Raw genomic sequence first — 113171 nt, forward strand, 5'->3', positions numbered from 1 at the left:
GCGATGCGTTGGCAGGGCTCGCCGTCGACCAGTTCGAAGCGCGTGCGCAGCGCCTCGTGGCGCCGCACGATGCGCGCCAGCGCGGTGGCCAGCGCCGCCTCGTCGAGCCGGCCGCGCAGGCGCAGCCCGCCGGGGATATGGTAGGCGGCGCTGGCCTGTTCGCCCATCTGCGCAACAAACCACAGGCGCTGCTGGGCGAACGACAGCGGTATCGTGTCGGGATGGGCGGCCGGCAGCAGCGGCGGCAGCGCGCTGGCCGCCGCCCGCTCGACCACCTCGGCGAAGTCTTGCAGCACCGGCTCGGCGAACACCTCCTGCAGGGCCACCTCGACGCCGAGGCGCTGGCGCAGCCGCGCCGTCATCTGCACCGCCAGCAGCGAATGGCCGCCCAGCGCGAAGAAACTGTCGAGCCGGCCGACCCGGTCAACATGCAGCAACTCGGCCCAGATCTGGGCGACGGCGGTTTCCGCCGCGCTCTGCGGCGCCTGGTAGTCGTGGCGCGCATAGGCGTCGGCCTGCGGCGCCGGCAAGGCGGCGCGATCGAGTTTGCCGTTCGGCGTGAGCGGCAGCGCGGCCAGCGCCACATAAGCGGCCGGCACCATGTGCTCGGGCAGCACGTGCGACAGCGCCTGGCGCAAATCGTGCGCCGCCGGCGCCGACTGGCCCGGCTGCGCCACCACATAGGCCGCCAGATACTTGTGGCCCGGACGGTCCTGCCGTGGCACGACCACCGCCTCGCCCACGCCGGGTAGGCGCGACAGCTGCACCTCGATCTCGCCCGGCTCGATGCGGAAGCCGCGTATCTTGACCTGCTGGTCGTTGCGGCCGATGAATTCGACCGTGCCGTCGGCCAGCCAGCGGCCGATGTCGCCGGTGCGGTACATGCGCGCCCCCGGCGCGCCGCAGAACGGGTCGGCGACGAAGCGTTCGCGCGTCAACTCGGGCTGGTTCAAATAGCCCCTGGCCACGCCGGCCCCGCCGATATGGATCTCGCCGGCCACGCCGGGCGGCACCAGCTGGCCGTGCCGGTTGAGCAGGTACATGCGCGTGTTGGCGATCGGCTTGCCGATCGGTTCGGCGGCGCCGCCACGGTCGCCGCATTGCTGCACGCTGGCGCACACGGCGGTCTCGCTGGGGCCGTAGGCGTTGAACAGCTCGGGCCGGTGGCCTTCGCGGCCGAACCAGGAGCGCAGGGCGCCCGCCCCCATCACCTCGCCGCCGACCACGATGCGCCGCACACAGGGCGGAATGGCGGCGCGCCGGTCCAGCGCCAGCTGTTCCCAGAACAGCGCCGGCAGGTTCATGCCGGAGACGCGCTGCGCGCGGCAGTGGCGCCAGAAGTTGGCGGCGTCGCCCAGCCAGGCCTCGCTGCGCAGCACCAGCGTGGCGCCGCTGGCCAGGGTGCTGAACACGTCCTCGGCGCAGACGTCGAAGGCGGTGGAGACGAACTGCAGTTGGCGCCGCCCGGCGCACAGGCCGTGCAGCTCGCCCAGCGCCAGCACCTCGTTGACGATGGCGCGGTGCGGCACCATCACGCCCTTGGGCTGTCCGGTGGAGCCGGAGGTGTAGACCAGATAGGCCAGATGGTGCGGCGCCGCGCCGGCCACGCCGGCGATGTCGCCCGGGTTGCCGGCCACTTGAGCCGCCCACGGCGCCGGCGCGGCGTCGAGCGCCAGCATCACCGCGCCGCCGCAATCGAGGCCGTTACACAGCCCGCCCTGGGTCAGCACCGCCACCGGCTCGCTGTCGCGCAGGATGGCGTTCAGCCGTTCCGGCGGATAGGCCGGATCGAGCGGCACGTAGGCGCCGCCGGCCTTGAGCACGGCCAGCATGCCGACCACCATCGCCGGGCTGCGCCGCGCGCACAGCGCCACCATCTGGTCGGGCGCCACGCCCAGCGTGCGCAGATGGTGCGCCAGCCGGTTGGCCTGTTCGTTCAGCTCGCGGTAGCTGAGCTGGCGGCCGTCCTGTTCCACCGCCACCGCGTCGGGCGCGCGCGCGCATTGCAGTTCCACCAGCTGGTGCAGGCACAGCGCCGACGCGGCCAGCGGCCGCGTGGCGTTCCACTCGACCAGCAGCTGGCGCCGCTGCTGCTCGCTCAGCAGGTCGACGCGGTCGACCTGCTGGCTGTCGTCGCGCGCCATGCCGCGCAGCAGCACCTGCAGGTAGGCCAGATAGCGCTCCACGCTGTCGCGCTCGAACAGCGCGGTGGCGTAGCTGAGCACGCCGGTGATCCGCCCGTCCGCCTCCTCGCGCAGGCTCAGCGCCAAATCGAACTGGGTGCCGTGGCCGCCCTGCTCCGGCAGCGCCGCCAGCTCCAGCCCCGCCATGGCCGGCGCGGCGCCCGCCGCGTTCTGCCAGACGAACATCAGCTGGAACAGGGGATGGTGGGCCAGCGTGCGCTCCGGCTTGAGCACCTCGACCACCTGTTCGAACGGCAGGTCCTGGTGGCTCTGCGCCTCCAGCACGCGCTGGCGCACCTGGGCCAGCCAGTCGCCGACGCTGGGATCGCCGGCCAGGTCGAGCCGCAGCGCCAGGGTGTTGACGAAGAAGCCGATCAAGGGTTCCAGCTCGGCGCTGCGGCGGTTGGCCACCGGCGTGCCGATCACCAGCTCGTCCTGGCCGGACAGGCGGGCCAGCAGCGCCGCCCAGCCGGCCAGCAGGGTCATGTACAGGGTCGTGCCGTGGCGCCGCGACAGGGCGCGCAGCGCCTCGCCCAGGTCGGCGTCGAGGCGCACGTCGACGCTGTCGCCGCCGAAGTCCTGCACCGGCGGACGCGGCCGGTCGGTCGGCAAGGCGTTCAGCGCCGGCGCGCCGGCCAGTTGCCGCTGCCAATAGGCCAGTTGCTCCTGCTGCAGCGCGCCGCCCAGCCACTGGCGCTGCCACAAGGTGTAGTCGGCGTACTGCACCACCAGCGGCGCCAGCGGGTCGTCGCCGTAGGGCACGCCCTCCAGCGCGTAGGCGCGGTACAGCCGCGCCAGTTCGTCGGCCAGCACGCCCATCGACCAGCCGTCCGAGACGATGTGGTGCATGGTCAGCAGCAGCACGTGCTCCTGCGCGGCCAACCGCAGCAGGCGCGCCCGCAGCAGCGGGCCGGCGGCCAGGTCGAACGGCGCCCGCGCCTCCAGTTCGCGCCAGTGCGCCAGCGCGGCGGCCGGGTCGGAAGACGCGCCGATGTCGTGCCGCTGCAGCGGCGGCGCGGCCTGCGCCAGGATGCGCTGACTCGGTTCGCCGTCGACCAGCTCGATGCGGGTGCGCAGCACCTCGTGGCGCTGGACGATGCGCGCCAGCGCGGCGGCCAGCGCCGCCTCGTCGAGCCGGCCGCGCAGGCGCAGCCCGCCGGGAATGTGGTAGGCGGCGCTGGCCTGCCGGCCCATCTGCGCGATGAACCAAAGCCGCTGCTGGGCGAACGACAGCGGTATCGTCGCCGGGCGCGGGCCGCGCAGCAGCGGCGGCATGGCGCTGGCCGCCGTTTGCGCCACCACGGCGGCGAAGTCGCGCAGCACCGGCCGGGCAAACACCTCCTGCAAGGCGACCTCCACGCCCAGGCGCTGGCGCAGCCGCGCCGTCATCTGCACCGCCAGCAGCGAATGGCCGCCCAGTTCAAAGAAATGGTCCTGCCGCCCCACCCGCTCGGCGCGCAGCAGCTCGGCCCAGATCTGCGCCAGCGCCTGCTCGACCGGCCCTTGCGGCGCCTGGTAGGCGTGCTGCGTGTAGGCGTCGGCGGCCGGCGCCGGCAGCGCCTGGCGGTCCAGCTTGCCGTTCGGCGTCAGCGGCAACGCGTCGACCGTCACGTAGGCGGCCGGCACCATGTAGTCGGGCAGCACCTGCGACAGCGCCTGGCGCAGCTCCCGCACAGCCGGCGCGGCTTGGCCCGGCGCGGCGGCCAGATACGCCACCAGGCGCTTTTCGCCGGGCCGGTCCTCGCGCGCCAGCACGGCCGATTTGCCGACGCCGGGCAGGCGCTCGAGCCGGGCCTCGATCTCGCCCGGCTCGACGCGGAAGCCGCGGATCTTGACCTGCCGGTCGTTGCGGCCGATGAATTCGACCGTGCCGTCGGCCAGCCAACGGCCGATGTCGCCGGTGCGGTACATGCGCGCCCCCGGCGCGCCGCAGAACGGGTCGGCGACGAAGCGTTCGCGCGTCAACTCGGGCTGGTTCAAATAGCCGCTGGCCACGCCGGCCCCACCGATATGGATCTCGCCGGCCGCGCCGGGCGGCACCAGTTGGCCGTGCCGGTCGAGCAGGTACATGCGCGTGTTGGCGATCGGCCGGCCGATCGGTTCGGCGGCGCCGCCACGGTCGCCGCATTGCTGCACGCTGGCGCACACGGCGGTTTCGCTCGGGCCGTAGGCGTTGAACAACTCGGGCCGGTGGCCTTCGCGGCCGAACCAGGCACGCAGCGCGCCAGCCCCCATCGCCTCGCCGCCGACCACGATGCGCCGCACGCAGGGCGGAATGGCGGCGTAGCGGTCCAGCGCCAGCTGTTCCCAGAACAGCGCCGGCAGGTTCATGCCGGAGACGCGCTGCTCGCCGCAGTGGCGCCAGAAATTGGCGGCGTCGCCCAGCCAGGCTTCGCTGCGCAGCACCAGCGTGGCGCCGCTGGCCAGGCTGCTGAAGACGTCCTCGACGCAGACGTCGAAGGCGGTGGCGACAAATTGCAGCTGGCGGCGCCCGGCGCACAGGCCGTGCAGCTCGCCCAACGCCAGCACCTCGTTGACGATGGCGCGGTGCGGCACCATCACGCCCTTGGGCCGTCCGGTGGAGCCGGAGGTGTAGACCAGGTAGGCCAGGTGCTGCGGCGCCGCGCCGGCGATGTCGCCCGGGTTGCCGGCCACTTGAGCCGCCCACGGCGCCGGCGCGGCGTCGAGTGCCAGCACCACCGCGCCGCCGCAATCGAGGCCGTCGCACAGCCCGCCCTGGGTCAGCACCGCCACCGGCGCGCTGTCGCGCAGGATGGCGTTCAGCCGTTCCGGCGGATGGGCCGGATCGAGCGGCACGTAGGCGCCGCCGGCCTTGAGCACGGCCAGCATGCCGACCACCATCGCCGGGCTGCGCAGCGCGCACAGCGCGACAAGCCGGTCCGGCGCCACGCCCAGCGTGCGCAGATGGTGCGCCAGCCGGTTGGCCTGTTCGTTCAGCTCGCGGTAGCTGAGCTGGCGGCCGTCCTGTTCGACCGCCACCGCGTCGGGCGCGCGCGCGCATTGCAGTTCCACCAGCTGGTGCAGGCACAACGCCGGCGCGGCCAGCGGCCGCGTGGCGTTCCACTCGACCAGCAGTTGGCGCCGTTGCTGCTCGCTGAGCAGCTCGATGCGCTCGACCTGCTGGCTGTCGTCGCGCGCCATGCCGCGCAACAGCACCTGCAGGCAGGCCAGATGCCGCTCCACGCTGTCGCGCTCGAACAGCGCGGTGGCGTAGCTGAGCACGCCGGTGATCCCGCCGTCCGCCTCCTCGCGCAGGCTCAACGCGAGATCGAACTGGGTGCCGCGCCCGCCCTGCTCGGGCAGCGCCTCCAGCGCCAGTCCCGCCAGGTCCGGCGCGGCGTCCGCCGCGTTCTGCCAGGCGAACATCAGCTGGAACAAGGGGTGGTGGGCTGGCGTGCGCTCCGGCTTGAGCGCTTCAACCACCTGCTCGAACGGCAGGTCCTGGTGGTTCTGCGCCGCCAGCACGCGCCGGCGCACCTGGGCCAGCCAGTCGCCGACGCTGGTATCGCCGGCCAGCTCGAGCCGCAACGCCAGGGTGTTGACGAAGAAGCCGATCAAGGGCTCCAGCTCGGCGCTGCGGCGGTTCGCCACCGGCGTGCCGAGCACCAGCTCGTCCTGGCCGGACAGGCGCGCCAGCAGCGCCGCCCAGCCGGCCAGCAGGGTCATGTAGAGGGTCGTGCCGTGGCGCCGCGACAGGGCGCGCAGCGCGTCGCCCAGGCCGGCGTCGAGGCGCACCTCCACGCTGTCGCCGCCGAAGTCCTGCACCGGCGGACGCGGCCGGTCGGTCGGCAAACCGTTCAGCGCCGGCGCGCCGGCCAGTTGCCGCTGCCAGTAGGCCAGCTGCTCTTGCTGCAGCGCGCCGCCCAGCCACTGGCGCTGCCACAGCGTGTAGTCGGCGTACTGCACCGCCAGCGGCGCCAGCGGGTCGACGTCGTAGGACACGCCTTCCAGCGCGTAGGCGCGGTACAGGCGCCCCAGTTCGTCGGCCAGCACGCCCATCGACCAGCCGTCGGCGACGATGTGGTGCATGGTCAGCAGCAGCACGTGCTCCAGCTCCCCGGTGCGCAACAGCCGCGCCCGGATCAAGGGGCCGGCGGCCAGGTCGAACGGCGCCTGCGCCTCCACCCGGCGCCAGTGCGCCTGCGCCGCCTTCTGGTCGTGCGCGGCGCGCAGGTCGTGGACATGGAAGGGCAGCTCGGCCTGCGGCGTGAAGCGCTGGCACGGCGCGCCGTCGGCCTGCCCGATGTACAGGCGCAGCACCTCGTGGCGCTGCACGATGCGCGCCAGCGCCGCGCCCAGCGCCGCCTGGTCCAAGCGGCCGCTCAGGCGCAGGCCGCCGGGAACGTGGTAGGCCGCGCTGGCCTGCCGGCCCAGCTGCGCGACGATCCACAGCCGCTGCTGCGCGAACGACAGCGGGAGCGCCGCCGGACGCCGGGCCGGGACCAGCGCGGGCAGCACGCTGGCCGTCGCCCGCGCCGCGACGGCGGCGAAGTCGCGCAGCACCGGCTGGTCGAACAGCGCCTGCAACGCCACCTCGACGCCGAGGCGCTGGCGCAAGCGCGACAGCATCTGCACCGCCAGCAGGGAATGGCCGCCCAGTTCGAAGAAGTTGTCCTGCCGTCCCACGCTTGGCAGCCGCAGCAGCTCCGCCCAGATCCGCGCCAAGGCCTGCTCGGTCGCGCCCTGCGGCGCCTGGTAGGGCCGCTGCGCGTAGGCGTCGGCGGCCGGCGCCGGCAGAGCGGCGCGGTCGAGCTTGCCGTTCGGCGTTTGCGGCAGCGCGTCCAGCGTCACATAGGCGGCCGGCAGCATGTGGACGGGCAGCACGCGCGCCAGCGCCGCGCGCAGGAGCTGCGCGTCCGGTGCCGCCTGGTCCGGCTGCGCCACCAGGTAGGCGACCAGGCGCTTGTCGCCGGGATGGTCTTCACGCGCCAGCACGGTGGCCTCGCGCACGCCGGGCTGGCCGCGCAAGCGCGCCTCGATCTCGCCCGGCTCGATGCGAAAGCCGCGAATCTTCACCTGCTGGTCGTTGCGGCCGATGAATTCAATACTGCCGTCCTCCAGCTGGCGGCCCAGGTCCCCGGTGCGGTACATGCGCGCCTCCGGCTGGTCCGAGAATGGATCGGCGAGGAAGCGCGCCCGCGTCAGCTCCGGCTGCCTCAGGTAGCCCCTGGCCACGCCGATCCCGCCGATGTGGATTTCACCGGGCACGCCGGGCGCCACCAACCGGCCGGCCTGGTCCAGCAGGTACATGCTGGTGTTGTCGATCGGCCGGCCGATCGGCTGCGCCGCGTCGCCACGGTCCTCGCACGGCTGCACGCTGGCGCACACGCTGGTCTCGCTGGGGCCATAGGCGTTGTACAACTCCGGCCGGTGGCCCGGGCGGTCGAACCAGGCGCGCAGCGCGGCCTTGCCCATCGCCTCGCCGCCGACCACGACGCGCCGCACGCAGGGCGGGATGGCGGCGCCGTCGTCCAGCGCCAGCTGTTCCCAGAACAGCGCGGGCAGATTCATGCCGGAGATGCGCTGCTCGGCGCAGTGGCGCCAAAAGTTGGCCGCGTCGCCCAGCCACGCCTCGCTGCGCAGCACCAGCGTGGCGCCGCAGGCCAGGGTGCTGAACACGTCCTCGACGCAGACGTCGAAGGCGGTCGAGACGAATTGCAGCTGGCGGCGGCCGACCGCCAGGCCGTGCAGAGCGCCCAGGGCCAGCACCTCGTTGACGATGGCGCGGTGCGGCACCATCACGCCCTTGGGCGCGCCGGTGGAACCGGAGGTGTACACCAGGTAGGCCAGATGGTGCGGCGCCGCGCCGGCGACACCGTCCGGCTTGTCGGCCGGCCGGTCCGCCCACGGCGCCGGCGCGGCGTCCAGCGCCAGCAGCGCCGCGCCGCCGCAGTCGAGGCCGGCGCCCAGGTCGGCCTGCGCCAGCACCACCACCGGCGCGCAGTCGCGCAGCATCACGTTCAAACGCTCCACCGGATAGGCCGGGTCGAGCGGCACGTAGGCGCCGCCCGCCTTGAGCGCGGCCAGCATGCCAACCACCATGGCCGGGCTGCGCCGCGCGCAGATCCCGACAAACCGGTCCGGCGCCACGCCCACCGTGCGCAAATGGTGCGCCAGCCGGTTGGCCTGCGCGTTCAGTTCGCCGTAGCTGAGCTGGGCGCCGTCCTGCTCAAGCGCCACCACGTCCGGCGTGCGCTCGGCCTGCCGCTCGAACAGCTCGTGCAGGCAGCGGGCCGGCGCCGCTGCGCGCCGCCGGCCCGGCCGCCGCGGCAGCGGTTCGCCGTGTGGCGGCCCGGCGGCGGCCGAATGGCGGTTCAACGACGGCCAGCTTAGCCGCTGCGCGGCGCTGAGTCGAAATGCGCGCCCATGCGCGATGCCTTGTTCGATAGTCGAATTCTGTCCGGTTTGCATTGTCATTCTCCATAAAAAATATTAAATCAACAATAAGTATAGGAAGAAATTTGATAAGCGATACCCCGAAGATATACTTCGGAGGACTATTAACGCGCATGGCGGCGGGGAATCTAGGCTGCGCGCAAACTTAGAATCTTGAGGGCAACTGAATGAATACTTGATCGTGTCTCTGAATTGCTCAAACACGCCAGTGGCCGGGGAATAATGCTTACTCCTTGTCATCACGGACAGGCTGTTCCGCTTGCGACTGTTGAATCTCCACATGTGGTTTTCCGAGCAGCAGCGTGTATTTCCCTCATAGGCAAACGGATTGCAATGGAGAATATCCAGGGGCGGCACGAGGGTGATGGTTATACTGCTGAGATAATTGAATAGAATCACGATAAGCGAGTAACACCGGCGCCCATCATAAGGCAACGTTCCTCGTCGAGAAGCAAACCCATCGATTGATATTCAAAGACGTTTGACGCATATCAAATCAACACCCGTGGTGCCGGCCATTAGTCAACGGCATGCGACTCAACAGACGGGATAGAGATCGCCAAAGAGATGTTCACGCTCCGAACGGCGCGACGTGGCCGTTCCGGCTCAGTGGCGGTGCTACTTGCGGTAGGCCGCCGGCGACGGGCGGCGGCTAGGCCGCCAGCAGGGCCGCCACCTGCGCCGCCGGCAGGGGCCGGCTGAAGTAGTAGCCCTGCAGCTGGTCGCAGTGCTGCGCGCGCAGGTAGTCCAGCTGGGCCTCGGTCTCGACGCCCTCGGCGATCACGCTCAGCCCCATCGTGTGGGCCAGCGCGATGACGGCGCAGACGATGGCGGCGTCGTCGGCGTCGTTGATCAGGTCGGCGACGAAGGAGCGGTCGATCTTCAATGTCTGGATCGGGAAGCGCTTCAGGTAGGTCAGGCTGGAATAGCCGGTGCCGAAGTCGTCGATCGACAGGTGCACGCCCATGTCGCTGAGCGTTTGCAGCATCGCGGTGGCCTGTTCCGGCCGCTCCATGATGACGCTCTCGGTGATCTCCAGCTCCAGGCTCTGCGGCCGGCAGCCGGTCTCGGCCAGCACCTGGGCCACCAGCCGCGCCAGGTCCTGTTGCTTGAACTGGCGCGCCGACAGGTTGACGGCGACGCGCACGTCGCGCAGGCCGGCCTCGCGCCAGGCCACCTGCTGGGCGCAGGCCTGGCGCAGCACCCACTCGCCGATCGGCACGATCAGGCCGGTCTCCTCGGCGATCGGAATGAAGTCGCCCGGCAGCACCACCGCGCCGCCCGGCGGGTTCCAGCGCAGCAGCGCCTCCATGCCGACGATGCGCCCGCTGCTCAGCTCCACCTGCGACTGGTAGTACAGCTCGAACTCGTCGCGCTGCAGGGCGCGGCGCAGGCCGCCCTCGAGCTTGAGCCGGTCCAGCGTGCGCGCGTTCATCTCCTCGGCGTAGAACTGGAAGTTGCCGCGGCCGAGCTCCTTGGCGCGGTACATCGCCGCGTCGGCGTTGCGCAGCAGGTCGCGGCTGTCGGCGCCGTCGCGCGGGTACAGGCTGATGCCGATGCTGCCCACCGGCGCCAGCTCCTGGCCGTGCACGATGATCGGCAACGACAGCGCGGCCAGCATCTTGGCCGCCAGCGCCGCCACCTCGTCGTCGCGCGCCACGTCCGACAGCAGCACGACGAACTCGTCGCCGCCGACCCGCGCCACGGTGTCGCCCTCGCGGATGTTGCGCGCCAGCCGGCGGCCGACCTCGATGATGACCTGGTCGCCGGCGTCGTGGCCCAGGCTGTCGTTGATGTTCTTGAAGCGGTCCAGGTCGATGAACATCACCGCCACGTGGCGCCCCGCGCGGTGGGCGAAGGCGATCGCCTGCGACAGCCGGTCGAGCATCAGGTTGCGGTTGGCCAGCCCGGTCAGCGGGTCGTGGCTGGCCAGGTGGCGCAGCTCCTCCTCGTACTGCTTGCGCCGGGCGATGTCCTCGACCACCGCCACCACGCTGGCGTCGCGCGTGCCGGCGTGCATCAGCGCCACCGTCACCTTGACCCAGACGATGTGGCCGTCCTTGCGCCGGTAGCGCTTCTCGCGCGAGTAGTGGTCCATCTCGCCGGCCACCAGGCGCGCCACCGCCTCCTCGTCGGCGCGCCACTCGTGGTCCGGCGTGATGTCGCGGAAGTTCAGCGCCTGCAGCTCGGCCTCGCTGTAGCCGACGATCTCCTGCAGCTTGCGGTTGGCGCGCAGCCAGCGCCCCTCCACGCTCAACTCGGCCAGGCCGACGGCGGCCTGGCCGAAGGCGGCGCGGAAGCGCTCCTCGCTGTCGCGCAGCTCGCGCCGGCCGCTCTGCATGTAGGTGTCGAGCGCCAGGCTCATGTCGAAGCAGACCACCTTGAGCAGCGCGTCGTAGGTCGGCAGGTACAACTCGGGCCGGTCGGCCAGCAGCGCCTGCAGCAGCGGCGCCAGCGCCGACAGGTATTTGCGGTAGGCGCCGATGTACCACTGCGGCTCCAGGCCGATCTGCTGGTGCACCACGCCGACGCGCACGCGGTGCAGCACGTAGTCGGCGCCGTAGTCGCCCGCCGTCAGGGCGCGGAAGTACTCGGCCTGGGCGGATTGCAGGCGGGCGTAGACCTGCGGGTCGGCCAGCATGGCGCGCAGCGCCGGCACCGTCTGCAGGTGCTCGTAGAAGGCCGTGACGATGGCCTGCTGCCGCGCCTGCAGCGGCGCGTGCACCTGGCGCAGCAGGGCGATCTCGTCCGGCCCCAGCTCGAGGAAGGCCAGTTGCTCGGCGGCGGCGGCGCGGCTGGGCGCCATCGCGCGCACCTGCAGCTCCAGGTCGACCAGGCGCGCGTTCATGCCGCCGCAACGAGGCGCGCTGGTGCCGCTGCCGTGCAAGGAAATTGGAAGTTACACATAGTCATTCTCATCAAATTGGCGAAACAGCGGCGCCCCGGGACGACCTGCTGTGCAATATGGCGGGATGGCGGCCGGCAAGGCGAAATCGGCGGCCGCTGGGTGGGGGCGGCCACGCCCGGCCGGCGCGGCGGGCGGCGCGGCTGCCGCCGCCGCCGCCGGACAGCGGCAGGACTTTCATCAGTGTATTGATTGATTTCAAGCAATAATTTGATGTAGATCAAAATCCTCCGTCAAAAAGGGGAATCTTGCAATTTATTTACTTCTAGCGAAGCCAAGCCGCAACGGTGCCGCCCTATGGCCGCAGCGCCGCTTGCCGTACAATGTCAGCCCTGCGGCACGGCCGGCTCGGCCGGCGGCCGGGCATCACGCACGACTCCACCAAAAAGCATCAGCATGAACGACATCGCCCCACCGTCCCTCCCGCAGGCCCATCCGGACATCCTCCACGGTCCGCAACGCGCCGAACTGCTGCGCGAGGAGATCCTGGCCGACCTGCTCGAGGCCAGCGCCCGCCGCGCGCCCGGGCAGACGGCGCTGGTCAGCGGCGAGCGCCGGGTCAGCTACGCCGAGCTGGACCGGCAGGCCGACCTGGTGGCGGCGCGCCTGATCGGCGCCGGCGTCGGCCCCGGCCAGATCGTCGGCCTGTGGCTGCCGCGCGGTGTCGAGCTGCTGCTGCTGCAGGCCGGCGTGGCCAAGGCCGGCGCCGCCTGGCTGCCGGTCGACGAGGACACCCCGGTCGAGCGCCTGCAGATCTGCCTGGACGACGCCGGCGCCGCCGGCGTGCTCAGCTGCGCCGCCCTGGCGCCGCGCCTGGCCGCCATCGGCCGCCCGGTGTGGACCGCCGAGGCCCTGCTGGCGCCGGCCGCGCCGGGCGAGCCGCTGGCCCGCCGTGGCGCCGTCGCGCCCGACCAGCCGGCCTACGTGATCTACACCTCCGGCTCGACCGGCAAGCCGAAGGGCATCCTGATCTCGCAGCGCAGCATCTGCCACTTCCTGCGCAGCGAGAACGCGGTGCTCGGCGTGGCCGCCAGCGACACCGTCTACCAGGGCTTCTCGGTGGCCTTCGACATGTCCTTCGAGGAGATCTGGATCGCCTACCTGGTCGGCGCCACGCTGTGGCTCGGCCCGAAGGACGCCAGCGGCGACCCGGAGACCCTGCCGCGCCTGCTGGCCGAGAACGGCGTCACCGTGCTGCACGCCGTGCCCACCCTGCTGGCCCTGTTCGCCCGGGACGTGCCCAGCCTGCGCCTGATCAACCTGGGCGGCGAGATGTGCCCGGACAGCCTGGTCGAGCGCTGGGCCGGCGGGCGCCGCATGTTCAACACCTACGGCCCGACCGAGGCGACGGTGTCGTGCAGCCTGGCCGAGCTGCACATCGGCCAGCCGGTCACCATCGGCACGCCGCTGCCCAACTACGGCCTGCTGGTGATCGACGCCGACGCCGAGCGCGCGGCCGGCGCGCCGCTGCGCCTGCTGCCGCGCGGCGCGACGGGCGAGCTGTGCATCACCGGCCCCGGCCTGGCCGAGGGCTACCTGGGCCGGCCCGACCTGACGGTGGAAAAATTCCTGCCCAACCCCTGGGCCGGCGGCCTGCACGACGCCCGCCTGTACCGCACCGGCGACCTGGCCCGCATCGACGCCGACGGCCGCGTGCAGTGCCTGGGCCGGGCCGACGACCAGGTCAAGATCCGCGGCTTCCGCGTCGAGCTCGGCGAGATCGAGGCGCTGCTGGCCGAGCAGGACGGCGTCGGCACGGCGGCCGTGCTGCTGCGCCGCGACGACGGCATCGACCAGCTGGTCGCCTACCTGGTGGCCGAGTCCGGCGTCGAGCCGGCCGCCGGCGCGCTGCGCCACGCCCTGGCCGCCACGCTGCCGCCCTACATGGTGCCGGGCCGCTACGAGATGCTGGCGGCGATGCCGCGCCTGACCTCGGGCAAGATCGACCGCAAGGCGCTCAAGGCGATGCCGCCGGGCGCGCCGCCGGCCGGCCACGCCGCCGACTCCGACCTGCCGGAGACCCCGGCCGAGCAGGCCCTGTTCGCCGCCCTGGCCGCGCTGTTCCCCGGCCAGCCGATCCTGCGCCAGGCCGACTTCTTCTCCGACCTGGGCGGCCACTCCTTCTTCGCCGCGCGGCTCGCCTCGGCCCTGCGCGCCGACCCGCGCTTCGCCCACATCACCGTGCGCGACATCTACCAGCAACGCCGCGTCGGCCTGATCGCCGCCGTGCTCGAACAGGCCCAGGCCGCCACCGTGGCCGAGGCCGAATGGACCCCGCCGCCGGCCTGGCGCCGCTGGCGCTGCGGCCTGGCCCAGGCGGCGGCCATGCCGGCGCTGGTGGCGCTGCGCATGGCGCAGTGGCTGGCGCCCTTCTTCACCTACCACTTCTTCACCGGCGGCCCGGGCGACTCGGTGGCGCGCGCCATCGCCGTCTCGGCCGGCGTCTACCTGCTGGCCACGGCGCTCGAGTTCGCCATCGCCATCGCCGGCAAGTGGCTCATCGCCGGCCGCCTGAAGGCCGGCAGCTATCCGCTGTGGGGCCTGAGCTACTACCGCTGGTGGTTGGCCGACCGGCTGGTCGAGTCGGCGCCGGCCTACCTGCTGAGCGGCTCCTCGCTGGCCGTCTGGTGGTTGCGCGCGCTCGGCGCCAAGGTCGGCCACGACGTCGTCATCGGCTCGCTGACCCTGCGCGCACCCGACCTGCTATGCATCGGCGACGGCGTCAGCATCGGCAACGCCGTCAACTTCGAGAACGCCCGCGTCGAACGCGGCCGCCTGCTGCTGGGCGCCATCCGCCTCGACGACGAGGCCTGCGTCAGCTCCTTCGCCGTCCTCGAGGGCAACACCCGGGTCGGCGCCGCCGGCCACCTGGAGGGCCAGTCGGCGCTCGGCGACGGCGCCAGCGTGCCGGCCGGGCGCATCTGGAGCGGTTCGCCGGCGCGCGACAGCGGCGCCTTCGACCCGCGGCGCCTGCCGCCACGGCCGCCGGTCGGCGCCCTGCGCCACGCCGCCGAGGCGCTCTTCTTCGTGCTCGGCATCGTGCTGATCGTCACCCTGTTCTTCATGCCGGTGTTCCCCAGCTTCGTGCTGATCGACTGGTTCGACGAGGCCGGCTGGCTGCCCTGGGTGAACGGCGACGACCTGGGCGTGCGCCTGCTGCGCTACTTCCTGCTGGCCTTCCCGGCCAGCGCCGTGCTGATCGTGCTGACCGCGCTGCTGTCGGCCGGCATCCGCTGGGGCGTGCTGCCGCGCCTGAAGCCGGGCCGCTACGCCGTGCACAGCAACACCTACTGCGCCAAGTGGCTGGTCAGCCAGATCCAGGAGTCCAGCCTGAACGTCCTGCACGGCATCTACGCCACCGTCTACGCGCCCTACTGGTACCGCCTGCTCGGCGCCAAGGTCGGCCGCGACGCCGAGATCTCCACCGCCCTCGGCGTGGTGCCGGACATGCTGACGCTGGGCGACGAGACCTTCATCGCCGACGCCGTCATGCTCGGCGACGAGGAGATCGACGGCGGCTGGATGACCATGCAGCCGACCGTCATCGCGCACCGCAGCTTCGTCGGCAACGGCGCCTACATCCCGGACGGCACCGTGCTGCCCGAGCGCGTGCTGATCGGCGTGCACTCGCGCGCGCCGGCCAACGCCCAGATGGGCTGCGGCGAGACCTGGCTCGGCTCGCCGCCGATCAGCCTGCCCGCGCGCGAGCAGACCAGCGGCTACCCGGAGAACCTGACCTTCCACCCCTCGCCGCTGCGCCGGCTCGGACGCGGCCTGATCGAGGCCTTCCGCATCGTCGCGCCGCACGCGCTGGTGATCGCCGTCGGCTACACGCTGGTGCTGGCGGTGATGCCGGCCGCCGGCGCCGGCCGCTGGGCCGAGGTGAGCTGGGACCTGGCCGTCGCCGGCCTGCTCTACGGCATCGGCAACTACGTCTTCGTGGTCGCCTTCAAATGGCTGCTGCTGGGCCGCTACCGCAAGCAATCGGAGCCGATGTGGACGCCCTTCGTCTGGCTCTCCGAGGGCGTCACCAACCTGTACGAGGGCATCGCCGTGCCCAACTTCATGCGCTACCTGCGCGGCACGCCGTGGCTGCCGCTGGCCTTCAAGCTGCTGGGCGCGAAGATCGGCCGCGGCGTCTACCTCGACACCACCGACATCACCGAGTTCGACTGCGTCAGCATCGGCGAGTACAGCGAGTTGAACGCGCTGTGCTGCCCGCAGACCCATTTGTTCGAGGACCGCGTGATGAAGATCGACCACGTGCGTATCGGCAAACGGGTCTACATGGGGCCGCGCAGCGCCGTGCTGTACAGCGCCACCGTCGGCGACAACGCCCGCCTCGGCCCGCTGACCCTGGTGATGAAGGGCGAGCACATTCCCGCCGCCAGCTACTGGAGCGGCTGCCCGGCCGCGCCGGCGCGCGCCTGAAACGCCGCGCCGAGTTGGGGACGCCGCGACGCGGACAACAGCAAGCGAACCCGGCATTTAGCAGCTCTCCCCAAAACGCAACAATGTAACAATATATTCTTGCAGCTCAGAAATTCGCGCGGATAATAAAGCACCGGGCAGTGACAGCCCTACCTATCCCGACGTTAGATCTGGAGGTAAACGCGATGAGCAAGAACGTGTTCGCAACGCTGGTGATTGGAACTTGTGCGGGGGCCGCGTGCGCGCAAAGCGCGGTGACGGTATATGGCTCGATGGACCTCGGCATGGTCTACGAGAGCGGCGGCCCGGCCGGCGGCAGCTGGAACCTCGAGAGCGGCGTGCAGGCCGGCTCGCGGCTCGGCTTCAAGGGCAGCGAGGATCTCGGCAATGGCCTGTCCGCCAGCTTTGTCATCGAGGGCGGCATCGCCGGCGACACCGGCGGCAACCGCCCGACCGGCCTGACCTTCGGCCGCCAAACCCTGCTCGGCCTGAGCGGCCCCTTCGGCAGCGTCAAGCTGGGCCGGCAGTTCAACCTGGTCACCAACGCGCTCAACGACGTCGACCCCTTCGGCGGCGGCCACGAGGGCGCCTACTCGAACGTCATGTTCTCCGACTACCGCACCAGCAACGGCGTCTACTACACCACGCCGGCCATCAACGGCCTGACCGCCAACCTGACCTGGGCGCCCGGCGAGGTGGCCGGCAGCGGCGCCGCCAAGCGCGAGCTCGGCTACGCCGTCGAGTACACGCGCGGCCGGGTGTTCGCCGTGCTGGCCCACCGCAGCCTGAACAACCTGGCCGACACCAGCAGCCACAAGGTCACCTTCGCCGGCGCCACCTACGACTTCGGCCTGTTCAAGGCGGCGCTGGGCTACGCCCGCAACAAGGACGACCTGGCGCTCGACTCGCGCGACATCATCGTCGGCGCCTCCACCACGCGCGGCGCCGACAGCTGGATGGTCTCGCTGATCGACCACAAGGACAGCAGCGGCCTGCGCCAGGACGCGCGCCAAGCCGCCATCGGCTACACCCGCGCGCTGTCCAAGCGCACCAACCTGTACAGCTCCTACTCGCGCCTGCGCAACGACAACGGCGCCCCCTTCACCGTCGGCAACGCGGTCGAAAGCGGCAGCGGCACGCGCGGCCTGGCGCTGGGCCTGTATCACAAGTTCTAGTGTCACAAGTTCTAGTGTCACAAGTTCTAGCGTCACAAGTTCTAGCGCCATCAGTTCTAAATCGCATCCGCAGCCAAGCACCCAACCACCGCCCCCGGGAGAGCACACATCATGAAAGCACTCGTATCGGCAGTTCTGCTGACCCTACCCATGGCCGCCTTCAGCCAGGACGCGATGGTCCTGTGCATCGAGGACCAGGCCGCCGCGCCCTACACCTTCCCCACCAGGGACGGCACCATGCAGGTGCTGATCAAGATGGCCGCCAAACAGATCAACCAGCCGGTCACCTTCAAGATCCAGCCGTGGAAGCGCTGCATCGAGGACGTGCGCGGCGGCACCCTGAACGGCCTGCTCAACGCCGGCTACACGCCCTTCCACGCCGACTACGCCGCCTTCCCGATGAGCGGCGGCAAGGCCAACACCGCGCAGTCGCTGGCACGCATGGACATCATGGCCTACCGCATGAAGGGCAGCAAGGCCGGCTGGGACGGCAGCAAGTTCTCCAACGTCGCCAAGCCGGTGCTGATCCCGTCCGGCTTCGCCACCATCTCCGACCAGCTCAAGTCGCTCAACGTCAGCTACGACGACAACACCAAGGAGCCGCTGCGCAATTTCTACAAGATGATCGCCGGCCAGGGCGAGGTGATCCTCGGCTTCGACGTCGAGATGAACGCGCTGATCGCCGGCCGCAAGGACATCGACGACAAGGTCGAGATGATCCCGACCAAGTTCATGACCGCCGACTTCTACGTCCCCTTCAACAAGGCCTACTACGCCGCCCACAAGGAGCAGGTCGACGCGCTGTGGACGGCGATCGGCAAGACCCGCAAGTCCAAGGAATACCTGGACGCGATCAAGGACATCAAATAGCGCGAATGCCCATGCCACGCCCTTCCCCGGGCGCGCGTCCACCGCGCCCGCGCCCGCCGCCCGGACGGCGCCCGCAGCTGCTGCCGGCGTCGCTGTCGGCGTTGCGCGCCGCGTCGGCATCGCCGCCGACGCCGTCGCCACGACGAGCATTGACGGCGCGGCGGACGCTGGCAGCCCTGCTGGCACTGCCGCTACTGCTGGCCGCGTTGGCGGCGCCGGCGGCGGTCGACGGCAATGCCGCGCCGGCCCCCATCGCCGTCACCATCTACGGCGACGATGGCTATCCGCCCTACTCCTACCTGGAGAACGGCGAGATGAAGGGGATCTACACCAACATCATCCGCGCCGCCGCCAAGCGCATGCCGGAGTACCGCGTCAGCCTGCAGCCCATCCCGTGGAAGCGCGGTCTGGTCAAGCTGGAGACCGGCGAGGCCTTCGCCCTCTACCCGCCGTATCTGCGGCCGGCCGAGCGTCCCTACATGGACTACTCGGACAGCATCCTGGCCGAGCAACTGGTGGTGTACTGCAGCCAGCCGGTGATCGAGCGGCGCCCGCGCAAGGTTTGGCCGGACGACTACGCCGGTCTGCGCGTCGGCCTGAACGCCGGCTTCCTCATCGGCGGCAAGCTGTTCGACCAGGCCGTCGGCGCGGGCCGCCTGAGCGCGGTGCCGGCGCGCAGCAGCCGCACCAACCTGCTCAAGCTGATGAAGGGGCGCATCGACTGCTTCCTCAACGACCGCTCCTCGATCGTCTGGGAGCTGGGTCGCATCCGCCACGAGGGCTTGGTCGAGCCGGGCGCCTTGCCGATCGCCGAGACCAGCGTGCTCAGCGCCGAACAAGGCTACCTCGGCTACACCAACCGCGACGCCGGCCGCTTCCCCTACAAGCACGACTTCATCCGCAAGTTCAACGCCGCCATCAAGGAAATGAAGCAGGACGGCGAGATCCGCGACACCATCGAGCACTTCCTGCGCACGCCGGGCTAGGCGAGGCAATCAGATCGCCTGGACAAACCGCTGCAGTCCAGCGTCTGAAAGATGCGTCCCACTTCCATCGACGTAAATGATGTTAAAAGGATTATTATTGACGTCTGGCCGCAGCACCGCGCAGCTATCGAACTCTTTCTCAATCCACCACGGCGGGGTCAATAATGGCAACCGGAAAAAAGAACGAACCGAAGAAAGTAGCCCCGGCAGGCGGCAAGAAAAAGGCCGGCGCCCACATATCGACACCACGTCCACCTGTGACAGCGCTACCGTCTTGGTCGCTACAGAATTGGTCCAGCGAGACGGCTGCCACTTACCTTGGTCGGAGTCAGCGCTCGCCGAAGGTTGATCAAGGTCCAAACACAGCGCAGCGGGATGCCGCGTTGCCAGCGGCACAAATCCATGCCACCGTTTCTGCCGCGCTGAGTGGCCTAAACTTCTCAAACGCAAGGATTCTGAGTTCCATCGCAACGTCGGCGTTGGCCTTGGCTTCCAAACAGGACTGGGGTAGCCTGCATGCACGCCCCATGGACATCGAGCCGGCGATGGACTCCCGATTGCAGGTTGCCCTGGCCAGGCAAAAGAGCGGATCGCCAAGAATGGCGCTGGCGTCTACGTCCGCGGAAGAAATTGCTGTGATCGCCAAGGTCGACGACGTGCAGGCATGGGAGGCCTTGAGCGAGGTCAAGGTCGGCGTCACGCTGGGCGCGGAGACTGGCGAAGGCGGTGTTTGCATCGTCACCGGGCGCATACCGATCAAGCGAATCGAAGCGGTTCGTCACCAACCATTCGTGCAAAGCCTGAAGGCATCGCAACCGGTACGGGCGGCATTAGCCGCAACCACGCGCGCGATGAAGGTCGCGCCAGGTCTGCTGCCGGCGGGCACCTCACCCGAAGGAGGCAAAGGCGTTGTCGTCGGCATTGTCGATTTCGGCTGCGATTTCGCGCATGACAACTTCCGCCGAAACGACGGTAGCACGCGAATTGAAGCAATCTGGGATCAAGCGGGAGAATTGTCCGGCGCGGGCGACGTGCAGTACGGACGCTTGCATACGCAAGCCGACATCGACGCAGCGCTAAGAACCCCCGATCCCTATGCGGCGCTCGGCTATGGCTCCCATCTGAATGTAGGCGCCCACGAGGGGGCGCATGGTACGCACGTGATGGATATTGCCGCAGGCAATGGCCTTGGATCGGGAACTCCCGGTTGCGCACCGCAGGCAGCCATCATCTTTGTTGAGGTGTCCGCTTCGGATATCGCCTGGAGTGGGCCGACGGCGGTGGACCAGTCGTTCGGCGATTCGGTACAGATGCTCGAGGCAGTCAGCTTCATTTTCGCGCAGGCCGGCGATCGCCCGTGCGTGGTCAATCTGAGCCTGGGCACGAATGGCGGCCCGCACGACGGGACGACCCTGGTCGAGCAGGGCCTCGACCGGCTGATCCGGGCAAAACCCAACAGGGCGGTCGTCATCGCGGCCGCCAACTCGCAAGCCGACCACATTCATACCGAAGGCACGATTCCCAAAGGTGGATCGATAGATGTACGCTGGAAGACAGAGAACAGCCCGGCGGGGCAGGAAATGGAAGTGTGGATGGCCGGCACCACGCGGGTGGCGGTGGAGGTCATCGCACCCGACGGTAGCAGCCTCGGCGTGGCCGAGCCGGGAAGCAACATGCCGATCGGCACGGCCCAGGACATCGTCGTGTACGTCGGCAACCGGCTGAGAGACCCCAACAATCTCGACAACATGATCGGGATCTATATCGCCGGCGCCGTCGGTGGCGGACAATGGACGATCCGGCTCTTCGACCGGGGCAACTCCGGTGCCGCGTTTCATGCCTGGATCGAACGTCTGGACACTGCCCAGTCGTCCTTCGTCGATCCGATCGATAGCAGCACGCTCGGCTCAATCTCCTGTGGCCACGACACCATCTGCGTCGGCTCCTACGATGCGCACAAAAGCGCGCTTCCCATGTCCTATTTCTCAAGCACCGGGCCAACCCGGGACGGCCGGTTCAAACCGGAAGTGTCGGCGCCGGGTCATGCGGTCAGGGCGGCTCGGTCCGGCAGCAGGACCGGATTGGTCGACATGTCAGGCACCAGCATGGCCGCGCCCGCCGTCGCTGGACTCGTCGCGCTTGTGCTGGCGGAGGCCGTACAGCGCAAGCAGAGTCTCTCTTCCGCCATCCTGCGGGACATATTGATCAAAGGGGCGGTCTTGTCGCCGCCCGATTTGGACGAGAACCGATGGCACCCGGGATATGGTCGCGGCCGCGCATCCTCAGCAACATTGTCCTTGCTGCGAGCGCCCATGCAAGGGGACACTCCGCCCAAACGGACAGGTAAAACCACAACGACGCCAAATCCCTCAAGAAAAAGGCAGCCGCCAAAGAGTAACCCCAAGCCGCCACCGGCGTAAGCTAACTTGCCGCCCCGCGCTTGCCGCCACGCGCAATTCGGATACACTGGGTGTCATGGACTTCTCTAAACTCAAAAAACTTGAACAGCTCGACGCTCGCGTTCGGCAGATTGATGACGAGCGTGTAGTGACCGCCATCGTCAAAGTGAAGGAGGCAAATTACCACCCGCGCTTGCTCGCCGTGCGCAAGCAAATTGATAGCTGGCTTTTCACGGCCGAGTTCAAGGCGCAGGATCTACAGGATCTGGAGTCCGACCCCTTGGTGGAAACGATTTCGCTGGCCAAAGCACTGCCCTCCTGTTGAAATGAGCGCCACCGCCGCGAGCCGGCCGCAAACGACATTGCCATGAATCGAATGACGTTTACGTAAACGTAATATGTTGTGCTATATTTAATGCAACAGGTGCGCCACCTCATCCCCTTGAGCGGCGTTAAACGGGAAAGCGGTACGCGCCGGGCGGCAACACTCGTCCGGCGCCATGCCGCTGCTGCCTCCGCAACGGTGTGCAAGTGCGGTCGCTCCATCCATGCCACTGGTCGGCTCGACTGGGAAGGCGGAGCGACAAGACTTGCGAGCCCGGATACCGGCCTGTTGATCTTCAAGGAAACATTGCGGCAGGCGGTGTTCCGATGCGTCCCCGCGCCTCGCGGCGGCGGCGCCTTGGCACGGCAGGTCAGTATTTTTCCCTGGGTCTGGTCACGTACGGAAGGTGCGTGATGGGCGTTGCGCGGCACAGCCGCGCGACATTCTATGCAGACAAGCGCCGGCGCAAAAACCGCCGCGCCAACGAGGAAGCACACCATGAGCAAGCACACCATCCCCACCGTCAAACTGCTGATCGACGGCCAGTTCATCGAATCGACCACCAGCGAATGGCGCGACGTCGTCAACCCCGCCACGCAGGAGGTGCTGGCGCGCGTGCCCTTCGCCACGGCGGACGAGATGGCGCGCGCCGTGGCCGGCGCCAAGGCCGCCTTCGCCACCTGGCGCAAGACCCCGATCGGCGCGCGCGCCCGCGTCTTCCTCAAGTACCAGCAGCTGATCCGCGAGAACATGGCCGAGCTGGCCGCGCTGCTGACGGCCGAACAGGGCAAGACCCTGGCCGACGCCGAGGGCGACATCTTCCGTGGCCTCGAGGTGGTCGAATACGCCGCCGGCATCGGCCAGCTGCAAATGGGCGAGCTGGCCAACAACGTCGCCAACGGCGTCGACACCTACACCCTGCTGCAGCCGCTCGGCGTGTGCGCCGGCATCACGCCGTTCAACTTCCCCGCCATGATCCCACTGTGGATGTTCCCGATGGCCATCGCCTGCGGCAACACCTTCGTCCTCAAGCCCTCCGAGCAGGACCCGATGGTCACCATGCGCCTGGCCGAGCTGGCGCTGCAGGCCGGCATTCCGGCCGGCGTGCTCAACGTGGTGCACGGCGGCGAGGCGGTGGTCAACGCCATCTGCGACCACCCGGACATCAAGGCGGTCTCCTTCGTCGGCTCGAGCCGCGTCGGCAGCCACGTCTACCAGCGCGCCACCCAGGCCGGCAAGCGCGCCCAGTGCATGATGGGGGCGAAGAACCACGCCGTGGTGCTGCCCGACGCCAACCGCCAGCAGACGCTGGACAACCTGGCCGGCGCCGCCTTCGGCGCGGCCGGCCAGCGCTGCATGGCCTTGTCGGTGCTGGTGCTGGTGGGCGCGGCGCGCGACTGGCTGCCCGAGCTGGTGGCGCGCGCGCAAACGCTGACGCTGAATGCCGGCGCCGAGGCCGGCGCCGACATCGGCCCGCTGATCTCGCCCGCCGCCAAGGCCCGCGTGGTCAAGCTGATCGGCCAGGGCGTCGAGGAAGGCGCCACCCTGCTGCTCGACGGCCGCGCGCCGACGGTGGCCGGCTACCAGGACGGCAACTTCGTCGGCCCCACCGTGTTCGCCGACGTCACCAGCGCCATGCGCATCTACACCGAGGAGATCTTCGGCCCGGTGCTGTGCGTGATGCAGGCGGCCACGCTGCAGGAGGCCATCGCCATCGTCAACGCCAACCCGAACGGCAACGGCGTGGCCCTGTTCACCCAGTCCGGCGCCGCCGCGCGCAGCTTCCAGGAGGAGGTCGACGTCGGCCAGATCGGCATCAACGTGCCGATCCCGGTGCCGGTGCCGCTGTTCTCCTTCACCGGCTCGCGCGCCTCCAAGCTGGGCGACCTTGGCCCCTACGGCAAGCAGGTGCTGTCCTTCTACACGCAGACCAAGACCATCACCACGCGCTGGTTCGACGACGCCGCCAGCGCCGGCAAGGTCAACACCACCATCTCGCTCAAGTAAGGAGGCCCTCATGGACTTCGAACTGAACGAGGACCAGCGCGCCTACCGCGATTGCGCGCGCCAGTTCGCCGCCAGCGAAATGGCCGGCCAGGCGGCGCAGTGGGACGCCGAGGCGATCTTCCCGCGGCAAATGATCGGCCATGCCGGCGAGCTGGGCTTCTGCGGCATGTACGTGCCGGAGGCGCTCGGCGGCCTCGGCCTGTCGCGGCTGGACGCCACCATCGTCTTCGAGGAGCTGGCCCGTGCCTGCCCCTCGACCACCGCCTACCTGAGCATCCACAACATGGCCAGCGCGATGATCGCGCAGTCGGCCACGGCGGAGGTGCGCCAGCGCTGGGTGGCCGACCTGGCGAGCGGGCGCAAGCTGGCCTCCTACTGCCTGACCGAGCCGGGCGCCGGCTCCGACGCCGCCGCGCTGAGCACCTCGGCCGAGCTGCGCGGCGACGAGTACGTCATCAACGGCAGCAAGGCCTTCATCTCCGGCGCCGGCGCCACCGACGCGCTGGTGGTGATGGCGCGCACCGGCGCGGCCGGCGCGGCCGGCATCTCGGCCTTCCTGGTGCCGGCCGACGCCGCCGGCCTGGCCTACGGCCGCAAGGAGGACAAGATGGGCTGGAACAGCCAGCCGACCCGCGCCATCAGCTTCGACCAGGTGCGCGTGCCGCGCTCGCACCTGCTGGGCGCCGAGGGCGACGGCTTCAAGCTGGCCATGCGCGGCCTGGACGGCGGCCGCATCAACATCGCCAGTTGCTCGATCGGCGCCGCCCAGGCGGCCCTGCTGAGCGCCCAGGCGCACATGAACGAGCGGGTCCAGTTCAAGCAGAAGCTGGCCCAGTTCCAGGCGCTGCAGTTCAAGCTGGCCGACATGCAGACCACCCTGGTGGCGGCGCGCCAGATGGTGCGCCTGGCCGCGTCCAAGCTCGACGCCGGCGCCGCCAACGCCTCGATCTACTGCGCCATGGCCAAGCGGCTGGCCACCGACACCGGCTTCGCCGTCTGCAACGAGGCCTTGCAGATCCACGGCGGCTACGGCTATCTGCGCGACTACCCGCTGGAGCGCTACCTGCGCGACGTGCGGGTGCACCAGATCCTGGAAGGCAGCAACGAAATCATGCGCGTGATCGTCGCGCGCCATCTACTGCAACACGCACCCGCCGAGGAGGCCCTGTGAACTACACCAATCTGACCCTGGAAATCATCGAACACACGGCGCTGGTCACCATCGCCAACCCGCCGGCCAACACCTGGACGAGCGCCGGCCTGGCCGACCTGCGCCGCCTGGTGCACGAGCTGAACGCCAACCCGGCCGTCTACAGCCTGGTGCTGACCGGCCAGGGCGCCAAGTTCTTCTCCGCCGGCGCCGATCTGAAGCTGTTCGCCGACGGCGACATCGCCGTCGCCCACGACATGGCGCAGCGCTTCGGCGAGGCTTTCGAGGCGCTGTCCGCCTTCCGTGGCGTGTCGATCGCCGCCATCAACGGCTACGCCATGGGCGGCGGGCTGGAATGCGCGCTGGCCTGCGACCTGCGCATCGCCGAGACGCAGGCGCAGATGGCGCTGCCGGAGGCCTCGGTCGGCCTGCTGCCCTGCGCCGGCGGCACACAGAACCTGGCCTGGCTGGTCGGCGAGGGCTGGGCCAAGCGCCTGATCCTGTGCGGCGAACGCATCGACGCCGCCACCGCGCTGCGCATCGGCCTGGTCGAGGAGGTGGTCGACACCGGCGCCGCGCTGGAGCGCGCGCTGGCCCTGGCGCGCCAGGCCGGCAAGCAAAGCCCGAGCAGCGTGCAGGCCTGCAAACAACTGATCCAGGGCGCCCGCCAGCAGCCGCCGGCCAGCCTGCTGCCGCGCGAGCGCGAGGCCTTCGTCGGCCTGTTCGGCGGCGCCAACCAGGCCGAGGGCGTGCAGGCCTTCCTGGAAAAACGCGCGCCCGTCTGGAGCCAGGCATGAGCGCCCTGCCCGTGCTGTTCCGCACGCTCGACTGCGCCGGCGGCGGCGCCATCGGCGTGGCCACGCTGAACGCCGAGGCGACCTTGAACGCGCTGTCGCTCAACATGATCGCGCTGCTGCGCATCCAGCTGCTGGCCTGGGAGGACGACCCGGCCGTGGCCCTGGTGGTGCTGGAGGGCGCCGGCGACAAGGCCTTCTGCGCCGGCGGCGACCTGCAGCAGCTGTACCGCTCGATGCGCACCCACCACGCCTCGGCCGAGCGCGACGACGTCTGCGCCAACACCTACGCGCTGGACTTCTTCAGCCAGGAGTACACGCTCGACCACCAGATCCACACCTACCGCAAGCCGGTGCTGTGCTGGGGCCACGGCATCGTCATGGGCGGCGGCATCGGCCTGATGGCCGGCGCCAGCCACCGCGTGGTGACGGAGGGCTCGCGGCTGGCCATGCCGGAGGTGGCCATCGGCCTGTATCCGGACGTCGGCGGAAGCTGGTTCCTCAACCGCATGCCCGGCCACCTCGGCCTGTTCCTGGCGCTGACCGGCGCCCCGCTCAACGCCGGCGACGCCCGCTTCGCCGGCCTGGCCGACTTCCGCCTGCACCACGGCGACAAGGCCGCGCTGTTCGCCGAGCTGCAGCGCCAGCACTGGAGCGCGCTGGCGGCCGACAACCACCGCCAGCTCGGCGTGCTGCTGACACAGGCGCAGCGCGTCGCGCCGGACGATCCGCCCGGCCCGCTGCGCCAGCACTTCGACCTGATCGAGCTGCTCTGCGTCGGCGCCGACCTGGAACGCACAATCGAGCACATCGCCCTGCTCGACGGCGGCGACCGCTGGCTGCAAAAGGCCGCCGCCGCCGTGCGCAAAGGCTCGCCGGCCGCCGCCTGGCTGGCCTACACCATCCAGCGGCGCTGCAAGCACTTGTCGCTGGCGGAGGTGTTCAAGCTGGAGTTGGGCGTGTCGCTGCACTGCGCGGCGCGGCCCGACTTCGCCGAGGGCATCCGCGCCCTGATCATCGACAAGGACATGCGGCCGGCCTGGCAGGCCGCCAGCGTGCGCGAGCTCGACCCCGCCTGGTGCGAGGGCTACTTCGCCAGCCCTTGGCCGGCGGAGCAGCACCCGCTCGACCATTTGTCTCCCGATCCACAAACGGCCGCCCGGCGCGGCCATGAAAGGAAAGCGGCATGAACCAGATCACGAACAAAATCGCCTTCATCGGCCTCGGCAACATGGGCGCACCGATGGCCCTCAACCTCGTCAAGGCCGGCCACGCGCTGCAGGTGTTCGACCTGTCGGCCGCCGCCGTCGGCCAGCTGACGGCGGCCGGCGCCAAGGCCGCGCCGTCGGCCCGCGCCGCGCTCGAAGGCGCCGAGGTGGTCGTCACCATGCTGCCGGCCAGCAGCCACGTCGAGCAGCTCTACCTGGGCGCCGACGGCATCGCCGGCCACATCCCGGACGGCGCGCTGGTGGTCGACTGCAGCACCATCGCCGCCGCCAGCGCGCAGGCGGTGGCGCGCGCCTGCGCCGCGCGCGGGCTGGACATGCTCGACGCGCCCGTTTCCGGCGGCACCGCCGGCGCCCAGGCCGGCACGCTGACCTTCATCGTCGGCGGCGCCGCCGAGGCGCTCGAGCGCGCCCGGCCCTACCTGTCCGCGATGGGCAAGAACATCTTCCACGCCGGCGCCAGCGGCGCCGGCCAGACCGCCAAGATCTGCAACAACATGCTGCTCGGGATACTCATGGCCGGCACCGCCGAGGCGCTGGCGCTGGGCGTGGCCAACGGCCTCGACGCCAAGGTCCTGTCCGACATCATGGCCAAGAGCTCGGGCCGCAACTGGGCGCTGGAGCTGTACAACCCCTACCCTGGCGTGATGGACAACGTGCCGGCGGCGCGCGGCTACCAGGGCGGCTTCGGCGTCGACCTGATGCTCAAGGACCTGGGCCTGGCGGCGCAAACCGCGCTGGCCAGCCACAGCGCCATCCCGCTGGGCGAGCTGGCGCGCAACCTGTACGGCATGCACAGCCTGGCCGGCGCCGGCGCGCGCGACTTCTCCAGCATCATCGAGCCGCTGCTGGCCGGCCGGCTGCCGCCGGCGTAAGCGCCCCACCCCGCAAGCTAGGGGTCGGACCCCGTACGGGGTCCGACCCCGGCTTCCGCGTCCCGGGGTGGGGGCAAAAAAAACGCGCGTGCCAGAGGCGCCGCGCGGTTCTTCACTACTCGGTGGCCGGGCCGTCGCGGCCCGCGCCATCACACCTTCTTGACGAACTCGGTCTTCAGGCTCATCGAGCCGAAACCCTCGATCTTGCAGTCGATGTCGTGGTCGCTGTCGACCAAGCGGATGTTCTTGACCTTGGTGCCCATCTTGACGGTGCCGCCGCCGCCCTTCAGTTTCAGATCCTTGATGACGGTCACGGTGTCGCCGTCCTGCAGCACGGTGCCGGTCGAGTCGCGATAGACCTTGGGGCCTTCCTCGGCCGCCTCGGCACCGGCCTGCGCGCTCCACTCGTGGGCGCACTCAGGGCAAACGTAGTTGGCGCCGTCCTCGTAGGTGTATTCGGAATTGCATTTCGGGCAAGGAGGTAAAGCGCTCATATGATCGTCCTGTGTAAGGCTGTGGCCGGATGGAAAGCCGACAGTATACAACTTGCCGGGCGTATTCGGCAAATGCGCGCGACTAGGCCGATCTTGCCGGGCGATAGTGGCAGCAGAAAGCCATATGCCCGACGTTGCCGGCAAACCACCCTGGCGAAAATAGGCGTTGAAGAGCGGGCCGGAAATACGGTAAGCTGTTGCCGCGCGTCGCAGGCCAGGCCGCCACTAGTCCGTTTGACGATCTGGACCCGAGCACATGAAAACCATAGCAGTCATCGGCGGCGGCATCACCGGCGTCACCACCGCCTACGCGCTGGCCAAGCGCGGCTTCGCCGTCACCGTCTACGAACAACACCGCTACCCGGCGATGGAGACCTCGTTCGCCAACGGCGGCCAGCTGTCGGCCTCCAACGCCGAGGCCTGGAACCACTGGTCGACCATCCTCAAGGGCATCAAGTGGATGCTCAAGAACGACGCGCCGCTGCTGGTCAGCCCCAAGCCGAGCTGGCACAAGCTGAGCTGGTTCGCCGGCTTCGTCGCCGCCATCCCGCAGTACCGCGCCAACACCATCGCCACCGCCCGCCTGGCCGTGGCCGCGCGCGAGCACCTGTTCGCCTGGGCCGCCGAGGAAGGCATCGATTTCGACCTCAGGCGCGAGGGCATCCTGCACATCCACCGCGACAAGGCCGACTTCGAGCACGCCGCCGAGGTGTCCAAGCTGCTGGCCCTGGGCGGCCTGGCGCGCCGCGCAGTCACGCCGGCGGAGATGCGCGCCATCGAGCCGACGCTGGCCGGCAGCTACTACGGCGGCCACTACACCGAGAGCGACAGCAGCGGCGACATCCACAAGTTTTGCAGCGGCCTGGCGCGCGCCGCCGAGCGGCGCGGCGTGCAGTTCCGCTTCGACCAGCAGGTGCGCGGCGTGGCCAGCGTCGGCGGGCGCGCCCGCATCGACGCGCTGCACGATGGCCGCAGCGACAGCGCCAGCTATGACGGCGTGGTGGTCTGCGCCGGCACCGCCAGCCGCGCGCTGGCCGCGTCACTGGGCGACCGCGTCAACGTCTACCCGGTCAAGGGCTACTCGATCACCGTCGACCTGGCCGATGCCGTCAGCCGCGCCGCCGCGCCCAAGGTCAGCCTGGTCGACGACGCCACCAAGCTGGTCGCCAGCCGGCTCGGCGAAGGCCGCCTGCGCGTCGCCGGCACGGCCGAGTTCAACGGCTACAACCGCGACATCCGCGCCGACCGCATCCGTCCGCTGGTGGCTTGGGTCGAGCAGTGCTTCCCCGGCGTCGGCACGCGCAGCGTGGTGCCCTGGGCCGGCCTGCGGCCGATGATGCCCGACCTGGTGCCGCGCGTCGGTCGTGGCAAGGCGCCCGGCGTGTTCTACAACACCGGCCACGGCCACCTCGGCTGGACCCTGTCGGCCGCCACCGCCGAGCTGATCGCCGACGTGGTGCGGCAGACGCTGGACGCGGCCGCGCCAAGCGTGGCGGTAACGCGGGCGCTGCCGGCCTAAGCCGATATGCGCGGGCAGGCTTGGCGTACTCGGCGAACGCCGACACGCATGATCATGCCTGGACCGCTGATTCGGGACAATCGTCCAACGCTTCTCCGTTTTACTGGTGGCCGCAGGTGGAGTACCATGGATTCCACCTTACAGATTCCATGCCAAAGAACATGCAAACATGATAATTTCATTCGCATGCTCCGAAACGGAAGCACTGTTCAACAGCCTCAGTGTTCGCCGCTTCAAGAATATTGAGCGGTCAGCCCGGCGCAAGTTGCTTCAGTTGAATGCCGCTGGCGAGTTGAGAAGCTTGCGCATCCCTCCCGGAAACATGTTGGAGGCATTGAGCGGAAGCCGCAAAGGCCAGTACAGCATACGAATCAACGACCAATGGCGTATCTGCTTCAAATGGCAAGCGGATGGGCCGCATGACGTGGAAATTGTGGATTACCACTAACGAATAGAGCGACGGGTAGCGATATGGCCAAATTACTCGATGAAATACATCCCGGCGAAATCCTGCTGGAAGAGTTCATGCGGCCGCTGGGCATCACTGCACAGCAATTAGCCGCCGATATCGACGTCTCGCCCAGCCGCATCAGCGATATCGTGCATGGCACTCGTCCCATCACGGCGGATACGGCGCTACGCCTTGGCCTATTTTTCGACATGGAGGCCAGGTATTGGCTGAACCTGCAAAGCGAGTACGACATGCGCATCGCGCAACGTACCCTGAAAGATCAATTGGTTCCTCGCATACGGGTGTACCAGCCTGTCCGCCCAACTTAAGCGAGAAGATCCAAATATGAGCCTTGAGCAAAGTCACGTCGTCGATGCAATTGGGACGGCGCGCTCAGACGACAGCATTGTTCTCAACATAATCGATTCTTGGAGTTGGGAGAATGAGGGTCTGCATTTGGCAGCGCTACAAAGAAAGCTAAACGCATACTTCGAATTCGTCGAATCGAAGCAGATACTAGAATCTTGCCCTGAGGCGAAAGGAAGGCGACTGTGCATCAATATCATCAGTCGCTTCCCAACTCCTGAGGCGGGTCTCAAGCTCTTAGCAGCTGCGGCCATCCTTGCGGCAGAACTGGACATAGAAATCAAACATCAGGTTGATTCTAGAAGCAACTAAATAGTCCCTGAGCGCGGGGCTAAGAACGTAAGCTGCAAAACACACAATAGCTGCATTAGGCCGTTTTACGGCACCAAACCAGCGCGTCCTCCAGCCGATCGTCGCCCCAGAACATCTCGTCGCCGACGAAGAAGGTGGGCGCGCCGAACACGCCGCGCCGCTGGGCCCGCTCGGTCTGCTCGCGCAGCGCCAGCTTGTTGGCGGCGCCCTGGGCTTGCGCCAGCACGGCGGCGGGATCGTCGACCAGCCCGTCCAACGCGCGCAGCACCTGGGCCGCTTCGTTGATTTCGACATCGTCGACGAAGTTCTGCCGCATCACCGCCTGGCAAAAAGCCTCCATCCACGGCTCGCCGGCGCCCAGCATGGCCACCCGCATCGGCAGCAGCGCGGTGCGCGGGAACACGCTCGGCTGGCGGAACTCCAGGCCGTACTTGCGGGCGCGCCGCGCCGTGTCGATCCAGGCGTAGCGGCCCTTCTCCGGCTCCAGCACGAAGGGCGAGCTGCTCCAGCCCTTGTCGCGGAAGATCGGGCCGAGCAGGAACGGCCGCCACAGCACGCGCACGCGCGCCTGGCGCGCCAGCGCCGCGATCCGCATCACACTCAGATAACTGTAATTGCTGCCGAATTCGAACCAGAATTCCAGTTCCGGCCAAGCCGCCTGCTCCGTCGCCATCGTCGCTCCTGTTTGGTGGGCGATGCCCGCACCTCATGTCGATGCCGCATCCGCGTCGCCCATGTTAGCAGCGAACGCGGAGCGGCGCGGGAGCTGCCGGCGCCGCTTAACTTGCCGCGTAGTCGAACACCAGCACTTGCGCCAGCCAGGGCTTGAAGCGCTCGACGAAGGCCAGATGGGCCGGATGCACCAGATAGCCGTCGCGCTCGGCCGCGCCGGCGAAGTCGAGCCGGAAGCAGTGCGTGTAGCCCTGCGCCAGCCCCTCGGGACTGACGTTGGTGCCGGATTCGAAGTGCAGCACGCCGGGTACGCTCTGCTGGAGCGCGGCGAAATCGGCGCCGATACTGGCCACCTCGGCGGCCGAGGTTTGTTCGGTGAAGCGGCACAGCACCAAATGGCGCAGCGTGGAATCAGTCATGCGGTTCTCCTGTGTTGGGTTCGAGCGCGGCTTGCACCAGCCAGCGCCGTATCACTTGCTCCTCGGCCGCGTCGAAGCCGGCCAGCAGATCGCGCTCGACGGCGCCGACGCGGGGGCGGCAGCGCGCCAGCAGATCGCGGCCAGCTTCCGTCACCTCGATCAACTGGATGCGGCCGTGCACCGGATGCGGCCGGCGCGTCACCGAGCCGGCCTTCTCCAGATTGGCGACGATAACGCTCATGGTCTGCGGCGTCAACAGGGACAAGCGCGCCAGTTCGGCGCCCGAGGCGCCGGGATAGGCCGCCAGCATGGTCAGCACCGAGAACTGCGGCAGCGTCAGGCCGAAGTCGGACAGCGCGCGCTCCATGCGTTGCCGATGCGCGCCGCCGGCCTGGCGCAGCAGGTAGCCGATGTGGCCGGGCGCGCCACGCTTGCCCTCGCCGACGGCGGGGACGGCGGCATGTGATTTTCCTGGCATGTTGTCAGTGTTCGAATATGATGTTAGAGTTCGAATATTATCACATCTACACAGGAGCCCAGCAATGCACAGCAAGCAAGCCCAGCACCCCGCCCCACGCATCGACTATGCCGGCTTCCAAGAGCTGGCGCCGGGCGTGGTGGCCGCCCTCGCAGCGCTCGGCAAGGCGGTCGACCAGTCCGGCCTGGACAAGTCGCTGACGGAACTACTCAAGGTGCACGCCTCGCGCCTGAACGCCTGCGCCTTCTGCCTGCAGTACCACCTGAATTTGGCGCGCCAGCTTGGCGTCGACGAGGCCCGGCTGGAGCAACTGGCCGACTGGCGCACGGCCCCGGTCTACTCGCCGCGCGAGCGCGCCGCGCTGGCCTGGACCGAGGCGCTGACGCTGCAGGCGCAGCACGCCGCGACGGACGCCGCCTACCTCGACGTGCAGGCGCAGTTCAACGCCAGCGAGGTGGCCTTCCTGACCGCCGCCGTGGCCGCCATCCAGGCCTGGAACCGCATCGCCGGCGCGCTGCACTTCACACCGCCGGCGTGAGCGGCGCAGGGTCCACGGAGGTCAATACAGGGTCAGACCCTAGGGTCTGACCCTCGCTCGTCGCATTCGGCGACTCTTGCCGCCACATCACCCGGCCCGAAATGCTTTGATTTTTATTACGCATGCGTAGTAATATACTCCGCATGTGTAATAACTCAAAATCCGACCCGGAGCGCGCGTGAGCAAGAAACCCCGGCTTTTCCACCTGCTGGCCCAGGCCAAGCAGAACCTGTTCCGCTCGGCGGACCGCCTATTCACCGACGAGCTGAAGGTCTCCGGCACCCAGGTGGTGGCGCTGTTCGCCATCAAGGAGCACCCAGACTGCCAGCTCAAGGAGCTGGCCCAGGTGCTGCAACTACAGAACTCGGCCATCACCGGCCTGGTCGGACGGATGGAGGACAACGGCCTGGTTCAAAAGGCGCCGTCCAGCACCGACGGCCGCGCCAGCCTGCTCAACATCAGCCCGCAGGGCGCCGCCGTGATCGCCGCCGCGCAACCGCTGCTGCAGTCGATCAACGCCCAGCTGGTGCAAGGCTTCTCCACCGAGGAGATGGCCACCATCGCCCGCTTCCTCGACCACGCCAAACAGCTCGACTTCCAGCGCCCGGCCGACTAGACCGCGCCATCCGCCGCCCCACCCCGGGCATCCGCAGCATCGGCGCGGTCGACACCATCGACGCCCGCCGCACCATAGAGGAGCAGTCCATGCAAACGTTCGAGCAACAGGAAGTTGATCTTGGCGGCGGCGAGCACGTCGTCGCCCGCTTCTTCGCACCGAGCGGGCCGGCGCGCGGCGCGCTGCTGCTGGCGCCGGCCATGGCCGTGCCGCAGACCTACTACACCGCCTTCGCCGAATGGCTGGCGCGCCAGGGCCTGCTGGTGGCCACCTTCGACTATCGCGGCATCGGCCTGTCGCGCCGTGGCCACCTGCGCGAGCTCGACGCCGACGTGATCGGCTGGGCCACGCGCGACTGCGCCGCGATGATAGACGCCGTCGGCGCGCGCGCGCCAGGCCTGCCGCTGTACTGGCTGGGCCACAGCCTGGGCGGCCAGATCCTGCCCTTCGTGCCCAACAACGACAAGGTGGCCAAGGTGCTGACCATCGCCACCGGCAGCGGCTACTGGCGCGAAAACACCGCCTCGCTCAAGCGCACGGTGTGGTCGATGTGGTATTTCTTCGTGCCGCTGGCGGTGCCGCTGTGCGGCTACTTCCCCGGCAAGCGGCTGGGCATGGTGGGCGACCTGCCGCGCGGCGTGATCGAGCAGTGGCGCCGCTGGTGCCTGCACCGCGACTACGCCGTCGGCGTCGAGGGCGCCACCGCGCGGGCGCGCTATGACGCCATCCGCCAGCCCATCGTCTCGCTGTCCTTCACCGACGACGAGTACATGACGGCGCGCAGCATCGCGGCGATCCACGACAGCTACACCAACGCGCCGCGCGACATGCGCCGCATCGCCCCCGAGCAGATCGGCGTGCGCCGCATCGGCCACTTCGGCTTCTTCAGGCCGGCCTTCGAGCAGTCGCTGTGGCAGGCCCACCTGCTGCCCGAACTGCAGCTGCTGCCGGCCGCGCCAAGCCGCGCCTACTCGCCCATCCAGTAGCGGTCGATGTCGACCAGCTTCCAGGCATCGGCGTCCTCGTGGCCGACGATGGCGTCCTGGCAGCTCGGCGTGGCCAGGTCGAGCCACTCCGGCGCAATGTAGGTGGCCGATTTGGTGGAGAAGAACACCCGCAGTTTCGGCTGGGTCAGCGGCTTGCCCTCGGTGAGCTCGCAGACCACGCCGAGCCGGCCGCTGCGCAGGCGCACCAGGGTGCCGACCGGGTAGATGCCGACGCACTTGACGAAGGCCATGAACAGGTCGGCGTCGAGGTGGTTGCCGCGCCATTCGGCCATCTTGCGCAGCGACTCGGTCGGGCACCAGCCCTTTTTGTACGGCCGGTTCGAGGTGACGGCGTCGTAGATGTCGCAGATCGCCCCCATGCGGGCGAACAGGCTGATTTGCTCGCCCTTCAGGCCCTGCGGATAACCGCTGCCGTCCATTTTCTCGTGGTGGTGCATGCAGACGTCGAGCGCGGCGTCGCCGATGTCGGTCGAGGCCTGCAGCATGCGGAAGCCCTCGGCCGGGTGGGCGCGCACCACGTCGAACTCGCCCTCGGTCAGACGGCCCGGCTTGTTGAGGATCTCCAGCGGAATGGCCATCTTGCCGACGTCGTGCAGCAGGCCGGCCAGGCCGGCCTCGCGCACCTGGTCGTCGTCCAGCTTCAGTTCGCGCGCCAGCGCGATCATCAGCGCGCACACCGCCACCGAATGCATATAGGTGTAGTCGTCGATGGTCTTCAGCCGCGCCAGACTGATCAGCGCGTTGGCGTTTCGCATCACCGAGCCGGCGATGTCCTCCACCAGCAGCATCGCCTCGCCCACCTCCACCGCGCGGCCCATGCGCGCCTCGCCGAACATCGAGCGCACCGCCGACTTGCCGCTGTCCAGGGTCTTGCCGGCGCGGCCCATCTCGGCGCGGATCGAGGCCGGCGCCTGCGCCACAAAAGGAGCGCCGACACGCGGCCGCGCCGCGCGCGAGGGCGCCGGCGCCGGCGCCGCTGTGGCGGGTGCGGCGACGGCGGTAGCGGTAGCGGTAGCGCCGGCGGCCGGCGCCGCGCTGGCCGCAGGCGGCGCCGAGCCGGCACCGGAACGTGCAACGGCCGGCAGGTCGCGGCCCTTGCTAGTGTCTATCCACACCTCGTCGATGCGGCACTCGCGTATCTTGTTGAGCTCCTCGGCGCTCTCCACCAAGAACGACTTCTTCCAAAAAGGTGACACCAGCCAGGAACAGCCGAGCCTGGCCACATACATCCCCACGATCAGTTCGCCCGGCTCTATCTGCTTCAGCATAACTCCCCTCCCGACCGGCGCCTTTCGCGCCAAGCCACCGACGATTACTTCCACGTCCATGATATTCCCCGCGATTCAATTGGGCATATCCTACTGCGGAATTACCGAATTTAGCAAATTAAATATTTAAATCACTTTAAACCAAATAATTTCATTTCCAGACCCACCGCAGCGCCGCTACCGCACAGATAATTCATCCACTTGTTAGAATACACCTGCTTGGGCGGCCGCAACCGTTTCCCGCCGGATTTTTTTGCGACCATGACAAAGAAAACCGAATACATCAAATATGCCATTTAATTACACATTCCATCTAGCAAAAGCCTACGTTCGACACCCTCGCTTGCCCACTCACGCCCGCCAATCATCGACTTCGGCTTGATTTAGGTCAAAAATTGTCAGAAATTGTGGCTTGGCAAGCCAATATTCTCGGGAAATTGATCCAAATCACATTCCCCCCCCGATGGCCTCGGCTAGCATGGACTGATTGAACGCTGCCCGTTCGAGACAACAGCCCCGACGATCCCGCGCAGCAGTTAGGAGGAAAATGGACTCGCTGCCCCGTACCCAGGCATCGCCTGGGGGACACAAGATCCTGTCCGCCTTCGACTGCGCCCGTTGCCAGGCGCGGGGAAGCTGCCTGCCGGCCTGCGGCGCGGGCGCGACGGGCGTCGGCCAGCTGGTCGGGCGCCGCCTGCGCGTCGCCCGCGACGCGCCCCTCTACCACTGCGGCGACGCCGTCAACGGCCTGTTCTACGCCGTGCGCTACGGCAGCTTCAAGACCTACCGCGCCGACGCCGGCGGACGTCCCCGCCTGGCCGGCTTCCAGCTGGGCACCGACATGCTCGGCTTGGACGCCATCGGCCTACACCAGCACAGTTGCACCGTGGTGGCGCTGGAGGACAGCGAAGTCTGCGAGGTGTCCAGCGACAGTATGCATGGCAAGCACCAGCACAACGCCGCGCTGCAGCGCCTGTTCCATGGCGTGTTGAGCAAGGAGATCGCCCGGGAGCAGTATCTGGCCATGTTGCTGCGCAACACGCGCGCCGACCAGCGCCTGGCCGCCTTCCTGCTCCAGCTGTCCTGGCGCTACGCCGCGCGCGGCTATTCGGCCTCGCAGTTCCGCTTGGCCATGTCGCGCATCGATATCGCCGACCTGCTCGGTCTGACGCCCGAGAGCGTCAGCCGCCTGCTCTACCGCTTCAAACAAAGCGGCTTGATCGAGCTGAGCGGGCGCGACATCCGCCTGCACGACGCCGCCGGCCTGAAGGCCGTCGTCGTCGGCGAGGGCGATGCCGCGCCGGCGCCGACAAGCACCGCGCCGCCACCGCGCGGCACCGAGACGACTCCCGATACAGGACAACAATGAACCGCCCTCCCTCCCCGATTTCGCTGGCGCCGGGCGCGCCCGCCAACGCCAAGCCCAGCTGCGCCAACTGCGCGGCGCGCCGGCTCTGCCTGCCGTCCCATGTGCCGCTGGAGGACTACGGCGTGTTCGAGCGGATGGTGCAGCGCCGCTACCAGTTGCTGCGCGGCGAGCACCTGTACCAGATGAACGAGCCGGTGCACGACCGCCTGTACGTGCTGCGCAGCGGCCACAGCAAGACCTACCATCTCGACAGCGACGGCCAGCAACGGGTCACCGGCTTCCAGATGAGCGGGGAGTTCCTCGGCCTCGACGCCATCGGCCTGCGCCAGCAGCGCGGCGCCGCGCTGGCCCTGACCGACTGCGAGGTGTGCGAGATCTCGCACCGGCGCCTGCAGCAGGCGGCCGACCAGTCGGTGCCGGTGGGCGCTTGGCTACGCACCCTGCTGAGCAAGGAGCTGTCGCGCCAACAGAACGCCACCCAGTTGCTGCGCGGCGGCCGCGCCGAGCAGAAGTTCGCCATCTTCCTGTTGCGCCTGTCCTGGTGCTTCGCCGAGCGGGGCGGCATGCCAGACAGCTTCCACCTGCCCATGACGCGCCAGGAGATCGGCGACTACCTCGGTCTGACGGCGGCCACCATCAGCCGGCTGCTGCTGCAACTCAAGCGCGCCGCCTGCGTCGACGCCTGCGGCCGCGACATCGTCGTGCTCGACCACGCCGGCCTGACCGCGTTCGCCCACGGCGCCGCCGCGCCGGCGCAGCGACAGCGCGCCTAGCCGACGCATGAGGAACCTGGCATACCGGCGCGGCAGCGGCGGCATCGGCATCGTCTGGCTGTTCGCGCTGAGCCTGCTGCCGGCCGTGCTCGCCGGCGCCTACCTGGTCCACGACGCCTACCGCACCGAGCGCACGCGGCTCGAACTACAGGCGCTGCAAACGGCGCGCCAGCTGAGCCAGACCGTCGACACGGCGCTGGCCGAGGCGCGCGGCCGGTTGCTGGTGCTGGCCGCGTTGCCGCAGTTGCGGCCGCTCCAAGCGGCCGCCTTCTATCAGCAGGCCAAGGCGGTGCTGGCGCACGACCAGTTGGCCGAGGCCATCGTACTGATCGACGGCAGCGGCCAGCAACTGCTCAACACCATGCGCCCCCTCGGCGCGCCCCTGCCCAAGACCGGCCACCAGGAGCTGCTCGAACGCACCTTCCGCACCGGCCAGCCCGCCGTCTCCGACCTGTACGTCGGCGGCAGCTCGCGGCGCCATTTCGTCGCCATCGAGGCGCCGGTGCTGGACCAGGGCCGTGTCAGCCTCGCCCTCGACATGGGCATCCCGCCCGAGCGCCTGGGCCGCATCCTGCAGGCGGCCCGGCTGCCGGACGGCTGGGTCGCGGCGCTGCTCGACAGCCGTGGCATCATCATCAGCCGCAGCGTCAACGCGGCGCGCTTCGCCGGCCAACCCGGCACCGCCGACCTGCTGGCGCACATGGGCGGCCATGCCGAGGGCACGTTGGCCAGCCACACGCTGGAGGGCGAGCCGTCCTTCGTCGCCCACACCCGCTCCGACGCGAGCGGCTGGAGCGTGCTGGTGGGCATGCGCCGCAGCATCCTCGAACAGCACATGCTCGACACCCTCACGCTCAACTCGGCGCTGATGGCCACATTCTTCGCCAGCGGCATGGCGCTGGCCCTGCTGTTCACCATCCAGCTACGCGCCGCGCTGCGCCAACTGGGCGCGGCGATGGACGCCGCCGCCGACGGCGACGCCGACGCCGACGCGCCGCCGCGCGGGCCGCGCGAGACGGTGCGCCTGGCCCTGCAATTCAACCGCATGCAGCTGGCGCGCCGCAAGGCCGAGGCGCAGCTGCGCCTGGCCGCCAGCGTGTTCAGCGCCTCCGGCGAGGCGATCATCATCGCCGACCGGGACGCCAACATCATCGACGTCAACCAGGCCTTCGTCGAGCTGACCGGCTACCGGCGCGACGAGGTGTTGGGGCGCAACCCGCGCCTGCTCAACTCGGGGCGCCACGACAAGGCCGTCTTCGCCGCCCTCTTCCGCACCCTGGACGCGAGCAGCCACTGGCACGGCGAGCTCTGCAACCGGCGCAAGGACGGCAGCGAGTTCGTCTGCCTGATGACGCTCAACGCGGTGCGCAACGGCGACGGGCGGATCAGCCACTACGTCGCCCTGATGTCCGACATCAGCGACCACGCCGCGCAGAAGGAGCACATCGAAAAACTCGCCTACCACGACAGCCTGACCCACCTGCCCAACCGCCGCCTGCTGGCCGACCGCCTGCAACAGGCCTTGTTGGCGGCCGAGCGAGAACACCGCCAGGTCGAGGTCTGCTGCCTCGACCTGGACGGCTTCAAGCCGATCAACGACCGGCACGGCCACGAGGCCGGCGACCAGGTGCTGCGCGAGGTGGCCGCCCGCCTGACCGGCGCGCTGCGGCCGAACGACACCGCCGCCCGCCTTGGCGGCGACGAGTTCGTGCTGTTGTTGACCAATGTCGACGCCAGCCACGGCAGCGACGCCATCCTCGAACGGGTGCTGCTGGCGCTGCGCGCCCCGATCACGCTCGACAGCGGCGCCGTGGTCGAGGTCTCGGCCAGCATCGGCGTGGCCAGCTATCCGCTGCACGGGCGCGAGCCGGACCTGCTGCTGCGCCGCGGCGACCAGGCGATGTACATGGCCAAACAGGCCGGCCGCAACTGCCTGCGCCACTTCCAGCAGCCCGCCTGAGCGGGCGCCTAGGCAGACCGGTCACGCGGGCCGGCCGTGCGGGCCGGCTATGCAAGCCGGCCAAACCGCCCCCCGCGCTCGGCCCGGCGTCAGCGCTGCGCCGCCACCCGCGCCGCCAGCGCCGCCAGGGCGCCGGCCCCGCCGTCCACCTCGGCCGCGTCGCTGTCGAACTCGAGCACGTTGCGGCGCTCGGCCGGCGTCAACGGCTCGGCTTGCGCCAACTGCTGCTCCAGCACGGCCAGGCCGGCGTCGGAGGCGTCGCCACCGGCGCGCTCGCGCGCGGCCAGACGACGGCGCAAGGTGGCCGGCGCGGCGCGCACGTCGAGCACGAAGAACGGCAGCCCCATGCCGCCGGCCAGCTCGGCGAAGGAGGCGCGCTCGCGCCGGCGCAGGAAGGTGGCGTCGACCAGCACCGGCAGGCCGGCCGCCAGCACCTGCCGGGCCAGGTGCAGCAGGCGCGCGTAGGTGGCCTGGCGGCTGGCCGGCTCGTAGATGCCGCGCCCCGGCGGCGCCGCCAGGCTGGCGCTGGGCGCCACGCCGCGCACCCGTTTGCGCTCGACGTCGGAGCACAGGCGGATCGCGCCCAGCGCGCCGGCCAGCCGCTCGGCGGCGCGCGACTTGCCGCTGCCGGCGTAGCCGTGGGTGATCAGCAGCGCGGCCCGTCCCGGCGTGGTGCCGGCGGCGGCGAAGGCCAGGTACTGCTGGCCGAGCTGCGCCTGCCGCGCGGCGTCGCCGCCGCCGCCGGCCGCGCGCAGCAGGCAGACCTTGGCGCGCACCAGCGCGCGCATCGCCTGGTAGTAGGGCAGCATGGCCAGGCCGGCGTAGTCGCCGCTGTCGCGCAGGTAGTGGTCGAGCAGGCGCGCCGCCAGCTCGGCGCGGCCGTGGAAGCGCAGGTCCATGACGATGAAGGCGAGGTCGTTGACCACGTCGATCCAGCGGAAGCGGTCGCAGAACTCGATGCAGTCGAACACCTCGACGACGCCGTCCAAGGTCAGGATGTTGCCGCAGTGGAGGTCGCCGTGGCACTCGCGCACCCGCCCCTGCACGCGCCGTTCGTCGAAGCGGGCCGGCGCCGGCGCGCAATACTCGAGCCGGTGGCTGAGCGCCTGCAGGTCGGCGCGCGCCGGGCCGGCGTCGAGCAGCGCCGCCACCTCGGCCAGATCCTGTTCGGCGGTGCGCCGCAGGGCCGCCGCCGTGCCCCAATCGCTGCCCTGCGGCGCGGCCGCCGCCGCCGCGTGGAAGCGCGCCAGCCGCGCCGCCAGCTGGTCGATCTCGCCCTCGCCGACCTGCCCGGCCGGCAGGCGCGTCGACCACAAGGCCTGCTGCGGAAAGGCACGCATGCGCACGGCGTAGTCGAACACGGTGTCGTCGGCCGGCGCGGCGTCGGCCGGCGCCAGCCGGGGCTGCTCCGCCTCGCCGCACAGCGCCACCACGTCGAGATACAGCTCGGGCGCCAGGCGCCGGTTCAGGCGCAGCTCCTCCTCGCAGCAATGGCGCCGCGCCTGCAGCGTGGAGTAGTCGAGGAAGTCGAGCCGCAGCGCCTTCTTGAACTTGTAGGCGTGGCTCTCGGTGACCAGCACCCAGGAGATGTGGGTTTCGAACAGGCGTGGCGCGCCTTCGGTGCGCGCCAAAACCCGCGCCAGCGCCTCGATTTGGCGGCGTTGCCCGGCCTGTTCGGCGGCGGGAGGCGGCTTGGGCTGGTTCATCTGCGCTCCTTGGCGGCGGGGGGGGGGTGTCAATGTGCGCGCCCCGGAACGCCCGGCGCCGGGGCGCCTTCAATCCATGTCACCAGGCCCGGTGCTTCGGCGCTGGCGCCGGCCCGGTCAACCGGCGCGTTGACGCCATGCCTCAGGTTACCACCACTTTCTTCTTGCCGGCGCCTCCCGCGCGCTTGGGCAGAGCCAGTTCGAGCACACCGTCGGCGTACTTGGCCACCACGGCGGCGTCGTCGATTTCATTCTCCAACTCGAAACTGCGGCGCTGCTGGCCGACATAACGTTCGCTGCACAAGGTCGATTCGCCCACCTTGCCCTCCCACACGCGGCTGGTCTGCGCCGAAATGGTGACGCGCTTGCCGTCGACGTCGACCTTGATGTCCTCCTTCTTCATGCCGGGCAGGTCCGCGCTCACCGAATAGGCCTGTTCGGTCTCGCGCACGTCGAGCCTCATGCGTGGCGACGGCTCCAGCTCGCGCAGGGCGCGCGGCTGGAATTCGCGGAAAAAGTCCTCGAAACCGCGGAACGGGTCGAAGCGGCCTACGTCGAGCGGATCGAAACGGGTCAGGTTGTTCGCCATGCTGTCCTCCAGTGGGGTGAAATCGGCGCGGCGCCGGATTGGCACCGCCGCACAGCCGATTCTGGTCGCATCGCCGCGCCGGCGCCGGCGCGCACGTGTCCTGGATCAAGCGGGCGTCAAATATCGGCGCCCGCCGGCCTACTTGTCGGACCAATAGAACACCAGTTCGCTGGCGCCGCGCGCCGCCACCCGCGCCGGCCGCCGCTGCTCGCGTCCGTCCGCCGTGGCAATGACCTGGTAGCTGCCGGGCGCCAGCCGGGCGTAGAACCAGGGGCCGTCGGCCGGCGCCGACAGCACCGGCCGGCCGGCGGCATCGCGGATCTCGACCGCCACCGCGCCCAGGTACTCGCCGCTGCCGCGCATGGCGAAGCTCAGGCGCAGGTTGTACTGGCCGCGCTGCGCCAGCATCTCCTCGCGTCCGTCGAGCCCTATGCCGCCGCTGACGAACGCGCCGATGGCGGGCGGCTCCGCCGCGGCGGCCAAGGGTAACATCATCAAGAGTGAACCACACAGACGGCGCCAGCTGCTCATCATCGCTCCTTCAATCGGACAGGACGCCGGAGTGGCGCCGCGAACCAGTGTAGGACAGGGCGCGGCTTAACGCCAGACCCGCCGGCCGATTTCGTCGCCCGGCGGTCCGTCTCATTTCGGCGCGGCGCCGCGCAGCGCCTCGCCGCGCGCCACCAGCCAGCGCAAGGGCGCCGGCAGCGGTGGCAGTTCCAGCAAGGGCGCGTCGATGGCGTCGAGGGTGTTCTTGACCAGCAGGCCAAGCTCGGTGTCGCCCTCCATCGACAGGCGGCGGCAGAAGAACAGCGTGTCCGGGTCCTCCTCGCGGCGCGCCAGCGCCAGGAAGTCGCGCGCGCTGGCGCCGATCACCAGGTCGACCGCCTCGCCGCGCTGGCAGGCGCAGAAGCGGCCGCCGTCCCAGCTGAAGTCGAAGGCCAGGCCGGCGTCGCGCACGCTGATGCGCATGCGCTTGCCCTGCAGCGAGGCGCGCACGTCCTGCGGCAGGTGGCGCCGCAGCGCCAGGTTGAGCGCGCCGACGAACAGCAGCGAGCCGGGATAGGCAGGCAGCTTGCCCAGCAGCGCCGCCAGCGACGGCGGCACGCTGCCGACGGCGGGCGTCATGCCTCGCTCCCGGCCAACGCCAGCTCGCGCTCGGCGGCGCCGCCCTGTTCCAGTCCGGCGCGGCCGTACCAGTAGCCGTCGCAGGCCTCGGCCGGCATCCACTGGCGCAGCGCCTGCGAGGCCTGGGCCGGCGTGGCGGCGCCACGGCGCACCGAGTCGAAGGCGTCGAGCACGGCGATGCTGTGCTCGGCCTGCGGGCTGATGCGCACCACGTCGACGCCCATGCCGGCGATGCGGTCGAGCTCGCCGGCCAGGTTGTAGACCAGCGCCGACTGCGTCTGCGTGCCGTTCAAGACCAGGAAGGGGGCGTTCTCGCGGGTCTGCATCAGCAGGCCGTCGGCGTGCTCGAGGCAGCTGAACTGGCAGTTGTCCTTGGGCAGGTTGCGGTGGCGCGCCGTGAAGCAGCGCGCCGAGAAGGCCAGCGGCATGCGGCCGTAGGCGAACAACTCGGTCTGCATGCCGGCCGGGCGGTGCTGCTGCATCACGCCCAGGCCGGCCCGGCCCATCTCCAGCGGCATCACCCAGCGGCTCGCGCCCATCTGGTGCAGCAGCTGCAGCGTCGGCGGGTTGTAGATGTTCAGGTGCGGCCCGGCGACGAAGGGCACCTCGCCGGCCAGGCAGTGCACCGCGCCCATGTCGTTGGCCTCGACCATGAAGCGGCCGTTGTCGGTGATGCGGCGCAGCGTGCTCATGTCGGCGGTCGACTCGAGCAGCACCTGGGTCGACAGCACCACCTCCTTGCCGGCCGCCTGCAGCCGCTCGGCCACGTCGAGCCAGTCGGACAGGCGCAGCTCGTGGCGGCGCGAGCACACCGTCTCGCCGAGGTAGACGATGTCGGCGGCGCTGTTGGCCACCTCCTCGTAGAATTTCAGTACCGTGTCACGGGGCCAGTAGTACAGGATGGGTCCCAACGCGAGTTTCAACATGTTCTCTCCTGATTCATTTCCACGAGCGGTGGTAGGCGCCCAGCGTGTGCTGCTGCCCCTCCGCCACTTTGTTCAATTCGCTCATCCAGGCCGGCCGCACCGAGTAGCGCGCCGGGTTCTGCAGGCACTGGTCGATCGCCTCGCGCCACACCCGCGTCACCTGCGCCGCGTAGGCCGGGCTGCGCTGGCGGCCCTCGATCTTGACGGCGCGGATGCCCATGCCGATCAGCTGCGGCAGCAGCTCGAGCGTGTTCAGGCTGGTCGGCTCCTCGATGGCGTAGTAGTTCTCGCCCTCGACGTCGAAGCGGCCCTTGCACAGCGTGGGGTAGCTGGCGTTCTCGGTTTCCGTGTAGCGGTCGATCAGCACGCCGTTCAGGCGCGACTCCAGGCCCTTCGGCGTCTGCTGCCAGCGCACCGCCTTGGCCGGCGAGCACACGCCGTGGGTGTTGGGCGCCTCGCCGGTGGCGTAGGACGACAGCGCGCAGCGGCCCTCGACCATCACGCACAGGCTGCCGAAGCCGAACACCTCGATCTCGACCGGGGTGTTGGCCTTGACCAGCTCGACCTGGGCCATCGACAGCACGCGCGGCAGCACCGCGCGCGCCACGCCGAAGTGCTTGTGGTAGAAGTTGATCGCCTCGTAGTTGGTGGCCGAGCCCTGCACCGACAGGTGCAGGCGCAGGTTCGGATAGTGGTCGGAGGCGTAGCGCATCAGGCCGGGGTCGGCCAGGATCACCGCGTCGACGCCGGCCTGCGCGGCGCGGTCGATGGCGGTGCGCCACAGCGCGGCGGTGTCCGGCTGCGGATAGGTGTTCAACGCCAGCAGCACCTTGCAGTCCTTGCGGTGGGCATAATCGATGCCCTGGGCGATGGCGGCGTCGTCGAAGTTCAGGCCGGCGAAGTTGCGCGCGTTGGTGGCGTCGCGGAAGCCCAGGTAGACGCAGTCGGCGCCGTTGTCGACGGCGGCCTTCAGCGCCGGCAGGCTGCCGGCCGGGCAAACCAGCTCGATCGGCGGTGTGGGAACGGCTGTATGGCTCATGTTCATGGGGTTGCACTCAAAAGGAAAACCGGCGTGGTGGCCGGGACAAACAGAATTCGGGTGGCGCCCGCCTCAGGCCGCGGCGCTGGCCGGCGCCGGCACGACGCCGTTGAGCATGTAGTCGACCAGCTCGCGCACCGGCCGCATGGCGCGGCCGAACGGCAGCGCCTCGCTGCCACGGAAGAACAGGCCGCGCTTGGTGTCGCCCTTCAGCGCGAAGGCCAACTGGGTGTCGATGCAGAACTGGCCGGCCTTGGCCAGGCCGTCGCGCCAGCCGCACTGCTGCAGGCAGTCGAAGCCGACGGTGCAGTCCTTGGCCTTGGCCTTGCCCTGCAGCTTGGCCTCCTTGTCGAGGTAGTTCATCAGCCACGGCGTGCGCACGGCGCGCGCCGGCAGGCCGGCGGCGCTCATGAAGGTGACGGTGTCGTCCGGCCCGGCGTCGAGCAGCACACGCTTGAAGCCGGCGTCGGCGTCGCCCTCGGTGCTGACGGCGAACGGCGTGCCGAGCTGCACCGCGCTGGCGCCCTGGCCGATCAGGTCGCGCACCTGGGCGTGCTGGTGCAGGCCGCCGGCGACGATCAGCGGCAGGCGCTCGCGCTCGATGCCCAGCTCGCGCAGCAGCGCCAGGGTCTCCTCCAGCACGCGCGGGAAGGCGTAGCGCGGGTCGTTCAGGGTGGCGCTGTCGGGCGCGCCGAGGTGGCCGGCGGCGTAGCGCGGGTTCTCGATGACGATGGCGTCGGGCAGGCGTTGGCGCCGCATCCACTTCTTCAGCAGCAGGGCGATGCCGCGCGCGTCCGACAGCACCGGGATCAGCGCCACGTGCGGATGCTCGGCGGTCAATTCGGGCAGGTCGAGCGGCAGGCCGGCGCCGACCACCAGCGCGTCGGCGCCGGCCTCGCAGGATTTGCGCACCAGGTCGGGGTACTGGCTGACGGCGCGCATCACGTTCACCGCGATCATGCCGTGGCCCCCGGCCAGCGCCTTGGCCTGGACGATCTCGCGTTCGAGCGCGGTCAGGTTGACCGCCTCGATCAGGGCGCGGTCGCGGCTGCGGCCGGTGGCGGCCATCAGGTCGGCGTGGTGGCGCCGCAGGTCGACGCTGGCGATGGTGCCCATCGCGCCCAGGCGCGCCACGGCGCCGGCCAGGCGGTGCGCCGAGACGCCGACACCCATGCCGCCCTGCACGATCGGCAACAACAGCCGGTCCTTGATTTTGAATCTCTCGAATACGCTCAACAACATGGTGTGGCCCGACAATTGACGAGGCCGAACTGTAACGCGCGGCAAGTACGCAAATCCTTGATGTGAATCAAAGATTTCAATCTTGACCAAATGTGACAATGCAGGCTGACACCAAAGCAATCATGAAGAGGCAAAGCAAATGAGCACCATCGGCAACTTCCTGGGACGCGATCACCGCATGTGCGACGATCTGTACACGCTGGCCGAGGCCCGCGTCGCCACCCGCAACTGGCCCTGCGCCAACGCCGACTTCGCCGATTTCCGCCAGTGCCTGGAGCACCACCTGCGCCTCGAGGAGGCCGTGCTGTTCCCCGCGCTGGAAGCCTGCATGGGCCACAACTGCGGCCCGACCAGCGTGATGCGCGACGAGCACCGCCAGATGCGCGAACTGGTGCGGCGCATGGCCGCCACCATCGCCGGCCACCAGCGCGACGACTTCTTCGACCTGGCCCACGCCCTGCGCATGCTGATGCGCCAGCACCACCTGAAAGAAGAAGGCATCCTGTACCCGATGATCGACCGCTTCCTGTCCGACCGCCACGCCGAGCTGCTGGCGGCGATGGACAACATCGACGCGCCGGCGGCGGCGCCGGCGATGGCCGTACCCGACACCGGTGCGCCGGCCGAGGCGGCCCTGGCGACCGGCGGCGCGCTATGAACGCCATGCCGATCGAACTGCGCGCGCCGCGCGCGCCCCGCACCCTGAGCACGCCGCAACTGGCCTTGGCCTCGGCGCCGCACTGCGACCCGCACTGGCTCGACGCCTGCCTGCGCCAAACCACGCCGACCGCCAACGCCCTGCTCAAGCAGATCTTCGGCGACAGCGTGATGCCGCGCGGCGAGGCGGTCTGGCTGAGCGACCTGATCGAATTGATGGCGCTGTTCGGCGTCGACCCGCGCGCCACCCGCACCGGTGTGTTCCGCCTGACCGAGCAGGGCTGCCTGTACGCGCGCCGCTACGGCCGGCGCAGCGCCTACGCCCTGCTGCCGGACGCCGCCGAGCAGCTGCGCGGCGCCTGGCACGCGCTGAGCGCGCCGCCCGACTACGCCTGGGACGGCAGCTGGAGCCTGGTCATCAACACCGGCGGCAGCGGCACCGCGCCGGCCTTCGCCGCGCTGCGCCGCAGCCTGGCCGAGCAGGGCTACTGCGCGCTGGCGCCGCAGGTGCTGGCGCGGCCGACCATGCCGGAGCGCTGCGGCCGCGACGATCCGCCGGCCCTGGGCCTGGCCCAGCGGGGCAGCGTTCTGCAGGTGGCCGGCCAGCAGGTCGACGGCCTCGGACCGCTGCAGGAGATGGGCCGCCAGGCCTGGGACCTGGACGCCACCGCCGCGCCCTACCACGCCTTCCTGCGCCGCTTCGCCCCGCTGCGCCACGCCCTGGCCGACGGCCAGGCGCTCAGCGCGCGCCAGGCCTTCGCCCTGCGCATGCTGGTGGCCGACGCCTACCGCCAGTGCCGCGCCAGCGATCCGCTGCTGCCCAGCGCCTTCCTGCCGCAGGACTGGCCGGCCATGCCGGCCTACGAGTTGTGCCTCGACCTGTACCTGCACACCTTCCCGCTGGCGCGCCAGCACGTCGAGCAGTCGCTCGGCGAGCCGGTGCCGCCACCGCCGCCGCTGCGCAACGAGCGCACGCTGCAACGTCCGCCCTTCCGCATCCACGCGCTGTCCAAGGCCTGAGCCGCAGGCCGCTATTCGGAACCGCAAGGCGCAAACCGAGGGTCAGACCCTAGGGTCTGACCCTGGCTCCACGCCGTTGGGTGGTGTTGAATTCACCGGCGCCTTGACGTCACGACATGCACCAATGCGGCGCCCCGCCCCCTCCAACGCCGCGCCGTCGCGGCGCATTCCTCCGCACCGCGCCGAACAACGCACCAATATGGCGCGCCGTCCTGGTGCGCCACGCACCGTTCTACAGCGAATTCTCACCGAGGCGATTCCGCGAATAAACTTCAAAATCAAGCACTTAACATTTCGCACCAAAATGGAATGAATATTGCTTTGATAGTGCATGCACTTATTTTGACGCCTTATTTTGGGGAGTAACGCAATGGATGGACGCAACAACGGTGCCGACGCACTCTTTATCCTGCTCGGCGCGATCATGATCCTGGCGATGCACGCCGGCTTCGCCTTTTTGGAGCTGGGCACGGTCAGAAAGAAGAACCAGGTCAACGCCCTGGTCAAGATCCTGGTCGACTTCGCGGTTTCCACCATCGCCTATTTCTTCGTCGGCTACGGCGTCGCCTACGGCATCGACTTCTTCGCCTCGGCCGACGTACTGGCGGCCAAGAACGGCTACGAGCTGGTCAAGTTCTTCTTCCTGCTGACCTTCGCGGCGGCGATCCCGGCGATCATCTCCGGCGGCATCGCCGAGCGCGCCCGCTTCTATCCGCAGCTGGCCGCCACGGCGTTGCTGGTCGGCCTGGTCTACCCCTTCTTCGAGGGCATCGTCTGGAACCAGCGCTTCGGCGTGCAGGCCTGGCTCAAGCTGGCCACGGGCGCCGAGTTCCACGACTTCGCCGGCTCGGTGGTGGTGCACGCCGTCGGCGGCTGGGTCGCGCTGCCGGCCGTGCTGCTGCTGGGCGCGCGCCGCGGCCGCTACATGAAGAACGGCGCCATCGCCGCCCACCCGCCCTCGTCCATCCCCTTCCTGGCGCTGGGCGCCTGGATTTTGACGGTGGGCTGGTTCGGCTTCAACGTGATGAGCGCGCAGGCGCTCGACAAGATGAACGGCCTGGTCGCCGTCAATTCGCTGATGGCGATGGTCGGCGGCACCCTGGTCGCCCTGCTGATGGGTAAGAACGATCCCGGCTTCGCCTACAACGGCCCGCTGGCCGGCTTGGTGGCCGTCTGCGCCGGCTCGGACCTGATGCACCCGCTGGGCGCCCTGGTCACCGGCGGCATCGCCGGCGCCATCTTCGTCTGGATGTTCACGCTGGCGCAGAACAAGTGGAAGATCGACGACGTGCTCGGCGTCTGGCCGCTGCACGGCCTGTGCGGCACCTGGGGCGGCCTGGCGGCCGGCATCTTCGGCAGCAAGGCGCTGGGCGGCATCGGCGGCGTCTCCTTCACGGCGCAGCTGGTCGGCACGTTGATGGGCGCGGTCATCGCCGTCGTCGGCGGCTTTGTCATCTATGGCGGCCTCAAGCTGGTGGTCGGCATCCGCCTCGAACCGGAGGACGAGTTCCAGGGCGCCGACCTGGCCATCCACCGCATCTCCTCGACGCCGGAGCGCGAGTCTCAGTCGATGGCGCAGCAGTAGGCGCCCGGCCACGGCGGGGCGAGCCAGCGCAAGCCCCGCGCGCATGCCATTCACGTCGACGATTTTTCGCCTACACTGGTGACATAGGCGCAAGGCGCGCTGGGAGGCGGCATGAGCGAGCTTCAGCGGGAAGAATTGGATGCGAAATTGGCAATGGCCGAGGCCAGAACCGACGCGAGAATGGCTGAAACGGACATTAAAATTGTCCAGGGTTACGTCAAAATGGCCAGCATCGAGGGGAAAATTGACGCGCTCGCCGGTTTGCTCAACGAGAAGATCTCGGCAATGGCCATCACCATTGCGGAAGTAAAAGCAGGCATCAACAATCTACGAACGACGGTCGTCGTCACTGCGATCAGCATCGGCTTGGCGAGCGTTTTCGGCATCGCCGCGTTCAACGCCACCGTGCTCTCGAACATGCTTGCCTCGTTTGAATCTGGCAAGAACATGAGCGCCGCCCAAGCGGAAGTGCAACGCCAACTGGAGGCGACCGCCGTCCTGCTCGACAAGGTGCAAAAACAAATCGACCAAGCCCCTGCCCCAGCGCCAAAGAAATAGCGAGCCGCCGGCGAAAACCGGCTCGACAACAGTCACACCGGCCGCTGCGACTCAGTCCGCCGCGCAATCCTCTTCCAGTAGCACCACCAGCATCTCGCGCGCCCAGCGGATCGAGCTTTCCTCGTACAGCATGCCCTTCTTCAGGATCAGGTGGTTGATGCGCAGGCGCCGCGTCGGCGGCCGGTCGGGCGGGAAGTCGCGCTGCTCGATCTCGCGGTAGCGCTCCAGGCTGGCCTGGTGCAGCACGATGTGGCGCTGCAGTTCGGCCTCCATGCCCAGCGGGCCGATCACGGCGTCAGCGCGCAGGCGCACCGTCAGCTCGTCGCGCAGGTCCATCACCGGGCTGGCCTCGGCGGCCCAGCGCTGCAACTCCGCGCGGCCCTGCGGCAGCACGCTGTAGATGCGCTTGCGCGTCTTGCCGGCGTCCGGCGCCGTCACCGACTCGATCCACAGCGCCTCCTCCATGCGTCCCAGCTCGCGGTAGATCTGCTGGTGGGTGGCGTGCCAGAAGTAGCCGATCGACTTGTCGAAACGGCGCGCCAGGTCGTAGCCCGAGGACGATTTTTCCAGCAGCGAGGTGAGTAAGGCGTGTGAGAGTGACATCGGCGCAGTCTAAACCCGGCAATCCAATTATGCAACCAGTTGCGTAATTGCGGATTTTGACCTACGATTATGAAACCAGTTGCATAGTGTTTTTTTATTCACTGAATTATTCACTGAATCCTCCACCCACTTTTCCTCCAGGACCGCCATGACCGCCATGACCACCTATCCCCACCTGCTGGCCCCACTCGACCTCGGCTTCACCACCCTGCCCAACCGCGTGCTGATGGGTTCCATGCACGTCGGCCTGGAGGAGGCGCCGGACGGCTACGCCCGCATGGCCGCCTTCTACGCCGAGCGCGCCCGTGGCGGTGTCGGCCTGATCGTCACCGGCGGCATCGCCCCCAACGAGGCCGGCCGCGCCATGCGCGGCGCCGCCGCCCTGTGCACCGAGGAAGAGGCCGAGCACCACAAGGAAGTCACCGCCGCCGTGCACGCCGAAGGCGGCAAGATCGCCCTGCAGATCCTGCACACCGGCCGCTACGCCTACCAGAAGAACGCGGTGGCGCCGAGCGCGCTGCAGGCGCCCATCAACACCGTGGTGCCGAAGGCGCTGAGCGGCGAGGAGGTCGAGCAGACCATAGCGGACTTCGCCCGCTGCGCCGGCCTGGCCCAGTACGCCGGCTACGACGGCGTCGAGATCATGGGCTCCGAGGGCTACCTGATCAACGAGTTCATCGCCGCCCGCACCAACTTGCGCGACGACGAATGGGGCGGCGACTACGCCAAGCGCATGCGCTTCCCGGTCGAGATCGTGCGCCGCGTGCGCGAACGGGTCGGCGCCAACTTCATCATCATCTACCGCCTGTCGATGCTCGACCTGGTCGAGGGCGGCTCCAGCCACGAGGAGGTGGTGCAACTGGCCCAGGCCATCGAGGCGGCCGGCGCCACCATCATCAACACCGGCATCGGCTGGCACGAGGCGCGCATTCCGACCATCGCCACCAAGGTGCCGCGCGCCGCCTACGCCTGGGTCACCCAGCAGCTCAAGGGCAAGGTCGGCATTCCGCTGATCGCCACCAACCGCATCAACACGCCGGAGGTGGCCGAGCAGCTGCTGGCCGACGGCTTCTGCGACATGATCTCGATGGCCCGCCCCTTCCTGGCCGACCCCTTCTTCGTGCGCAAGGCCGCCGAAGGCAAGGCCGACCAGATCAACACCTGCATCGGCTGCAACCAGGCCTGCCTGGACCACACCTTCAACGGCAAGATCACCTCCTGCCTGGTCAATCCGCGCGCCTGCCACGAGACCATCCTGACCATCGTCCCGGCCGCCAAGCGCGAGCGCGTCGCCGTGGTCGGCGCCGGCCCGGCCGGCTTGAGCTTCGCCACCACCGCCGCCGAGCGCGGCTTCGACGTCACCCTGTTCGACGGTGCCGAGCAGATCGGCGGCCAGTTCAACATCGCCAAGCAGGTGCCGGGCAAGGAGGAGTTCTACGAAACGCTGCGCTACTTCGGCCGCCAGATCGAGCTGACCGGCGTCAAGCTGGAACTCAACCGCCGCGTCTGCGCGCGGGACTTGATCGCCGGCGAATTCGCCCACGTGGTGCTGGCCACCGGCGTCACGCCGCGCACGCCGGCCATCGACGGCATCGACCATCCGAAGGTGGTCGGCTACCTCGACGTCCTGCGCGACAAGTGCGCGGTCGGCAAGACGGTGGCCGTGGTCGGCGCCGGCGGCATCGGCTTCGACGTGGCCGAATACCTGCTGCACAGCGGCCACAGCTCGAGCCAGGACAAGGCGCAGTTCTTCGCCGAATGGGGTGTCGACACCAGCAACAGCAACCGCGGCGGCCTGCAGAAGCCGGAGCAGAAGGCCAGCATCCGCCAGGTCTTCCTGCTGCAGCGCAAAGCCACCAAGGTCGGCGAAGGTCTGGGCAAGAGCACCGGCTGGATCCACCGCACCTCGCTGAAGAACCAGGGCGTGCAGATGGTCGCCGGGGTGGACTACCGCAAAATCGACGACGCCGGCCTGCACGTCACCGTCGACGGCAAGGACAGCATCATCCCGGCCGACACCATCGTCATCTGCGCCGGCCAGGAACCGCAGCGCGAGCTGCAGGCCGAGCTGCTGGCGGCCGGCTGCAAGGTGCACCTGATCGGCGGCGCCGACCTGGCCTCCGAGCTGGACGCCAAGCGCGCCATCAAGCAGGGCACCGAACTGGCCGTCTCACTATAGTCAGCAGGTCCACGCAGCATCCACGGCGCGCGCCGGCATCTGCCGCGCGCGCCCTTTCCCACACTAGGAGAGCATCGATGAGCAGCACCCACCCCTCGTTTGACACCCTGACGCTGAGCGTCGAAGACCACATCGCCACCGTGCGCCTGAACCGCCCGGAAAAGATGAACGCGATGAACCTGGCGATGTGGCACGACATCCGCGCCGCCTTCCAATGGATCGACGCCGCGCCGCAAGCGCGCGTCGCCGTGCTGGAGGGCGAAGGCAAGGCCTTCACCTCGGGCATCGACCTGCAGATGATGATGAGCCTGGGCGGCCAGATCCGCAACGACTGCGACGGCCGCACCCGCGAGGCGCTGCGCCGCCTGATCCTCGACCTGCAGGACACCCTGAGCAGCCTGGAACGCTGCCGCAAGCCGGTGCTGGCGGCGGTGCACGGCGCCTGCGTCGGCGGCGGCATCGACCTGATCGTCTGCGCCGACATGCGCTACTGCTCGGCCGACGCCTGGTTCAGCATCAAGGAGATCGACATCGGCATGGTGGCCGACGTCGGCACCCTGCAACGCCTGCCGCGCCTGATCGGCGACGGCATGGCGCGCGAGCTGGCCTACACGGCGCGCCGCGTCGACGGCGCCGAGGCGCGCCAGATCGGCCTGGTCAACCGCGTCTTCGACACGCCCGAGGCGCTGCGTGCCGGCGTGCGCGAGATCGCCGCCGCCATCGCCGCCAAGTCGCCGCTGTCGGTGCGCGGCGTCAAGGAGATGCTCGGCTACGCGCGCGACCACACGGTGGCCGACGGCCTGAACTACAACGCCACCTGGAACGCGGCGATGTTGATGTCGAACGACCTGCAGGAATCGATGATGGCCAACATGGCCAAGCGGGCGCCCGAGTTCAAGGACTGAAAAAACAAAACCGGCACGTGGCGCGCAAACGCCAGGTGCCGGCCGGTGTGCCGGGCGAAGCTCGCCAGCCGACTACTGCAGGGCGACGGCGCTGGCCACCACGCCGTAGGCGCGATGGGCCTCGGCCAGCGTGAAGGCGGACGGGCTGTCGGTCAGGGCGGCATGCTCGGAACGGGCGCTGCGGTAGGTCAGCGGCATCTGGTAGCGACGCAGTTCCTCTTCGCTGATCTTGCCGTCGTGGTCGGTATCGGCCACTTTTTCCAACTCGGCGCTGTCGAACTTGTGGAACTCGCTGGCGACGTCCGGCTTGGTCAGCGGCTCGACGCCGTCCTTGGCGTTGGCGGCGGCCAGGCCGAAGCGGGCCTGGAAGATCTGCGTCTCGGGACGGTTGGCCAGCTGTTGCAGGCCTTCAAAGAATTGCTCCAAAGCCAACTTGGTCGCCGCGTCCTCGCTGCCGATGCCGCCCTGCGCCTTCGACTGCGTGTCCGGCTGGGTGCTTTTCGTGTTGCCGGACGACATGTCGAGGCTGCTGGCCACAGCCTGCGAGCGGGCCTGTTCAGTCACGTCGAGCTCGCTAACGGCCAGATCGGCCTCGTAGGCGGCTTCGGAAGGTTCGTCCATGCGGTCCGGCATGCGGATAGGCGCGGCACGCCGCGCCGCGATCACCGCGGAGGCTAAAGACGAATTATTGATTGCATGGATCATGGCACCACTCCCATCTAGACGGTCGCGATTCGAACCGGCACTGGCACAGGCCCTACGCTGTGCGGATTTCGCCGGCCAGTACGGCCAGCAACTACGTTAGTACATATTGTAACAGTGTATTGACTAGATATAGCATTGTATTATAGCAACACCAAGATGCCCTCCGATAAACCCACGCTATCGTCCACCGGGGCCGTTCGCCGGCCCCGGGCCCGGTCCCGGGCTTAGGCGGCGCCGAAGTCGATCACCACGCGCGAGGGCACGCGGCCGCTCTGCAGGCGGTCGAACACATTGTTGATCGACGACAAGGGTTGCAACTCGTAGTCGGCCTTGACCTTGCCGGCCGCCGCGAAGGCCAGCGCCTCGGCCATGTCCTGGCGGGTGCCGACGAAGGAGCCGCGTATCGTGATGCAGTTGGCCACCACGTCGAACAGCGGCGTGGGGAACTCGCCCGGCGGCAGGCCGACCAGCACGCAGGTGCCGCGTTTGCGCGTCATCGCCACACCCTGGTGGAAGGCGCTCAGCGACGGCGCCGTGATCAGCACGCCGTGGGCGCCGCCGCCGGTGGCCAGGCGCAGGTCGCCGACCGGGTCGCCGCGCGAGGCGTTGAACACCAGCTCGGCGCCGAGGCGGCTGGCGTGGGCCAGCTTGCCGTCGTCGACGTCGATGGCGCAGACCCGCAGGCCCATCGCCAGCGCGTACTGGATGGCCAGGTGGCCCAGGCCGCCGACGCCGGAGATGGCGATCCACTGGCCCGGCTTGGCGCCGCTTTCCTTGATGCCCTTGTAGCAGGTGACGCCGGCGCAGATGATGGGCGCGGCGTCGGCGGCCGACAGGCCGGCCGGGATGCGGGCGACGTAGTTGGGGTCGGCCAGGATGTACTCGGCGAAGCCGCCGTTGCGCGTGTAGCCGCCGAACTGGGCCTCGCCGCAGACGGTTTCCCAGGCGGCCAGGCAATGTTCGCAATGGCCGCAGGCGGAAAACAGCCAGGGCACGCCGACGCGGTCGCCCAGCTTGACGGCGGTGACGCCCTCGCCCAGCGCCACCACCAGGCCGATGCCCTCGTGGCCGGGGATGAAGGGGACGGAGGGTTTGACCGGCCAGTCGCCGTGGGCGGCGTGCAGGTCGGTGTGGCAGACGCCGCAGGCTTCGGTCTTGACCAGGATCTGGCCCGGGCCGACGGCGGGAATCGGCAGTTCGCGCAGCGCCAGCGGCTGGCCCAGGGTTTCGACGACGGCGGCATGCATGGTGTTGGTGGTCATTGGCTGCTTTCAAGGGGGCGGCCGGAACACGCTCCGGCCAATCGGGCGCGGCGGAAACGCACGGTCCGCTCGGCGCCATCTTGATACGCATCCATTATGGCAATTATGCAATAGCGTTGTATTTGATCCACATCAAATTGTCGCCGCATTGCCAAGTTCAGCGCGGCAGGCCGATGACGATCTGCCGCGAGGCGTCCCACAGCCGCGCGGCGGCGTCCAGGCGGAACACGGTGAACGGCACCTGGCCGACGATGTCGCCGTGCTCGTCCCACTCGATGTCGGCGTAGGCGCCGGCGTAGGCGACGTCGCCGCCCCGCCGCAGCAGATCGAGGGCGGCGGCGATGTCCTCCGGCCGCACCTTCTGGCCGGGCGCGTTCATCACCTGGCGCAGGCTGTCGCGGATCATCGGACCGCTGGGGTTTTTGCTGCCGTTGAGCAGGCCGGCGCGCTCGATCGCCAGTGCCATCAGCATCACGATGTCGTAGGTGGGCGCGGTGAAGTCCTGCGGCTCGGCGCCGTACTGCGCCAGGTAGCTGCGGCGGAAGAACTGGTGGGAGGCGTTGCCGTACAAGCCGATGGTGGCGGCCGAGCCGGCGGCGCCGCCGGCGATCTGGCGCGGGTCGGCCAAGTTGTCGATGAAGGTCTGGTTGCCGGCCGCCGTGCCGGGCAGCAGCCACAGGCCGGCATATTGGTAGGGCAAGGCCTCGTTGAGCACGTTGGCCGAGATGTCGGCCGCCAGAATGCCGTTGAGCACCACGTCCGGCTTGGCGTCGAACACCTGTTGCAGATACGGCGCGAAGCCGCTCTTCAGCCCGAAGGGCACCGCCACCGTCGCCACCACCTGCCCGCCCAGCGCCTGGAAGGCCGGCGTGAACAGGCTGTTGAGGCCGGCACCGAAGGCGTCGCCCTGGTTGACCAGCACCACGGCGCGGCGCTTGCCGGCGTCGAAGGCCAGCTTGGCCAGCACCGGCGTGGCGTCGACGTCGGAGACGCCGACGCGGAACACCAGGTCGGCGTCGGCGATGCTCGTCAGCGCCGGCGAGGAGCTCGACTCGGTGAGGATGGGCACGCCCTTGGCGATGGCCAGCGGCAGCAGGTTGAGCACGCGGGTCGAGGTCGACACGTTGAGGATGGGCACGCCGGCGGCGATCAGCTGGGCGCCCATGTCCTGCGCCTCGGCGTTGTCGCGCGCCACCAGGGCGATGGCGTTGAGGCGCTTGCCCAGCACGCCGCCAGCGTCGTTGATCTGCTTGGCCGCCAGCAGGAAGGCGTCGCGCGTCGAGGTGCGCCAGCCGACCGAGGCGATGTTGATCGCGTTCGGGTCGAGCATCGCCTGCAGCGGGTTGGCCGGCAGCGGCGTGGCGGCGTCGCCGCCGCCGCCACCACAACCAGCGCCAACGCCGGCGCCGGCGCCGGCGAGCAGCAGCAACAGCGCGCGGCGCCGCCTAGAAACGGTATTCATATTGCAGCCCATAGCGCCGTCCCAGCGAAGGATAGTCGATGCCGCCGACGCCGGGGTCGACATAGCGGCTGTTGCCCAGGTCGCGCACTTGCAGGCGCAGCTGTGAATGCTTGTCGACGCTCCAGCGCGCCGTCAGCGTGGTGTCGACATACGCGGCCAGGCGGTACTCCTGGTTGGCCAGCAGCACGTTGGCGGTGGCGGCCGGCCGCGCGCCGACGTAGCGGTTGTCTATGCTCAGCAGCAATCTTTGCTCGAGCAGGCTGGCGCTGGCGCCGAAGTTGGCGCTATTGCTGGGAAACAGCTCGCCGTCGGGCCGCTGCGCCAGCGGCGCCAAGGTGTAGCGGTTGACGCCGCGCTGGGTGTTGGCGCGGCTCAGGTTGGCGTAGGCGTTGAGCCAGTCGCGCTGGTAGCGCAGCTCCAGCTCGGCGCCGTTGACGGTACTGTCGCTGCTGTTGCGCGCCACCACGTTGAAGAAGGCCTGCTCCAGCGTCACCAGCTCGCTGACCTTGGTGTGGTACACGGCCAGGCTGGCGTTCCAGTGCGCCGACGGCGGCGTGCTCAGCTGCGCTTCCAGCGTCTTCGACTTCTGCGGCGCCAGCTCGGGGTTGCCGCGCAGGTCGCCCGGCTGCACGGCGGTGCGGTACAGCAGCTCGGCCGACGGCGCCTGGAAGCCGGTGCCGCCCAGCAGCTTCAAGCCCCACTGTCCGGGCAGCGTGCCGACCAGGCCGGCGCGCAGGGAGCGCTGGCTGCCGTAGACGCCGTGGCGGTCCTGCCGGCCGCCCAGGATCGCCTGCCAGTGTTGCCCCAGGCCGAACTGCCACTGCGCGTACAGGCCGCTGTTGCGCAGCGTGCGCCGGCCCGGCGCGCTGAGCTGGAAATTGCCGCCGTCGAGCAGGCTGTGGCGCTGGAACGACTCCAGCGTTTCGCGGTCGCGCAGCAGGTCGACGCCCAGCAGCAGGCTGCTCTGCGCGGCGGGCTGCCACAGCCACTCGGCACTACCGTCCAGCGCCTGGTAGCCGAAGCTGCGCAGCAAATAGTAGTCGGCGGCGCCGGTGCGCACCAGGTCGCCGGCGGCCGGCCGGCCCTGCCCGTAGCTGAGGCTGGCGCGCAGGGTGCTGCGCTCGCTCAGCATGTGGCTGTAGTTGAAGCGCAGGTAGCCCTGCTCCAGCGTGACGTGGCTGGGCGGGCGCAGCAGCGGGTTCAGGCTGGCGAAGACGTTGTCGCTGTCCTGGCGCTGCCAGAACAGGCTGGTCTGCAGCTCGTCGCGCCCGTCCGTCCACAGGTCGCGCAGGTACAGGCTGCGCGGCGCGCTGGTGTCCTGCGGCGCGGCGGGGGTCTTGGCGAAGCGCGCGTAGTCGGGCGAGATGCGCGGCAGCGCCAGGCCGCCGCGCTCCTCCTGCGCGCCCTGGAAGCCCCAGACCAGCGCGTGCTGGGCGAACTGGATCGTGCCGCTGCCCGCCAGCAGCGTGGCCGAGCGGCCGTCGCGGCCCCACTCGCGGCCCAGCGCCAGGCGCGGCGCGCCGTCGCGGCGGGTGATGATGTTGACGGCGCCGAGCAGCGCGTCGGCGCCGTACAGCACCGACACCGGCCCGCGCACCACCTCGATGCGCTCGACCATGCCCATCGGCACCAGCTCGAGGCCGCTCCACTGCTGCTGCGTGCTGCGGAAGGCGATCGGCTGGCCGTCCAGCAGCAGCTTGATCGAGCGGCTGGCCGACTGGGCGCCGGCGTTGATGCCGCGCACGCCGAAGTTGTGGTTGAGCCGGTCGTCGCTCTCGACGAAGCCGGCGACGTGGGACAGCGCCTCGGCCACGCTCTGGTAGCCGTAGCGGGCGATGTCGTCGGCGGTGAGCACGCTGACCACGGCCGGCGTGGCGTGCAACGGGGTGGCGGTCTTGGTGGCGGTGAGCACCTTGATGTTGCGCAGTTGCTCCAGGCTGAGGTCGAAATCGGCCTCCTCGTCGGCGCGTGCCGGGGCGGCCAACAACAGCGCCAACGATAGGGCCAAGCCCGGGGCCAAACCCGGCCCCCCAGCCAGCCCCGGCGGGAGCGTCGACGGCTGGCGCCGCTGCGGCGGCGCCGTCCGCTTGCCTGCTGTGCCGTTCGCCATGCGCCCCTCCCAGCTTGCCGTCGTCAGCACAAAGTATTCCCCAATTCCGCCGCCATCACAAGCGCGTTTGTATCTTTTAGGAACGATTTGCGACATCCCCGCCGAGCCGGGCGCGCCATGCGAAAATCTCCACTCACGGCGCAGCGATTCGGCTAGAATCTTCAAAGTTAGTTGCGGCGTGGAAGTCTTTTCAGCGCCGCCAACCGGGCCAACGCGGCGCCCCGGCGCCGCCGCGCACACCGAGTCCCGCATGAAGGGAGGGCCAGATGCCGAGGCGAACGCTGCACGCCGCGCGCCCCGACGGCGCCGCCCCGCCATGCCCGCTGCCCGCCGCGCTCCGATGAGGGCGGCCGCCAGCACGTTCGACACGCCAGCCGCGCCGGCGCCAGGGCCGGGGCCGGCCCTACGGCCGACACAGCGGCCGGGGCGCCGGCCAGCGCGGCCGCCCCGGCCGGCGGCATGGTTGCTGGCGCTGGCGCTGGCCGCGCCGGCCGGCGCCGACGACCTGGCCGCCCTGCCCGAGCCGCAGATCAAGGCCGCCTACATCCTCAACTTCACCCGCTACGCCAGCTGGCCGGCCGCCGCCTTCGCCGACCCGCGCGCGCCGCTGGTGCTGTGCCTGCTGGGCCAGGGCACGGCCGACATCGGGCGCGAACTGCACAGCCGCAGCGCCGGCGCCCACCCGCTCGAGCTGCGCAGCCTGGCCCGCGGCGAGGACGCGGCGGCCTGCCACGCCCTCTACATCAGCGCCGCCGAGAAGCCGCGCCAGGCCGCCCTGCTGGCGCGCCTGCGCGACCAGGCCGTGCTCACCATCGGCGACTCGGCCGGCTTCCTCAACGACGGCGGCATGATCAACCTGATGCTGGTCGACGGCAGCATCCGCTTCGAAGTCAACCTGAACGCCACCAAGCAGTCCGGCCTGGGCCTCAACCCGCGCGTGCTCGGCCTGGCCGAGCGGGTCGTCGGCGGCGGCGCCAAATGAGCCCCCGGCCCGCCCTGGTGCCGCTGCGCGACCTGGCGCTGCAGCGCAAGCTGCTGCTGGTGTCGGTGCTGACGGCGGCCATCGCCATGCTGGCCGCGCTGCTGACGCTGGCCTCCTACGACGTGCTGGCGGTGCGGCCGCGCCTGGTGCAGGACCTGGCCAGCCGCATGGAGCTGGTCACGCTGAACCTCGACGTCGACCTCAACTTCGGCGACCGCGGCGCCGCCAAGCGCACCCTGGCGGCGCTGCGCGGCAGCCCCGACGTGCACGGCGCCTGCCTGTTCGACGCGCGCCGCCAGCTGTTCGCCCAATACAGCCGGGGCGGCGCCACGCCCTGCCTGTGGCCGGCCGACCTGGCCGGCCACGGCCACCGCTTCCACGGCGAATTCCTGACCATGCTGGTGCCGGTGCGCTTCGAGCGCGAGGTGGTCGGCTACCTCGAGGTGGAGTACGCCATGCCGCTGCTGGGCGCGCGCCTGCGCCAGTACGGCCTGGTGCTGGCGGTGGTGCTGCTGACCCTGTGCATCGGCAGCCTGCTGCACATGCTGGCCCTGCGCCGCCTGGTGACCCAGCCGCTGCTGGCGCTGTCGCGCGTGGCCGACCGCGTCACCCGCGAGCAGCGCTTCGACCTGCGCGCGCCCGTCGTCGCCCACGACGAGGTGGGCCGCCTGGCCGAGGCCTTCAACGCCATGCTCGCCACCATCGCCACCCGCGAGACCGAGCTGCGGCGCAGCCAGTCCCTGCTCAACAGCATCATCGAGAAGACCTCGGCGATCGTCTACGTCAAGGGCATGGACGGCCGCTACCTGCTGGTCAACCAGCGCTTCCGCCAGATCCTGCCGCCCGGCACGCCCGAGCCGATCGGCCGCCACGACACCGAGCTGTTCCCCGAGGACAGCACCGGCGTGATCCTCGAGAACGACCGCCAGGTGCGCCACAGCGGCCAGGCCGTCACCTACGAGGAGGTGGTGCCCGACAGCACCGGCGTGCCGCTGACCTACCTGTCGGAGAAGTTCCCCCTGCTCGACGAGCACGGCAAGATCTGGGCGATCTGCGGCGTCTCGACCGACATCAGCGAGCGCAAGAAGGGCGAGGTCGAGCTGATGCAGTACCGCGACCGCTTGGAGGAGCTGGTGCAGGTGCGCACCGAGCAGACGGTGCGCGCCAACGCCGAGCTGGCCGAGTCGCTGGCCACGCTGCAGCTGGCGCAGGACGAGCTGGTGCGCAGCGAAAAGTTGGCCGCGCTGGGCGCCCTGGTGGCCGGCGTGGCGCACGAGCTCAACACCCCGATCGGCAACAGCCTGCTGGCCGTCAGCACGCTGATCGACCAGACCAGCAGCTTCGCCAAGCAGAGCGCCGAAGGGCTCAAGCGCTCGACGTTGATGGCCTTCATCGACAGCGTCGGCGCCGGCGGCGAGATCGTGCTGCGCAACCTGCACCGCGCCGTCGACCTGGTGGCCAGCTTCAAGCAGGTGGCGGTCGACCGCACCACCTCGCAGCGCCGCCTGTTCCAGCTGCACGACGTGGTCAACGAGATCCTGCTGGTGCTGCTGCCCAGCTTCAAGAAGAGCGGCATCACGGTGCGCCAGGAGGTGCCGCCGGACATCGAGATGGACAGCTACCCCGGCCCCTTCGGCCAGGTGATGATCAACCTGATCAACAACGCCCTCAGCCACGCCTTCGACGGCCACGACAGCGGCGAGGTGCTGGTGACGGCGCGCCGCCTCGACGGCGGCATGATCGAGGTTTGCGTCAGCGACAACGGCGGCGGCATCGCGCCGGAGAACATGGGACGGATCTACGATCCCTTCTTCACCACCAAGCTGGGCAAGGGCGGCTCGGGGCTGGGCCTGAACATCGTCTACAACATCGTCTACGGCCTGCTGGGCGGCAAGATCGACGTCGACAGCACGCTCGGCGTGGGCACCCGCTTCGTGCTGGTGTTGCCGGTGAAGGCGTAGCGGCGTAGCGCCGGGGCGGCGTCAGCCGTCCGCGTTGGCCAACAGCCGCATCAAGAACGACTCGAACTGGCGCGCCTCGTCCACGCTGAAGCCGTGCAACAGGCGGTTGAAGACGGCGATCGAGGCCGCCCGCAGCACCGGGTGGATGGCGATGCCGGCCTCGGTCAGCTCCAGCCTGACCGAGCGCCGGTTTTCCTGGCTGCGCACGCGGCGCACCAACTGTTTCTGTTCCAGCCGGTCGAGCATGCGCGTCATCGCCCCCGGGTCGTAGGGCATCTCCTTGCACATCTGCGCCGCGTTGTCGCAGCGGCCCTCGGCCAGCATCGACACCACCACGTACTGCGCGGCGGTCAGGTCGAACTGGAGCATCTCGCGGTCCAGCGCGTCGCCGATCTCGACCCGCGCGCGGTGCACCAGGGTGCCGATGCTGGAGCGCGGCTGGTAATTCTTCTGCGTGTAGATTTGCCGCATGGAGCGTCCTGGTTCAAGAATCGATTGTCAGGAAAGGGCGCGAGCGCCCTACTTCCCCTTGCGCGCGTAGGTCGCTTCGATCTCCGTCGACAGCCGGCCCTGCAGCGCCTTGCGCTTCAGCTTGAGCGTCGGCGTGATCAAGCCCTGCTCGACCGTCCACGGCGCCATGCTCCACGACACCGTGCGCGGCACCGCATAGTAAGGCAGGTGGTTGCAGCCGTCCTTGATGCGGGCCAGCAGCGCGGCGCGCACGGCCGTGGCGTCGGCCTCCACCATCGCCGACACATCCACGCCCAGTTCCTTGGCCAGCGCCGGCCACAGCGTCCGGTTCAGCACCACGAAGGCGGCGATGTACGGACGGTTCTCGCCGACGATCATGGCTTGCTCGAACATCGGGTCGGACATGATCGCCAGCTCGACGTCGGCCGGCGCGATCTTCTCGCCGGTCGAGGTGACGATGATCTCCTTGATGCGGCCGGAAATGCGGATGTGGCCCTGTTCGATCACCGCCTGGTCGCCGGTGCGCAGCCAGCCGTCGGCCGTCATCGCCAGCGCGGTGTCCTCGGGGCGGCCCCAGTAGCCCTGCATGACGCAGGCGCCGCGCACCTGCAGCTCGCTGGCCTCGCCGATCCGCACGTCGACGCCCGGCAGGGCGCAACCGACCGTCGCCGGCCAGTTGTTGTCGAGCGCGTTGGCCGCCACCACCGGCGAGGTCTCGGTCATGCCGTAGCCTTGCAGCAGCGGGATGCCCATCGCCAGGAAGGTGCGCGCCACGCCCATCGGCATGGCGGCGCCGCCGGTCACGGCGCAGCGCAACCGGCCGCCGAACACGGCGCGCACCTTGCTGGCCACCAGCTGGTCCAACAAGGGCCAGACCAGGGCGTCGACGACGCCGCCGGCGCCGGCTTCCAGCGGCAACTTCTGGCGCCGGCAGAAGCGGCTCCAACCGACCGCCTGCGTCTTCTCGAACAGCATGCGCTTGACGCCGCCGGCCTGCACCAGGCCCTCCTGGATTTTGGCGTGGATGCGTTCATAAATCCTCGGCACCGAAATCAGGATGGTCGGCCGGACAATTTTGAAGTCCTCGCCCAGCAAGGCCACCGAGCGGGAAAAGGCCACGCAACTACCGGCCGCCATCGGCAGGTAATAGCCGGCCGTGCGTTCGAAGGTGTGCGACAGCGGCAGGAAGGAGAGGAACACGTCGCTGGGCTGGGGATGCACGCGGCTCATCACGGCGCGCACGTTGGACACCACGTTGCGGTGGCTCAGCACGACCCCTTTGGGCCGGCCGGTGGTGCCCGAGGTGTAGACGATGGAGGCGAGCTGCTCCGCCTGCACCGGCGGCTCGATGGGCAGCGACGGCGCGGCGCCCTGGCCCAGCCAGGTGCCGACGTGCTCCAGCGCCGGCCAGGCGGAACGGTCCTGCGCCTCGTCCGCCGCCATGTCCTCGACGATGACGACCTGCTTCAGATCGGGCAGCGCGCCGCTGCTGGCGACAATGGCCTGCCATTGCTTGAGCGTGGTGGCGATCAGCAGCGAGGTTTGGCAGTCGCTCAGGATGTAGCCGATGCTGGCCGGGTTGTCGAGCGCGTGCATCGGCACGGTGACCAACCCCAGCGCCAGCGCCGCCTGGTCGGCGCAGATGGCGGCGACGCTGTTTGGCAGCAGGATGGCGACCCGCGCGCCGCGCGCCAGGTCGAGCTTGGCGATGGCGGCGCGCCACTGGTCCACTTGCTCGACCATCTGGCGCCAACTATGGCTCACCCACTGCTGCGCGATCGGATCGAACTGGCGGTATGCCTCGGCGTTGGGACTTGCTTGCGCACGCCAGGAGAACAATGCGTCCAGGGTTTCAATGCCGTCGATCGACTGGCTTTCGTTGGGGAGTGTCATGCGCGCGTTCCAATATATTCTCGATTGCGGGAAGATACTTGCCTAGGCAATGATTGTCAAGGCAGCCCGGAATGCGGTGAATACTGGAAGCTGTGAAGTGGCGCGCGCGTGCAGATGAACATGATTCCGATTGTGAAGCGGACTACTTGCACTTCTCGTCCATCATCATCATTTTCGTCTTCATCCTGTCCGCCGAGTCGCCCTTCATGTTCTCCATCATCCGCGCGTGGCGCTCCTCGGCCGTCTTTCCGCGCATTATGCTGGCGTGCATCTCGCACATCGCCTTCATGTCCATCATCGGCATTCCCCCTTGCGCGCCGGACATGCCTTCGCCGGCCGGCGCCGCCGATCGGGGATGATGGCCACGGTGCTCGTCCTGCGGTGTGGCGCAGCCGGCCAGCGCCAGCAGGGTGGCGATCAGGGCGGCGGATGACGCGAAACGGCGACTGGAGTTCATGGAGTTCCTTTCGGGAAGACTCGGGCGGAGAAGAAGGGCGCCGGCAACTCACCGGCGCGGGATAGAACCTTGGGCTGCGTCCCATTGTGGCGCGTCCGATTGCGCAATTGATTGATCTAGGTCAAAACGCGACCCAATCCTGAAAAAGTGGCCGCGCCACCGCCCACGTCCAATCAAGTGAAGAAACTTTACGGAATGGCTACTTTCGGAGCGTTTTGATCTACATCAATTACTTGGCGTTTGATGACGGTTACGATGGCGTCTTCTCCGGCGCACCCGGCCGGCGCCCTGTTCCACAACCTCAAACCTAGGTGAACCAATGGAAATCAAAGTACTGGGCTCCGGTTGCAGCAAGTGTCAACACGCCATCGCCTCCATTGAAGAGATGTCGCGGCAAACCGGAATACCCTGCGACATCATCAAGGTGCAGGACCCGGCGGAGATCAAGCGCCTCGGCGCCACCGCCACCCCGGCCGTGGTCATCGATGGCAAGCTGGTACACAACGGCCATGTGCCGACCCGCGACGAGGTGGCCGGCTGGTTCGTCCCCGCTGGCTTGACCTTGCTGCGCCGGCCGACGCGCCACCTGTTCTTCACCGGCAAGGGCGGCGTCGGCAAGACCTCGCTGTCGACCGCCACGGCGCTTGCGCTGGCCGACGGCGGCAAGCGCGTGCTGCTGGTGAGCACCGACGCGGCCTCCAACCTCGACGAGATGCTCGGCATCACGCTGGCCAACGTGCCGACCCCGGTGCCCGGCGCGCCCGGCCTGTGGGTACTCAACATCGACCCGGACACGGCGGCCGAGTCCTACCGCCGCCGCGTGCTGGCGCAGATGGGCGCCGCCGCCAGCGACGGCGAGCGCGCCACCGTGCGCGAACAACTGTCCGGCGCCTGCACCACCGAAATCGCCTCCTTCGACGAATTCGCCTCGCTGCTGTCCGACGATTCCAGCGCCTACGACCACGTGGTGTTCGACACGGCGCCGACCGGCCACACGCTGCGCCTGCTCAGCCTGCCCAAGGCCTGGAGCGGCTTTTTGGAGGACAACGACCGGGGCGCCTCCTGCCTGGGACCGCACTCGGGCCTGAAAATGCAGGAGGTCCACTTCAAGGCCGCGCTGGCGGCGCTGGGCGACGCCGCCCGCACCACCATCGTGCTGGTGACCCGGCCGGACAAGGGCGCGATCAACGAGGCCGAGCACGCCTGCGAGGAGTTGCGCGCGCTGGGCGTGGACAACCAGCGGCTGGTCGTCAACGGCGTGTTCCAGGCCAGCGATCCGAGCGACGCGGTGGCCTGCGCCATCGCCGAGCTGGGCCGGCAGGCGCTGGAGGCGCTGCCCGCCTCGCTGCGCGCGCTGCCGCAGGACCGCGTGCCGCTGCGCGCCTTCGACACCGTCGGCCTGCCCGCGCTGCGCGCGCTGCTGGCGCCGGCCGCCGCTGCCGACCACGCGGCCGAACTCGCGGCCGAACTTGCAGCCGAACTCGCGGGCGGTTCGGCGGCCGCTTCGACGGCCTCGACGGCGGCGGCCGAACCCGTGCTGTCGCAAGGTGGGCTGGACGCGCTGGCCGACCAACTGGCGGCGGCCGGCCACGGCCTGATCATGGTGATGGGCAAAGGCGGCGTCGGCAAGACGACGGTGGCCGCCGCGCTGGCGCTCGGCCTGGTCCGGCGCGGCAAAAGCGTCCACCTCAGCACCACCGACCCGGCCGCGCACCTGGCCGCCACGCTGGCCGGCGAGGTGCCCGGCCTGCTGGTCGGCCGCATCGATCCCGAGGTCGAGACGCAGCGCTACATCGACAAGATCATGGCGGCCAAGTCGCCCGCCCTCAACGAGCAGGAACGCGCGCTGCTGCTGGAGGATTTGCAGTCGCCGTGCACGCAGGAGGTGGCCGTGTTCCACGCCTTCTCCAAGGTGGTCGGCGAGGCGCGCAGCGCCTTCGTCGTGCTCGACACGGCGCCCACCGGCCATTCGCTGCTGCTGATGGACGCCACCGGCGCCTACCACCGGCAGATGGTGCGCGAGTTCGCCGGCCACGCCGGCGCGCGCATCGTCACGCCGCTGATGCGGCTGCAGGACGCCAGCTACACCAAGATCGTCCTGGTGACGCTGCCGGAGGTGACGCCGGTGTCGCAGGCCGCCGCGCTACAGGACGATCTGCGCCGCGCCGACATCCAACCCTACGCCTGGGTGCTCAACAAGAGCATCCTGGCGTCGGGCACCCACGATCCGGTGCTGGCCGCCAGAATGACGGGCGAGCGCAAACAAATGGCGCGCATCGCCGGCGGCTTGGCGGAACGGCTGTTCGTGCTGCCATGGCGCAGCAAGGCGCCGGTCGGCGTGGCCGAGCTGAGCGAGCTGGTGACGGCGCCGTAGCCGGGCGCGGCGGCCGGCCCGGGGCGGCGGGCAGGACGACGCTCAGGTCGACAGTTTTCGGCCGAGTATGCTCTCGACGGTGTCAACCTTCGACTTCAGCCGGCCGGCCGGGCCGGCGCGGTAGTCGATCTTGATCTGCGTGCTGATGCGCTCGCAGTCCGTCTCCATCGCCTCGAAGCAGGCGGTAACGACCGCCATCACCTCGGCCCATTCGCCCTCGATGATGCTGCCCATCGGCGTCAACTGGTAGGGCAAACCGCTCTTGTCGATGATGTCGAGCGAGCGCGCCACGTAGCGGCTGACGCTTTCGCCTTGGCTCATCGGCGACATCGAAAATTCAAGCAAAACCATGGCAAACCTTTCAATTACGTGTTCCGCGCGGCGGCCGCCGCCCGGTTTCATTAATGCGGCAAGAGCGCCCTACTTGCCCAGCAGCGCCAGCGACTGTTCCCATTCCGGCACCCACTCGTGCAAGAACTCGTGCTGCTGGAAGGCCTTTTTCAGCCGCGAGATCGGCACGCGGTAGACGTCGTTCAGGCCCAGCGCCAGCGTGATCGGATTCCACACGGCGTTCTTCTTGGTCTTTTTGACGCTGCTCTTCACCCGCGCGCCGTCGTCGCTGAAGATGCCCAGCGCGTCGGTCAGCGCCTGCTCCAGATCCAGGCGCGCCATGCCGGCGAAGGCCGCCAGCACCTGCTCGCGGTTGATGCCGGCCTGCGACTCCTTCGCCGCCTCGACCTTCACCGGCACCGGCTCGGCCTCGCGTTTCAGCTTGGCGGCCAGCCGCTCCAGGTCGCGCTTCTGGAAGCGCAACTCGTGCAACTCGCGGCGGAAGCCGGGTTCGGGCAGCTTGGTGACGATCTTGTAGGCGTCCTTGGTGGTGGTGATGAGCACGTCCGCGCTGCCGGCGGCGAGCCGCTGCGTGTCGCCTTCGAGGAAGATGGGTGCCGCGTAGCCGCCGTTGGCGTCGCCGAACAGCTCGGGATAGGCGGCGTCGTAGTCCAGCCAAACGTAGGGGATCAGTTCGTTCTCGATCAGTCGCGCCAGGGTCCACGGCGTCGCGGTCTGCTGCGCCAGCCAGTCGCAGGCCTCTTCGGTCGTCGCCCGAAATGGTAATTCAATAATCGTCATGTTCATTCGCGTCCAAATTGAGATTGCCGGCATTGCTGCGCGCAGCGCGGCCTAAATCCCCACCTCGCCGACTACGTGCATGCCCAAGGGACAGATCATAAGCGAATCCACCGCCGAACCCAAACCAAATGCTGCCAACCACCAAGGGGCACCAGTCAGCCTTAAGCGATAAGGCAAAGGGAATTGGCACCGTCATCAATTGCGGTGGTGATGAGATGACGGTCCAATGTTGCCAACTTGCCGCCATGAGCCTTGGCCAAAGCAAGCAAATAGCTATCCGTGACCTGGGCGGAATGGCGCAACAACGTGGCATCCAGTTTTGACTCATCTAGCAAGCTAATGTCGTCCGCCCAAAACACATGGCCGTCAAGTGCGCACATGGTTTCCATTAGAGGCACCACGACAGATGGAGGTCCAGGCGAATTGGGGTATCGCGATTGCCCAACGATCCTTAGCACGCCGTTTTCAGTGATCGGACAGCTGGCCCAAGCGCTCGCTCCTTCCCTTGCAAACCAATCGTGGGCAAGGTCATGTTGAACATGGCTGCGGTCGATCAACGCGATGAGGACATTCACGTCAAGCAGGAACGTCATACCCCTAGCTCATCCCGCAAGGCATTGACCATTTCCAGGGTGACCGGGACGGCGCTCGCTTGCTTCGGCAGTAACGGTACGCCGTTTCGCGTAACTATCGCAGCCTGCGGCTGAAGCGCTTGGCGGGCGAGCTCGGAAATGACCTCGCCGACGCTTCTTCTCTGCTGCACAGCAAGATCCTTCGCCGCAGCAAGGACATCGTCATCAATTGCTATCGTTGTGCGCATGGCGCCCCCAGTGAGGACTGACATCGGATATCGACTATCTTACATGACTTGCCATGGCATGTGGCCGCACTCAGGCCAGCAGACGCCGGCCGGTCTCACGCCAGCCCCAGCGCCTTCAAGCGCCGGTACAGCGTGCGCTCGCTCAGGCCCAGATGCGCGGCCAGCGCGCGCCGCGTGCCGCGAAAATCGCGCACCGCTTGTTCCAGCGCGGCGCCGTCGATGGCGCCGTGGTCCAGCGCTACCGTCGCCGTCGCCGGCGCTGCGGGCGCCGCCAGTGCCGGCCGCGGCGGCAGGCCGCTCAACGGCGGCAACTGCGCGCTGCGGATCACGCCGTCGTCGCTGAACAGGCGCGCCCGCTCCAGCACGTTGCGCAGCTCGCGCACGTTGCCCGGCCAGTCGTGGCGCTGCAGCTGCGCCATCGCCTCCGCCGTGATGGTCAGCGCGCGCCGGCCCGGTTCGCTGTGCTGCAGGAAGGAGTTGACCAGCAGCGGAATGTCGTCGCGCCGCTCGCGCAGCGCCGGCAGGTGGATCGGGAAGGCGCTGATGCGGTAGTACAGGTCGGTGCGGAAGGCGCCCTCCGCCACCATGCGCTCGAGCGGCTTGTGGGTCGCCGCCACCAGGCGGAAGTCGGCGCGCAGGCTCTCGACGCCGCCGACGCGCCGGTACGTGCCCGTCTCGATCAGGCGCAGCAGCTTGACCTGCATCGCCAGCGGCACGTCGCCGATCTCGTCGAGGAACAGCGTGCCGCCCTGGGCCGTCTCCACCAGGCCCTGCTTGCGCGCGCTGGCGCCGGTGAAGGCGCCCTTCTCGTGGCCGAACAACTCGCTCTCGAACAGGGTCTCGGTCAGGCCGGAGCAGTCGACCACCACGAAGGGGCCGCCGGCGCGCGCGCTGGCCTCGTGCACGGCGCGGGCGAACAGCTCCTTGCCGGTGCCGGACTCGCCCAGCAGCAGCACCGGCAGCATGGCCGGCGCCACCCGATGCAACGCGGCGATGGCCTGGTTGAAGGCCGCCGAGCGTCCCACCAGGCCGGCGCCGCTGGGCCGCGCCGAGGCGCTGCGCACCAGCACCAAGCGCTCGACGTAGGCGCAGATCTCGCCGGCGCTGTTGAGGATGGGCCGCAGCTCGACCTCGACGTGCTCCGGTCCGCGCGGCGTGTGGTGGATGTGCAGCACGCGGTCCGGGCCGTGCGACTCGCGCACCCGCGTCATCGGGCAGTGCTCGCCGGCCTGGTCGCAGGGCAGATCGTAGTGGTGCGAGATGCGGTAGCACTTGTGGCCGATGTACGGCTGGTCGACGCTGGCGAACTGGCGCTGGTAGGCGGTGTTGGCGGCGAGGATGTTGTACTCCGGGTCGAGCACGATCATCGGCTGCGCCTCGTGCTCCAGATACGACAGCAGCGCCTGCAACTGGGCGCGCTTGGGCAGGTCCGACGCGGAACCGGTAGCGGCGCAGGAGGGGCTGGCCGCGCCGACGGCGGCCGGGACGATGGGGATGGTGCGCGACATGAACTCTCCTGGCGATGCCCGCCACTGTGCGCCATCGCTGCCACGCTGTCAATAACGCTGCCAACTTACTGCCAACGCACTGCCACTGCCAAGCGCAATGGCAGCGCTTATGCCCTTGTCAGGCGCGATCCTGATACGAAACGTCGCCAGATCAAGCGCTTGCGGTATCGGTAGCGCCCCCATAAGGCTGGCACACATATTGCGGTGAGTAATTACTTGCCCCACGCGCCACAGGAGTTCCATCATGCCCAGCAGTAGCAACAACAGCGCCCTCCAGGTCGAGGGCTACTTCGACCCCGCCACCTGGACCGTCAGCTATCTGGTGCTCGACAGCGCCAGCAAACAATGCGCGCTGATCGACAGCGTGCTCGACTACGACCACAAGTCCGGCCGCAGCAGCACCGCCCACGCCGACCGCCTGGTCGCCCGCGTGCGCGAACTGGGCGCCAGCGTGCAGTGGATACTCGAGACCCACGTCCACGCCGACCACCTGTCGGCCGCGCCCTACCTGAAGCAGCAACTGGGCGGCGCCATCGGCATCGGCCAACACATCGCCGAGGTGCAGCACGTCTTCGGCGCGCTGTTCAACGCCGGTCCGGAGATGGCGCAGGACGGCAGCCAGTTCGACCACCTGTTCGCCGACAACGAGGAGTTCCACATCGGCGGGCTGGCCTGCCGCGCCCTGCACACGCCCGGCCACACGCCGGCCTGCATGAGCTACGTGGTCGGCGACGGCCGCCAGAGCGCCGCCTTCGTCGGCGACACCCTGTTCATGCCCGACTACGGCACGGCGCGCTGCGACTTCCCCGGCGGCGACGCGCGCACGCTGTACCACTCGATCAACCGGGTGCTCAGCCTGCCGGCCGACACCCTGCTCTACATGTGCCACGACTACCAGCCGGGCGGCCGCGAACTGCGCTACGTCAGCACGGTGGCCGAGCAGCGCGCCCACAATATCCACGTCCGCGACGGCATCAGCGAGGCCGAGTTCGTTGCCATGCGCAAGGCGCGCGACGCCACGCTGGAGATGCCGACGCTGATCCTGCCGTCGGTGCAGGTGAACATGCGCGCCGGCCGGCTGCCCGAGCCCGAAGCGAACGGCATCCGCTACCTGAAAATCCCGCTCAACGCGGTCTGACCCGAAGACAGCTATGCAATCAACCTTGGACCTCCGGCCGCTGGCGCCGGGCTTGGCGGTGGCGCCGCAGCTCAAGCGCGCCGACATCGTCGCGCTGCACCAGGCCGGCTACCGCGCCATCGTCTGCAACCGTCCCGACGGCGAGGCGGCCGACCAGCCGCTGTTCGCCGAGCTCGCCCAGTTGGCGCGCGAGCTGGGCCTGCAGGCGCACTACCTGCCGGCCGAGTCGGGCCGCGTCAGCGACCAACAGGCGGCCGATTTCGGCACCCTGTTCGACAGCCTGCCCAAGCCGGTGCTGGCCTACTGCCGCAGCGGCATGCGCTCGACCACGATGTGGGCGCTGGCGCAGGCCGGCAGGCTGTCGCTGCCGGAGATCGTCGCGGCGGCCGGCCGGGCCGGCTACGACATGAAGGGCGTGGTGCGGCGCATCGCCAACCAGGGCCGCACGCCGGTGGAGGTGGCCGAGGCCGAGCACTGTGTCGTCATCGTCGGCGCCGGCGCGGCCGGCGTGGCCACCGCCGCCAGCCTGCTGGCGCGCCACCCGGAACTGGACGTGGCGCTGATCGACCCGGCCGAGGTGCACTACTACCAGCCCGGCTGGACCCTGGTGGGCGCCGGCGTGTTCGAGCCGGCCAGCACGGCGCACACCATGGCCGCCACCATTCCGCGCGGCGCGCACTGGATCAAGGCCGCCGTGGCCGCCTTCGAGCCGGAACGCAACGCCGTCATCCTCGACGGCTGCCGCGTGGTGCGCTACCAGCAGCTGGTGGTCTGCCCCGGCATCAAGCTGGACTGGCAGGCCGTGCCCGGCCTGGCCGACTCGCTCGGCCGCCACGGCGTCACCTCGAACTACCTGTACCACCTGGCGCCCTACACCTGGCAGCTGGTGCGCAAGCTGCGCGGCGGCAGCGCCGTGTTCACCCAGCCGCCGATGCCGATCAAGTGCGCCGGCGCGCCGCAAAAGGCCATGTACCTGTCGGCCGACCACTGGCGCCGTGCCGGCCTGCTCGAACGGATCCGCATCGACTTCTACAGCGCCGCGCCGGCGCTGTTCGGCGTGCCCGACTACGTGCCGGCGCTGATGGAGTACGTGGCGGCATACGACATCGACCTGCACTTCGGCCACACGCTGTGCGCGGTGGACGGACCGCGCAAGCGCGCCAGCTTCAGCCGCGTGCTGCCCGACGGCGGCAAGGAGGTCGTCGAGCGCGACTACGACCTGCTGCACGTGGTGCCGCCGCAGACGGCGCCGGACTTCATCCGCGTCAGCCCGCTGGCCGACGCCGCCGGTTGGGTCGACATCGACCCGGCCAGCCTGCGCCACCGCCGCTACCCCAACATCCACGGCCTGGGCGACGCCGGCAACTCGGCCAACGCCAAGACCGCCGCCGCCGCGCGCAAGCAGGCGCCGGTGGTGGCGCACAACGTGCTCGCCGCGCTCGGCTTGCTGGACGGCGCGGCGCAGTACGACGGCTACGGCTCCTGCCCGCTCACCGTCGAGCGCGGCAAGATCGTGCTGGCCGAGTTCGGCTACGGCGGCAAGCTCGCGCCCAGCCTGCCGACCTGGCTGGTCGACGGCACCCGGCCCTCGCGCCTGGCCTGGCTGCTCAAGGCGCGCATGCTACCGCCGCTATACTGGAAGGGCATGCTCAAGGGCCGCGAATGGCTGGCCAAGCCGGAGTTGACCGACCGATGAGCGCCCTCCTCGCCACCTTCGCCACCACCGCCGCCACGCCGACGGTGGCCGCGCTGGGCCTGGCCATCGGCGTGGTGCTGGCGCTGACCGGCGCCGGCGGCGGCATCCTGGCGGTGCCGGCGCTGGTGTTCGGCGCCGGCCTGGGCATGGCCGACGCCGGCCCCATCGGCCTGCTGGCCGTCGGCATGGCCGCCAGCCTTGGCGCCTTGTTGGGGCTGAAGGCCGGCATCGTGCGCTACAAGGCGGCGCTGCTGGTCGCCGGCGCCGGCATCGTCTGCTCGCCGCTCGGCCTGTGGCTGGCGCAACGCACGCCCAACCGGCCGCTCAGCTTCGTGTTCGCGCTGGTGCTGCTGTACGTGGCCTGGCGCACCTGGCGCCGCGCCCATCCGCACGTGGCGGCGGCCGACGACGCGGCCGCCGCCAGCCTGCACGCGGCGCGCGCCGCCGCGCGCCGCGCGCCGCCCTGCCGGCTCGACGCCGGCCGTGGCAAGCTGGTGTGGACGGCGCCCTGCGCCCGCGCCCTGGCCGTCTCCGGCCTGCTCGCCGGCGCCCTGTCCGGCCTGCTCGGCGTGGGCGGCGGCTTCGTCATGATCCCGGCGCTGCAGCGCTACACCGACCTGGCCATGCAGTCGGTGGTGGCCACCTCGCTGGCGGTGATCGCGCTGGTGTCGCTGTCCGGCGTGGCCGCCAGCGCCGCCAGCGGCCACCTGCAGTGGGCGGTGGCGCTGCCGTTCTCGGCCGGCGCCATGGCCGGCATGGTGGCCGGCCGCGCCATCGGCGGCCAGCTGGCCGGCCCCCGGCTGCAACAGGCTTTCGCGCTCTTGTCGGCCGCCGTCGCGGCGGCGCTGATGGCCCGCTCCGTGCTATAAAGAGTCGCGCGCCAGGGCGCGTGCGACGCCATGATTCCCCATTCATCGTTCATGCTATACAAGGAAACCACTATGACCATCGCCTGGAACGCATTCACCCCCTGGTCCGCCCTGCTCGGCGGCGCCCTGATCGGCGTCGCCGCCGCGCTGCTGATCCTGTTCAACGGCCGCATCGCCGGCATCAGCGGCATCCTCGGCGGCCTGCTGCGGCCGCTGCGCGGCGACATCGGCTGGCGCGCCGCCTTCATCGGCGGCCTGCTCGCCGCGCCGGTCGTGTACAGCCTGTTCGCCACCCTGCCGCCGGTCAGCGTCGCGGCCGGCGACGGCGCGCTGGTGCTGGCCGGCCTGCTGGTCGGCGTCGGCACCCGCTACGGCTCCGGCTGCACCAGCGGCCACGGCGTGTGCGGCCTGTCGCGCCTGTCCTGGCGCTCGCTGGCCGCCACCGCCGTGTTCATGGGAGCCGGCTTCGCCACCGTCTTCGTCACCCGTCATTTGTTGTCGTTTTAAGGAGTCGCATATGTTGATCGTGAGCGCGTTGTTGGCCGGCCTGGTGTTCGGCTGGGGATTGATCGTGTCGGGCATGGCCAATCCGGCCAAGGTGCTGGGCTTCCTCGACCTGGCCGGCGACTGGGACCCGTCCTTGATGCTGGTGATGGGCGGCGCCATCGGCGTCGGCGTGCTCGCCTTCGCGCTGGCGCGGCGGCGCAGCCGCAGCTGGCTGGGCGCCGAGATGAAACTGCCGACGGCGCAGACCATCGACCGCCGCCTGCTGGTTGGCAGCGGCCTGTTCGGCATCGGCTGGGGCATCGCCGGCATCTGTCCCGGCCCGGCCCTGGTCGGCGCCGGCATGGGCCTGCCGAAGATGCTGCTGTTCGTCGGCGCGATGGTGGCCGGCATGCTGCTGTTCGAGGCGGTCGAACAGTGGCGCCGCAAGCCGGCGGCACCGCGCGGCCCGGTACGCCCGACTTAGCGGAACGCGGGGGCGCCCCCGCCCCCGTCCTGCGCCGGCGGCAGATGCCGGCTCACATCCTGCGTGCTTGCTGCCCCTGCGGGGTGTCGTCTAAGTCATAGCCGATTTCCCTCGCCTGGGCGCGCAACTGATCGGCGTCAGACCAGCGCCGCTCGCTCCTGGCCAGCTCGCGCCGAGTCATCAACTCGACCAGCTCCTGCGGAATGCTGACGACGTCGGGCTGCCAAACAGCGAGCCGCAGGCCGAACGCTTCGTCAAAGCTCAGCAGCGTCGCCTTTTTCACCCCGTCCGCCAGGCCGCTTTTCAGCACTTCCCACGCCAGCGCCAGCGCGCGCGGCAAGTTCAGGTCGTTGCCCAACTCGGCGCGAAAACGTTCGAGATAGTGGTCGTCGGCTCGGCCCGGCACGCCCAGCCGGTACACCAGCGTGCGCAAGCGCTCAAGCCCGTTGGCCGCGCTGTTGAGCGCTTCGTCGGTAAAATTCAGTTGGCTGCGGTAGTGCGTGGTCAGGCACAGGTATCGATAGGCCAAGGGGTCGATGCCCCTGTCTATCAGCGTTTGCAGGCGCAGGAAGGCGCCGCCCGATTTCGACATTTTGCCGTCCCCGCTCTTGAGGAAGGCGCCATGCAACCAGAAATTGGCCAACCGGGTTCCATACCGGGCTTCCGTTTGGGCGATCTCGTTACTGTGATGTACCGGCACGTGGTCCTCGCCGCCGCAATGGATATCGAAGTACTCGCCCAAATGCCGGGCCGACATCGCCGAGCATTCGATGTGCCAACCGGGGAAGCCGACGCCCCACGGGCTGTCCCACTCCATTTGACGCAGGCCGACGGTGCCGCTGAACTTCCACAGCGCGAAATCGGTGATCTGCCGCTTCTCGCCCATCTCCACCCGTTTTCCCGACTGCAGGCCGGCGCGGTCCAGGCGCGCCAGATAGCCGTAGTCCGGCTGGCGCGAGGTGTCGAAGTAGATGCCGTCGGCGGTGCGGTAGGTGTAGCCCTTGCGCTCCAGGTCGGCGATGAATTCGATTTGCTCGGCGATATGCGAGGTGGCGCGGCACCAGGTGGCGGGCGCGCGGATGTTCAACAAGGCCAGGTCTTCCTTGAAGGCCCGCGTGTACTCCTCGGCGACGTCCCACGCCGACTTCCCCGTGCGCCGGCTGCCTTTCTCCATTTTGTCGTCGCCGCTGTCCGCGTCGGAAGTCAGGTGGCCAACATCGGTGATGTTCATGACGTGGTTGACCTGGAAGCCCTCATATTCCAAGGCGCGGCGCAGCAAATCGACGAAGATGTAGGTGCGCAGATTGCCGATGTGGGCGTAGTCGTACACCGTCGGGCCGCAGGCATATAGACCGATCCGGCCGGGTTCGATCGCGTGCAGTTCCCGCTGCGTGCGGGTATAGGTGTCGTACAGGTGTAATGCCATGGTGTCTTCCGGATCAGGTCAACTAAAAACAAAAAGGGCCACAGGTTTTTCAACGCTGTGGCCCTTGAGGAATGTGCAAACGTGGCTGTCTACGCGACGCTCTCCCCAAGCGCACGATCACAACACTGCGCGAAGGCGGTGGTGACGGATGGCGAGGAGTGTTTGGTGTTCATGGCGGCTAATATCACACAGACCGGATCGGGCGTCAAGCCGGCGCTGTCGGGTCGAAGGTGACGAACAGCGCCGACGACCAGACCTTGCTGTCGTCGCGCTGGCGGCCGAAGAAGTAGACTGGGCGGTGGCCGAAGGGGCCGTTATGCGGCGCGATCTCCAGCGTGCCGGACACCTCGGCCGGCAGGGCCTGCTCGGTCAAGCGCTCCAATGCCAGGAACAACTCGGCGCCGCCCAGCTCCAGCCGCAGGCCGCCCTCCTCCAACAGCTGCGCGCCGCTGATCTGCCAGCTGAACTCCGGCGCGTGGACGAAGGGGTTGCGCTGCAGCGGGTCGCCCACCTTGACGTAGCTGTCGATGGTGCCCTCGACCTTGATGGTGCAATTGCGCAGGTTGCTGACATCCAGGTCGATGCTGTCGGCGTCGCCGTAGGTGTCGCTGCGGAAGGCGATGCCGGTCGGGCCGTCGCGCCAGCAGACCTCTTCGCCGTGCTCGAAGCCGTGCGACTGGTAGCGGTTGACGGTGCCGTTGCTGACCGTGATGCGGCCCTTCCACGAGGCCCAGCGGTAGCGGTCGGGGATGCGCGCACCGCCCCAGCGCAGGCGGATCAGGCGCTCCGAAAAGCCCAGCTCCTGGTGCAGGTTGCGCCGCCAGATCCGCCCGGTGTGGTCGTAGGCGGCGATCTCGTCCCAGCCGGCGGCGCCGAGGAATTGATAGTCGACGCTGAGCGGGCCGTCGGCGCGGAAGGCGTCGCCCTGCACGTGGCGGCCGGCCTTGACCAGCAAGGCGGTGTGCTCGCCGGTGGTGGCCCAGGTGTGGCGGGCGCGCAGCGCGCGGCCGATGCTGGCGCGGTCGAGCTGCTCGGCCAGCACGCCGGTCAGGCCGCCGTGCACGCCGAACACCTGGGTGCCCGGCGGGCCGCCGCCGGGGCGGCCGCGATGCTCGTCGCCGCTGGCGGCCACGCCGATCTGGTAGCCGCGCGCGATGACGTCCTGGTACAACCAGCCGAAGTGGCCCCAGCTGGAGGCGATCTCCACCAGCCGTTCCAGCCCGGGGTGGTGCCAGTCGGGGATGTAGCGCCGCCCGCCCACGTGCGGCATGATCAGGTGCTGCTCCGGCTCGTCCACATAGGCGGCCCACAACTCCTCCACCGGCCAGCGCCCCGTCTCCACTGCGGCGCCCTTCATGTCCTCGTTCCACAGGAAGGTGCGGTTGTGCTCGCCGCGTTTGTTGTAGGGGAAGTCGGGCGCGGCGTCGCCGAGGAAGACCACGTTGTGGTCGCCGCCGGCGGTCGAGCTGCCGCACCACTCCTGCACCGGATAGCAGACGAAGTGGCCAGGCCGGTTGAACTCCTCCACCGTGTCCACTCCCAGCTGCCAGTTGGCGTCGGTGATCTGGAAGTCGTTGGCGGTGTAGCCCAGCACGTCGATGCCGCCGACGTCGCGCGCGTAGGCGGCGTTGTAGGCCGGGCTGTTGGTGCCGACGGTGTCGCCGGCGTGCACGTGCAGGTCGGCGTAGAAGGAGCGCGGCGCGCCGAAGCGCCGGTCCACGCTGAGCAGCGCGCTGGCCGGCTTGACGTCGCGGCCGCCGACCAGTTCGGCGACCACGCGCAGGTCGGCGTCGGCCGGCAGGTCGTCGGCGCCGACGCTGGCCCAGCCCTGCTCGGGCAGGGGCAACAGCTTGTCGTAGAGCGGCTCGGCGGCGGCGGCAGCGGCGGCAGCGCCATCCGCGGCGGCGCCCGCCGCCGCGTAGGCGCGCAGGCGGATCGCGCCGCCGGCGGCCTGGCAGACGTTGCCCCAGCGGTCCTGCGCCGAGACGCGGAAGGGCACGCGCTCGCCGGGCCGGGCGAAGCGCGGGCCGGCCAGCAGCAGCCGCGCCGGCGCGCCGGCCGCCATGTCGATGACGATATCGCCCGGCACGGCGGCGAAGCGCGAGGTGCCCAGCGGGTCGACGTAGCAGCGGAAGCGGAAGCGGTCCTCGGTGAAGGTCTGCACCCGCGTGCCCGGTCCGCCGCCGCGCCGGTCGCCCAGGCGGATGATGATGTGGTCGCCCGCGTTGAGGTAGCCGTCCACCACGTCGACGATGATCGATTTCTGGTAGGGCCGCTCGTGGCCCTTCTGGTCGAACCGCACGCTGAGCGACTGCACGCTGGCCGCGCTCTGCCCGGCCACCAGCTTGCCGGACTGGTACTCGGCGCTGATGTAGTTGGCCGCCGTCGGGTCGCTGGTCTGGAACAGCGCCCAGTCGGAATAGAACTTGAAGGTGGCCTTGAACCAACCGCCGTCGGCCAGGCCGGCCGCGCCCACCTCGTAGTCGATGACGATCTCGTTCCAGCTGCCGGTCTCCAGCCGCGCGACGTTGCAGGCGACCCGGCCGACGAAGGGCAGCTGTTTGTTCTGCAGGTACAGGCCTTCCGGCGCGTAGTGCTTGCCGAGTTTTTCGCGCAATGCGGCGTAGCTTTGCGCCGTCGCCACTGGGGTAGTTTGCTTGCTCATGTGGTCCGTTCCCGTAGTCGTTATCGTTGTTCTGTTGTCGTTGTTCTGTTGTCGTTGTTCTGTTGGCGTGTTGTCGGCCTCGGCGCCTCAATGGCCGCGCCAGCCCTCGTGGCGCCGCTCCAGGCGGCGGAACACCAGCAGCTCGGCGAGCCAGGCGGTCAGTCCGATCAGCGCGATGCCGAGCAGGACCTGGGCGGCGTTGCCGACCTGGCCGCCCATCGACACCATCCAGCCGATGCCGCGCGAGGCGCCGATCATCTCGGCCGCCACCAGCGCGCGCCAGGCCTGGCTGAAGCCGGCGCGCAGCGCGCTGGTCAGCGCCGGCAGCGAGGCCGGCAGGTAGACGTGCAACAGCAGCTGGACCCGGCTGGCGCCAAGCACGCGGGCGGCGCGCACCTCGTCGCTGCGGATCGCCAGCACGCCGTCCTGGATCACCTGCGCCATCGGGAACACGGCGGCGATGAAGATCACCGCGATGATGGCCATGTAGCCGATGCCGAACACGATCATCGTCAGCGGCGCCCAGGCGATCGGCGGGATCGCCATGAACAGGCCGTTGAGCGGCGTGACGAACTCGCGGAAGCGGCGCGAGATGCCGGCGCTGGTGCCGAGCAGCAGCGCCACCACGATGGCCGCGCCGAAGCCGCCCAGCTCCTCCAGCAGGCTGGCCGCCAGCTGCGGCCACAGCTTGCCGCTGGCGATCCAGCGCCAGCCCTCCTGCGCCACCTCCCACGGCTGCGGCAGGATGTAGGACGGGAAGCGGCTGGCCAGCGCGCTCCACACCAGCAGCAGGAAGGGCAAGGCGGCCCAGCTCCACGACGGCGTCGGCAGGCGCAGGCGCAGGCCGGTGCCCTTGACGCCGGCGCCCGATGCGGCGGCGCGCGCTTCGGCGACATTGAGGGCGCGGTTCAAGCCCTCCAACTCCACGCCGTTGGCGACGGCGTTCATTTGCGCACCAGCGCCGGCTGCTCGGCGCGCAGTTGCCAGCTCGGGTCGACGATCTGCCCCGCCGTCAGCGGTCGGTTCAGCAGACCCAGACCGAGCGAGTAGTCCATCAGCCGCTGGATGAAGCGCAGGTCGGCCGGCTCGATCTTGTCCGACCAGCCGAGCCGCTTGCGCGCCTCCTGCACGATGGCGGCCGGCGCGATGGTGGCGCCGGCGGCGGTCTTGATCGGCGCGATCTCGAAGGCCTCGGCGATGATCTGGTTGGCCTCGGCCGGATGTTGGTTGAGGAAGGCGATGGCGCGGCGGTGCGCGCGCAGCACCTTGACCACCTCGTCCGGCCGCTCGGCCAGGGTGCGCGGCACCGCCATCACCACATACCAAGGGTAGTTGGGCAGCTTCTGGTTCAAGTCCACCAGCACCTTGCCGCTGCCGCGCAGCACGGCGGTCGAGACGAAGGGCTCCCAGGTGAAGGCGGCATCGACCAGGCCGCGCTCCAGCGCCGCGTTCATGTTCGCGGCGGGCATGCTGACGATGTCGACGTCCTTGTCCGGCTCCAGCCCGCCCAGCTCCTTGGCCACGTAGCCGCGCAACAGCAGGTCCATGCCGCTGCCCTTGGCCAGGCCGGCCACCTTCTTGCCGCGCAAATCGGCCACGTTCTTGATCGGGCTGTTGGCCGTGGCGATCAGCGCCGCCTGGCCGTAGTTGACCTTGGCCAGGATGCGGCTGTTCAGCCCGCGCGCGAACCACTGGAACACCGGCGGCGCGCCGATGTAGGCCATGTCCAGGTCGCCCGAGGACAGCGCCTGCTGCACGATGGGGCCGTCGCCGAAGGCCTTCAGCTCGACGTTCAAGCCCTCCTGCGCGTAGTAGCCGTTCTTCTCGGCGATCAGCGCTGGCGCGTTCGCCATGGCGCGCACCCAGCCGATGCGCAGCGGCTTGCCGTCGGCCTGGGCCAGGCCGGGAAGGAACGAGAGTGCGGCGACAGACAGGGCAAGGATTTTGATCATGTTCGGCTTTCAGCTTGTATCGATGGGGGGCGGAAACGGCTCAAGCCTCGGCGGCGTCGGCGATGCAGTCCATCAGCGCGCTGCTGTACTGGTGGAAGCGCGGCAGCTTGCGCGTGGCGCGCTGGCTGCGCGGACGCGGCAAGTCGATGGCCAGCTCGCTGCGGATGCCCTCCGGCGCGCCGCCCAGCACCACCACGCGGTCGGCCAGGAACACCGCCTCGTCGATGTCGTGGGTGATGAACACCACCGTCTGGCCCAGCGCCGACCACAGGCGCAGCGTCTCCTCGTTCATGCTGCTGCGCGAGATGGCGTCGAGCGCGGCGAAGGGTTCGTCCATCAGCAGCAGGGTCGGCTCCATCACCAGCGTGCGCGCCAGCGCGACGCGCTGCTGCATGCCGCCGGACAGCTGGTACGGCAGCTTGTGCGCGGCGTCGCCCAAGCCGACCAGCTCCAAATAGTGGCGCGCCCGCTCGCGCTGCTCGGCGGCGCCGAGGCGCTTGGCCATGCGCAGCCCGAAGCGCACGTTGTCGAGCGCGTTCAGCCAGGGGAACAGCTGCGGCGACTGGAACACATAGCCCAGCTCCGGCGCCTCCGGCGTGACGGCCACGCCGTTGATGGCGACGCTGCCGCGTTGCGGCTGCTGGAAGCCGGACAACAGGTTGAGCAAGGTGCTCTTGCCGCAGCCGGAGGGGCCGAGCAGCGCGACGAATTCGCCCGCTTGCACATGCAGCGAAAAGTCGCGGAACACGGCGTGGCCGTTGGGGTAGGCGAAGTCGACGCCGTCGACGGATAACTGGGCCATCTGCTGAGTGGACATGGTGTGCCGATCAAGTCTGAACTGCGTTCGGAGCCCGGCCGGCGCTGCCTTGGCGGGGTGTCAACTTGTCATGCTACGTATTAAATTTGAAATTCAAAACGAAGCCTTTTGCATATCCATATTCGAATTGATTGGGCGCGCGAAGCGGCCGGATCGGGAACAATCGCGGCACGCCCACATCGCCATTTCGGCCCTCCCGGAAGCCGCCACCATGAACGCAGTCATCCCCGCCAACGCGCCGCTGGTGCGCAAGAACGTCACCTCGATGTATGAGCAGATCGCCCGCCAGTTGCGCAACGGCGATCAGGACGAAGTGTCCTGCTCGGCGTGGCCAAGCTGGCGGATCGCGTACTGCTGCGTGGACGGCTTGAGCACGGCGTCGAAGCGCACCAGCTCGGCCGCCGCATCCACCTTCAAGCGCGCCGAGATCAGGAAGTCGACCCGGTTGACGCACGTGCCGCGCACGCGCAGCGAGGCGCTGACGGCGCTCAGCCTCGGCTCATGCCGCTCGATGGCGCGCTGCACCGCCGCGCAGATCAGCTTCTGGTCCTCGCTGCTGGTCAGGCACATGCCGGCGAAGTCGATCAGGCCGTAGTTGACGATCGAGTTGCCGACCTCGGGATAGGCTTCGAGCAGCCCGGCCGGCAGCGCGGCACGGGTGTTGAGCAGCGCCTCCAGATCGCGCGCCACGGCGTCCTTCAACTGCTCCAGCGTCCAGCCGGCGCGGCCGCCGCGCGTGGCGGCGTGCGGCTGGTCGTCGAGCAGGCGGTCGAACAGTCCGGGGGCGTAGTGTGGCGTCATGGCGGCTCCTGCTGGCGGCCGCCGGGGCCGGCGGGAAGGTCCATTGTGCGTCAATTGCCGCGCGACAATTTGCCGCCGCTCAAACGAACGCTGCGGGCGCCACGCGCCGATGCAGCCGGATTGCAGCGGGCTTGCCGCGACAGGGCTTCGCGCCGCCTCAGGGCGGCAGCAGCCAGCGCGCCGCCGTCGCCACCACGCTGTCGCTGAGGGCGCGCGTCAGCGCCGTTTGCACGTTCCAGCAGTGCCAGGCCAGCGCCACGTCGAAGTGGGCGCCCGGCGTCAGGTCGAGCAGCGTGCCGGCGGCCAGCGCCGCGCCGGCCTGCTGCGCGGGCAGCATGCCATAGGCGTGGCCGGCCTCGATCATGCGCACCACGCCCTCCGAGGTGCCGAAGGCGTGCTGCGGAAAGGCGCCGTCCCAGCCCAGCTGCTGGCGCAGATAGTTGCGGTGCAGCGCGTCGTGCTGGTCGAACACCAGCGCCGGCGCGCGCGCCGCCGCCTCGGCGCTCAAGCCGTCGGCGAACCAGCGGGCGGCGAAGGCCGGCGCGGCGACGCAGTGGTAGCGCATCACGCCCAGCGGCGTCATCACGGTGCCGGCCACCGCCTCGGCCGAGCTGGTGACGCAGGCCACCACGCGGCCCTCGCGCAACTGGCGCAGGGTGTGGTCCTGGTCGGCGATGCGCACGTCGATCAGGCAGCTGGTCGGCGTCAGCAGCGGCGCCAGCGCCTCGGGCAGCCAGGTGGCGGCGCTGTCGGCGTTGACGGCGATGGCGAACTGCGGCAGCGCCCGCGCCGCCGCCGGCGCCGTCTCCAGCGCCGATTCGAGCAGCTGCACCTGGCGGTAGTGGGCGATCAGGCGCAGGCCGCGCTCGGTGGCCCGCGGCGGCTGGCTGCGCACCACCAGCAGCGCGCCGACCGCCTCCTCCAGCGCGCGCAGCCGGTGCGACACGGCCGGCTGGCTGATCGACAGCTGGACCGCCGCCCGTTCGAAACTGCCGCTGCCGACCACGGCGTCGAGCGCGGCCAGGCCGCGATAATCGATGGCGCTCATTAGTTTTTTGAATGAATGGTGAATATCATTCATTATACTAATCCACCCCGGCTGATTATGCTGGCGTCCTGTCAAACCAAGGGGACGTCATGTTGAGCAGTGTGTTTTTCAAGGGAATCGGCCTGGGCGGCAGCCTGATCATCGCCATCGGCGCGCAGAACGCCTTCCTGCTCAAGCAGGGTTTGCAGGGCCGCCACGTGCTGCTGTGCGCCGCCGTCTGCATGGGCTGCGACATATTGCTGATCGGCCTGGGCGTGAGCAGCGTCGGCCGCGTGGTGGCCAGCAACGCCGCGCTGCTGGGGCTGATCCGCGTCGCCGGCGCCCTGTTCCTGTTCGAATACGGCCGGCGCGCCGTCTGGGCCGCCTGGCGGCCGAGCGGCCTTGATCCGTTGGCGCCGGGCGCCGCCACCTTCGCCACCGCCCCGAGCGGCGCCGCCGTATCGGCACCCGCACCGCTTGCCGTATCGGCCAAAGCACCGGCCGCCGCGCCGGGCCCGGCCTCGGCGGCATTGACCCGGCGCGGCCCGGCCCTGCGCACGGCGCTGGCGCTGAGCCTGCTCAATCCCCACGCCTGGCTCGACACCGTGGTGCTGCTCGGCGCCATCGGCGCGCAACAGCCCGGCGAGACGGGGCGCTACGTCTTCGCCGCCGGCGCCATGAGCGCCTCGCTGCTGTGGTTTTCCTGCCTCGGCCTGGGCGCCCGCCTGTTGGCGCCGCTGTTCGCCCTGCCCCACGCCTGGCGCGTGCTCGACGGCCTGATCGCCGCCACCATGTGGGGCATCGCCCTGTCGCTGGTGTGGCCTTGACGGGGCATGGAAAGCGGGTGGCGGGGGAATTAGTACACAAATGAACGAGCGAGGCAATCATCCAAGGTGAGCATTGCCGCCGCGCACTCGGCGGGATTATAGTGGCGCGATGGAAACTGAAGCCACCGTCCCGCCCGCCGCCCCGTCCGCCGCCCCGCACACCCTGTTCGACGATATACAGGCGCTGGTCGCCGGCACGCTGCTGATCTCGCTGGGATTGGCGCTGCTGGGCAAGGCCAGCCTGATCACCGGCGGCACCGTCGGCATCGCCTTCCTGTTGCACTACGCCAGCGGCGTCAGCTTCGGCAAGCTGTTCTTCCTGATCAACATCCCGTTCTACCTGCTGGCCTGGAAGAAACTCGGCTGGGTCTTCACCCTCAAGACCTTCTGCTCGGTGCTGCTGCTCTCGCTGTGGTCGGAGCTGCTGCCGCTGGCCTTCAAAATCGACCAGATCAACCCCGCCTACGCCGCCGTCATGGGCGGCCTGCTGGCCGGCGTCGGCCTGCTGATCCTGTTCCGCCACCGCGCCAGCCTGGGCGGCGTCAACGTGCTGGTGCTGTACCTGCAGGAACGCTACGGCTGGCGCGCCGGCTATGTGCAACTGGCGCTCGACGGCACCATCACGGCGCTGTCGATCCCGCTGATCTCGCCCAGCGCCATCGCCATGTCGCTGCTGGGCGCCCTGGTGCTCAACCTGACCATCGCCATCAACCACCAACCCGGACGCTACGTGGCCATCTGAGGCCGGCGCGCACGCCGACTCGGGGTTTTCGCCGATTCCGATAGCTATCTGTCCGTCATGCAATTAGACTTGCAGGATGCGGCGCCAGCCTCGCCGGCCGGCCCGCACCACCACCATCGATGACATGCCCCGGCCATGGCGCAGCAAGCGCCGCGCCGGCGGGCACAGCGGTGGCTTCGTCTTTTGCGTGAATTTGCATAAGGGACACCGGCTATGAAAACCCTCCGCCATCCCCTCGCCGCCTGAAATGCGTCAATCCTGTCACCAATGCTAGCCTGCCACGCCCGCGCCGCACCACATTGGCGCCGACGGCAACTGCTGGCGCTGCTGGCGGCCGGCGTGTGCCTGTGCGCGCCGGCGCAGGGTGCGCCCATGGCCGTGGGCATCATCCAATCCGAGCCGCTGGGCTTTTTCAACGACCAGGGCGCGCCGGCCGGCCTGCACCACGACATCCTGCGCGAACTGTCCAGGCGCAGCGGCGTCGCCATGGACATCCACATCATGCCCAAGGCCAGGATGCTGGTCGAGTTGGAGGTCGGCAACATCGACGGCGCGATCATGTTTGCCGCGCCCAACAGCGACGCCGTCGCCATCGACGCCGGTGTCACCGACGTGGCCAGGCTGGTGGCCCTGGGCCGGGCCGGCACGCCGCTGCGGCGCTACGACGACCTGGTCAAGGCGCGCACCGTGCTGTTCCTCGGCAGCACGCCGTTCGGCGCCCCGTTTGAGCTCGACGAGCGCCTCTACAAATACCGCGTGACCACCTACGACCAGATGGTCGGCATGTTCGTGCAGGGCCGCGCCAACGTCATCGCCGGCAATATGTTGGTACTGTTGTTCCAGCTCAAGAAACAACACCAGGAGCAGCTGCTCGACCCGTCGGTCTTCCTGTTCGGGAACGTCGCCAACCACCTCTTCATCGGCAAAAAGTCGCCCCAACGCGACCGGGCGGCGGCCCTGCAAAAAACGCTGCAAGAGATGGCCCGCGACGGCGCCATCGAGCAAATCCTGCTGAAATACCAAGGCAAGGAATGGCAGCACTTCAAACTGCACGACGAGCGTTGAGTGCAAGGCCAGCAAACAAGTTCTCTTTTTTGTGCAGACACAAACAGTAGGGACAGAGGTAGTCGACACAACGTTGACACTCTCCAAAATCGAGACTAGGTTTTCAATACGCCGATGCCCAGAACGTTTAGCGGAATCAATTATGAACATCAGTCCTATCCGTAACAAAGATGACTACGAGGCGGCACTCAAAGAGGTGCAGTCCTTGATGTCGGCGGAATGGGGAACCGCAGAAGGCGATCGACTCGACGTACTCGCCATCTTGGTAGAAGCATACGAAACGCGCCATTTCCCGCTCGAGTTCGCCGATCCCGTCGAAGCAATTAAGTTTTGCATGGACCAAAAAGGCCTGACGCCAAAAGACCTGGTACCGATGATAGGCGCGTTGAGTCGCGTCGATGACGTGCTCAATGGCGTTCGGCCGCTGACACTGGCGATGATACGGCGCCTACACCAAGGCTTGGGAATCCCGGTGGAGTCCCTCATTCAACCTTGCCGCAGTAAGACGGCGATTGCGGTCTAGCGCCGTACTAGCGCCACCCGCCAAATCAGGGCCGCCACGCCATCCGGCGGCGTCGCCGATCGATACCCGCTACGCCGCCAACATCACAACCAGATCGCCAGGGCCGAATACGCGGTCAGCGCCACCATCACGGCGCAAAACACCTTTTGCCACAGAGGATCGGCGAGGAACCTGCGCAGCAAGGCGCCGGCGCCGGCCCACACTGAAATGCAGGGCAGATTGACCGCGCAGAACACCGTGCAATACAGCAAAATGGCCAGCGCCACCGGCAGATTCTGCGGCAGGAAGGCCGCGCCGCCGGTGATCGCCATGACCCAGGCCTTGGGATTGCAGAACTGGAAGGCGGCCGCCGCCATGAAGCCCATCGGCCGGTGTGCCGCCTCGACCTGGCGGTCGAAATTCATGCTGCGCAACTGCCAGGCCAGGTACAGCAAATAGCCGGAGCCGGCCACCTTCAGCGCGATTTGCAGCGCCGGCAGCGCCATCACCAGCGCGCCGATGCCGGCGGCGCAGATGCCGAGCAGCACGCCGAAGCCGATGGTGATGCCGAGCATGTGCGGGATCGAGCGGCGGAAACCGAACCAGATGCCCGACGAGGTCAGCATGATGTTGTTCGGTCCCGGCGTGATCGACGAGACGAAGGCGAAGGACATCAGGGGGATCAGCGGCATCAAGGCGTCCATGGCGCGCCTCCCTGCCGTGGCGCGACGGCGCCGATGATGGTGGCGGTGGCGGCGCGGGCCGCGACGGCGGCGCGAATGCGATACTGGCGAACGATGGTCGACATGGGATCTCCTGTGAGTGAAGACCCATGCTAATCGACAAAACCAATACAGTACCGGTACAATCAACCAGATAAACGGTGACATTGTGCCGGTGTTTTGACCAGTACACCCCACCTGCCTCCCCTCCTCCGTCCGGGCGCGACGCTGATCTGGATCAAGCGCCGGCGCAGTAGCCGGGCGCGGCGGGGGCCGGCGCCGGCCGGCGCGGGAACAAAACCGCCGACCGGGCCGTCCTATCCTGTGTGACTGGCGCGCCGCCGCGCCGCATCCGTTTGGCGGGAGTCCATGAAGCGCTGTCTCGTCGTCCACTACTCGCGCAGCGGCCGGACCGCCAAGGCCGCCACCGCCATCGCCAACGGCTACCATGGCGACCTGGAACAAATCTATTACGCTAGCGGCAACGACTACCGGCCCGGTGTGCCGCGCGCGCTGTGGCAGGCGCTGGCCTAAAGCCGGCCGGCGATCACCGCGATGGGCTCGCCGGGCCGGGCCGCAGCAATGCGGCCTTCGGCGCATCCGCCCCGTCAAACCGCGCCGGGGCGCCACGGCGCCATGATGCGGCGCGGCGCCGCGCCGTGGCCGCGCCGCCGCACCCCGGCCATCGCCGCCAGCCCCAGGGCGAGCGCGGCCAGCGTGCCCGGCTCGTCGACCTGCAGTATCACCTGCGGGTTGACGTTGGCGAGGCCGAGGATGCGGTCGCCGGCGGCGTCGCCGAGCAAGATGTCGTCGGCGACGATGATGGTGTCGGGCGGCACGGGCGGCGGCGGCATCGTCACGTTGAAGGCCAGCGTGCCGAGCAGGAAGGCGTCACCCTGCATGGCGCGCAAGGTGGCGCCGTCCAACAACGACACCTCGGCCAGGTGCAGCTGGCCGGGCGCCACCAGGTCGACGAACCCCAGCGCCGAGCCGGGGTCGCCCACCACGCCCAGCCCGGAGCCGAAGGCCGACGGCAAGCCGGCGACGAACTGGAACAGGGTCGGGTCGAACAACAGGTCGAACTGGAAGGCGCCCAGCTCGGTGTTCAGGCCGCCCGAGCGCAGGCCGTCGATGTTGATGTCGAGCAGCAGCGTGCCGCCCGGCGCGACCTGGAAGCCGCCCCGGGGGTCCAGCGTGATGGACAAGGCCCGCGCCGACGGCAGCCAGGCCAGGGTCAGCAGCCACAGCATGGCCGCACAGCATATCTTCTTCATGATCAGCTCTCCCGCGAATTGAGAAAACCGGCCGTCGCCGGCCGGGACAGGCGCGCCGCCTCACCTGGCGCAGCGCGGCTTGCTGCAACCGGCCACCAGTTTGCGCACGTCGAGGATGGTGATGCGGCCGTCGTGGTCGAGGTCGCGCGGATCGGACGCGCCGCTGGCGGCCGTGTTCAAGCCGGTCAGGATGATGTCGACGTCGGCGCTGTCGACGGCGCCGTCGCCGTTCAGGTCGCCGGCCGGCATGCCGGGCATAGTGTAGGTGACGGTCAACTCGGAGAAGTCGACCATCGTGTCGTCGGCGAACACCAGGTCCAGGTGCTGCTGCGCCTGCAACATCGGCAGCAGGCTGAGCACGCTGTCGGGCGGCCCGAAGACGGTGGCGCCGGGGTTGCTGGCGCGCAGCGGCAGCTTGGCCAGGTTCAGGTTCAGCAGGTAGGTCTGGCCGAACTGCGGCTCGGTACCCAACAGGTCGAACAGCGCGACCACGTTGCTGGAGGGACCGTTCACCGTCGCCGTGCTGTCGTTGTAGTAGATGATGTCGTTGCCGACGTTGTCGCCGGTCATCTTGACGCGCGCGACCACGCCGGCCGAGGTGACGATGGCGCCGGCCGGCAGTGTGAAACTGTGCGTCATGCCGACCGGCGCGTTGGTCGCCGCCACATCCATGTCGATGCCCGGCCCCTCTCCCGTCGAAGCGGCGAACACCGCCAGAATGTCCTGCACATGGGTCGATTTCGGCGCGCTGTCGACGGCGTCGCCGCCGTGGAAATCGTCGCGGTCGCCGATCAGGCTGGCCGCGCCGGCGAAGGTCGGTCCCAGCACCTGGGTGGGCGGGGCGAAGATGTTGTAGGGGTCGAAGAAGACCCAATGGTAGCTGCCGGTGTCGAGCGCGTCGATGAGGATCTCGTTGCTGCCCTCGTGCAGCGCGGGGGTCAGATCCATCGGCACCACGATGGGCTGGGTGTTGGGCTGCTGATGGTCGCCGAGCCGATAGCTGCCGATCACCGTGCCATTGACCTTCAACGTCATCTCGTCGTCGGCCGCCACCAGCGCGATCAACTGGCTCAGGCCGCCCGGCGGGATGTCCAGCATGTAGCGGAAGTGGGCGGCGGTGGGCGGACTGCCGGCCCCCGGCGTGCCGGGGCCGGGCCAGTACCACATCAGGTCGCCGTGCACGCCCAGCGAGTTCAGGCGCGGGTTGGGCATGGTGGTCGGATTCGGGTAAGGCGCGTAGGCGGGAATCCAGCCGCCGACGCCGTCCGGACTGGCTTGCCAGCCGGTGCCGTCGGCATGGCCGGCGCCGCTGAGCAGCTCGATGTAACGGCCCGACTCGGCCGCCCTGGCCGTGCCGCCCAGCAGCAGCGCGGACGCCAGCAGCACCAGCAGCGCGCGCCAGCGCCGGCGCGCCGTTCCCCTTAGTCCACAACACGGCTTGTCTAGCATCTTCATGGTCTTGTCTCCTCGTGGTTCGAAATGCCGGTGGAAAAACACCGGAACGCCGCAAGCACCGGCCGCGGTGGTGGCGCGGCCGGGCCTTGCGCGAAGAGACAAGCAAAATCGACGCCACCGCCGGCAAGCTCTTGAAGACTATGGGGATTGCGGCGGGAGGCGGACGCGGCGCGGCGCGACTGGCAGTTTTTCCGACAAGCTGATCGGGAACGCGGCCCCCCACACGGTTACGCACACAAACTGTGGATAAGCTTGTTAACAAGGCCGCGCCCTTGGCGCTAAGCCCTTGTTTAGGAAGGGGAAAGCAGCGCTGCGCGTTTTTACCGCAGCGCTGCCGCCGGCGTGTGCAGCGGGGCCGCCACGGACGGCGCCGCCGGGCCGCTACGGCCGGGCCAGAATGGTGTTGATATCGCCCGAGCTCAGCGCGGTCTGCGCGTAGTCGAAGCTGCCGCGCTCCAGCATTTCGCGCCCGGCCCGCGTCAGCGCGTCGTAGGCGGCCTTGGCCAGCGAGCCGCCGACGCTGACCCGGCGCACGCCGAGCTCCTCGAGCTGGCGCAGCGTCAGCTGCATGTTCGGCAGCCCCATCATCACGTTCAAGGGCCGCTGCAGCGCGGCGGCGACGGCGCGGATGTCGGCCGCCTTGCTCAGGCCGGGCGCGAACAGCACGTCGGCGCCGGCCTCCTGGTAGGCCTGCAGCCGGCGGATGGTGTCGTCCAGGTCCGGCTTGCCGTACAGGTAGTTCTCGGCGCGCGCCGTCAGCGTGAACGGGAAGTCCAGCGCGCGGGCCGCCTGCGCGGCGGCGTGGATGCGCTCGACGGCCAGGCCGATGTCGAGGATCGCCGCGCCGTCGCCGCCGACGTCCTCGATCGAGGCGCCGACCACGCCGCAGGCCGCCGCCTCGGCGACGCAGCCGTGCACGACGTCGGGCGCGTCGCCGTAGCCGTTCTGCAGGTCGGCGCTGACCGGCAGCGTGGTCGCCGCGCACAACTCGCGCAGGTAGGCCATCATCGCCGGGCGCGCCACGCTCATGTCGGCGCCGCCGCGCGACCAGGCCAGGCCGGCGCTACTGGTGGCCAACGCCTGAAAGCCCATCGCCTCCAACAAACGGGCCGAGCCCAGGTCCCAAGGATTGGGGGTGATGAAACACTGCTGGTGCAGCGCGACGAAACGCGCGGCTTTTTCTGTTTGAGTAGACATGGGCGATCGAAATGGCTGGAGGTGGATGGGAATTGGCGGACCGACCGTCCGCCTCAGGCGCGCGCGGCGCCGGCGCGGCGCCGCGCCAGCACGCCCAGCAGACCCAGGCCGGCCAGCAGCATCGCATAGCTTTCCGGCTCGGGCACCGGCGGCGTCGGGCCGGGGCCGGGGCCGGGTATCGACGGGGTCAGGCTGTCGATCTTCATCCCCACGTACAGGCTGTCGTCGCGCGAGGCGTAGGTGAAGCTGTTGTAGACACCCATGATGGAGTAGTCCGAGGCCTTGATCTCGCCCGGCAAGGCGATCGAGTTGAAGGCGATATGCCGCATGTCGATGAAGTCGATGCCCACCTCCTGCCCCAGGCCCGACTGTCCGTCGCGCGTCAGCGCGACGATGTGCACCACGTCGACATGCGGGTTGTTGATGACCGACACCACCGGCGTGTCGACCGACTTGAAGCGCACGCCGCCGTTGCCGATCGAGTAGTCGACGCCGGCCATGGTGTTGGCGTAGCCGGGGCCGCCGTACAGGGCCGACTCGGCGCCGGGCTGGGCCGGCGGCGCGCCGAGAAACTGGCCCAGCTCGGTATCGTAGAAGAAGTGGCCGCGCACCTGGTCGCCCTTGCTGACCAGGGCGCCGGCGTAGTCGGACGAGCCGAGCGAGACGCCGGGGCCGGGGCCGCTCGGCGAGGTGTGGGCGTAGTAGGTCAGTTCGCTGACGGTCGCGCTGAAATCGTAGGCGACGATGCTGGCGTGGGCGCACGGCGCGCTGAGCAGCAACAGCGCGGCGGCGCCGGCGGACGGGAGGGAGGCAAGCAGGTGCATGGGAGGCCTCGTGGGATGGGATTGAATAAGATATCGGCGCGGAACAATGACAAAACATCATTTTCACATCGATAACATTATAAAACAGTCAGCATGCACCGCGTCAATTGTGCGCCGCCAATTCCCCGCCGCCCCGCCCCGTCTCGCGCGACATAGTTGCGCAATACCCACAGGCGCCACAGGCGGCCCCGGCGCTAGCCGGTCCGCGCCACCGCCCCGCCGCAGGCGCAGACCCGGTTGCGCCCCTCCTCCTTGGCCCGGTACATGGCCCGGTCGGCCGCCTCGATCAATTCCAGCGGGCACCTGTCGCGCGTCACCGGATCGAAGGCCTCGACGCCGGCACTGACGGTGACGACGCCGCCGGCGTTGCCGGCGTGGCTCAGCCGCAGCCCCTCGACCGCCCCGCGGACCTTCTCCGCGACGAGCAGCGCGCCCTGCATGTCCGTGCCCGGCAGCAGCAGCACCATCTCCTCGCCGCCGTAGCGCGCCACCACATCGCCGGGCCGCCGCGGCCCCTTGCCGACCGCCCTGCCGATCGCCCGCAAACACTCGTCGCCGGCCGCGTGGCCATAGCTGTCGTTGTACAGCTTGAAGTGGTCGACGTCGATCATGACCAGGGCCAGCGCGCCGCCCTCGCGGCTGGCGCGGCTGAACTCCTCGCTCAAGGCGGCGTCGAAGCGGCGCCGGTTCGCCAGCCCGGTCAGGCCGTCCTGCATGGCCATCTCCTCCAGGGTATGGTTGAGCTTTTCCAGCGAGTGGCGCGCCAGCAACAGCTCCGCCTCGGCCTCGATGCGCAGGCGGATCTGCTTGAGCAGGCGGCCGCCCAGCCATCCCAGGCCCAGCAGTAGAACGCCGACCACGGCGCCGCGCAGATAGGCATCGGCGCGCCACTCGGCCAGCACCTCGTCCTGCGCCAGCGCGGCCGAGACGACCAGCGGATACTGCTGCATGCGCCGGTAGCTGTTGATGCGCGTCACGCCGTCCTGCCCCGAGGTCAGCACGATGGTGTCGTTGGCCGCCTTGGGCAGGTAGTGGCTGAACAGCGGCAGTTTGGAAATGTCGCGCCCCAGCGCCATTTCCTCGAACGGCCGGCGCATCAGCACGACGCCGGTGTCCGAGGCGACGAAGATGGCGCCGGCGCGGCCGATGTCGAAGCGCTGGTAGAACTGGAGAAAGTACTGCATGTCTATCGCCGCCAGCACCACGCCGGCGAAACCGCCGTCGGCCCGGTTCAGCCGGCGCGACACCGTGACCACCCATTTGCCGCTGGCCTTGCTGCGTATCGGCGGGCCGATGTGGGCGCCGCGGTCGGCGTGGTCGCGGTGGTAGCGGAAGTATTCCCGCGCCGAGCTGTCCTGGTTCGCCAACGGCGTCGGCTGCAAATTGAGCCGCCAACGCCCGGCCGCGTCGAATATGAAAATATCCTGAAGCTGCGGCAGCTCGCCGGTGCGCAACACCAAAAAGTCGCGCAGGTGGGCCAGCTCCACGTCGCTCGCGTCACCATGCTCCATGCGGTCGACCAGGCCGACCAGGACCGTGTCGGCCTCCTTCAGCGTGTCGTAGGCGTGCTGGGCGACGGCGTTGGCCAGGTTGGCGCTGGCCCGCTCCGCCTGGCGCAGTTGCACGGCGCGGCTGTGCATGGTTTGCCACACTTGGACGGCCACCAGGGACAGGCACACCAAAACGATAAAGCTGCAGGCGAGCAGCATGACGGGACGCCGGAGCAGTCCACGCAGCGGGGCCGACTCAAGGGAAGGGTGATTCATTTGACGTCTTTCGAAACCGGATTGCGATCACGTCCCGGCGGCGGGGCCACAGGCTGGCCGGGCGGGACGGCGGCGGGGACGGCGGCGCCCTCCCCCCCTCCGCCAAGTATGCGCTGTTTCCGGCGGACAAGTCTCGCGATTTTTCACCCGGCGCTGCGGGCCACCGGACTCAGCCGCCCGACGGCGTGTGCAGCCAGCGGGCGTGGGCGGCGCGCGCCAGGTAGTCGAGCGCGAAGCCGAGCACGCCGATCAGCACGATGGCCGCCATCAGCTCGGAATAGGCCAGGCGGTCGCGCGCATCGAGGATGAAGTAGCCGAGCCCGGCCGAGACGCCCAGCATCTCGGCCGGCACCAGCACGATCCAGATGATGCCGATGGCCAGCCGCACGCCGGTCAGCACCTCGGCGGTGATGCCGGGCAGGATCACGTGGACGATGGTTTCGCGCCGCGTCGCCGACAGGCTGCGCGCCAGCAGCAGCCAGTTCGGGTCGAGCCGGGCGACGCCGGCGGCGGTGTTGAGCAGGATCGGCCAGACGGCGGCGAAGGCCAGCAGGAAGTAGACCGGCGCGTCGCCGACGCCCAGGGTCATCACCGCCAGCGGCATCCACGACAGCGGCGAGACCATGCGCAGCAGCTGGAACAGCGGCATGGCGGCGGCGGCGAAGCGCTTCGAGCTGCCCACCAGCACGCCGAGCGGCACGCCGAGCAGCATCGCCACGGCCAGGCCGACGCCGACCCGGCGCAGGCTCAGGCCGACATCGCGCCAGATGTCCGGCCCCTGCAGCAGGCGCAGCAGCGCCTCGGCCGCGTCCAGCGGCGCGAAGGCGGCGGCGATCGGCGTGTCGCGCTGCAGCGCGGCGACGCCGAACTGCCACAACAGCAGCGCCACGCCGAAGCCGAGCAAGGGCAGCGCCAGGCGCAGTTTCAAGCTGACCGTCATCGACTAGACCGCCACGGTTTCGCTGCGCAGCAGCTTGGCCGGCAGGCCGAACACGGCCGGGCCGCCGACCGCGTCGATGGCCTTGCGCACGAAGCGGTCGTCGACCAGGTCGCGCGCGACGAAGGCCGGGTCGAGCTTTTGCAGGAAGCCGGTGTCGCCCTCCAACCGGGTGGTCTGCAGCGCCCGCACCATCTGCTCGGTGTAGGACGGGAAGGGGTAGGGCTGGAAGTCGATGCGGCGCTGGCCCCACTCCTTGTGGGCGACGATGCCACGCTGCTCGTAGGCGCTGAAGTCGCTCACCGCCAGCACCTTCGACAGCACCTGCAGGTTGTGCGGCGTGTAGCGGTGCGGGTCGCCGCTCGACAGCAGGCGCGCCGTGTCGATCTGGTTGGAGCGGGTCCACAGCTGCGCCTTGACGATGGCGGTGGTGACGCGCTGCGCCCATTCCGGCCGGGTGTTGATGTCGCGCTCGGACAGGAAGGTGACGCAGCAGGCGTGGTTCTTCCAGGCGTCGCCGGAGAAGCGCAGCACCTGGCCCACGCCGGCCGTCTCGGCCAGGGCGTTGAACGGCTCGGCGACGATGAAGCCGGCGATCGACTTGCTGGCCAGCGCCGAGACCATCTCGGCCGGCGCCAGCACCACCAGGTTGACCTCCTTGGCGCCGATGCTGCCCTCGCGGCCCTTGCTGACCACGCTCAGGCCGTTCTTGGCCAGGATCTGCTGCAGCAGCACGTTGTGGATCGAGTACCAGAACGGGATGGCGACGGTGCGCCCGCCCAGGTCCTGCACGCGGTTGATGTCCTTGGCCACGGTCAGCGCCGAACCGTTGATGTGGTTCCAGGCCACCACCTTGGCCGGGAACTTGGCGCCGTAGCGCACCGAGATGGTGGCCGGCGACAGCAGGTGGATCACGTTCACCTGGCCGGAGACGAAGGCCTCGATGATCTGCGCCCAGCTGCGGAACAGGCGCGGCGTCTCGGTCTGCAGGCCCTCGGCCTCGAACAGCTTGCGGGCGTGCGCCACCAGCAGCGGGGTGGCGTCGGTGATCGGCAGGTAGCCGATCTTGACCGGCTGGTCGTCGCCCTTGGGACCCTGCTGCGCCATGGCGTCGCCGGCGAACAGCAGCGGCGAGGCCGCGCCGGCCGCCGTCAGCGCGGACATGCGCAGGAAGTCGCGCCGCGTCATGCCGCAGTCGCAGTCGGACGAGGCGCAGACGTGGTAGGGATTGCGGGCGGTGGTGTCGGTCATGGTGTACTTTCTCAAAATTGGAATCGGGTGCTTCAGGCGCCGGCGCGCTCGTCGAGCAGCGCCGCCAGGATCTCCAGCCGCAGCGCGCCGATGGCGGCGGCGTGGGCCAGGCGCGGATGCGGCAGGTCGACCTGCCATTCGCGCACGATGCGGCCGGGCTGGCCGCCCATCAGCACGATGCGGTCGGCCACCAAAATGGCCTCGTCGATGTCGTGGGTGACCAGCAGCACCGCGCTGTGCCACTGGTGCACCACCTCGACCAGCAGGGTCTGCATTTCGGCGCGGGTGATGGCGTCGAGCGCGGAGAACGGCTCGTCGGCGAACAGCAGCTCGGGCTGGCGCGCCAGCGCGCGGGCCAGCGCGACGCGCTGCGCCATGCCGCCCGACAGCGCCGCCGGATAGCGCCGCTCGCTGCCGGCCAGGCCGACGGCGGCGATGGCCTGCTGCACGCGCTCGGCGTGCGCGGCGCGCGCGATGGCCGGCTGGCGCGCGAAGTCCAGGCCGAAGCCGACGTTGCCGGCCACGGTCAGCCAGGGCAGCAGGCTGGCCTGCTGGAACACCAGCGCGCTGCGCGGGCTCGGCTCGCGCAGCGGCGCGCCGAGGAAGCTGATGGCGCCGGAGGACGGCGCCTGCAGGCCGGCCAGCACGCGCAGCAGGGTCGACTTGCCGCAGCCGCTGCCGCCCAACAGGCAGACGATCTCGCGCGGCCGGATCGACAGCGAGATGTCCTCGAAGGTCGGCGCGCGGCCCGGGTAGGCGAAGCGCAGCGCCTCGGCGCGCAGGGCGCAGTCGCCGGGCTGTTCGCCGAGGTTTTCGCCGAGGCTCTTGCCGGACCTGCCGCCGCCGCCCGGCTGCGCACCGTCCGGCCGCGTGCCGCTCAAAGTCGCCTCGCTCATGCCTGCCCTGCCGCCCGCTCTGCCACCCGCTCCGCCGCCTGCTCTGCCGCCTGCTTGGCCAGCGCCGCCTGCAACTGCGTCAGGCTGGGGGTGATCACCGGGATGAAGGCCGACTCGCGCCAGCGGCGGCCGAAGCCCTGCTGGTGCTGTTCGAGGTAGGCCAGGCCGCCGCGCGCCTGCAGCTCGAGCATCAAGGCCTCCTGCACCGAACCGGCCAGCGCTATGCGCAGGCGGAACATCTCGGCCGGGTGGCTGACGAAGCGGCCCGTCGCCACGCCGTCGAGCAGCGTCTCGACCTGCTGGTCCAGCGCCAGGCGCGCCGCCGCGATGCGCTCGCCCAGCGGACCACGGCCGCTGCCGGCCACGCCGGCCGCCTGCGCCAGACTGGCGCGGGCCAGGCCGATCGACATGCCGCACTGCATGCCGAGGAAGGCCGGCCGCACCCGTGGCAGCCAGTTCGCCGCGTCGGCGCTGATGACGTGTTCCGGCCCGGCCGCCACGCGCGTCAACTTGACGGCGGCGGTATGGCTGCCGCGCAGGGCGATCAGCTCCAGGTTGGCGCCGCGCTGCACGCCGGCCGCTTCGCTGTCGAACACCACGATGACCGGCGGCGCAGCGTCGCTCGGCGCGACCGCCGCCGCGACGACGAAGTGGGCTGGATGCAGGTTGGTGACCCAGGCCAGCTGGCCGTCGAGCCGCCAACCGCCCTGCTCCACCTCGGCGTTGATCTGCAGCGGCTCCATCCCGGACAGGAACTTCATTGCGTTCGACAGGCCGGTGGCGCCGGCCAGGCGGCCGTCCAGCAGCGCCGGCAGCAGGCGCTCGCGCAGCGCCGCGTTGGGGCTGTGCAGCAGGTATTCGATGAAGGTGCGCTGGCCCCAGTAGACGAAGGCCGCCGTGACCGACTGCTCGGCCACCTCGGCGATGGCGCGGATGGCGTCGCGCACGTCGCCGCCGTCGCCGCCCAGCTCGGTCGGCACGCCGACACGGAAGCGGCCGCCGGCCGCCAGCTGCGGCATGACGGCGTCGGCCTGGTCCTGCGATTGATCGAGCGCCTCGGCGTGTTCGCGCAGCCAGTCGTTGAGGGCGGCCATGTTAGATCGCGCCCGGCAGGTAGGGGGTCAACTCCGGATTGACCGGCGTGCCGGCCAGGCTGTTGGCGAAGTTGCACAACGTGGCCAGGCTGATGCCCAGCACCACCTCCAGCGCCTGCTGCTGGTTGTAGCCGGCGGCCAGGAAGGCCTGCAGTTCGGCGTCGTCGACCGCGCCGCGCCGCGCGATGACGGCCGTGGCGAAGTGGGCCACCGCGTCCAGCTTGGCGTCGCCGGTGTCGGCGCCGCTTTGCAGGGCGCGCACCAGCTCGGCCGGCTGGCCGGCCTTCTTCAGCGCCACCGCCGTGTGGCCGGCCACGCAGAAGTCGCAACCATGGATGCGCGCCGCCGTGATCTGCACCACTTCGCGCTCGGCCAGCGTCAGGCTGGCGCGGCCGTTGATGCCGGCCACCGTCATGTAGGTCTCCAGCGCCACGGGGGCGTTGGCCAGCACGCCGATCAGGTTCGGCAGGAAGCCGTTGTTGGCGATGGCTTTCGCCACGAAGGCCTGGCTGTCGGCCGGCGCGCTATCGAGTGTATGCAGGGTGAGTCGGGACATGGCGGTCTTTCTTGGACAAGGAGGCGATATTATCCGATGTTGGGGCCGCTGTCGCCATACTCGTTCGTCGCCGTTTAATGTTCAAACGTCTTTATGCGCCCGTGCGCAGCTGGCGCCGGTAGCTGCCCGGCTGGGCGCCGACGATGCGTTTGAAGGCGCGGCTGAACGCGGCGCTCGACTGGTAGCCGACGTGCTCGGCGGCCTGCTCGACCGAATCGCCGGCGCGCAGCCGGCTGGCCGCCGCCGTCATGCGCAGGCGCAGCAGGAACTGCGCCGGCGGCAGGCCGCCGACGCTGCTGAAGTGTTTGCAGAAGGCGGCGCGCGACATGTGCACCGCCTGCGCCATGCGGGCGATGCTCCAGTCCGCGCCGGGATGGCGCAGCAGGTCGTCGAGCAGGGCGACGAACTCGCCGCGCTGGGCCAGCGCCAGCAGGCCGGCGCCCACCGTTTCGCGCTGGGCGGCGTGGCGGATCAGGTAGAAGAACAGCAGCTCGACCAGGCGCGCCACCAGCGGCGAGGGCCGCGCCGGGTCGCCGCCCGCCTCCGCCAGGATCAGGTCGAACAGCGCCGCCGTGTGGCGCAGCGCCGGGTCGCCGCTGCGGCAGACCAGATGCTGCGGGAAGGAATCGACCACCATGGCGCTGAGCGTGCCGCGAAAACGGAAGAAGCCGCAGGCCAGGCCGGCGCCGGCCTCGGCGCCGTCGCCGTCGCGCGCGCCGGCCAGCGGCAGCATGTCCTGGCCGCCGACGACCGCCGCCGGGTCCGGCGAGGGGCTGAGAAAATGGGCCACCTCGCGCATCAGGAACACGCCGTCGCGCGCCTGCAGCTTGAGCGGCGCCTGGCCGGGCACGTGCAGGTAGCACTCGCCGTGCAGCAGCAGATGGAAGCTGGCCAGCCCGCGATCGGCCGTCGAGGCGCGCCACGGGCCGCAGTAGCGCCCCACGTGTAGGGCGGCCGCGTCCAGCTCTATGCTGCCGAGCAGCCATTGCGCGAGTTGTTCCGAGGCGGCCGGTTCCATTAATGTTTATGCAAAAGGAAGCGATTGTATGCCTTCCGCGCCGCCACGGACAGAACTGAATCCAAATATCCATATGCCGAAAACGCGCCCGGCGGCAGCGCGCAAGGCCTAGTGTAGTGTTGCGTTCTTGGGGGCGCATATAAAAATGATGCATTTGCCCGCCAGGCTAGGCGCCAACCGGAGTGATAGCGGGCTATCGCGAGGATTGGCAACGACGCATGGCGGGCAAAGGCGCATTTTTATGCGTCAACAAGGACGCAGCACTACACTAGTTGCGCCGGCGGCGCCGGCCCAGCGCCAGCCCGGTGAAGAGGAACGCCAGGGGCAGCAGTCCGGCGACGAAGGCGAGGGCCTGCCCCGCCACGCCGAGCACCTTGCCGCCATGCAGAGACTCGAACACCCGCGGCAGGCGCGCCGCCAGCCCGCCCTCGTCGCTGCGGCGCTCGCGTTGCACCGCGCCGGAATAGGCGTCGACGAACAGCTCGACCTCCTTGCCGGCGCCCTGCCCGTCCGGCACGACGAGGCCGATGCGGAACACGCCGCCCGGCACGAAGGGCGACATGATCAGACGGGTGTCGGCGGCCGGATAGCGGGCATGCGCCGCGCTCCAGGCCTGCCGCAGACTGATCTGGCGGCGCCCTTGCGCGGGCGCCGAGCGATAGCCGTAGGCCGGATCGAGCAGCGTTTCGAATTGCAGCGCGATGCCGCTGGCCAGCAGGATGGCCAGCACCAGCGCGCTGAGCGCGCCCAGGCGCCGATGCAGCCGCGCCGGCGGATGGTCGACGACGGCCGACGGCGCCTTGTGGCGCAGCGCGCGGCGCCGGTTGACGATGTTCGCGAGGCCGCTGGCCAGCAACAGCAGCAGGAAGCCGGCCGAGACCATCTGCAGCAGTTTGCCGATCGCGCCCAGCGTCAGGCTGGTGTGCAGCGCATAGAACAGGCCGATCAGGTCGTGGCGCTGGAACGACCAGCCGCCGTAGGGCATCACGCTCAACTCGGCGCCGCTGGCCGGATGCATGCGCGCCAGCCAGTAGCGGTTTTCGCTCGGGATCAGGGGGTCCGGCGTCGGCCAGAAACCGGTGACCAGGCGCCCCGCCTGGTCGATGCGGGTCAGGCCGAGCCCCTGCACATCGGGATGGCGCCGTTGCAGGGCGTCGGCCATCTCGACCAGCGGCTTGCGCGCCGCCGGCGCGACCGTCAGCTCCGGATTCAGCCAGTCGTCCAGCGGGTCCGCCAGCACCAGCAGGCTGCCGCTCAGCCCCTGGACGATGAAGAAGGCGGCGAACACATAGGCCAGCCAGCGGTGCAGGCGGCGCGAGCGCGGCTGGGCCGCCGCCCGGCGCGGCGCCGCCACGGCGGTATCAGAACGAGACATGAAGGCGACTGCCCAGAATGCGGCCGCGACCGACCTGCGCCAACACGCCGTAGGGCGCGCCGGCGTCGAAGGCGTACACCGCATAGGCCTTGTCGGCCAGGTTGTCGCCGTAGACGTCCAGCGTTACCGTCTGGTTGATGCGCCAGGTGACGCCGGCGTCGACCAGCGTATAGGCCTGCTGGCTGATGCTGTTGGCTTCGTTGAAGTTGGTCTTGCCCACATGGCTCAGGCCGATGCGCGGCGTCAGCCTTCCCGCGCCGCCGGCCAGTGCGATGTCATACTCGGCGCCCAGGTTGAGCGTCAGCGGCGGCGCGTATGGCACCGTCTTGCCGGTCAGGTCGGCGCCGCCGCCGGTCGGGTCGGCGTACTTGGCAAACGCCGAGTCGTTGAGCGCCAGCGCCGTCTTGAGGCGGAGCCGGTCGGTCGGCCGCCACTTGAGGTTGAGGTTGGCCCCCTTGGTCTCCACCTCGCCGACGTTTTGCAGGTACTGCCCCTGCACCGGCCCCACCGACAACTGGTAGCCGCTGGTGCGCACGACATACAGCGCGGCGCTCACTTCCAGGCGCCGGTCCGGCGTGGCGCTCTTGACGCCCAGCTCGAGGTTGCGCGAGGTTTGCGGCTCGTAGCTGAAGGCGATGTTTTGCGGCGTCACGGCACGGGTGAAGCCGCCCGCCTTGAAACCGCTGCTGTACAAGGCGTAGACGCCGGTCTGCGGCGCCAACTGGTAGCGCAGTCCCAACTTGGAGGAGTTGGCGCCGAAGGTCTTTTCGCGCCGCAGCGCCGCGCCGGCGACACGGGTGTCCGCGCTGGCGCGCTCGCGCTCGACGCGCAGGCCGGGCGTCACGTCGAGCTGGTCGCTGACATGCCAAACCAGCTCGCCGAAGACCGCCCGCGAGCGGATGTTCTGCCGCGAGGACAAGGCGGCCGGCGGCATCTCGCGGCGGAAGTCGAGGTCTTGATAATACACGCCGGCGACATAGTCGAGCCCCCGGCCCGCCGGTGTCGAGGCCAGCCGCACCTCCTGGCTGAAGGTGGTTTGCTGCTCCGGCGTGTAGCTGCCGAAGATGGTGCGGTCGAGCTTGCGGTCCTGGCGGCCGCTCAAGGAGCTCAGGACGGCGCCGCCGACGTCCCAGGCGGCGTGCAGCCCGAGGCTGTCGCTACGCAGGCGGTAGTGCGAGGGCGCCGGCAGCGCCTGGCGGCGGCCCAGGTCGGGCCCCATGACGTAGTACTCCTCGTCCGAGCTGGTGCTGGCGCGGGCGGCGCTCAGCATGATATCCAGCGGGCCGCCGGACGGCGCGAAGCGCAGGCGCAGGCGGCTGCTCTCGTCGTCGCCGTCGCCGAGGCGGGCGCCGTTCAACATATTGCGCATCTCGCCGCGCTCGCGCCGGACGCCGGCGGCCAGGTCGAGGTAGAGCGCGTCGCGCACCAGCGGCAGGTTGGCCTGGACTTGGGCGTTGTGGCCGAGCCGGTCGACGCCGACGGCGGCGTCGAAGCCGGCCGGCTGCCGCGGCCGGCGCGTGACGACGTTGATGATGCCGCCCACCGCGCCACGGCCGTACAGGGTGCCTTGCGGGCCGTACAGGATCTCCACCTGTTCCAGCGCCTGCGGCAGCAGCTGGGCGAACAAGGCCTGGTCTTGCGGCAGGCCGTCCACGTACAGTTGGGCGGTCGGATTGTAGAAATCGACGGAGGACTGGCCGCGTATCGTCACGTTCGAATACGCCCGGCTCGAGCGCTGGCGGATTTGCAGGTCGGCGAAGATGCGGTCGAGCTGGTTGATGCTCAACAGTCCCCGGCGCTCCAGCTCCTCGGCGCCGACCGTGTCGACGGTGCCGGCCACCTCGTCCGCCGCCTGCGCGCGCTTGGTGGCGCTGACGGTGATGACCGGCAGCGGCGCGGCGCCCCCGTCGGCGCCGGCCAGGTCGGCGCCGCGCGCCGCGCCGGTGAGCAGCGCGAGCGCCGCCAGCGACGCCAGAGACGCCGGCGCAAGCCGGGGCGCCAAGGCGCGCGAATGTGAGATGAACCGCATATGATTTCCCTCTGAGCATTTTTAAAGTACAGAAGGTAAGGCAGCGGCATCGGCGAAAAGAAAAGAATCGGATGACAAACGATACGATCAGATAAAATAATGAGAATCATTCGTATTCACAACCTGCCCGAAGCGCACTGGAGCGCACCCGCCATGACCCTCGCAGCAAGCAAGCCCGCCATCCGGCGGCTGGACATTACCCACCACGCGCGCCGGGGCAAGGAGTTGACCGGCGCGGTCTGGAGCGATGCCGAGGCGCCCGTGCGCATCGGCACGATCGACAAGGTCAGCGAGCACGACATCCACATGCCGTCCGCCGCCGCGCCGCCGCACCTGTCGCTGGTGCTGCTATTGGAGGGGAAGGGACACTTCCTGATGGGCGAAGACGGCGCGCCGTGCGAGTTCCGCGCCGGCCATTGCTTCCTGAGCTGCTCCTGGGAGGCCTTCGACTGCCAGGATTTCGTCCCCGCCCACACCCGCTTCAAGGCGGTCACCCTGCGCTACCCGCTGGCCTGGCGCCACGCCGTCGGCCCGGCGGTGCCGGCCCCGCATCAAGGCTGCGACGTGTATCGGCATCCGCGCGCCAACGCTTGGCTGGCGCGCATGGCGCTGCCGCCCGCGCTCGACGCCTTCGCGCGGGCGCTGTGCCAACAGGGCCTGCCGCAGACCCCGCTGGCCATGCTGGAAGTCCAGGCGGCGGCGCTGCAGGCGCTGCATGCGGTGGTGACACGCCTGCACGGCGCGACGGCGGCGCCGCCCGCCGCCGCCCGGGCCGACGTGGGGGACATGGCGGTCAGCGGGCGCGACCGGCGCCGTCTGATGGCGGCGCGCCAGCACATCGACGGGCATCTCGCCAGCCGCTTGCAACTCGCCGCCGTGGCCGCCGCCGCCAACATGAACGAAACCGCGCTCAAGCAAGGGTTCAGCCGCCTGTTCGGTGTCACCGTGCACGCCTACATCGTGCAGAGCCGCAGCCGCCTGGCCAGCGAACTGCTGCGCGATTCGGCGCTGCCGGTGGGGGAGATCGCCTTGCGCTGCGGCTTTTCCGGCGCCAGCCACCTGGCCCGCCATTTCAAGTCGATGTTCAACACCACGCCCCTGCAATATCGCCACGGCTGCAAATGAGCGGCAACTGCATGGAAAATGGCGTACCCGCCGAGAGGCCAAGGCGGGCGCATGCTGCTACTATCCGTGCAACGCCGAACGCCCGCTTACAAGGAATTTGAATTGTCGATCGAACCGAAAACCCACCTCGTCTCCGCCGGCGTGTCCGGCATCGTCGGTGCCGCCACCGTGCTGGCCCTGCTGTACTTCGGCCGCGACGTGCTGATCCCGATCACCCTGGCGATCATCCTCAGCCTGCTGGTGGCGCCATGGGTGCAGCGGCTGCGCCATATCGGACTGGGGCCGACCGCCTCGGTCGGCGTGGCCGTGCTGACGCTGGCGCTGGCGCTGGGCGCAGTCGGCTTCGCCATCGGCCTGCAGGTGGTGCGCATCGGCGCCAGCCTGCCGCAATACACCGACACCATCCGCAGCAAGGTGGCGGCGGTGGAGCAGCTGGCCTCGGGCAGGCTGGGCAGGTTCAACAGCGAGGCCGGCCGCCTGGTCGAGCAATGGGCCGACGGCCCGGCGCCCGGCGCCGCCACCCTGCCGCGCGCGGCGGCGGACGGCGGGCCGGTGCCGGTGGAGATCCACGAGGCGCCGCTCAAGCCGCTGCAACTGCTGCTGCGCATCGCCTCGTCGATCTGGCCGCCGCTGGAGACCGCCGGCATCGTGCTGGTGGTGCTGGTGTTCGTGCTGCTCGAGCACGAGGCGCTGCGCGACCGCTTCATCCGCCTGGCCGGCGGCGACGACCTGCGCGCCACCACCGTCGCCGTCAACGACGCCGGCCAGCGCCTGTCGCGCTTCTTCGTCTCGCAGTTCGCCGTCAACGTCGGCACCGGCGGCCTGGTCTGGCTGGGACTGAGCCTGCTCGGCCTGTCGCAGGCGCTGCTGTGGGGCGCGATGACGGCCACGCTGCGCTTCATCCCCTACATCGGCGTGCCGATCGCCGCCTGCTGCGCCACCCTGCTGGCGGCCGCCGTGGCGCCGGGCTGGTCGCTGGCGCTGATGACCTTGCTGCTGTTCCTGTGCATCGAGGTGGTCGTCGCGCAGATGGTCGAGCCCAAGCTGTACGGCCACACCACCGGGCTGTCGCCGCTGTCGGTGGTGATCGCGGCGATCTTCTGGAGCTGGATCTGGGGCCCGGTCGGGCTGGTGCTGTCGACCCCGCTGACCCTGTGCCTGGTGGTGGCCGGCCGCTACGTGCGTGCGCTCAACATGTTCGAGATCCTGCTCGGCGAGATGCCGGCGCTGACGCTGCCGCAGAATTTCTACCAGCGCGCCCTGTCCGGCGACAGCCAGGAGATCATCGCCAGCGCGCGCCGCATCCTGGCGCGCAAAACGTTCGCCGCCTATTGCGACGCGGTGCTGGCGCCGGCCCTGCACCTGGCCCGCGCCGACCTCGACGCCAAGACCATCAGCAAGGGCGAGCAGCTCAAGGTGGCCAGCGCGATCGCCGCCGTCATCGAGGCGCTGGGCGAGAAGCCGAGATGGTGGCGCCGCTACGGCCGCACCTCGATGCTGGAGGACCTGAACATCGGCCGCGAGCTGCGCCACCGCCGCGAGGCGCTGCTGGGCGAGAACCAGGGCGCGCTGGACGTGCCGGCCGGCACCATCGTGCTGTGCATCGGCGCCGGCTCGGTCGGCGACGAGCTGGCCGCCGAGATCCTGGTGCGCATCCTGCGCCTGCAGGGCATCGACGGCCGCCACATCGCGCTCGACGAGTTCGACGGCACGCCGCCGGACGATTTCAACCCGGCCGTGCTGGCCCTGTACTGCCTGGTCAGCATCGAGCCGGCCAAGGAGCAGAGCCAGATCGCCGCCGCGCTGGCCGCGCTGGCCGGCTTCCTGCCCGACGCCGAGCCGCTCGCCCTGCTCATCGCCAGCCCCTTCGAGCAACTGGTGCTGCAGGACAGCGACGCCGGCGGCGGCCGCGCCGTGGCGCGCTCGTTCGAGGCGGCGGCGCAGGCCTGCCAGCGCATCCTGCGCGGCAAGCGGCCGCTGCCGCCAAAGACCTAGCGTTTCATTTCGCCCGCCGCCGGGTCCAGGCGGCGCGGGCGCCCCGCTCAAGCTTCGCGCAGGGAGAAATTGAACGGCTGCAGCGCGACCGCGCCAACCGGTTGGCCGTCGCGCGTCGCCGGCAGGCAGCGCCAGGTGCGCACCGCGCTGATCGCCGCCTCGTCAAGCCGGCGGTGGCCGCTCGAACTGTGCACGCTGGCCTGGGTGACTTGGCCGCTCGCGTCCAGCGCCACCCGCAGCACCACCACGCCACTTTCGCGCTGCAGGCGCGACTCGGCGGGGTAGCGCGGCGCCGGCCTTTCCGGACAGGCGAGCGCCAGCTCCACGCCGAGCGCCAGCGGCGCCGCAGGCAGCGCCGTCTGCACCGCCTGGGCTGCGCCGTCGCCCGGCTGCGCGGGCGGCGCGGGCGGCGCGGGCTGCAAAACGGCGCTGGCGACTGCCGGCGCAAACTGCGGCGCCGGCTGGGGCGGCGGCTGGGGCGGCGATAGCAGCGCCGCCGCGGCCGGCATGGATGGCGACGGCAGCAGCGCCGCCGGCTTCGAGCGCAGCGGCGGCGCCGCCGCCCGGCGCGGTGCGGATGCCGGCGCCGGCGCGGCGATCAGGCTGACCATGGTGGCCGGCGCCGGCGCCGGCTTGGCCGGCCCGCCATAGCGCCAGGCGGCCGACAGCATGGCCAGATGGACGGCCAGCACCAGCAACAGGCCCGGCAGCTTTCCGACGGCGCTGCGTCGCAAGCCCCGCGCGCTCATTTGCCATGGGGATCGGCATAGCGCGGATCGTTCAGGAAGCCGGCATCGCTCAGCGTTTTGAGGAAGGCGAGCAACTCCGACTGCTCCCGCGCGCTCAGGGCGATATTGCCGATCAACTCGCTCTTGAGCGGATTGCGCCGCCCGTCGCCGGCATTGCTGCCGTGGCGTATCCGGCGGCCGCCGGCGGCGTAGGTGGCGACCACCTGTTGCAGCGTGGCGATGGAACCGTCGTGCATATAGGGAGCGGTCTGCGCCACGTTGCGCAGGCTGGGCGCGCGGAACTTGCCCATGTCCTCGGGCCGGCCGGAATTGTCGATCAGGCCGGGGCTGGCGGCCGGATAGCCGCCCTTGCCGTCGATGTTGTACAGGCCGGTGTTGTGGAACGGCGTCTCGATCACGCGCGTGCGGGCGTGCAACACCTGGTCGTTGAAATTGAAGCCGCCATGGCAGTGGAAGCACTCGGCCCGCTCGCCGAAGAACAGGTTCTTGCCGCGCAGTTCCTTGCGCGTCAGCGTCGCTTCGCCGCGCTGGTAGCGGTCGAACTTGGCGTTGCCGGAGACCAGCGCGCGCTGGAAGCTGGCGATCGCCTTGACGATGTTGTCCATGTTGACCGGCGCCGGCTCCTGCGGGAACGCGCTGGCGAAGCGCCGACTGTAGGCCTCGCTGGCGGAAAAGCGCTGCAGCACGGTCGCCTTGTTGCGGTCGTTCAAGCCCATTTCAATCGGGGCGTCGCCGAACAAGGGCACCAGCATTTGCCGTTCCAGCGTCGTCAACGCCGGGTTGGCCCAGGTGTAGCTGGCGTGCCAGGCGGCGTTGGCCAGGTGCTGCGCACTGCGGGCGGTCAACTCCCCGGTCGCGCCGGGGCTCAGCTTGCGGCCGTCGGTGAAGGCGAGGCGCTGCTGGTGGCAGGAGGCGCAGCTGATCTTGCCGTTGCCCGACAGCTGCTTGTCGTAGAACAGATAGCGTCCCAGCTCGAATTTCGCCATCGACATCGGATTGTCCGCCGGCACCTTGGGCACGGGGAAATCGCGCGGCAAGCGCCACACCCAGTCGGCGGCGCCGTCCTGCGCTGGCGCGGCGCCGTCGGGCGCGGGCGCCGGCCGCGCGGCGGCAGGCTGGACGCCGGGCTCCTGCTGCGCCCCGGCCGGCGGCGCCAGCAGGAGCAGGCCGGCCAGCGCCAGGCCGGCGCCGCGTAGCGTCGCGGCGGTCATTTCGCCACCCTGCGGAAGGCCGCCGGCAGGGCCTGGTCGGCGGCCGACTGGCCGGCGCCGCCACGGCCCTCGCCCGGCCGCAAGGGCAAGCCGAGTTGGCGGAACACGGGGCCGCATTCGGGGTCGGCCGGCCAGCTCATGCAGCCGGCCGCGCCGCCCTCGTCCCTGCCGATGTCGGAGTATTCGAGCAGGCGCGCGAGGTCGAGCAGCACCAGGTCGCGCGCCTGCTCGAAGCGCTCGAAGCGCACCGTCCGGCGGTTCGGATTGCCGCACTTGACGGTGTCGTTGTCGGTAGGGTTGCCGACGCAGGCGGTCGAGCCGAGATGGATGGTCCAGACCTTGGTGGTGTCGTTCTTCCGTTTGACGCCGCCCTCGGGCAGCAGCTCCAGCTTAATGAACTTGCGCCCGGCCTGCCAGCTCCAGCCCATGGCGGCGATGTCAAGCGGCGCCGGCGCCGTTTCGCTATTGCTGTGGTTGAGCGGGACGGCGGCGCCGGCCGGTCCCGGCGCCGAGACGGGCACGCCGAGGTCGAAGGCCAGGCCGACGAAATCGCCGGCCGCCACCTTGCCACGCACGGCGGTGTTGACGGCGGCGGTGCCCTCGCAGGTCGCCGCGCCGTCCTCGAAGTCGAGCAGCGCCACGTTCAGGTACTGCCACTCGTTCTGCTCCAGTTGCAGCGGCGCCTCGGCGCCGTCGCGCGCCAGCAGGCGCACATTGTGCACGTACAGGCGGGCGTCGCGCAGGCGCGCCGGCGTGGCCGCCACGCCCAACCGCACCGCCGGCCCGGCGCAGTGGACGGCGCTCTCCCCCGCCCGCATGGCAAAGCCGATTTCCACGTCCCGCAACGGGCCCCCGTCGACCGCCCAGGCATTGCATCCGCACATCAACAAGATGCTGGCATAAAGATTCTTCATACATTTCCCTTTCAAACACTCGTGAGTAGGCCCGGCCTGCGGCCGGGCCAGCCATGTCGCTTAGTAGCTGGCGCGCAGGTTCAACATGAAGCTGCGCGGTTCGCCGTAGAAGTTGTAGATGTTCGGCGTGCCGACGGAGGCGTAGTATTTCCTGTCGAGCAGGTTGTTCACCACCAGGTTGAGCGAGTAGGTCTTGTCGACCCGGTAGGCGATGCTGCCGTTGAACACCGCGTAGCCGGTGTTGAGCAACTGGCCGCGCCAGCCGCGCGAGCTCTGCGCCGCGCCCACCGCGATCACGCCGCCGCCGACGCTGAAGCCGGCCAGGCCGCTGGCGGCGTCGAAGCGATAGGTGGACCAGAGCTTGAACTGCTCCTTCGGCGTCTGGATCGAGTAGCTCAGCCCCTCGTTGGCGCGGTCCTTCATGTAGCGCGTGCTCAGGCGCGTGTAGCCGGCCACCACGTCGAGGCCCTTGAACGGCTGGCCGGCGACCTCGAGCTCCCAGCCTCGGCTTTCGACCTCGCCCGCGTTCAGAAAGAAATTGGAAGTGGGATAGGCCGGATCGGCGTAGGCGCGGTTCTGGTCGCGTAGATTGAACACGGCCAGCGAGGCGGCCAGCCCGCCGTCGAAGAAGTCGCCCTTGCCGCCGACCTCGTACTGGCGCCCGGTGCGCGGATCGAGCACGCCGCCGTCGGCCTTCGCCTGGGTCTGCGGCACGAAGATGTCGGCGTAGCTGCCGTACAAGGTGACGTTCTTCGACAACGCATACAGCAGGCCGCCGTAGGGGGTGAAGCGATTGTCGGCCTTGGCGCCGTCCTTCCACGGTGTCTGCGCCGAGGGCGCGATGGCGCGCGTCCTGGCCTTGAAGGTGCTGCTGCGGCCGCCCAACACCAGCGTCAGCGGATCGGCCAGGCTGAGGCGCAACTGCGAGTAGAGCCCGCTTTGCCGCGTGTCGCTCTCGCTGCCCGAGGTGTAGGCGATGGCCGGCTCCGTGACGGCGCCGAGCTCGCCAAACACCACGTTGTTGACGTTCGGCCCGTTGCCCGAGCTGCCGGCGCTGTTGTAGACCTCCGAATTGGCGCCGAACATCAGATTGTGCTTGCGCCCGAACCAGGTGAACGGGCCGTTCGCGCTGGCGTCGACGCCGTCGCGCAGGTAGTCGTAATCGCCCTGGAAGCTGCGGTAGCTCACCAAGTGGTTGCTCGGATTCACCCCGGTCGAGGTGAAGGCGTACTTGTAGAACTGGCTCTGCCGGCGATGGTTGACGCTCGCCTTGGCCACCCACTGGTTGTCGAAGCGGTGCTCGACGCTGGCCGCCGTTTCCTGCGTGCGGTAGGCCATGCGGCCCCAGTCGGGCGTGTTGAAGGTCGAACGGGCGACGTCGAGCAAGGGATACACGCCGGCGTCGGGATTGCCGAGGTTCAGGTAGGCGGGCAAGCCGGACCAGGGCGCCTTGACCTTCTGCTCCTGCGCCGCGAACGACAGCGCGAAGGTGGTGCGCGGACTCGGCGCGTACTCCAGCGCGGCCAAGCCCAGCCATTTCCGGCTACGCGTGTGGTCGTAGAAGTATCCGCGCTGCTCGTCGGACAGCACCAGGCGGCCGCGCAGGGTCTTGTCGGCGTTCAAGGGGCCGGTGACGTCGCCCTCCAGGCGGTACAGGTCCGAGCTGCCGGCGCTGGCGCCCCAGGCCAGCGCATACGCGTCCTTGGGACGCTTCTTGACCAGGTTGACCACGCCGCCTGGCTCGCCGACGCCGCGCAGCAGGCCGGCCGGGCCGCGCAACACCTCGACGCGCTCGTACAGCGGCAGGTCGAACTGGTGCGACGGGGTCATGCCGTTGTAGGAGGTGACGCCGTCGTACATCACCCCCATGCCGTAGCCGCGCGCGGAGTACTGGTTGTTGGTGGTGTCGTTGGCGATGACGTTGATGCCGGTGACCTGCTGCATCGCCTCGCCGACAGTGGCCATGCCCTGGTCGTCCATCTGCTTGCGGCTCACCACCGACACCGATTGCGGGATCTCGCGCGCGGCCAGGGCGACCTTGCCGGCGACGCCGAGCTTGCCCGGCTTGTAGCCGGGCTCGACGACATCGAGCACGTCGATGGTCGGCAATTGGACCAGCCCGCCGTTGGCGCCGGCGCTGATCTGCACCGCCTTCTCGGCGGCGAACGTCGCGTGCAAGCCACTGCCGGCCAAGGCCTTGTCGAGCGCCTCGGCCAGGCCGTACTCGCCCCGCACGCCGGGGCTGGGCATGCCCTTGAGGCTGGCCTCGGTGTAGAAAAACTGCGCGCCGGTCTGCTGGGCAAGCGCGGCGAGCACCTGGCTCAAGGGCTGGGCGGGAATGTCGAAGCGCTGGCTTGCGGCCTGGGCTGGAACGAAGGCGGCGGCGAGCGCCAGACAAATGGCCGCCATGGTTTGATTCGGATACTGCATGAGAACTCCTCTGATTGACTGTTTTCTGTTGCCACCGGCGCGGCAAGGCAAGGACGGTCGAGGCCGGCCGGGCGCGCGCGATGGCGGCGAGCAGCACGTATCGGCTGTCGCGGTGAAAGATTCGGGTGCTTGTGTGACATTCCCTGTCGCGCGCGCCAAGGCGACACGCGGCAACGCTGCAACGCGGGCGGGCACGGCGGCGCGCGGCCGGCCGCCCGCCATGCTTCAACAGCGGATCGGCTAGACGCCGATGCGCGGCAAACGCCGCTTGCTCACGCGCCTCGCACGAGGCGGCACGCAGGGGGAAATCAGAGGAGGGATGGCGGCGCGCGCGATTGCGCGGCGGCCCACACGGCCAAGGGGCGCGGGGATTGATAGAACAGCGATGGCATCGTGGCGCAGGACACGGCTTGCGGCAAGAGCAGATTCCAGGAGGGCAAAATGCCGGGCGAGCCGGCGTGGACTGAACAGTACGGGCAGTGTTCGAGTTGCAGCGATTTCTTTGTCAGCGGCGGCAAGGACTGGGCCCCCTCGTCGCCGAGCTTGACGAACTTCATGCCGTCCACCGTACAGATTTCCATCCACACTTCGCCTTTGG

General features: G+C 69.4%; 96 protein-coding genes, 1 pseudogene and 1 riboswitch (1 of these 98 running past the window's edge). Of the genes and pseudogenes, 42 read left to right on the top strand and 55 right to left on the bottom strand.

Going from position 1 to position 113171, the window contains the following annotated elements:
• Both BM252_RS09265 and BM252_RS09270 read right to left on the bottom strand, forming a co-directional pair.
• Positions 1-8522 (bottom strand): non-ribosomal peptide synthetase (locus tag BM252_RS09265; protein WP_174900466.1); only part of this gene is annotated, 8522 nt, incomplete at its 3' end.
• Between the two features lie 730 nt (positions 8523-9252).
• Positions 9253-11448: a putative bifunctional diguanylate cyclase/phosphodiesterase gene (locus BM252_RS09270; RefSeq protein ID WP_093386679.1), complete on the bottom strand. Its 2196-nt coding sequence runs from the start codon at positions 11446-11448 to the stop codon at positions 9253-9255.
• A 453-nt stretch (positions 11449-11901) separates the two neighbouring features.
• Here BM252_RS09270 and BM252_RS09275 point away from each other — a divergent pair, with 453 nt between their 5' ends.
• From BM252_RS09275 to mmsB, 11 genes are all read left to right on the top strand, one after another.
• Entirely contained in the window at positions 11902-15936 is a 4035-nt protein-coding gene (locus BM252_RS09275; protein ID WP_093386682.1) for a Pls/PosA family non-ribosomal peptide synthetase, read from the top strand.
• 185 nt (positions 15937-16121) lie between these two features.
• The gene (locus BM252_RS09280; protein WP_093386685.1) at positions 16122-17111 is read left to right on the top strand and encodes a porin; all 990 of its coding nucleotides are present in this window, start codon (positions 16122-16124) and stop codon (positions 17109-17111) included.
• A 111-nt stretch (positions 17112-17222) separates the two neighbouring features.
• Complete coding sequence (locus BM252_RS09285; protein ID WP_139236370.1) at positions 17223-17981, top strand: type 2 periplasmic-binding domain-containing protein; 759 nt, start codon at positions 17223-17225, stop codon at positions 17979-17981.
• 11 nt (positions 17982-17992) lie between these two features.
• Positions 17993-18967, top strand: a complete 975-nt coding sequence (locus tag BM252_RS09290) for a substrate-binding periplasmic protein (protein ID WP_093387245.1) — start codon at positions 17993-17995, stop codon at positions 18965-18967.
• Positions 18968-19494: 527 nt separating this feature from the next.
• Positions 19495-21387 (top strand): S8 family serine peptidase, encoded by a 1893-nt coding sequence (locus BM252_RS09295; RefSeq protein ID WP_217429892.1) that lies wholly within the window; start codon positions 19495-19497, stop codon positions 21385-21387.
• A gap of 55 nt (positions 21388-21442) precedes the next feature.
• Complete coding sequence (locus BM252_RS09300) at positions 21443-21691, top strand: hypothetical protein (RefSeq protein WP_093386694.1); 249 nt, start codon at positions 21443-21445, stop codon at positions 21689-21691.
• A gap of 80 nt (positions 21692-21771) precedes the next feature.
• A riboswitch (cobalamin riboswitch) is annotated at positions 21772-21994 on the top strand.
• 195 nt (positions 21995-22189) lie between these two features.
• Positions 22190-23698, top strand: coding sequence for a CoA-acylating methylmalonate-semialdehyde dehydrogenase (locus tag BM252_RS09305; RefSeq protein ID WP_093386697.1), 1509 nt, complete (start codon positions 22190-22192; stop codon positions 23696-23698).
• A gap of 10 nt (positions 23699-23708) precedes the next feature.
• A complete protein-coding gene (locus BM252_RS09310) occupies positions 23709-24869 on the top strand; it encodes an acyl-CoA dehydrogenase family protein (protein ID WP_093386700.1) in 1161 nt (386 codons plus the stop codon).
• Positions 24866-25645 (top strand): enoyl-CoA hydratase, encoded by a 780-nt coding sequence (locus tag BM252_RS09315; RefSeq protein WP_093386703.1) that lies wholly within the window; start codon positions 24866-24868, stop codon positions 25643-25645. Before BM252_RS09310 ends, BM252_RS09315 begins: the two co-directional genes overlap by 4 nt.
• Positions 25642-26832: an enoyl-CoA hydratase/isomerase family protein gene (locus tag BM252_RS09320; RefSeq protein ID WP_093386705.1), complete on the top strand. Its 1191-nt coding sequence runs from the start codon at positions 25642-25644 to the stop codon at positions 26830-26832. Before BM252_RS09315 ends, BM252_RS09320 begins: the two co-directional genes overlap by 4 nt.
• The gene (gene mmsB / locus BM252_RS09325; RefSeq protein WP_093386708.1) at positions 26829-27743 is read left to right on the top strand and encodes a 3-hydroxyisobutyrate dehydrogenase; all 915 of its coding nucleotides are present in this window, start codon (positions 26829-26831) and stop codon (positions 27741-27743) included. The genes BM252_RS09320 and mmsB overlap by 4 nt, the downstream gene beginning before the upstream one ends.
• Positions 27744-27892: 149 nt before the next feature.
• Here the strand turns inward: mmsB and BM252_RS09330 are convergent, their stop codons facing one another.
• A complete protein-coding gene (locus BM252_RS09330; protein ID WP_093386711.1) occupies positions 27893-28237 on the bottom strand; it encodes a zinc ribbon domain-containing protein YjdM in 345 nt (114 codons plus the stop codon).
• Positions 28238-28493: 256 nt separating this feature from the next.
• Here BM252_RS09330 and BM252_RS09335 point away from each other — a divergent pair, with 256 nt between their 5' ends.
• The 4 genes from BM252_RS09335 (at position 28494) to BM252_RS29990 (ending at position 30885) form a co-directional block, all read left to right on the top strand.
• Positions 28494-29756, top strand: a complete 1263-nt coding sequence (locus tag BM252_RS09335) for a D-amino acid dehydrogenase (protein WP_093386714.1) — start codon at positions 28494-28496, stop codon at positions 29754-29756.
• 169 nt (positions 29757-29925) lie between these two features.
• The gene (locus tag BM252_RS09340; RefSeq protein WP_093386717.1) at positions 29926-30204 is read left to right on the top strand and encodes a type II toxin-antitoxin system RelE/ParE family toxin; all 279 of its coding nucleotides are present in this window, start codon (positions 29926-29928) and stop codon (positions 30202-30204) included.
• A gap of 23 nt (positions 30205-30227) precedes the next feature.
• A complete protein-coding gene (locus tag BM252_RS09345; protein ID WP_093386720.1) occupies positions 30228-30536 on the top strand; it encodes a HigA family addiction module antitoxin in 309 nt (102 codons plus the stop codon).
• Between the two features lie 16 nt (positions 30537-30552).
• Entirely contained in the window at positions 30553-30885 is a 333-nt protein-coding gene (locus BM252_RS29990; RefSeq protein WP_139236372.1) for a DUF6572 domain-containing protein, read from the top strand.
• Between the two features lie 55 nt (positions 30886-30940).
• Here BM252_RS29990 and BM252_RS09350 read toward each other — a convergent pair whose 3' ends face one another.
• The 3 genes from BM252_RS09350 to BM252_RS09360 form a co-directional block, all read right to left on the bottom strand.
• Entirely contained in the window at positions 30941-31558 is a 618-nt protein-coding gene (locus tag BM252_RS09350) for a 2-hydroxychromene-2-carboxylate isomerase (RefSeq protein WP_093386723.1), read from the bottom strand.
• A gap of 106 nt (positions 31559-31664) precedes the next feature.
• Positions 31665-31976, bottom strand: coding sequence for a Dabb family protein (locus BM252_RS09355; RefSeq protein WP_093386726.1), 312 nt, complete (start codon positions 31974-31976; stop codon positions 31665-31667).
• Positions 31969-32454: a MarR family winged helix-turn-helix transcriptional regulator gene (locus BM252_RS09360; protein ID WP_093386729.1), complete on the bottom strand. Its 486-nt coding sequence runs from the start codon at positions 32452-32454 to the stop codon at positions 31969-31971. Before BM252_RS09360 ends, BM252_RS09355 begins: the two co-directional genes overlap by 8 nt.
• A 64-nt stretch (positions 32455-32518) precedes the next feature.
• Here BM252_RS09360 and BM252_RS09365 point away from each other — a divergent pair, with 64 nt between their 5' ends.
• The 3 genes from BM252_RS09365 (at position 32519) to BM252_RS09375 (ending at position 34594) form a co-directional block, all read left to right on the top strand.
• Positions 32519-32992, top strand: a complete 474-nt coding sequence (locus BM252_RS09365) for a carboxymuconolactone decarboxylase family protein (RefSeq protein ID WP_093386730.1) — start codon at positions 32519-32521, stop codon at positions 32990-32992.
• 178 nt (positions 32993-33170) lie between these two features.
• On the top strand, positions 33171-33608 hold the full coding sequence (locus BM252_RS09370; protein WP_174900467.1) for a MarR family winged helix-turn-helix transcriptional regulator: 438 nt from the start codon (positions 33171-33173) through the stop codon (positions 33606-33608).
• 89 nt (positions 33609-33697) lie between these two features.
• The gene (locus BM252_RS09375) at positions 33698-34594 is read left to right on the top strand and encodes an alpha/beta hydrolase family protein (protein WP_093386735.1); all 897 of its coding nucleotides are present in this window, start codon (positions 33698-33700) and stop codon (positions 34592-34594) included.
• On the opposite strand, the gene BM252_RS09380 is transcribed toward BM252_RS09375, so the two are convergent.
• Positions 34576-35883 (bottom strand): cyclic di-GMP phosphodiesterase, encoded by a 1308-nt coding sequence (locus BM252_RS09380; RefSeq protein ID WP_093386738.1) that lies wholly within the window; start codon positions 35881-35883, stop codon positions 34576-34578. The genes BM252_RS09375 and BM252_RS09380 overlap by 19 nt on opposite strands.
• A 131-nt stretch (positions 35884-36014) precedes the next feature.
• A complete protein-coding gene (locus BM252_RS30905; protein ID WP_174900468.1) occupies positions 36015-36179 on the bottom strand; it encodes a hypothetical protein in 165 nt (54 codons plus the stop codon).
• Between the two features lie 251 nt (positions 36180-36430).
• Between BM252_RS30905 and BM252_RS09385 the strand changes: the two genes are divergently transcribed.
• Genes BM252_RS09385 through BM252_RS09395 form a run of 3 tightly spaced genes read left to right on the top strand, consistent with a single transcriptional unit; the run spans position 36431 to position 39985 of the window.
• A complete protein-coding gene (locus BM252_RS09385; protein ID WP_093386742.1) occupies positions 36431-37252 on the top strand; it encodes a helix-turn-helix domain-containing protein in 822 nt (273 codons plus the stop codon).
• On the top strand, positions 37249-38025 hold the full coding sequence (locus tag BM252_RS09390) for a helix-turn-helix domain-containing protein (RefSeq protein ID WP_093386744.1): 777 nt from the start codon (positions 37249-37251) through the stop codon (positions 38023-38025). Before BM252_RS09385 ends, BM252_RS09390 begins: the two co-directional genes overlap by 4 nt.
• Before the next feature lie 7 nt (positions 38026-38032).
• Positions 38033-39985 carry a diguanylate cyclase domain-containing protein gene (locus BM252_RS09395; RefSeq protein ID WP_093386747.1) on the top strand — a complete coding sequence of 651 codons (1953 nt, stop codon included), beginning with the start codon at positions 38033-38035 and terminating at the stop codon, positions 39983-39985.
• Between the two features lie 89 nt (positions 39986-40074).
• Here the strand turns inward: BM252_RS09395 and BM252_RS09400 are convergent, their stop codons facing one another.
• From BM252_RS09400 to BM252_RS09430, 7 genes are all read right to left on the bottom strand, one after another.
• The gene (locus tag BM252_RS09400; RefSeq protein ID WP_093386749.1) at positions 40075-41691 is read right to left on the bottom strand and encodes a bifunctional aminoglycoside phosphotransferase/ATP-binding protein; all 1617 of its coding nucleotides are present in this window, start codon (positions 41689-41691) and stop codon (positions 40075-40077) included.
• A 142-nt stretch (positions 41692-41833) separates the two neighbouring features.
• Positions 41834-42280: an Hsp20 family protein gene (locus BM252_RS09405; RefSeq protein ID WP_093386752.1), complete on the bottom strand. Its 447-nt coding sequence runs from the start codon at positions 42278-42280 to the stop codon at positions 41834-41836.
• 138 nt (positions 42281-42418) lie between these two features.
• A complete protein-coding gene (locus tag BM252_RS09410; protein ID WP_139236374.1) occupies positions 42419-42775 on the bottom strand; it encodes a carboxypeptidase regulatory-like domain-containing protein in 357 nt (118 codons plus the stop codon).
• 147 nt (positions 42776-42922) lie between these two features.
• A complete protein-coding gene (ubiT, locus tag BM252_RS09415) occupies positions 42923-43408 on the bottom strand; it encodes a ubiquinone anaerobic biosynthesis accessory factor UbiT (RefSeq protein ID WP_093386757.1) in 486 nt (161 codons plus the stop codon).
• Positions 43405-44334: a ubiquinone anaerobic biosynthesis protein UbiV gene (gene ubiV, locus BM252_RS09420; protein WP_093386759.1), complete on the bottom strand. Its 930-nt coding sequence runs from the start codon at positions 44332-44334 to the stop codon at positions 43405-43407. Before ubiV ends, ubiT begins: the two co-directional genes overlap by 4 nt.
• Positions 44335-44347: 13 nt before the next feature.
• Positions 44348-45373, bottom strand: a complete 1026-nt coding sequence (gene ubiU, locus BM252_RS09425) for a ubiquinone anaerobic biosynthesis protein UbiU (protein ID WP_425442283.1) — start codon at positions 45371-45373, stop codon at positions 44348-44350.
• A 72-nt stretch (positions 45374-45445) separates the two neighbouring features.
• The gene (locus BM252_RS09430) at positions 45446-46615 is read right to left on the bottom strand and encodes an NAD(P)H-dependent flavin oxidoreductase (RefSeq protein ID WP_093387247.1); all 1170 of its coding nucleotides are present in this window, start codon (positions 46613-46615) and stop codon (positions 45446-45448) included.
• 139 nt (positions 46616-46754) lie between these two features.
• Between BM252_RS09430 and BM252_RS09435 the strand changes: the two genes are divergently transcribed.
• From BM252_RS09435 to BM252_RS09450, 4 genes are all read left to right on the top strand, one after another.
• The gene (locus BM252_RS09435) at positions 46755-47273 is read left to right on the top strand and encodes a hemerythrin domain-containing protein (protein WP_093386764.1); all 519 of its coding nucleotides are present in this window, start codon (positions 46755-46757) and stop codon (positions 47271-47273) included.
• Entirely contained in the window at positions 47270-48292 is a 1023-nt protein-coding gene (locus tag BM252_RS09440) for a PaaX family transcriptional regulator (protein ID WP_093386766.1), read from the top strand. The genes BM252_RS09435 and BM252_RS09440 overlap by 4 nt, the downstream gene beginning before the upstream one ends.
• Positions 48293-48662: 370 nt before the next feature.
• Entirely contained in the window at positions 48663-49877 is a 1215-nt protein-coding gene (locus BM252_RS09445; RefSeq protein WP_093386768.1) for an ammonium transporter, read from the top strand.
• 111 nt (positions 49878-49988) lie between these two features.
• Positions 49989-50435 (top strand): hypothetical protein, encoded by a 447-nt coding sequence (locus BM252_RS09450; protein WP_093386771.1) that lies wholly within the window; start codon positions 49989-49991, stop codon positions 50433-50435.
• 51 nt (positions 50436-50486) lie between these two features.
• Here BM252_RS09450 and BM252_RS09455 read toward each other — a convergent pair whose 3' ends face one another.
• Positions 50487-51038, bottom strand: a complete 552-nt coding sequence (locus BM252_RS09455; protein ID WP_093386773.1) for a PadR family transcriptional regulator — start codon at positions 51036-51038, stop codon at positions 50487-50489.
• A gap of 157 nt (positions 51039-51195) precedes the next feature.
• Between BM252_RS09455 and BM252_RS09460 the strand changes: the two genes are divergently transcribed.
• Entirely contained in the window at positions 51196-53217 is a 2022-nt protein-coding gene (locus tag BM252_RS09460; protein WP_093387250.1) for an oxidoreductase, read from the top strand.
• A 77-nt stretch (positions 53218-53294) separates the two neighbouring features.
• Positions 53295-54122 (top strand): crotonase/enoyl-CoA hydratase family protein, encoded by an 828-nt coding sequence (locus BM252_RS09465; protein WP_093386776.1) that lies wholly within the window; start codon positions 53295-53297, stop codon positions 54120-54122.
• A gap of 72 nt (positions 54123-54194) precedes the next feature.
• On the opposite strand, the gene BM252_RS09470 is transcribed toward BM252_RS09465, so the two are convergent.
• The 4 genes from BM252_RS09470 to BM252_RS09485 form a co-directional block, all read right to left on the bottom strand.
• A complete protein-coding gene (locus BM252_RS09470; protein WP_139236376.1) occupies positions 54195-54743 on the bottom strand; it encodes an EF-hand domain-containing protein in 549 nt (182 codons plus the stop codon).
• 308 nt (positions 54744-55051) lie between these two features.
• Positions 55052-56089: a zinc-dependent alcohol dehydrogenase gene (locus tag BM252_RS09475; protein ID WP_174900469.1), complete on the bottom strand. Its 1038-nt coding sequence runs from the start codon at positions 56087-56089 to the stop codon at positions 55052-55054.
• Between the two features lie 157 nt (positions 56090-56246).
• The gene (locus tag BM252_RS09480; protein ID WP_093386781.1) at positions 56247-57551 is read right to left on the bottom strand and encodes an ABC transporter substrate-binding protein; all 1305 of its coding nucleotides are present in this window, start codon (positions 57549-57551) and stop codon (positions 56247-56249) included.
• A complete protein-coding gene (locus BM252_RS09485) occupies positions 57535-59559 on the bottom strand; it encodes a TonB-dependent receptor plug domain-containing protein (RefSeq protein WP_245774172.1) in 2025 nt (674 codons plus the stop codon). The genes BM252_RS09480 and BM252_RS09485 overlap by 17 nt, the downstream gene beginning before the upstream one ends.
• A 565-nt stretch (positions 59560-60124) precedes the next feature.
• On the opposite strand from BM252_RS09485, the gene BM252_RS09490 reads away from it, so the two are divergent.
• Positions 60125-60643: a TOL_0243 family YfiR-like periplasmic protein gene (locus tag BM252_RS09490; RefSeq protein ID WP_245774173.1), complete on the top strand. Its 519-nt coding sequence runs from the start codon at positions 60125-60127 to the stop codon at positions 60641-60643.
• Positions 60640-62604, top strand: a complete 1965-nt coding sequence (locus tag BM252_RS09495; protein WP_093386788.1) for an ATP-binding protein — start codon at positions 60640-60642, stop codon at positions 62602-62604. The genes BM252_RS09490 and BM252_RS09495 overlap by 4 nt, the downstream gene beginning before the upstream one ends.
• 21 nt (positions 62605-62625) lie before the next feature.
• Here the strand turns inward: BM252_RS09495 and BM252_RS09500 are convergent, their stop codons facing one another.
• From BM252_RS09500 to BM252_RS09510, 3 genes are all read right to left on the bottom strand, one after another.
• Positions 62626-63075, bottom strand: coding sequence for a MarR family winged helix-turn-helix transcriptional regulator (locus BM252_RS09500; protein ID WP_093386791.1), 450 nt, complete (start codon positions 63073-63075; stop codon positions 62626-62628).
• Positions 63076-63123: 48 nt separating this feature from the next.
• Positions 63124-64968: an AMP-dependent synthetase/ligase gene (locus BM252_RS09505; RefSeq protein ID WP_093386793.1), complete on the bottom strand. Its 1845-nt coding sequence runs from the start codon at positions 64966-64968 to the stop codon at positions 63124-63126.
• A gap of 142 nt (positions 64969-65110) precedes the next feature.
• Entirely contained in the window at positions 65111-65425 is a 315-nt protein-coding gene (locus BM252_RS09510; protein ID WP_093386796.1) for a hypothetical protein, read from the bottom strand.
• Positions 65426-65744: 319 nt separating this feature from the next.
• On the opposite strand from BM252_RS09510, the gene arsA reads away from it, so the two are divergent.
• Entirely contained in the window at positions 65745-67799 is a 2055-nt protein-coding gene (gene arsA, locus BM252_RS09515; protein WP_093386798.1) for an arsenical pump-driving ATPase, read from the top strand.
• A 42-nt stretch (positions 67800-67841) separates the two neighbouring features.
• Here arsA and BM252_RS09520 read toward each other — a convergent pair whose 3' ends face one another.
• From BM252_RS09520 to BM252_RS09540, 6 genes and pseudogenes are all read right to left on the bottom strand, one after another.
• Complete coding sequence (locus BM252_RS09520) at positions 67842-68201, bottom strand: MTH1187 family thiamine-binding protein (RefSeq protein WP_342742488.1); 360 nt, start codon at positions 68199-68201, stop codon at positions 67842-67844.
• A gap of 18 nt (positions 68202-68219) precedes the next feature.
• The gene (locus tag BM252_RS09525; RefSeq protein WP_093387255.1) at positions 68220-68930 is read right to left on the bottom strand and encodes a hypothetical protein; all 711 of its coding nucleotides are present in this window, start codon (positions 68928-68930) and stop codon (positions 68220-68222) included.
• 161 nt (positions 68931-69091) lie between these two features.
• On the bottom strand, positions 69092-69523 hold the full coding sequence (locus BM252_RS09530) for a TA system VapC family ribonuclease toxin (RefSeq protein WP_093386804.1): 432 nt from the start codon (positions 69521-69523) through the stop codon (positions 69092-69094).
• Positions 69520-69750: a ribbon-helix-helix domain-containing protein gene (locus tag BM252_RS09535; protein WP_093387257.1), complete on the bottom strand. Its 231-nt coding sequence runs from the start codon at positions 69748-69750 to the stop codon at positions 69520-69522. Before BM252_RS09535 ends, BM252_RS09530 begins: the two co-directional genes overlap by 4 nt.
• A 95-nt stretch (positions 69751-69845) precedes the next feature.
• The gene (locus BM252_RS32200; protein ID WP_425442292.1) at positions 69846-70061 is read right to left on the bottom strand and encodes a helix-turn-helix domain-containing protein; all 216 of its coding nucleotides are present in this window, start codon (positions 70059-70061) and stop codon (positions 69846-69848) included.
• A pseudogene (locus BM252_RS09540) lies at positions 70041-71117 on the bottom strand (sigma-54 interaction domain-containing protein); the annotation flags it as partial. The gene BM252_RS32200 and the pseudogene BM252_RS09540, both read right to left, overlap by 21 nt.
• A gap of 385 nt (positions 71118-71502) precedes the next feature.
• Here BM252_RS09540 and BM252_RS09545 point away from each other — a divergent pair.
• From BM252_RS09545 to BM252_RS09565, 5 genes are all read left to right on the top strand, one after another.
• Positions 71503-72396 (top strand): MBL fold metallo-hydrolase, encoded by an 894-nt coding sequence (locus BM252_RS09545; RefSeq protein ID WP_093386809.1) that lies wholly within the window; start codon positions 71503-71505, stop codon positions 72394-72396.
• 25 nt (positions 72397-72421) lie between these two features.
• Complete coding sequence (locus BM252_RS09550) at positions 72422-74092, top strand: bifunctional protein tyrosine phosphatase family protein/NAD(P)/FAD-dependent oxidoreductase (protein WP_093386812.1); 1671 nt, start codon at positions 72422-72424, stop codon at positions 74090-74092.
• Positions 74089-74961: a sulfite exporter TauE/SafE family protein gene (locus tag BM252_RS09555; RefSeq protein ID WP_093386815.1), complete on the top strand. Its 873-nt coding sequence runs from the start codon at positions 74089-74091 to the stop codon at positions 74959-74961. Before BM252_RS09550 ends, BM252_RS09555 begins: the two co-directional genes overlap by 4 nt.
• 72 nt (positions 74962-75033) lie before the next feature.
• Complete coding sequence (locus BM252_RS09560) at positions 75034-75468, top strand: YeeE/YedE family protein (protein ID WP_093386817.1); 435 nt, start codon at positions 75034-75036, stop codon at positions 75466-75468.
• Between the two features lie 10 nt (positions 75469-75478).
• A complete protein-coding gene (locus tag BM252_RS09565; protein ID WP_093386819.1) occupies positions 75479-75931 on the top strand; it encodes a YeeE/YedE family protein in 453 nt (150 codons plus the stop codon).
• A gap of 52 nt (positions 75932-75983) precedes the next feature.
• Here BM252_RS09565 and cysS read toward each other — a convergent pair whose 3' ends face one another.
• The 7 genes from cysS to BM252_RS09605 all read right to left on the bottom strand — a co-directional run bounded on the left by cysS (position 75984) and on the right by BM252_RS09605 (position 84640).
• The gene (gene cysS, locus BM252_RS09570) at positions 75984-77357 is read right to left on the bottom strand and encodes a cysteine--tRNA ligase (RefSeq protein WP_093386821.1); all 1374 of its coding nucleotides are present in this window, start codon (positions 77355-77357) and stop codon (positions 75984-75986) included.
• 205 nt (positions 77358-77562) lie between these two features.
• Entirely contained in the window at positions 77563-80022 is a 2460-nt protein-coding gene (locus tag BM252_RS09575; RefSeq protein WP_093386823.1) for a CehA/McbA family metallohydrolase domain-containing protein, read from the bottom strand.
• A gap of 87 nt (positions 80023-80109) precedes the next feature.
• Complete coding sequence (locus tag BM252_RS09580) at positions 80110-80970, bottom strand: ABC transporter permease (protein WP_093386826.1); 861 nt, start codon at positions 80968-80970, stop codon at positions 80110-80112.
• Positions 80967-81974: an ABC transporter substrate-binding protein gene (locus tag BM252_RS09585; RefSeq protein ID WP_093386828.1), complete on the bottom strand. Its 1008-nt coding sequence runs from the start codon at positions 81972-81974 to the stop codon at positions 80967-80969. The genes BM252_RS09580 and BM252_RS09585 overlap by 4 nt, the downstream gene beginning before the upstream one ends.
• Before the next feature lie 40 nt (positions 81975-82014).
• Complete coding sequence (locus BM252_RS09590) at positions 82015-82791, bottom strand: ABC transporter ATP-binding protein (RefSeq protein ID WP_093386831.1); 777 nt, start codon at positions 82789-82791, stop codon at positions 82015-82017.
• Positions 82792-83094: 303 nt separating this feature from the next.
• A complete protein-coding gene (gene tssE / locus BM252_RS09600; RefSeq protein ID WP_093386836.1) occupies positions 83095-83592 on the bottom strand; it encodes a type VI secretion system baseplate subunit TssE in 498 nt (165 codons plus the stop codon).
• A 157-nt stretch (positions 83593-83749) separates the two neighbouring features.
• Positions 83750-84640, bottom strand: a complete 891-nt coding sequence (locus BM252_RS09605) for an ArgP/LysG family DNA-binding transcriptional regulator (RefSeq protein ID WP_093386838.1) — start codon at positions 84638-84640, stop codon at positions 83750-83752.
• Positions 84641-84729: 89 nt separating this feature from the next.
• Here BM252_RS09605 and BM252_RS09610 point away from each other — a divergent pair, with 89 nt between their 5' ends.
• The 4 genes from BM252_RS09610 to BM252_RS09625 all read left to right on the top strand — a co-directional run bounded on the left by BM252_RS09610 (position 84730) and on the right by BM252_RS09625 (position 87776).
• Entirely contained in the window at positions 84730-85446 is a 717-nt protein-coding gene (locus BM252_RS09610) for a LysE/ArgO family amino acid transporter (protein ID WP_174900470.1), read from the top strand.
• Positions 85447-85555: 109 nt separating this feature from the next.
• A complete protein-coding gene (locus BM252_RS09615; protein WP_093386841.1) occupies positions 85556-86188 on the top strand; it encodes a DUF6198 family protein in 633 nt (210 codons plus the stop codon).
• 267 nt (positions 86189-86455) lie between these two features.
• Positions 86456-87253, top strand: coding sequence for a substrate-binding periplasmic protein (locus BM252_RS09620; protein WP_093386843.1), 798 nt, complete (start codon positions 86456-86458; stop codon positions 87251-87253).
• 142 nt (positions 87254-87395) lie between these two features.
• Entirely contained in the window at positions 87396-87776 is a 381-nt protein-coding gene (locus BM252_RS09625; protein ID WP_093386846.1) for a helix-turn-helix domain-containing protein, read from the top strand.
• Between the two features lie 83 nt (positions 87777-87859).
• Here the strand turns inward: BM252_RS09625 and BM252_RS09630 are convergent, their stop codons facing one another.
• Positions 87860-88459: a LysE family translocator gene (locus tag BM252_RS09630; protein ID WP_245774175.1), complete on the bottom strand. Its 600-nt coding sequence runs from the start codon at positions 88457-88459 to the stop codon at positions 87860-87862.
• 387 nt (positions 88460-88846) lie between these two features.
• On the opposite strand from BM252_RS09630, the gene BM252_RS30910 reads away from it, so the two are divergent.
• Positions 88847-89011, top strand: coding sequence for an NADPH-dependent FMN reductase family protein (locus BM252_RS30910; protein WP_174900471.1), 165 nt, complete (start codon positions 88847-88849; stop codon positions 89009-89011).
• Positions 89012-89085: 74 nt separating this feature from the next.
• Here BM252_RS30910 and BM252_RS09635 read toward each other — a convergent pair whose 3' ends face one another.
• From BM252_RS09635 to BM252_RS09695, 13 genes are all read right to left on the bottom strand, one after another.
• The gene (locus tag BM252_RS09635; RefSeq protein WP_139236378.1) at positions 89086-89751 is read right to left on the bottom strand and encodes a cohesin domain-containing protein; all 666 of its coding nucleotides are present in this window, start codon (positions 89749-89751) and stop codon (positions 89086-89088) included.
• A gap of 60 nt (positions 89752-89811) precedes the next feature.
• The gene (locus BM252_RS09640; RefSeq protein WP_139236380.1) at positions 89812-91206 is read right to left on the bottom strand and encodes a dockerin type I repeat-containing protein; all 1395 of its coding nucleotides are present in this window, start codon (positions 91204-91206) and stop codon (positions 89812-89814) included.
• Between the two features lie 381 nt (positions 91207-91587).
• Positions 91588-92403, bottom strand: a complete 816-nt coding sequence (locus BM252_RS09645) for an isocitrate lyase/PEP mutase family protein (RefSeq protein WP_093386853.1) — start codon at positions 92401-92403, stop codon at positions 91588-91590.
• Positions 92404-92456: 53 nt separating this feature from the next.
• A complete protein-coding gene (locus BM252_RS31620) occupies positions 92457-93227 on the bottom strand; it encodes a PEP-CTERM sorting domain-containing protein (protein WP_245774176.1) in 771 nt (256 codons plus the stop codon).
• Positions 93228-93421: 194 nt separating this feature from the next.
• Positions 93422-94936 carry a sensor domain-containing diguanylate cyclase gene (locus BM252_RS09655; RefSeq protein WP_093386856.1) on the bottom strand — a complete coding sequence of 505 codons (1515 nt, stop codon included), beginning with the start codon at positions 94934-94936 and terminating at the stop codon, positions 93422-93424.
• Positions 94937-95162: 226 nt separating this feature from the next.
• A complete protein-coding gene (locus BM252_RS09660; RefSeq protein WP_425442284.1) occupies positions 95163-95921 on the bottom strand; it encodes an ABC transporter permease in 759 nt (252 codons plus the stop codon).
• Between the two features lie 15 nt (positions 95922-95936).
• Positions 95937-97181: an ABC transporter substrate-binding protein gene (locus BM252_RS09665; protein WP_093386860.1), complete on the bottom strand. Its 1245-nt coding sequence runs from the start codon at positions 97179-97181 to the stop codon at positions 95937-95939.
• Positions 97182-97213: 32 nt separating this feature from the next.
• On the bottom strand, positions 97214-98077 hold the full coding sequence (locus BM252_RS09670) for an ABC transporter ATP-binding protein (RefSeq protein WP_093386862.1): 864 nt from the start codon (positions 98075-98077) through the stop codon (positions 97214-97216).
• Positions 98074-99171, bottom strand: coding sequence for an acyl-CoA dehydrogenase family protein (locus BM252_RS09675; RefSeq protein WP_093386865.1), 1098 nt, complete (start codon positions 99169-99171; stop codon positions 98074-98076). The genes BM252_RS09670 and BM252_RS09675 overlap by 4 nt, the downstream gene beginning before the upstream one ends.
• Position 99172: 1 nt before the next feature.
• Positions 99173-99727, bottom strand: a complete 555-nt coding sequence (locus BM252_RS09680) for a carboxymuconolactone decarboxylase family protein (RefSeq protein WP_093386868.1) — start codon at positions 99725-99727, stop codon at positions 99173-99175.
• A 91-nt stretch (positions 99728-99818) separates the two neighbouring features.
• Positions 99819-100745, bottom strand: coding sequence for an AraC family transcriptional regulator (locus BM252_RS09685; RefSeq protein ID WP_093386870.1), 927 nt, complete (start codon positions 100743-100745; stop codon positions 99819-99821).
• Positions 100746-101013: 268 nt separating this feature from the next.
• Positions 101014-102120, bottom strand: coding sequence for a PepSY-associated TM helix domain-containing protein (locus tag BM252_RS09690; RefSeq protein WP_174900472.1), 1107 nt, complete (start codon positions 102118-102120; stop codon positions 101014-101016).
• Positions 102107-104149 carry a TonB-dependent receptor gene (locus tag BM252_RS09695; RefSeq protein ID WP_093386875.1) on the bottom strand — a complete coding sequence of 681 codons (2043 nt, stop codon included), beginning with the start codon at positions 104147-104149 and terminating at the stop codon, positions 102107-102109. The genes BM252_RS09690 and BM252_RS09695 overlap by 14 nt, the downstream gene beginning before the upstream one ends.
• 153 nt (positions 104150-104302) lie before the next feature.
• Between BM252_RS09695 and BM252_RS09700 the strand changes: the two genes are divergently transcribed.
• A complete protein-coding gene (locus BM252_RS09700; RefSeq protein WP_174900473.1) occupies positions 104303-105274 on the top strand; it encodes a helix-turn-helix transcriptional regulator in 972 nt (323 codons plus the stop codon).
• 51 nt (positions 105275-105325) lie between these two features.
• Positions 105326-107269 carry an AI-2E family transporter gene (locus BM252_RS09705; RefSeq protein WP_093386880.1) on the top strand — a complete coding sequence of 648 codons (1944 nt, stop codon included), beginning with the start codon at positions 105326-105328 and terminating at the stop codon, positions 107267-107269.
• Between the two features lie 47 nt (positions 107270-107316).
• Here the strand turns inward: BM252_RS09705 and BM252_RS09710 are convergent, their stop codons facing one another.
• The 5 genes from BM252_RS09710 to BM252_RS09730 all read right to left on the bottom strand — a co-directional run.
• The gene (locus BM252_RS09710) at positions 107317-108003 is read right to left on the bottom strand and encodes an energy transducer TonB (protein WP_217429893.1); all 687 of its coding nucleotides are present in this window, start codon (positions 108001-108003) and stop codon (positions 107317-107319) included.
• Between the two features lie 11 nt (positions 108004-108014).
• Positions 108015-109229: a methanobactin export MATE transporter MbnM gene (locus BM252_RS09715; protein WP_093386885.1), complete on the bottom strand. Its 1215-nt coding sequence runs from the start codon at positions 109227-109229 to the stop codon at positions 108015-108017.
• Positions 109226-110143, bottom strand: coding sequence for an MbnP family copper-binding protein (locus BM252_RS09720; protein WP_093386888.1), 918 nt, complete (start codon positions 110141-110143; stop codon positions 109226-109228). Before BM252_RS09720 ends, BM252_RS09715 begins: the two co-directional genes overlap by 4 nt.
• Positions 110144-110203: 60 nt before the next feature.
• Complete coding sequence (locus BM252_RS09725) at positions 110204-112573, bottom strand: TonB-dependent siderophore receptor (RefSeq protein WP_217429894.1); 2370 nt, start codon at positions 112571-112573, stop codon at positions 110204-110206.
• A gap of 308 nt (positions 112574-112881) precedes the next feature.
• Positions 112882-113171, bottom strand: partial view of a DUF2946 domain-containing protein gene (locus BM252_RS09730; protein ID WP_093386890.1) — the 3' portion only. It continues 103 nt past the right edge of the window; the window shows 290 of its 393 coding nt (coding positions 104-393); the start codon falls outside the window, past its right edge — the gene reads right to left on this strand; it ends in the stop codon at positions 112882-112884.

The organism is Rugamonas rubra, from assembly GCF_900114705.1.
Taxonomy (GTDB): Bacteria; Pseudomonadota; Gammaproteobacteria; order Burkholderiales; family Burkholderiaceae_D; genus Rugamonas; species Rugamonas rubra.

What these genes read in the sequence shown, in the direction of transcription:
- BM252_RS09270 (WP_093386679.1), bottom strand. Translation starts at nt 11,448, where the DNA reads ATGAACGCGCGCCTGGTCGACCTGGAGCTGCAGGTGCGCGCGATGGCG.
- BM252_RS09275 (WP_093386682.1), top strand. Translation starts at nt 11,902, where the DNA reads ATGAACGACATCGCCCCACCGTCCCTCCCGCAGGCCCATCCGGACATC.
- BM252_RS09280 (WP_093386685.1), top strand. Translation starts at nt 16,122, where the DNA reads ATGAGCAAGAACGTGTTCGCAACGCTGGTGATTGGAACTTGTGCGGGG.
- BM252_RS09285 (WP_139236370.1), top strand. Translation starts at nt 17,223, where the DNA reads ATGAAAGCACTCGTATCGGCAGTTCTGCTGACCCTACCCATGGCCGCC.
- BM252_RS09290 (WP_093387245.1), top strand. Translation starts at nt 17,993, where the DNA reads ATGCCACGCCCTTCCCCGGGCGCGCGTCCACCGCGCCCGCGCCCGCCG.
- BM252_RS09295 (WP_217429892.1), top strand. Translation starts at nt 19,495, where the DNA reads ATGGACATCGAGCCGGCGATGGACTCCCGATTGCAGGTTGCCCTGGCC.
- BM252_RS09300 (WP_093386694.1), top strand. Translation starts at nt 21,443, where the DNA reads ATGGACTTCTCTAAACTCAAAAAACTTGAACAGCTCGACGCTCGCGTT.
- BM252_RS09305 (WP_093386697.1), top strand. Translation starts at nt 22,190, where the DNA reads ATGAGCAAGCACACCATCCCCACCGTCAAACTGCTGATCGACGGCCAG.
- BM252_RS09310 (WP_093386700.1), top strand. Translation starts at nt 23,709, where the DNA reads ATGGACTTCGAACTGAACGAGGACCAGCGCGCCTACCGCGATTGCGCG.
- BM252_RS09320 (WP_093386705.1), top strand. Translation starts at nt 25,642, where the DNA reads ATGAGCGCCCTGCCCGTGCTGTTCCGCACGCTCGACTGCGCCGGCGGC.
- mmsB (WP_093386708.1), top strand. Translation starts at nt 26,829, where the DNA reads ATGAACCAGATCACGAACAAAATCGCCTTCATCGGCCTCGGCAACATG.
- BM252_RS09330 (WP_093386711.1), bottom strand. Translation starts at nt 28,237, where the DNA reads ATGAGCGCTTTACCTCCTTGCCCGAAATGCAATTCCGAATACACCTAC.
- BM252_RS09335 (WP_093386714.1), top strand. Translation starts at nt 28,494, where the DNA reads ATGAAAACCATAGCAGTCATCGGCGGCGGCATCACCGGCGTCACCACC.
- BM252_RS09340 (WP_093386717.1), top strand. Translation starts at nt 29,926, where the DNA reads ATGATAATTTCATTCGCATGCTCCGAAACGGAAGCACTGTTCAACAGC.
- BM252_RS09345 (WP_093386720.1), top strand. Translation starts at nt 30,228, where the DNA reads ATGGCCAAATTACTCGATGAAATACATCCCGGCGAAATCCTGCTGGAA.
- BM252_RS29990 (WP_139236372.1), top strand. Translation starts at nt 30,553, where the DNA reads ATGAGCCTTGAGCAAAGTCACGTCGTCGATGCAATTGGGACGGCGCGC.
- BM252_RS09350 (WP_093386723.1), bottom strand. Translation starts at nt 31,558, where the DNA reads ATGGCGACGGAGCAGGCGGCTTGGCCGGAACTGGAATTCTGGTTCGAA.
- BM252_RS09355 (WP_093386726.1), bottom strand. Translation starts at nt 31,976, where the DNA reads ATGACTGATTCCACGCTGCGCCATTTGGTGCTGTGCCGCTTCACCGAA.
- BM252_RS09360 (WP_093386729.1), bottom strand. Translation starts at nt 32,454, where the DNA reads ATGCCAGGAAAATCACATGCCGCCGTCCCCGCCGTCGGCGAGGGCAAG.
- BM252_RS09365 (WP_093386730.1), top strand. Translation starts at nt 32,519, where the DNA reads ATGCACAGCAAGCAAGCCCAGCACCCCGCCCCACGCATCGACTATGCC.
- BM252_RS09375 (WP_093386735.1), top strand. Translation starts at nt 33,698, where the DNA reads ATGCAAACGTTCGAGCAACAGGAAGTTGATCTTGGCGGCGGCGAGCAC.
- BM252_RS09380 (WP_093386738.1), bottom strand. Translation starts at nt 35,883, where the DNA reads ATGCTGAAGCAGATAGAGCCGGGCGAACTGATCGTGGGGATGTATGTG.
- BM252_RS30905 (WP_174900468.1), bottom strand. Translation starts at nt 36,179, where the DNA reads ATGGCATATTTGATGTATTCGGTTTTCTTTGTCATGGTCGCAAAAAAA.
- BM252_RS09385 (WP_093386742.1), top strand. Translation starts at nt 36,431, where the DNA reads ATGGACTCGCTGCCCCGTACCCAGGCATCGCCTGGGGGACACAAGATC.
- BM252_RS09390 (WP_093386744.1), top strand. Translation starts at nt 37,249, where the DNA reads ATGAACCGCCCTCCCTCCCCGATTTCGCTGGCGCCGGGCGCGCCCGCC.
- BM252_RS09395 (WP_093386747.1), top strand. Translation starts at nt 38,033, where the DNA reads ATGAGGAACCTGGCATACCGGCGCGGCAGCGGCGGCATCGGCATCGTC.
- BM252_RS09400 (WP_093386749.1), bottom strand. Translation starts at nt 41,691, where the DNA reads ATGAACCAGCCCAAGCCGCCTCCCGCCGCCGAACAGGCCGGGCAACGC.
- BM252_RS09405 (WP_093386752.1), bottom strand. Translation starts at nt 42,280, where the DNA reads ATGGCGAACAACCTGACCCGTTTCGATCCGCTCGACGTAGGCCGCTTC.
- BM252_RS09410 (WP_139236374.1), bottom strand. Translation starts at nt 42,775, where the DNA reads ATGATGTTACCCTTGGCCGCCGCGGCGGAGCCGCCCGCCATCGGCGCG.
- ubiT (WP_093386757.1), bottom strand. Translation starts at nt 43,408, where the DNA reads ATGACGCCCGCCGTCGGCAGCGTGCCGCCGTCGCTGGCGGCGCTGCTG.
- ubiV (WP_093386759.1), bottom strand. Translation starts at nt 44,334, where the DNA reads ATGTTGAAACTCGCGTTGGGACCCATCCTGTACTACTGGCCCCGTGAC.
- ubiU (WP_425442283.1), bottom strand. Translation starts at nt 45,373, where the DNA reads ATGAGCCATACAGCCGTTCCCACACCGCCGATCGAGCTGGTTTGCCCG.
- BM252_RS09430 (WP_093387247.1), bottom strand. Translation starts at nt 46,615, where the DNA reads ATGTTGTTGAGCGTATTCGAGAGATTCAAAATCAAGGACCGGCTGTTG.
- BM252_RS09435 (WP_093386764.1), top strand. Translation starts at nt 46,755, where the DNA reads ATGAGCACCATCGGCAACTTCCTGGGACGCGATCACCGCATGTGCGAC.
- BM252_RS09440 (WP_093386766.1), top strand. Translation starts at nt 47,270, where the DNA reads ATGAACGCCATGCCGATCGAACTGCGCGCGCCGCGCGCGCCCCGCACC.
- BM252_RS09445 (WP_093386768.1), top strand. Translation starts at nt 48,663, where the DNA reads ATGGATGGACGCAACAACGGTGCCGACGCACTCTTTATCCTGCTCGGC.
- BM252_RS09450 (WP_093386771.1), top strand. Translation starts at nt 49,989, where the DNA reads ATGAGCGAGCTTCAGCGGGAAGAATTGGATGCGAAATTGGCAATGGCC.
- BM252_RS09455 (WP_093386773.1), bottom strand. Translation starts at nt 51,038, where the DNA reads ATGTCACTCTCACACGCCTTACTCACCTCGCTGCTGGAAAAATCGTCC.
- BM252_RS09460 (WP_093387250.1), top strand. Translation starts at nt 51,196, where the DNA reads ATGACCACCTATCCCCACCTGCTGGCCCCACTCGACCTCGGCTTCACC.
- BM252_RS09465 (WP_093386776.1), top strand. Translation starts at nt 53,295, where the DNA reads ATGAGCAGCACCCACCCCTCGTTTGACACCCTGACGCTGAGCGTCGAA.
- BM252_RS09470 (WP_139236376.1), bottom strand. Translation starts at nt 54,743, where the DNA reads ATGGACGAACCTTCCGAAGCCGCCTACGAGGCCGATCTGGCCGTTAGC.
- BM252_RS09475 (WP_174900469.1), bottom strand. Translation starts at nt 56,089, where the DNA reads ATGACCACCAACACCATGCATGCCGCCGTCGTCGAAACCCTGGGCCAG.
- BM252_RS09480 (WP_093386781.1), bottom strand. Translation starts at nt 57,551, where the DNA reads ATGAATACCGTTTCTAGGCGGCGCCGCGCGCTGTTGCTGCTGCTCGCC.
- BM252_RS09495 (WP_093386788.1), top strand. Translation starts at nt 60,640, where the DNA reads ATGAGCCCCCGGCCCGCCCTGGTGCCGCTGCGCGACCTGGCGCTGCAG.
- BM252_RS09500 (WP_093386791.1), bottom strand. Translation starts at nt 63,075, where the DNA reads ATGCGGCAAATCTACACGCAGAAGAATTACCAGCCGCGCTCCAGCATC.
- BM252_RS09505 (WP_093386793.1), bottom strand. Translation starts at nt 64,968, where the DNA reads ATGACACTCCCCAACGAAAGCCAGTCGATCGACGGCATTGAAACCCTG.
- BM252_RS09510 (WP_093386796.1), bottom strand. Translation starts at nt 65,425, where the DNA reads ATGAACTCCAGTCGCCGTTTCGCGTCATCCGCCGCCCTGATCGCCACC.
- arsA (WP_093386798.1), top strand. Translation starts at nt 65,745, where the DNA reads ATGGAAATCAAAGTACTGGGCTCCGGTTGCAGCAAGTGTCAACACGCC.
- BM252_RS09520 (WP_342742488.1), bottom strand. Translation starts at nt 68,201, where the DNA reads ATGAAACCGGGCGGCGGCCGCCGCGCGGAACACGTAATTGAAAGGTTT.
- BM252_RS09525 (WP_093387255.1), bottom strand. Translation starts at nt 68,930, where the DNA reads ATGACGATTATTGAATTACCATTTCGGGCGACGACCGAAGAGGCCTGC.
- BM252_RS09530 (WP_093386804.1), bottom strand. Translation starts at nt 69,523, where the DNA reads ATGACGTTCCTGCTTGACGTGAATGTCCTCATCGCGTTGATCGACCGC.
- BM252_RS09535 (WP_093387257.1), bottom strand. Translation starts at nt 69,750, where the DNA reads ATGCGCACAACGATAGCAATTGATGACGATGTCCTTGCTGCGGCGAAG.
- BM252_RS09545 (WP_093386809.1), top strand. Translation starts at nt 71,503, where the DNA reads ATGCCCAGCAGTAGCAACAACAGCGCCCTCCAGGTCGAGGGCTACTTC.
- BM252_RS09555 (WP_093386815.1), top strand. Translation starts at nt 74,089, where the DNA reads ATGAGCGCCCTCCTCGCCACCTTCGCCACCACCGCCGCCACGCCGACG.
- BM252_RS09560 (WP_093386817.1), top strand. Translation starts at nt 75,034, where the DNA reads ATGACCATCGCCTGGAACGCATTCACCCCCTGGTCCGCCCTGCTCGGC.
- BM252_RS09565 (WP_093386819.1), top strand. Translation starts at nt 75,479, where the DNA reads ATGTTGATCGTGAGCGCGTTGTTGGCCGGCCTGGTGTTCGGCTGGGGA.
- cysS (WP_093386821.1), bottom strand. Translation starts at nt 77,357, where the DNA reads ATGGCATTACACCTGTACGACACCTATACCCGCACGCAGCGGGAACTG.
- BM252_RS09575 (WP_093386823.1), bottom strand. Translation starts at nt 80,022, where the DNA reads ATGAGCAAGCAAACTACCCCAGTGGCGACGGCGCAAAGCTACGCCGCA.
- BM252_RS09580 (WP_093386826.1), bottom strand. Translation starts at nt 80,970, where the DNA reads ATGAACGCCGTCGCCAACGGCGTGGAGTTGGAGGGCTTGAACCGCGCC.
- BM252_RS09585 (WP_093386828.1), bottom strand. Translation starts at nt 81,974, where the DNA reads ATGATCAAAATCCTTGCCCTGTCTGTCGCCGCACTCTCGTTCCTTCCC.
- BM252_RS09590 (WP_093386831.1), bottom strand. Translation starts at nt 82,791, where the DNA reads ATGTCCACTCAGCAGATGGCCCAGTTATCCGTCGACGGCGTCGACTTC.
- tssE (WP_093386836.1), bottom strand. Translation starts at nt 83,592, where the DNA reads ATGACGCCACACTACGCCCCCGGACTGTTCGACCGCCTGCTCGACGAC.
- BM252_RS09605 (WP_093386838.1), bottom strand. Translation starts at nt 84,640, where the DNA reads ATGAGCGCCATCGATTATCGCGGCCTGGCCGCGCTCGACGCCGTGGTC.
- BM252_RS09610 (WP_174900470.1), top strand. Translation starts at nt 84,730, where the DNA reads ATGTTGAGCAGTGTGTTTTTCAAGGGAATCGGCCTGGGCGGCAGCCTG.
- BM252_RS09615 (WP_093386841.1), top strand. Translation starts at nt 85,556, where the DNA reads ATGGAAACTGAAGCCACCGTCCCGCCCGCCGCCCCGTCCGCCGCCCCG.
- BM252_RS09620 (WP_093386843.1), top strand. Translation starts at nt 86,456, where the DNA reads ATGCTAGCCTGCCACGCCCGCGCCGCACCACATTGGCGCCGACGGCAA.
- BM252_RS09625 (WP_093386846.1), top strand. Translation starts at nt 87,396, where the DNA reads ATGAACATCAGTCCTATCCGTAACAAAGATGACTACGAGGCGGCACTC.
- BM252_RS09630 (WP_245774175.1), bottom strand. Translation starts at nt 88,459, where the DNA reads ATGGACGCCTTGATGCCGCTGATCCCCCTGATGTCCTTCGCCTTCGTC.
- BM252_RS30910 (WP_174900471.1), top strand. Translation starts at nt 88,847, where the DNA reads ATGAAGCGCTGTCTCGTCGTCCACTACTCGCGCAGCGGCCGGACCGCC.
- BM252_RS09635 (WP_139236378.1), bottom strand. Translation starts at nt 89,751, where the DNA reads ATGAAGAAGATATGCTGTGCGGCCATGCTGTGGCTGCTGACCCTGGCC.
- BM252_RS09640 (WP_139236380.1), bottom strand. Translation starts at nt 91,206, where the DNA reads ATGAAGATGCTAGACAAGCCGTGTTGTGGACTAAGGGGAACGGCGCGC.
- BM252_RS09645 (WP_093386853.1), bottom strand. Translation starts at nt 92,403, where the DNA reads ATGTCTACTCAAACAGAAAAAGCCGCGCGTTTCGTCGCGCTGCACCAG.
- BM252_RS31620 (WP_245774176.1), bottom strand. Translation starts at nt 93,227, where the DNA reads ATGCACCTGCTTGCCTCCCTCCCGTCCGCCGGCGCCGCCGCGCTGTTG.
- BM252_RS09655 (WP_093386856.1), bottom strand. Translation starts at nt 94,936, where the DNA reads ATGCTGCTCGCCTGCAGCTTTATCGTTTTGGTGTGCCTGTCCCTGGTG.
- BM252_RS09665 (WP_093386860.1), bottom strand. Translation starts at nt 97,181, where the DNA reads ATGACCGACACCACCGCCCGCAATCCCTACCACGTCTGCGCCTCGTCC.
- BM252_RS09670 (WP_093386862.1), bottom strand. Translation starts at nt 98,077, where the DNA reads ATGAGCGAGGCGACTTTGAGCGGCACGCGGCCGGACGGTGCGCAGCCG.
- BM252_RS09675 (WP_093386865.1), bottom strand. Translation starts at nt 99,171, where the DNA reads ATGGCCGCCCTCAACGACTGGCTGCGCGAACACGCCGAGGCGCTCGAT.
- BM252_RS09680 (WP_093386868.1), bottom strand. Translation starts at nt 99,727, where the DNA reads ATGTCCCGACTCACCCTGCATACACTCGATAGCGCGCCGGCCGACAGC.
- BM252_RS09685 (WP_093386870.1), bottom strand. Translation starts at nt 100,745, where the DNA reads ATGGAACCGGCCGCCTCGGAACAACTCGCGCAATGGCTGCTCGGCAGC.
- BM252_RS09690 (WP_174900472.1), bottom strand. Translation starts at nt 102,120, where the DNA reads ATGTCTCGTTCTGATACCGCCGTGGCGGCGCCGCGCCGGGCGGCGGCC.
- BM252_RS09695 (WP_093386875.1), bottom strand. Translation starts at nt 104,149, where the DNA reads ATGCGGTTCATCTCACATTCGCGCGCCTTGGCGCCCCGGCTTGCGCCG.
- BM252_RS09700 (WP_174900473.1), top strand. Translation starts at nt 104,303, where the DNA reads ATGACCCTCGCAGCAAGCAAGCCCGCCATCCGGCGGCTGGACATTACC.
- BM252_RS09705 (WP_093386880.1), top strand. Translation starts at nt 105,326, where the DNA reads ATGCTGCTACTATCCGTGCAACGCCGAACGCCCGCTTACAAGGAATTT.
- BM252_RS09715 (WP_093386885.1), bottom strand. Translation starts at nt 109,229, where the DNA reads ATGACCGCCGCGACGCTACGCGGCGCCGGCCTGGCGCTGGCCGGCCTG.
- BM252_RS09720 (WP_093386888.1), bottom strand. Translation starts at nt 110,143, where the DNA reads ATGAAGAATCTTTATGCCAGCATCTTGTTGATGTGCGGATGCAATGCC.
- BM252_RS09725 (WP_217429894.1), bottom strand. Translation starts at nt 112,573, where the DNA reads ATGCAGTATCCGAATCAAACCATGGCGGCCATTTGTCTGGCGCTCGCC.